Consider the following 115343-nt stretch of genomic DNA (forward strand, 5'->3'; position numbering starts at 1 on the left):
GCCATGCCCGCCCATGGCAGATGCTGTCTGTCGCTGGCGGCCAGCGCCATGACAATGCCTCCGCCCACGCCGGTGCAGGTGCCCAGCCACCATTGGGCGCTGGGCATGCGCTTTTGCACCACAGCCTGCATCAGACCGGCCCAGATGGGGCCGCTGCCTATGGCCAGCGCTGTACCCAGGGCCACGCCGCTGGCCTTGACGCCGGCAAAGAAGCTGAGGTTGTAGATGGCCATGCAGAGGCCGCAGAACACGATACGCGCCCAGCGCATGGGCTGGCGCGCATGGCTTCGGTCCAGCAGCAGCGCCAGCGCGCCAAAGAACAGTGCGGCCATGACCATGCGCAGGCCGCCCACCCAGTAGGGCGAGAGCTGTGCGGGCGCGAAATGCTGTGCCGTGCCCGTGGTACCCCAGAGCATGGCGGCGGCCAGCACCAGGCCGACAGGACCCAAGGCGTTTCGGGATGATGAGTAAGAGATAGCGGAAGTCACAGACATGAGTGAGCCATCATGCGCGGGCCCGGGTCGCCCATCTGTCGAGAAACGCTTGAAGTGCGCCAGCTCAGCGCGGCTCACGCAGTTGACGCGATGTCACGCCGCGCTCGCGCCGCAATGCATAGGCCAGGGCGCTTGCCGAGGCGTAGCCGCAGCGCAAGGCGGTCGCTTCGAGTGCAGCCCCCTGTTTGAGCTGCCGCACGGCAGCATCCAGACGCAGGCCGCGAAGCCAGTCCTGCGGGGTGCGGTCCGTCAGCTCCACAAAACGGGCATGGAACTGGGCCACGCTCAGGTGCATCAAGCCCGCCAGTCTGGCCGTGGGCCAGCTTTCGTGCAAGGCGGCCTGGATCTGCTGCTGCAGCCGCAGCAGATCCAGTCCACGCCGCTGCAGCAAGGTGGGAGCCTGCAGCACCAGCGCCATTTGCGCGGCGGCCGACAGGCTTGACTGAGGAAAGCGCAGCGCCGGTGGCACGGCAAAGCGGCGCAGCTTGTCCAGCCCCTCGGCCATGGGCGCATCGATCACCAGTACCTGGGTTTGCGGCGCGGCCAGATAACCATGGTCGGCCCCTGCGGGGATGACCATGCCGCAGGCGCTGTCTACAAAGCTGGGTCTGCCGGCCACCTCCAGCTCCATGCGGCCCTGCAGCGCAAACAGGATCTGGGCATAGTCGTGGGCATGGGCCTGATGCTCGCCGCTGTAGCTGCGCACCGATGCCTGTGCCTGGTCAAGCACAGGGTGCGGGGATGCGGTGTCACGGCTCATGGGTCAATCCTGCTTACAGAAAGAGACGGCGGTCGGGGCAATGGTAGCGCCCGGCGACTGGCGCGGGCAACCGATAATGCCCTCTGCCTCAGAGAACCAGACCATGACCGAGTCGTCCCAAACAAGCCGCAATCCCTCTTCCGCAGACGTCGCCATCAAGCCCAAGCGCAGCTGGAGCCAGGCCTTCAAGGTCTACGCCCAGCCCACCAGCCTGCGCATGCTGGCCCTGGGCTTTTCGGCCGGCCTGCCCTTGCTGCTTGTGCTCGGTACCCTGAGCTTCTGGCTGCGCGAGGCCGATATTGACCGCACGACGATCGGATTCCTGAGCTGGGTGGGTCTGGCCTATGCCTTCAAATGGGTTTGGTCCCCGCTTGTGGATCGTCTGCCACTGCCGGCGCTGACGCGGATGCTGGGCCGCCGCCGCAGCTGGCTGCTGTTTTCGCAGCTGCTGATCGTGGCCGGCCTGCTCGGCATGTCGTTCATGGACCCCAAGCAATCGCTGCAGCCCCTGGTGTGGTGCGCAGTGCTGGTGGCTTTCGGCTCGGCCACGCAGGATATTGCGCTTGATGCCTATCGCATAGAGTCCGCCAAGCTCGACGACCAGGCGGCCCTGGCGGCCACCTACCAGACCGGTTATCGCCTGGCCATGATCTGGGCCGGAGCCGGCGTTCTGTGGGTGGCGTCACAGGTGCAGGGGGATGTGCAGGGCTATATGGTGCAGGCCTGGCATGTGGCCTATACGGCCATGGCGGCAAGCATGCTGGTGGGCATGATCACGGTGCTGCTCTCGCCCGAGCCTGAAACCCGCCCCATGGCACCGGCACGCAATGCCGCCGAATGGATCAAGGGCGCGCTGATTGCGCCGTTTGCCGACTTCGTCGGCCGCTATCGGTGGCAGGCGCTGCTGCTGCTGGCGCTGATCGGGCTGTATCGCGTCAGCGACGTGGTCATGGGCATCATGGCCAACCCGTTCTATGTGGACATGGGCTACACCAAGGAAGAGGTGGCCGCCGTGACCAAGGTGTTCGGCGTCATCATGACGCTGCTGGGCGGCTTCGTGGGCGGCACCATGGCCGTGCGCTGGGGCGTGATGCGTGTGCTGATGCTGGGGGCCGTGCTGTCGGCCTGCACCAATATGCTGTTTGCCTGGCTGGCCACGCGCGGCCATGACGTCGCGGCGCTGGTCTGGGTGGTCAGTGCCGACAATCTCGCCGGGGGGATCGCCTCGGCAGCCTTTATTGCCTATCTCTCGGGCCTGACCAATGTGCAGTACTCGGCCACGCAATATGCGCTGTTCAGCTCCATGATGCTGCTGGCGCCCAAGTGGCTGGCGGGCTTCTCGGGGGTGTTTGTCGATACTTATGGTTACGAGGCATTCTTCCACACCACGGCGCTGATGGGCTTCCCGGTGCTGCTGCTGATTTTCCTGGCATCAAGAGTGAAAATGGGCTCTGGCACTTGATGGGAAAGCGCTGTTAGCTATTGTTTTTTGGTGCGTGTAGCGTTTACCGAACTTTACGCGCCAGACAAGAGCAGATCATCTGCGTGCTGCAGCATGGTGCCTTGAAGAAATATCGAGGCGCGAGCATGACTACACTGCCCCCTATGAGCACGCACCAACTTCTGATGATTGAGGACGACGTTCGCCTGGCGCAAATGGTGAGCGATTATCTGGGCAATAACGGCCTGGAAGTGACCCATATGGCCGATGGCAAGAGCGGCCTGGAACAGCTGCAGCCCAGCGATGGCGGCTCGGTCGAGCTGCCCGATCTGGTGATCCTGGACCTGATGCTGCCGGATATGGACGGCCTTGAAGTCTGCCGCCGCATACGTTCCATGCCTGGTGCCCCCGCACAGGTCCCGGTGCTGATGCTGACCGCCAAGGGAGATCCCATGGACCGCATCATCGGCCTGGAGCTGGGCGCCGACGACTATCTGCCCAAGCCTTTCGAGCCGCGCGAGCTGCTGGCCCGCATTCGCGCCATCCTGCGCCGCAAAGGTGGCGAGAGCCAGGCGGCGCCCGCGAATGCCGTCATGCGCTTCGGCAGCCTGGAAATCGATCGTGATGCCCGTACCGTGTCGGTGGGCGAGCAGCAGGCCGATCTCACTTCCTACCAGTTCGATCTGCTGGTGGCGCTGGCCGAGCGCGCCGGTCGCGTGCTGACGCGCGACCAGATCATGGAAGCCGTGAGAGGGCGCGAACTGGAGGCCTTCGATCGTTCGATCGACGTGCATATGGGCCGCATCCGCGCCGCGATCGAGGCCGACCCCAAGGCTCCCAAGCGCATTCTCACGGTGCGCGGTGTGGGCTATGTTTTTGCCAAGCAACAAGACTGATGAAGCTGCTGCATGTCTTCTCTCAGCGCCTGTATCTGCGCATCTGGCTGGCCGTGGTGGTCGGTGTGGCCGTGCTCACGCTTTGCGTGGCCTGGGCCTGGAATATTGCCGAGGAACAGCGCGCGCAGAACAGCACCACACCGCCTTCGCGCGAGATGGTGCTCAAAGGCCCCGAGGGCGAGGTGGTGGTGGAGGGGCGTGGCAACCGCGTCTCCGGCTCGCCCGTAGATGGCGTGCGTTTTGAAATTGCCGCCAGGGACGGGCAGGTCTATGAGCTGTGGATGGCGCCGCGCGAGTGGCGTGAGGGTCGCCCTCCACCGCGTGATGGTGCCGTGGCCTTCTGGCTGCGGCCACCGTTCGGCTTTCTGTGGATGCTGGGCCTAGTCGGCGTGGCGGTGGTTGTGGGCGTGTTCCCCATCATTCGCCGCCTGCTCAAGCGTCTGGAAAATCTGCAGCGCGGCGTCAAGCGCTTCGGCGAGGGCGATCTGTCGGTGCGCGTGCCCGAGCACGGCCATGACGAGGTGGCCGATCTGGCACACCAGTTCAACGCCGCTGCCGCGCGCATCGAGACCTTGATGACCTCTCACAAGTCTTTGCTGGCCAATGCCTCGCATGAGCTGCGTTCGCCGCTGACGCGCATCCGCATGGGCCTGGAGTTCATGGGCGACGATCCGGCCAGTGCACGTGCCAAGGCCGAGATCCAGCGCAATATTGGCGAGTTGGACCAACTGGTCGACGAGATCCTGCTGGCCAGCCGGCTGGACTCCAGCGAGGTCGATGTGGGCACGGTGGAGTCGGTCGATCTGATCGGTCTGGCGGCCGAGGAATGCGCGCGCATCGATGCCGATCTGGAGATGCAGACCGATGGTCCGCTGGAGGTGCAAGGTATTGCGAAACTGCTGCGCCGCGCCGTGCGCAATCTGCTGGAGAACGCGCGCCGCTACAGCGAGGGCGAGATCACGCTGTCCCTGTCCAGGCAGGACGATATGGCCGTGATTCGCGTCGAGGACCATGGCCCTGGCGTTCCCCAGGCGCAGCGTGAGCGTATTTTCGAAAAGTTCTATCGCCTGCCTGGCGCCAGCGAGCGCTCCGGCGGTGTGGGTCTGGGTCTGTCGCTGGTGCGGTCGATCGCCGAGCGGCATGGAGGGACTGTGCACTGCGAGGCACGCCAGGATGGCCGTAGCGGTGCGAGCTTTGTGATCTGTCTGCCGCTGGTCTGATCCGGCTCCCCCAGAAAAAAGCCCCGCAGATCTCGTCCTGCGGGGCTTTTTGTTTCAGTACGGTGGCTGGGCGGGTCGGCCTATGGAGACATAGCCCAGGCCATGGCTGGCAGGTAGGGAAGGCTCGTAGAGATTGCGGCCGTCGAAAATCATTCTGTCGCGCAGCGTTGAGGCCAGCAGGTCAAAGTCCGGAGCGCGGAAGATCTGCCATTCAGTCACGATGGCCAGGCAGTCTGCATCCTTTACGGCAGCCAGAGGGCTATCTGCCAACTGCAGGTCGGCACGCTCGCCGTAGATCCGGTGGGCTTCCTTCATGGCCACGGGATCGTAGGCCTTCACCTTGGCGCCGGCAGCCCAGAGCGACTCCAGCAGATTGCGGCTGGGCGCTTCGCGCATATCGTCGGTATTGGGCTTGAAGGCCAGGCCCCAGACGGCGATGGTCTTGCCCTCAAGCTGGCCGTTGTAGAAGGCGCTGATACGCTCGAACAGCACATTGCGCTGGGCATGGTTACGGTCTTCTACGGCGTTGAGCAGCAGAGGCTCGAAATCGACTTCCCTGGCGGTGTGGATCAGCGCCTTCACATCCTTCGGAAAGCAGCTGCCGCCATAGCCCACGCCCGGGTAGATGAAGTGATAGCCAATGCGCGGGTCGCTGCCAATGCCGCGGCGCACGGCCTCCACATTGGCACCCAACTTTTCCGCCAGATTGGCGATTTCGTTCATGAAGCTTATCTTGGTCGCCAGCATGGCATTGGCCGCGTATTTGGTCAGCTCTGCGCTTCGGACATCCATCACCACGATCTTGTCGCGGTTGCGGTTGAAAGGCGCGTACAGCTCGCGCAGCTTGGTTTCGGAAGCCGGGTTGCCGGTGCCGATGATGATGCGGTCCGGGCGCTGGCAATCGCCCACGGCAGCCCCCTCCTTGAGGAACTCGGGGTTGGATACCACGTCGAACGCATGCTGCAGATTGCGTTGTGCAAGGCCTTCGGCGATCACGGCCGAGACCTTGTCCGCCGTGCCCACGGGCACGGTCGATTTGTTGATGACGATGCGCGGACCGTCCATGTGCTGGGCGATGGTGCGGGCCACGGCCAGCACATATTGCAGGTCGGCGCTGCCGTCTTCGTCGGGCGGCGTGCCCACGGCCAGAAAGATCAGCTCGCTGTGCGCCACGCCTTCGGCGGCATTGGTGGTGAACTGCAAACGGCCCAGTTGCTGATTGTTGATGACGAGTGCATCGAGGCCAGGTTCATGGATGGGGATCTGGCCGGCCTTGAGTGCCGCGACCTTCTTCTCATCCACATCCACACAAAGCACCTGGTGGCCTACGTCGGCCAGCACGGCGCCTTGCACAAGACCGACATAGCCGGTACCAAAGACAGTAACTTTCATACGCGATAAAAAGAGCGATACCAATCCACAAAATTCTGCACGCCAGTGGCCACGGGCATGGCTGGCGAGAAGCCGACCCAGGCTTGCAGGGCTCGTGTGTCCGCCGATGTGCTGTGCATGTCTCCGGGCTGTATGGGCAGCATTTGCTTGCGAGCGGTAATTTGCAGGGCGCCCTCCAAGGCGGCGATGTAGTCCATCAGCACGGTGGGTGTGTTGTTGCCGATGTTGAAGATGCGATAGGGCGCAGTGCTGGTGCCAGGGTTGGGGTTCCGGCTGTCGTAGCTGGCGTCGGGTGTGGCGGGCTTGTCCAGCACGCGCATGATGCCTTCGACGATATCGTCGATATAGGTGAAGTCGCGCACCAGCTTGCCTTCGCCATAGACATCGATGCTCTCGCCCGCCAGCATGGCCTTGGTGAACTTGAACAAGGCCATGTCGGGGCGGCCCCAGGGACCATATACCGTGAAGAAGCGCAGACCTGTGGTGGGAATGCCGTACAGGTGCGCATAGCTATGGGCCATCAGCTCATTGGCCTTCTTGGTGGCTGCGTAGTAGCTGATGGGGTGGTCCACCGCATCGCTTTCGGCAAACGGCATCTTGGTGTTGCCACCATAGACGCTGGAGCTGCTGGCATAGACCAGATGCTCGATCTGGTGCTTGCGGCAGCCTTGCAGGACATTGCCAAAGCCCAGCAGATTCGAGTCGGTGTAGTCGTCGGGCTGATCGATGGAGTAGCGCACCCCGGCTTGTGCGGCCAGGTGCAGAACTTTGCCGGGGGCTACCTTGGCAAACAGGTCGGCCATCCCTTGCCGCTCCGCCAGATCGAGTTCCACGAAGCGGAAGTGGGCATGTGGGCGCAACTCGGCGAGGCGGGCATGCTTGAGCGCCACGTCGTAGTAGTTGTTGAGGTTGTCGATACCAACCACGGGCACACCTTGCTCAAGCAGCCGCTTGGCGCAATGCATGCCGATAAAGCCGGCACAGCCGGTGATCAGAACGGGATTCATGGGGCAATCCAGAGATATTGGTATTGCGCAGGTGTTGCGCTGGCAGGCATTTTCTCGAAAGGCATGCTCAGTGTCTGCAGCGCGGTTTTTGCCTGGGTGGTGAAGATGCCGTCCCACCAGCCCGCGACGGGCTTGTCGGCACGTGTGATCAACAGCAGGCCGCCTGCGGTATCGGCGCCGGCCTGAGACAGGCACTGCCTCAGCTGTGCGCCATCGGAGCAGCCCAGGGCGTAGGTTTGCGGGAACTGCGAATGCAGCATGGCCGCCATCATATGGTCCGAGCCGACGATGACGCCCTTGCCGTCATAACCGGCCTTGCGCAGTTCCTGGGCCAGTGTCTTGACCGGATGGTTGAGCTCGTCGGGATCGTTCTTGCGGCCGCCCTGCCAGGGGCGCAGCGTGGCCATGATCAGAAAGATCAGGGCAAAGACGATGACGAAGACGGTGAACATGCGGCCCACGCCCTGTTCCAGCAGTGCAGGGCGCCAGACATACAGGGCCAAGGGTGCAATGGACGTCAGAGGCAGCATCCAGCGCTGCTTGAAGTCCGTGACATCAGCTGCCAGCACCATGCCCAGCAGGCAGACGGCAATGACGAGCAGGTAGTTGCGCAGCAAAGGCCTGGCCCATTCCTGGCCCTGCAAAAACGCGTCGGTGCCTGGCTTCCAGAGTCTGGAGCGATAGCTGAGCACGGCGGCAATCAGCCACAGGCCCAAGGTGGAAAGCAGGGCCTTGAGCAGATTGCCCAGACCTTTCAGGTGCGAAGCCTCGGTGGAGATGGACATCTTCTGTACGGTCTCTGTGGTTGCCATGCCCCAGTGCGAGGCCAGCCAGAAGGCATGGGGCGCAAACACCAGCAAGCCCACCAGCGGAGCCAGCCACCAGCCCCTGGCGAAGATGGCGCGACGTACCTGCGTCACCGACATGGAGGCCACGAACAAGGCGCCAATGAGCATGGCATAGCTGTATTTGGACAGCATGCCCAGACCGCAGAAGAGGCCGATCCATACAAAATTGATGACTTGCGGCTTTTGCACCTGGCGCAGTACCGCCCACCACAAGCCCATGGTCATGGCCGTCACCATCACCGTATGGGTCTGGTCGCGCAGCGAGTCCCAGCCGAAAGGCGGCATCAGCAGCAGACCTGCGGCCACCCACCACGCGCCTTTGCGATCGAGCAACTCCCGGCCCGCCAGCCAGGCCAGGCAGTAGGTCAGGGCGATCAGCAGATGTTTGAGCAGGGCCAGAGCCAGCACCGAGGGGCCGAGAATCTGGCAGACCGCCCATTGCATCCAGGTATACAGAGGCGGCTGCGGGCCATAGCCCAGATGCAATTGCTGGGCCCAGAGAATCTGTTCGGACTCGTCCCATTTCATGCCCGCGGAAATGCTGATGCGGGAAACGATATGGGCACAAACTAAAAGAGCCAGCCATATCCATGGCTTGGTATATAGGGCTTGCTGCCAGTCGGGGCGAATAGAAGTCGAGGAGTTTGATGCCATAGGATTTGGCGAGTGCACATGTTTTGATAGTGCGCACTTACGATTGCGCTTGGCTTTGCAGGCCAAACAATGGGCCTGGCGCAAATGGCACCTAGGGTATTCAGTTAGTATAGGTGACTGTTATCCAAAATCATTGAGCATGACGTCCGTGCACGATTCCAATCCCGAAGTTTCCATCGTTGTTCCTGTTTATAACGAGTTCGATAATCTGCCCGACCTGGTGGCCCGTATTGACGAGGCCATGCGCACCCAGCCGCTGAGCTACGAACTGATTGCGGTGGACGATGGCTCGACGGATGGCAGTGCCAGGCGTCTGCGCGAGCTGGCCGAGCAGCATCCCTGGGTGCGTGCCGTCTGTCTGGTACGCAACTACGGGCAGTCCAGCGCCCTGCAGGCCGGTTTTGACCGCGTGCGCGGCCGTTATGTGGTCACGCTGGATGCCGACCTGCAAAACGAACCCGGCGATATTCCGCTGTTGCTGGAGCGTCTGGAAAACGACCCCGATGTGGACATGATCTCGGGCTGGCGCAAGAACCGCCAGGACAAGGCGCTGTCGCGCCGTCTGCCCTCGGTGCTGGCCAACCGCCTGATTTCCAAATTCACCAATGTGCAGCTGCATGACTACGGCTGCGCATTGAAGGCCTACCGCCGCGAGATCATCGACCGCATTCGCCTTTACGGCGAAATGCACCGCTTCATTCCCTCGCTGGCGCGTGATGCCGGCGCGCGTATCACGGAGATTCCGGTGCGTCACCATGCACGCACGCGCGGTGTCTCCAAGTACGGCATAGATCGCACTTTCCGGGTGATTCTGGATCTGATCTTCATTGTCTTCTTCATGCGCTTTCGCCAGCGCCCGCTGCATGCCTTTGGCGGCATGGGACTGTGGATGGCCACGCCTGGCGTGCTGATTCTGCTGTGGCTGCTGGCGCAGAAGATCATGGGCGAATCGATTGGAGGCCGTCCCCTGTTGATGGCTGGGGTCATGCTGGTGCTGATGGGCATGCAGTTCATCGCGGCGGGTCTGATCGGCGAGCTGCTGACGCGTATCTATTACGAGTCGGGCAGCGGTCTCCAGTACTACGCCAAGGATTACGGCTCCGCCGGGTACAGGGCCGAAGACAAGGCAGCGAAAACCGAGACCACGCTCCTGTGAGCAAGACGCGTAAGGCGTTTGTCCGGGCCCTGATGGGCATCGCTTTGCTGGCCGCCGTTGTCTATTTCGCCAACCCCGTTCAGCTCTGGGGTCGGCTGCAGCAGGCCAACCCCTGGTGGCTGCTGGGAGGCTTCGGGATTTCCATCGCCTCCAATGTCGTCTCGGCATGGCGCTGGCGTGCCATGGCGCGGTGGCTGGGGGCCCAGATGCCGGTGGCTTCGAGCATGCGCTGGTACTTTCAGGCCATCGGCCTGAATGTGTTGCTGCCCGGCGCTGTGGTGGGCGGTGATGTCTATCGCGCTATAGCGCTGCAGAAGACCGGGCAGGCCAAGGCGGCCAGCAATCTCTCGGTGATTCTCGATAGGGTCAGCGGCCTGTGGATGCTGTGCGCGATCGGAGGTCTGGGTGCGGTGGCTTGCGCTTCCACGCTGGCTCCCTGGGTGCGCCTGAATACCGCTCTCTTCATCACGCTGCTGCTTGCCGTCACCGTGATCTGGCTGCTGCTGCCCTGGGCCTTGCTGCAGGGTCTGCGCAGCAACTGGTTCAAGCTGCCTGGCGCTTGGCTGGAGCCTGTGCGCATGGCGGCCGACAGCCCCGACTTTCTGTCCCAGCTTTGGCTGCAAGCCGCATCCTCGGCCCTGGTGCAGTTGCTGTCCGCCGCAGCGCTGGCCTGTGGTGCCATGGCTCTGGGCCTGCATTTGCCGCCGGCTGCCTGGGGCTTCGTCATCGCCCCCATATTCCTGATGGCGGCACTGCCTGTGAGTGTGGGCGGCTGGGGCACCCGTGAAGCCGCAGCCGTTGCAGCGCTGGCTCCGTTCGGCGTGCCTGCGGTTCTGGCCGTCGGGGTCGGCCTCTTGTATGGTGTCTTTGCGCTGGGCCAGGGGGCTCTGGGAGCCCTGGCCCTGGGCTTGCCGGGCAGGGCTCAGGACTGAGCCGATGCGGGAGCCCGGGCTTCCAGTCTGCAGATACCGCCCCAGAGCACGGCCAGGCTGAAGATGTAGAACATGTTGCCGCTGTTGTGCGCAAAGAATACCTGGGTCCAGCCAAAGCCGAAGTAGGCCAGTGGCAGCAGGGTGGCTGCTGCACGCAGAGCCAGCAGCCTGGGGCGATGAGCCGCATCGGCACGTGCCAGACGGCGCGGCGTGGGCCAGAAAATGGCGGCAGGCACGGCATAGAACGCCAGCAGCAGGATCAGACCTGGCAGCCCGCGCTTGACCCACATGTCCAGGATTTCGTTGTGCGCATGCCCATACTCCATGACCGAGGGATGGGCCAGGCCTTGATCGACCATCTGCTTCTTGGCCGCAGGGTAGCCGGCCAGTCCCCAGCCGCTGAAGGGACGCTGCTCGATCAGATGAATCGCAAGGCGCCATTGCTCCAGGCGCTGGCCGACCGAGGTCACCGCATATTTCTGGGGGTCCTGCAGATACTGTGAGACTTCCCGGGCGGCTTCGGTGCTGCGCTGTTCCAGCTTTTGGTAGGCAGGCACTGCCACGATCAGCCCCAGCATGAGCATTGCTGCCGCAGCCAGGCTGGCCAGACGCTTGTAGCCGTTGAGCCAGGCCATCAGCCAGATGGCCGCGATCAGCAGCGGTATCACGACCCAGGAGCCGCGGGAGTCGGAAAGAAAGGACGCAAAGACACCGCATGCACCCAGCAGGCCCAGGGCAGCGGCGCGGGACTTGCTCCAGCGGCCCAGCACGGCCAGCGACAAGGTGGCAAAACCCAGGTACATGGCGATGCCGCCATACTGGATGGCGTTGGTAAAGCCGGTTACACGCGGCATCTTGAGCACGCCGGCCTGGTACACGGCAATGGCCAGGGCGCCTGCGCAGCCCAGAGCCAGGCCCTAGACAATGGCCGGGAGCCGGACACCCGATTTGCTCAGATACCAGAGGCTGAGAGCGGCCAAGGCATATTTCGCGCCGTAGCCCCAGCCTGCCGCCGAGAACCAGCGATCAAAGGACAGGCTCCAGAGCAGTCCCAGCACCAGCATCAGCCCCACCAGCACCAAGGTTTCACGCCGAGCAAGGCCTTTGGGGCGAGCAGCGACGGAACCGGCCAGAGCCAGAAGAGCCAGGGCCGTGGATCCGTAGGAATAGCCCGAAGGCACGCAAAGGCTCAGTGCAAAGAATGCAAAGCAGGCGGCATCCAGGGCATGAGAAAGGGCAGCCGCCCGCTTGCCGGGCTGGCCGGGTTGAGGCGCGACGGATGTAGGCTCATTCATAGTTGTAATCGGGTTCTTCTGCGAGGCAGCGGGCTTCAACCTACACTGCAGGTCTTGTGTTCGGTGCAGAAGTGTATGTCGTCATTACCCATTGTCTTTATCAATTTGTCCAAGGACGCGGAGCGTCGCGAGCGCATGACTGAGCAGTTCGCGCAAATGGGGCTGGCGGCATCGCGCTTGCCTGCCGTGTGGTGGGCGGATCTGTCGCCGGCCGAGCAAAGACATTACTTCTGTGCCCCTCAAAGCCATGGTCGCTACTTCAAACCCCTGAGCAACGGAGAGAAGGGCTGCTACGCCAGCCATCTGCGGTCATGGCAGCAGCTATTGGATGGCGATGCGCCTGCCATGGTGGTCTTCGAGGACGATGTGCGGCTTCTGCCGGATTTGCCCCAGGCGCTGGCGGCGATCGAAGCCCTGCCCGCCGATGGCAGCTGGGACATGATCAAGCTCTATGGGCGCGAGCCGGAAAAGATAGCCAACCAGGGGCCGCTGGTAGAAGGGTCTTTGCAGCTGATCTCCTATCAGCGGGTGCCTAGCTTTGCCGCTGGTTACGTCATCAGCCGCTCCGGTGCCCGCAAGATGCTGGAGGCGCGTGTTCCCTTCGACCGGCCGGTGGATGTGGATATCCGCTTCTGGTTTGAAAACGACCTGCGTGTTTACGGTGTCTATCCCTCGGTCATTGCCCTGGACGACACCAGTGAGGTCAGCAGCATCTGGGCCCAGCAGGCAGCACCGACGAGCCGCCTGCAGAAAATGCGCAAATTCAAGATGAAGCTGGCATTGAACTGGGGCAATCTCCGGGCCGCAAAACCTCAGGTCTCGGCGGTGCTCAAGCCTTGACCGGCAGCAGTCCTTGATATTGGCCCCACATCTGCTCGCGTCCATAGTGGCTGAGTGCATGAGCACGCGCCGCCGAGCCCAGGTGCTGGGCCAGGGCAGGGTCCTGGAGCAGTCTTTGCAGTGCGTCCGCCATGGAGCCGGGGTCTGACTCCTGCACCCGCAGGCCGTTCACCTCGGGGGTGACGACTTCCCGGGCTCCGATGACGTCGGAGACGACGCAGGCACAGCCTGCAGCCATGCCCTCCACCAGCGCCAGAGGCATGCCTTCCCAATGTGTCGCCAGAACAAAGATCTGCGTCCTGGACAGTCGCTGGGGCAGGTCCGAGACATTGCCCAGGAAGCGAACCTGCTGCTCAAGTCCGAGCTCGGCCACCAGCCGCTCGGCTCTGGCCCTGAGCGAACTCTTGCCTGCGCCGGCCAGATAGAGTGTTGGAGTCAGGCCGCGCTGCCTGAGAGCGGCCATGGCCCTGATCAGCGTGTCGTGATCCTTCTGGCGCGCAAAGCGTGAAGCCATGTAAATCGCCGGCTCGCGCTCCTGCCAGTGCTGGGGCATGGCCTCTTGGGCAAAGCGCGTCAGATCGATGCCGTTGCAGATGGCAATGCATTTTTCGGCCGGGAAACCCCGCTCGACCAGGCTGGTCCTGACGCCTTCGGAGACGCCGATATGGGCCTGGGTGAACGGCTCCAGCGCCAGGGCCTGGCGCAGACGACGCGGCGTGTAGCGCTCGCGCGAGTTGTGTTCCACATGAAAGATATGCGCCACGCCTTCGGCCGCGGCCGCGCGACGGCCCCAGATATGGTCGCTGAAACCATGCGCGAACATCGCATCGGGCTTGAACGCGCAAATGATCTTGCGCAGCTCCCAGACGGTGAGCGCATGCAGCCAGTTGGACACCACGACGACCTGAAGGCCTTGCTGGCGCAGGACCTCGATCTTGCGTTCATCCGTGCTGGGCTTGCGGCGCAGCACCAGCAGAACCTCATGGCCGGGCGTGCGCAGCGCGGCCAGGCTCAGGTCCACGGCGACCTGGGTGGCGCCGGAGAAGCCTCCGGTAACAAAGTGAAGAATGCGCATGGCTCGCTATCGTGGCTCGCAAATGAAAAAAGCATCTGGTCGTTCGCTGGAGCGACCAGATGCCTTGGGGCTCGGGGGAATCAATGCCCGCCGGCAAACACCTCGCCGGCCTTGAGGCGGTAGGTCGTGCCGCAATAAGGGCACTTGGCGTCGCCGGTCTTGGCCACATCCAGGTAGACCTTGGGGTGGCTGTTCCACAGCTTCATATCGGCCTTGGGGCTGGGGCAGAACACGCCTCCCTGGGCATTCAGGTCTTTGGCGGCCAGTTCGACGACGGCGTTCGTGGTCATTTCTCGTGTCTTTCGTGTTTTCAACAATGAAGCATGGCCGGCAATGCGGGCGCAACTGAGGTCAGAAGCACCGAGCAGGGGCCATCCCTGAGCGACGATGCGCCTCCCAAGGGGGAAGCGGAAAGCCGCTCAGGGGAATTCACACTCTGGTGAGCCAGTGTGCGTATTTGGGGTTGCGGCCGTTGACGATGTCGAAATAGGCCGTCTGGATTTTCTCGGTAATCGGGCCGCGGCGGCCTTCGCCGATCTGTATGCGGTCCACTTCGCGGATGGGCGTGACTTCCGCGGCGGTGCCGGTGAAGAACAGCTCGTCCGAGATGTACAACTCGTCACGGGTGATGCGCTTTTGCACCACTTCCAGGCCGAGGTCCTTGCAGATGTGCAGCACGGTGTTGCGGGTGATGCCGTTGAGTGCGCCGGCGGACAGGTCGGGGGTGTAGATCACGCCATCCTTGATCACAAAGATGTTTTCGCCCGATCCTTCGGAGACAAAGCCCGATGCGTCCAGCAGGATGGCCTCGTCGTAGCCGTCGTCCAGAGCCTCGGTATTGGCCAGGATGGAGTTGGTGTAGTTGCTCACCGCCTTGGCCTGGCTCATGGTGATGTTCACATGGTGGCGGGTGAAGCTGGAAATCTTGGTGCGGATGCCGCGCTGCATGCCTTCCTCGCCCAGATAGGCGCCCCAGGCCCAGGCCGCCACCATCAGATGGATGGTATTGCCCTTGGGCGAGACACCCAGCTTGCGGTCGCCAATCCAGGTCAGCGGGCGCAGATAGCAGGATTTGAGGCCGTTGGCCCTGACCACCTCGACCTGGGCCTGATTGACCTGCTCCTGGCTGAACGGGATCTGCATGCGCAGGATCTTGGCACTGTTGAACAGGCGCTTGGTGTGCTCTTCAAGGCGGAAGATGGCCGTGCCTTGCTCGGTTTCGTAGGCGCGCACGCCTTCAAAGGCGCCGCAGCCATAGTGCAGCGTGTGGGTCAGCACATGGATCTTGGCATCGCGCCACTCCACCAGCTGGCCATCCATCCAGATCTTTCCGTCGCGGTCGGACATCGAGGGAACAACAGGGCTCATAAAACCATCCTCTATGGGTTGTGTGTTCGGCGGGCGCTGCTGCCGGATAGGCGGCAGCGCTTGTCTCCTGAAGCTGCCATTTTAGGGGGAGGTCGACTCCGATGTCCGGGCTGTTGCTTGCGCAGCAGTCGGGTTCAGTTCTTCCTTGGGCTCGGGACGCTGCAGCTCCCATTTCATGAGACGGCCGGCGACGAACTCGCAGGTCACATGGGACTGCGAGCCATCGGTCCAGCGGTAGATCTCGGGGCTCTGGCCTTCTTCGGACAGGCGCTGGCCCAGGGAGCGGGTCATGGCCACCACATGGACCAGCGGGACCTTGGGCTTGAGCTTGGCATTGAGCATCACGGCGCTGCCCACATAGCCGATAGGCCGGTCCGACGCCTTCTTCATGATGGTCATCAGGCGCGTGAAGTGCAGCAGCCCCCACATGAGGATGCCGCCTGCCACGGCCGCCACGCCAGGCCAGCCCGCAGAGTTGTAGGCCGCGATCATCAGCACGATCAAGCCCAGGGGAACCAAAATATTGCGCAAATTCATGGGCTTATTGTCTTACGAGGGTATGGGTTTGAGGTTGCGGACAGTGCGTATGCCCGCACAGGCCGCTGTGACCAAGGGGTTTTCAAAAACAGTAGCTGCATGCGTATTTCAATCAACGATTTCAGATCATTTATTAGCTGATATCGATGACTGAAAGGCGCAAGCAGCTATCAAAATACATCAGCCAATGCCGCGCACGATGTTGATGGCCTCATCCACGCGCTCCACGGCATGAATGGTCAGGCCGGCGATGGGCTTCTTGGGAGCATTGGCCTTGGGAACCACGGCGATAGTGAATCCCAACTTTGCCGCCTCCTTGAGTCGCTCCTGACCGCGCGGTGCGGGGCGCACCTCGCCGGCCAGACCGACCTCGCCAAACGCGATAAAGCCCTTGGGCAGCGACTTGCCGCGCAGGCTGGAAGTGATTGCCAACATCACCGCCAGGTCGGCTGCCGGCTCGTTGATGCGCACGCCGCCCACGGCGTTGACGAAGACATCCTGGTCGGCGCAGGCCACGCCCGCATGGCGGTTGAGCACGGCCAGCAGCATGGCCAGCCGGTCGCGGTCCAGGCCGACCGAGAGGCGACGCGCAGCCGGACCGCCCTGGTCCACCAGGGCCTGGATCTCCACCAGCATGGGGCGCGTGCCCTCCAGCGTCACCAGCACGCAGCTGCCGGGCACGGGCTCGCTGTGCTGGCTCAGAAAGATGGCGCTGGGGTTGGTCACGCCCTTGAGGCCTTTTTCCGTCATCGCGAAGACACCGATCTCGTTGACGGCACCGAAGCGGTTCTTGATGGCGCGCACCAGGCGGAAGTTGCTGTGCGTGTCGCCTTCGAAATAGAGCACCGTGTCCACCATGTGCTCGAGCACGCGCGGGCCTGCCAGCGCGCCGTCCTTGGTCACATGGCCTACCAGAATGATGGTGATGCCCGTGGTCTTGGCCGCACGCGTGAGATGGGCCGCGCATTCGCGCACCTGGGCCACGGAGCCTGGAGCCGAGGAGAGCTGATCCGAATATACGGTCTGGATCGAGTCGATGACCACCACGGCGGGCTGGGTGGCCTCCACGGTGGCCAGGATTTTCTCGAGCTGGATCTCGGCCAGCACATTGACCTGGCTGTTGTCCAGCCCGAGCCGGCGCGAGCGCAGCGCCACCTGGGCACCGCTTTCCTCGCCCGTCACATAGAGCGTGGGCAGGCCGATACGGTGCAATGCATCCATGGCCTGCAAAAGAAGTGTGGACTTACCTATACCAGGGTCGCCGCCGATCAGCACCACGCCGCCTTCGACCACGCCGCCGCCAAGTACCCGGTCCAGCTCCTCGATGCCGCTGGGCGTGCGTGCCACATCCTGGGCCTCGATGGCCGACAGCGGGGTGACGGGCTGGGCATTGGCCAGACCTGCATAGCCCTGGGGCTGGCTCAGGCGGTTCTTGCCGCCCGAGGCGGAGTCGGCCACGGTCTCGACCAGGCTGTTCCAGGCGCCGCAGCCCGGGCATTTGCCCAGCCAGCGCGGGCTGGTGCCGCCACAGGCGTTGCAGGTGAAAGTGGTTTTCTCTTTGGCCATGGGCGGCAACTATACCGACTGGCCCGGGCCGCAAATGCTGCCGCCCATGCGGAGCGGGCGACAAATTTCAGAGCCAGTAACCATGAAAAGCGCGCGTTTATATAACTGCTCCGCATGACAGGCCGATTTAGGCTACAATTGCGCCATCGACACAGCAGCTGCTGTTGAGAAACAAATTACCGCGCGATGGAGCAGTCTGGTAGCTCGTTGGGCTCATAACCCAAAGGTCGGAGGTTCAAATCCTTCTCGCGCAACCAACAAAAAAGCCTTCTGGAAACAGAAGGCTTTTTTCGTGGTGCTCGCACTCAAACAGGCACATCCCACAAAGAGATGCCGAGCAGGTGCCGCCTCGCGGCCCCGCCGCCCCGGCGAAGGCATCGCCCCCTCCGTTGGCGCGAAGCGTGTGGAGAGAGGGGCGCCCGGCGAGGGGCGCCCGGCCAGGGGCGCCCGGCCAGGGGAGGCGCAAAGCGCCTCAGGGGCTGCTTATGGATACAGGCCGCGTGCTTCGCGGGCGTGGAGAATGCGCTTGCAGGCCACGATGAAGGTGGCGGTGCGCAGCGTCACCTTGTGCTCCTGGGCCACGGCCCAGACGCCGGCAAAGGCTTCCTGCATGATGCGCACGAGGCGGGCGTTGATCTCGTCCTCGGTCCAGAAGAAGCTGGAGAAGTCCTGCACCCACTCGAAATAGCTCACGGTCACGCCGCCGGCGTTGGCAATCACGTCGGGCAGAACCAGCACGCCTTTTTCGTTGAGGATGTCGTCGGCCTCGGGTGTGGTGGGGCCGTTGGCGCCTTCGATCACCAGCTTGGCCTTGATCTGGCCTGCGTTGTCCTTGGTGATCTGGCCTTCCAGCGCCGCGGGGATCAGGATGTCGCAATCCACGCCCCAGAAGTCGGCTGCATCCATGGCCTCGGCGCCGGCAAAGCCGCCCACGCCGCCGGTGTTGCCCACATGCTCCAGCAAGGCCGCCACATCCAGACCGTTGGCGTTGCGGATGGTGCCCGTATGGTCCTGCACGGCCACGACCTTGGCGCCGGCGTCGGCAAACAGCTTGCCTGCCGTGCCGCCCACATTGCCGAAGCCCTGCACGGCCACGCGTGCGCCCTGCACATTGAGGCCAGTCAGCTTGGCCGCTTCCACACCCACGGTGAACACGCCGCGGCCCGTGGCCTCGACGCGACCCAGCGAACCGCCCAGGTCCACGGGCTTGCCCGTGACCACGCCGGTGGCCGTGGCACCCGTATTCATGGAGTAGGTGTCCATCATCCAGGCCATGACCTGGCCGTTGGTGTTCACGTCAGGTGCCGGAATGTCCTTGGTGGGGCCGATCAGCAGACCGATCTCGCTGGTGTAGCGGCGGGTCAGGCGTTCAAGTTCTGCCTTGGACAGCTGGCGCGGATCGACGCGGATGCCGCCCTTGGCGCCGCCGTAGGGCACGTTCACGGCTGCATTCTTGATGCTCATCCAGGCCGACAGGGCCATCACCTCGGACAGCGTCACATCCTGGTGGAAGCGCACACCGCCCTTGCCAGGACCGCGGCTCAGGTTGTGCTGCACGCGGTAGCCCTCGAAGTGAGCGATGCGGCCATCGTCCATCTCGATGGGCACGTCGACGATCAGGATGCGCTTGGGGCGCTTGAGCGTTTCCACCCAGCGGGCCAGCGAGCCCAGATAGGGGGTGACACGGTCGACCTGTTGCAGATAAATGCCCCAGGGACCGAGATGATCGGGGTTGAGGTAGGAAGGCAGAGCATGCGCTGTGGACAGCGCTGAAGAGTCTTTGGCTTGCATGATGAAGGCCTAGTTGACTGAGTGGAGCAAGGTCGTTGTAAGCCCTTGCTGTCCGGGATTCACAGTGTGCGCGCGCCGAATTTTCCTGTCCAAGGCTTCTTGTTTGAGATGCTATGCGTTTTGTGCATAACCATCGGAAAGCCGCTCTGGATGAGCGCCAGGTGCCCGATGAGTGGCGTGGGGACAGGAAATTTGCCATCATTGCCGCCATGTCTGAAAACCAAGATTGCCAAAGCGGCTGGTGCGGCCCTGCACCGTTTGCGAATACCCCGCCCATAGGCCTGGCGCCCGAGCTGCAGACGCAGGACGAGGTGCTGCCCGACTGGAAGACGCTGTGGCCCGGATTGCCCGAAGACAGCTATGCCACGGCCGATGCGCTGTGGTGGTCGCGCAAGCTGGGCGCGGCCCAGGCCCGGGGCGCCGACGTGGCAGCGCTGATGGGCGAGGCCGCCGATGCCCGTGCCGTGCAGAGCGCGCTGGCGCGCAGCTGGAACTGGTGGCCCGCCGATCGCGCGCCGCGCTACTGGAAGTCCGGTGGGCCGGGGCGCAATGCCGCGCTGCTGCATGTGCCGCTGCCCGAGGACGGCATTCGCCAGGGCTTGAATCCGGTGCCTGCACCCGCCACCGTCTTCAATCTGCGCAATGCCGAGGCCGAGATCGCCTTGCGCATAGGCCGGGAGGTCAGCGCAGAGCAGGCCGCAGCCCTCGATTACGACAGCGCGCTGGCGCTGGTGGACGCCGTGTGCGTGGCCGTGGAATGGGTGGATGTGCGCTGGCGCGACGGCACCAAGGCCCCGGCCCTGGCCCTGCTGGCCGACGGCCAGTGCCATGGCGGACTGGCGCTGGGCGAGTGGCAGAGCGCTTCCATCATCGCCGGCCGCGACTGGGCGCGGCAGCTGTGCACGGTGACCGTGAATGGCGGCTCGCCGCAGCGCTTTACCGGAACGCACAGCCTGGGCGATCCGGCCTGGCTGCTGGTGGACTGGCTGCAGCATGTGGTGCGCGAATACGGCAGCGTGCCTGCCGGCACCGTGGTGACGACGGGAACCTGGTGCGGCTGCATGCCGCTACAGGCTGGCGATCGCTTCGAGATGGAGTTCGAAGGCCTGGGCGGACTGGGCTGGCAGTTCTGATCTATTCAGGTGGAATAAAAAGGGAGCTGCTGCCGCTTGTAAATAAATGATTTCAGATGCTTTTCATTCTGAAAATCATTGAGCACATGCGGTAGCAGCTCTTTTTATGAGAGCGAAGCGCTAGCGCCGGTGGCCTATTGCCGATGGCTGCAGGCGCTGTCCGTGTCACCGGACCTGGATGTGATCCAGCCCCGGTGCGCCGGGCGGATATTTCAGTTCCAGATTGCCCAGCACCTCGCGCAGCACCGTGGCCACCATCAGATTGCGGTGGGTCTTGGAGTCGGCGGGGACAATGGTCCAGGGCGCCCATGGCGTGTGCGTGGCAGCCAGCAGCCGGCCATAGGCCTGCTGGTAGTCGTCCCACTGAGCGCGCACCTTGAGGTCGTTCTCGTCGAACTTCCAGTGCTTGCAGGGGTCGTCCAGCCGCTGCTGCAGCCGCTCGCGCTGTTCGTCCTTGCTGATGTGCAGCATGAACTTGACGATCACCGTGCCGGTCTCGCTGAGCATGCGCTCGAAGTCGTTGATCTGTGCATAGCGCTGGGTCTGCTGCTCGGGCGTGAGCCAGCCGTTGACCACGGGCACCAGCACATCCTCGTACTGGCTGCGGTTGAAGAGCACGATCTCGCCCGCCCCCGGCGTCTGCTGGTGGATGCGCCACAGGTAGTCGTGGGACTTCTCGACGTCGGTGGGCGCCTTCCAGCCCACGGAGCGCACGCCCAGCGGCGACATGCGACCGAAGACAGCGCGCAGCGTGCCGTCCTTGCCGGCAGCGTCCATGCCCTGCAGTATGACCAGCAGCTTGAAGCGCCGGTCGGCATAGAACAGGTTCTGCAGCGCGTCCAGCTCCTCGGCCAGGGCTTCGACGCTGGCCTTGTCCTGGGCCTTGCTGCCGCCCGAGAAGGGCTTGGCGCCGGGATCGAACCCGGCCAGCTCGCAGCGTCCGGCCTTAACGGCAGCGGCGCCCGGTTGCAGCGCCTTCCAGCGTTCGCGCAGCGCGGCATCGCTGCTGGTGAAGATCGATTGCGGCATGGGCGGCGTCCTCCCTGGTGTGACGAGGTGCCCAGCCTAGCGCATGGCCGGCGGCAGCTCAAGCGGCGGCCGGCCCGCACGGGCGTGGCGCATTCAGTCCATGTGGATGCCGCGCTCGTTGATCAGTCGTGTCCAGCGCCGGCTTTCGGTCTGCAGGTGACGCGCCGCCTCCTCGGGCGTGGAGCCCACGACCTCGGCGCCTATGGCCTGGAAGCGCTCGATCACGTCGGGCTGCTTCATGGCGGCCACAAAGGTCTGGTTGAGCTTCTTCACGATGGCCGGCGGCGTGCCGGCGGGCATGAAGGCGGCGAACCAGGGCGAGACTTCATAGCCCTTGATGCCGGCTTCCTCCATGGTGGGTACGTCGGGCATGCTGGTCGAGCGCCTGGCCGTGGTCACGGCCAGCGCGCGCAGCTTGCCCGACTGGATGTGGGGACGCGCCGAGGTGATGGAGTCGAACATGTAGTTGACCTGGCCGCCCAGCAGGTCGGAGACGGCGGGGCCCGATCCCTTGTAGGGGATGTGCAGCATGTCCACGCCCGCCAGCGAGGTGAAGACTTCGCCGGCCAGGTGGATGGAGGTGCCGTTGCCGGCCGAGGCATAGGTCAGCTTGCCCGGCGCGGCCTTGGCCGCGGCCACCACGTCGGCCACGCTCTTGATCTGGGGCTGGGTGGCGTTGGTGACCAGGATGTTGGGCACCACGGCCAGCACGCCCACGGGTGCGAAGTCCTTGATCGGGTCATAGCTGAGCTTGCGGTACAGCGGCTTGTTGGTGGCCATGCCGATGGAGGTGATCATCAGCGTGTAGCCGTCGGCCGGGGACTTGGCCACGAAGTCGGCGCCGATGTTGCCGCCCGCGCCGGGGCGGTTCTCGATGACGAAGGGCTGGCCCAGCGTGCGTGCGGCCTTCTCGCCCAGGGTGCGGGCGATGGCATCCATGGCGCCGCCCGGCGGAAAGGGCACGATCCAGCGAATGGGTTTGCTGGGCCAGTTGGCCTCGGGCGTCTGGGCATGGGCGGCGGGTGCCAGGGCGCCCAGGCCGAGGACGGCGGGCAGGGCGGCGAGGGTGCAGAGAAGGCGGCGTTGCATGGTGGATGTCTCCTGAAGATGAATGTTGTAGTTGGTGCGGTGTCAGCGGGCTGGGGGGGCAGGCGCAGACAAGGGGGCGGATGAAGGTGCGGCGGCGAGGTCGATGTGTGTGGGTTGCAGGCCCTGGCGCGCGCGGTCGAAGCGGTCGAGCTGGGCCGGATCCACTTCCACGCCCAGCCCGGGGCCGTCGGGCAACTGCAGGGCGAAGTCGGCAATCGGCATGCGCTCGGCCACGATGTCGTCCACCAGCAGCTGGGGGCCGAACAGTTCGCAGTTGTGGTGGCGCCCGCCCAGCGTGGCGAACACATGGGCCGAGGCGGCCGAGCCTATCGAGGTCTCGAGCATGGTGCCGCCGTACCAGCCGATGTCGGCGGCCTGGGCGATGGCGGCGATCTGGCGCGTACGCAGCAGGCCGCCGTGCTTGGCGACCTTGAGCGAAAACACATGGCAGGCCTGCTCGCGCGCCAGGCGCATGGCGTCGTGCGGCGTGCAAACGCTCTCATCGGCCATGACCAGGGCCGTGGACGGCAGCGTGGCCGTGAGCTCGCGCAGCGCGGGCACATTCCACTGGGCCACGGGCTGCTCGATGAGGCTGACGCCGGCCTCGATCATGGGCGGCAGAAAGCGCCGCGCGGTGGCACCGTCCCAGGCCTGATTCACGTCCACGGTCAGCGTGGCGCGGCCCTGCAGGCCGCGCGCGATCTGGCTCACATGGGCCAGATCAGCCTCGGGCGTTCGGGCACCGATCTTGAGCTTGAAGATGCGGTGGCGGCCCTGGTCCAGACGCAGCTGGGCCTCGGCCAGGTCGCGTTCCACATCGCCGCTGGCCAGCGTCCAGGCCAGGGGCAGGCTGTCGTGCTGCTTGCCGCCCAGCAGTTGCCACACGGGAACCTGCAGGCTGCGCGCCACGGCGTCGAGCAAGGCCATTTCCACGGCGCTCTTGGCAAAGGCATTGCCGCGACAGGCCAGGTCCATGCGAGCCAGACAAGCCTCGATGCGCGCGCCGTCCTGGCCCGCGAGGGCCGGGGCCAGATGGTTGGTGATGGCGTGGTGGATGCTCTCGGGCGACTCCTCGTTCCACGACGGGCCGCCGATGGTGGCTGCCTCGCCGAAGCCCGTGGCGCCGTTGCGCAGCCACAGCTGGACGATGACCGGGCTTTGGCGGTTGATGGCGCCGAACGACAGCTTGTGCGGGCGTATGGTGGGAATGTCCAGGATGCGCGCGGTAATGCGTTCGATGGGGAAGCTGGTGGTCATGGGCAAGAGGCCGCGAGGGCGGAAGGCGTTGGAGCGGGCAGCTGCATGGCTGCGATGGTCGCCAGCGTAAATCCATGAATGCCGTTGATCTACTGAATTATTTTTGAGGTATTGTTCGATGGCATCGATGTATCTACCTGGAAGTCGCCCATGGAACTGCGCCAGCTGCGCTACTTTGTCGACATTGCCAAGACCGAGCACCTGACGACCTCGGCGCGCAACCTGTTCGTGACCCAGTCCACGCTGTCGCACGGCCTGCGCCAGCTGGAGGAGGAGCTGGGCATGGTGCTGTTCGAGCGCATAGGCCGTGGGCTCAAGCTCTCGCAGGCCGGCGTGGTGTTCCGCAACTATGCCGAGCGCGCACTGCACGAGATCGAGGCCGGGCGCATGGCGCTGGCCGATCTCAGCGAGCTGCAGACCGGCGCCCTTACGCTGGGCGTGATCCCCACCTTTCTCAACACCCTGGTCGCACCGGCCGTGGCGGCCTTCACGCGAGCCTATCCCAAGGTCAACGTGGTGGTGCGCGAGCTGCTGGCGCCGCCCGTGGAGGCCGGCCTGCTCGATGGTAGCCTGGACCTGGGCGTGAGCTTTCATCCGCCGCAGCGCACCGAACTCGAGGCCCTGCCGCTGTTCGACGAACGCATGATGCTGCTGGTCAATCCCTCGCATGCGCTGGCCGGGCGGCGCACGCTGGCGGTCAAGTCGCTGGCCGACGTGCCGCTGGCGCTGCTGCCGCGCAGCTTCTACACGCGCGGTCTGATCGACAATGGCCTGCGCGACGCGGGCGTCACGCCCAGCCTGCGTGTGGAAATGGGCTCGGTGGAATCGCTGATCGCGCTGTGCCGCTGGGGCGACATGGCCACCATCGTGCCCGAGCGCGCGGCCCAGCAGGCCAGCGATATGGTGGCGATACACCTGGTGGGCCCGCAACTGGTGCGCACGGCCGGACTGCTGTGGCGTCGCGGCAGCCATTACAGCGCCGCGGCGCGCGAGTTCGCGGCGCTGCTGGCGCCCGCGGCGCGCGCCAGCCTGGGGCGAGAAGCCTAGTGCCGCGCGCCGGGCTCAGCGGCCCGCGGGCTGCCTGGCCATGAGTTCCACAAAGCGCCGCGTGGCCAGGCCCTGGGGGCGCTCCTTGGACCAGACCCAGTCCACAAACAAGGCCGTGCCGTTGCTGAGATTGAGCACGGGAATCTCCATCAGCGCGCCGCTGCCGATATGCGATTCCACCAGGCCCTTGGGCAGCCAGCCCCAGGCCAGGCCCGCAGCGATCAGCGACAGCGCTGCCTGGTGACTGTCCGTGCGCCAGAGCTGGCGCGCAAACACAAAGCGCGGATCGGTCTGCTGCGGGTCGCGGCTGGCCACCAGCACCTGGCGTGTGGCGGCCAGTTGCTCCACCGTGAGCTGCGGCGCTGCGGAGCGGCCCGGACCATGCTCGGCCAGCGCCTGCTGCCAGGGCTCGAACTGCGGCGACATCACGGCCACCAGTGTCTCGCGGCCCATTTCCTGGAAACCCTCGCGCCCGTCCATGGCTGGCCGTTCGAACACCAGGGCCAGATGGGCGCGGCCCGCATGCAAGAGCTCCAGCGCATCGACCTGGGGCGCTGCGAGCACCTCGATGGGCAGGGCCGGAAATTCATGCACCAGCTGGTGCAGCGGCTCGCTCCAGTGCGTGGCCAGCAGCTCGGGGGCGATGGCCAGCGTCAGCCGCTCTTCCAGCCCTGCGTGCAGGCTCTGGGCCTGCCAGTTCAGCAACTGCAGCTGCTCGGCCAGCAGGCGCGCCTGGGGCTCTAGTGCGCGGGCCGCAGCGCTTGGCACGGGCTCGCGCCCGCTGCGGTCGAACAGCTGCAGATCCAGCTCGGCCTCCAGCTGGGCAATGGCCATGCTGACGGCCGAGGGCACACGCCCCAGCTTGCGTGCAGCTGCCGAAAAGGAGCCGGCATCGAGCACGGCAAGAAACAGCGGGACCTGGTCGGCGCTAAAGGGCATGGTGTCGATCTGTCAGAAAAATTGATAGGAACTGACTTTTATCTTCAATTTCCAGAACATACACTGCAGCCCATGTCTCAACAAGCCTCAGCGATGGCATCCGCTTCCTCCTCTGCCGCGTCTCTCAAAAATACCGCCGCCTTTGCGGCCCCCAGCAAAGCCACGGGCCTTCAAGGCCCCAAGCGCCGCATCCTCTACGTGGGCTTGTACGAAACCATTGCCATCATCGTCTCCAGCCTGATCTTCATGGCCATCGGCCAGAAGGCCAGCGATTCCGGCGTCATGGCCGTGGCCGCCTCGGTGATCGCGATCTGCTGGAATCTGAGCTTCAACCACCTGTTCGAGAAATGGGAAGCGCGCCAGAGCGTCAAGGGCCGTTCCCTGATGCGCCGTGTGGTGCATGCCATCGGTTTCGAAGGCGGCATCGCCGCCATGCTGATCCCCTTGATGGCCTGGTGGTTCGCCATCTCGCTGTGGGAAGCCGCTGTCATGGAAGCCGGCCTGCTGGTGTTCTTCATGGTCTACACCTTTGCCTTCAACTGGGCGTTCGACCGCATCTTCGGCCTGCCGGCTTCGGCGCAGGCGGTGGCGGCCTGACCCCGGCCTGACCTGCCTGTGACGCTTGCCCGGCAAGTGTGAGCAGCCATGAAAAAGCGTGTTCCCGCCTGGCAGGAACACGCTTTTTTTTGGGGCTGATGCAGCGATCAGCGAAGAATGCTGAGCATGGCCTGCAGCACAAAGGCGTTGATGATGTCGATGAAGAAGGCGCCGACCAGGGGCACGATCAGAAAGGCCTTGTGCGAAGGGCCGTACTGGTTGGTGATGGCCTGCATATTGGCCACGGCCGTGGGCGTGGCACCCATGCCGAAGCCGCAGTGGCCGGCGGCCAGCACGGCGGCGTCGTAGTTGCGGCCCATGATGCGGAAGGTCACGAAGGCCGCATACAGCGTCATGACGATGGCCTGTGCGGCCAGAATGACCATCAGCGGGCCGGCCAGATCGGTCAGCTCCCACAGCTTGAGCGACAGCAGCGCGATGGCCAGATACATGGACAACGAGGCATTGCCGAAGACGTCGATGGCGCGGTCGAAGACCTTGAAGCCGAACATGTAGTCCAGCACGTTGCGGATGATCACGCCGCCGCCCAGCGCCCAGACAAAGGTAGGCAGCTGGATGACCGTTCCCATGGTCAGGCCGGTCATGAATTCGGCAAAGGCCAGGCAACCCGCGAAGAGGGCCAGCGTCTCCACCGCCGCATCGGCCGTGATCAGGCGCGGAGCCTTGTTGGGCGACTCGAAGTTGGCGACCTCGCTGCCTTCGCTCACGGTGGGCGCATCGGCGCGCAGCTGTTCGGACTCGGTCAGTGGCTGGGCCAGCTGATGGCGCGTGATCAGCCGCTTGGCCAGCGGGCCGCCCACCAGGCCGCCGATGATCAGGCCGAAAGTGGCGCAGGCAATGCCCAGGGTGGTGGCTCCCGTGAGGCCGTATTGGTTTTCGAGCACCGAGCCCCAGGCTCCGGCTGTACCGTGACCGCCCACCAGCGTGATGGAGCCCGCGACCAGGCCGATCAGCGGATCCAGTCCCAGCACGGACGCCAGACTCACGCCCACGATGTTCTGCATGATGATGAAGACGGCAATCACACCCAGGAAGAGGAACAGCGCCGAGCCACCCTCGCGCAGCTTGGCGAAGTTCGCGCTCAGGCCGATGGAGGAGAAGAACACCAGCATGAACGCCGACTGCAGGCTGCCTTCGAAGCTCAGCGCCAGTCCCGTGGTCTGATGCAGCATGAAGATGATGGCCGCCACGACCAGGCCACCGGATACCGGCTCGGGAATATTGAAGTCGCGCAGAAAGCGGATATGTCTTGTCATGAGCTTGCCAAGCATGAGCACAAGCACGGCCATGATGAGGGTGTAGTACGCGCCGAAGGTCACGTTCATGAAGATCTCCTGGGTGTTCCATGCGATGGCCGAACGGCCTGCCCGGTCAGGGCTGGCAATCGGCTGTGCATGGCTGAGCACATGGACCGGACATTTGCTGTCGATGGTGCCAAAGACTCAAAGATAGGGGCTGTAGGTGCTTGTCCACTCATGGCCGGCGGCCCGTCGGTGCGGGCTGGCTGAGAGCAGGAAAGCGATGTGCGCCATTCCTTGCGGATGTGCACCATGCCACGAATATGCTTGAAACGAGATGGCTGCATTCGTTTTTTGCGAAATTACCTTTTGCCGTGCTCCTGTTTTTGGGGTGCGGAAAGTCGAATCTGCTATAGCCATCCGCAAGCAGCGCGCTTCGGCCGCCAATGGGCAAAGTGCCTTGAAGCCCTGATTGCCCGGCCTCGCCGTAGAATGTCGGGCTTCACCCCCGAGGAGCGCTGCAGCCGGTCATCCCAGAGATGTTTGACCCGTCAGGCTCGGGGTGGCAGATCCGGTTGGCGATCTGCCCGTACCCACAACGGCGCTCACCTGTTCTCGATTCTGTTTCTGGTTTTCACACAGGTGAGCTGATGTCCGCTGCTACCCCTTCCACCGCCATTCCTCCCATGCGCCTGTCGGGCCTGGAGCCCGTCTTCATCGGCGATGAGACGCTGTTCGTCAACGTGGGCGAGCGCACCAACGTCACCGGCTCCAAGGCCTTTGCGCGCCTGATCCTGAACGAGCAGTACGAGGAAGCGCTGGCCGTGGCGCGCCAGCAGGTGGAAAATGGCGCCCAGGTGATCGATGTGAACATGGACGAGGCCATGCTGGACAGCAAGGCCGCCATGGTGCGCTTTCTGAACCTGATCGCCTCCGAGCCCGATATCGCCAAGGTGCCGGTGATGGTGGACAGCTCCAAGTGGGACGTGATCGAGGCCGGCCTGCGCTGCCTGCAGGGCAAGGGCATCGTCAACTCGATCTCCATGAAGGAGGGCGTCGAGGAGTTCAAGAAGCACGCCAAGCTGGTCAAGCGCTATGGCGCTGCCGCCGTGGTGATGGCGTTTGACGAAAAAGGCCAGGCCGACACCTTTGCGCGCAAGATCGAGATCTGCGAACGCGCCTACCGCATTCTGGTCGACGAAGTGGGCTTCCCGCCCGAGGACATCATCTTCGACCCCAATATCTTTGCGGTGGCCACCGGCATCGAAGAGCACAACAACTACGGCGTCGATTTCATCGAGGCCGTGCGCTGGATCAAGCAGAACCTGCCCGGTGCCAAGGTCTCGGGCGGCGTCTCCAACGTGAGCTTCTCCTTCCGCGGCAACGACCCCGTGCGCGAGGCCATCCACACCGTGTTCCTCTATCACGCGATCGGGGCTGGCATGGACATGGGCATCGTCAATGCCGGCATGGTCGGTGTGTATGACGACCTGGAGCCGCAGCTGCGCGAACGCGTGGAGGATGTGGTGCTCAACCGCCGCCCCGATGCGGCCGAGCGTCTGCTGGAGATCGCCGACAGCGCCAAGGGCGCGGCCAAGGACGACAGCAAGAAGCTCGAGTGGCGCGGCACGCCCGAGGCACCGAAGACCGTGGGCGAGCGTCTGTCGCATGCCTTGGTGCACGGCATCACCGACTTCATCACCGAAGACACCGAAGAGGCCTACCAGCAGATCGTGGTGCAGGGCGGCGGCCGCCCGCTGCACGTGATCGAAGGCCCGCTCATGGACGGCATGAATATCGTCGGCGACCTGTTCGGTGCCGGCAAGATGTTCCTGCCCCAGGTGGTCAAGTCCGCGCGCGTGATGAAGCAGGCCGTGGCCCACCTGGTGCCTTATATCGAGGAAGAGAAGCGCCAGCAGGAAGCGGCGGGCCTGGACGTGACCAGCAAGGGCAAGATCGTCATCGCCACCGTCAAGGGTGATGTGCACGACATCGGCAAGAACATCGTCACCGTGGTCCTGCAGTGCAATAACTTCGAGGTCATCAACATGGGCGTGATGGTCCCCTGCCACGAGATCCTGGCCAGGGCCAAGGCCGAGGGTGCGGACATCATCGGCCTGTCGGGCCTGATCACTCCCAGTCTCGAGGAGATGCAGTATGTGGCCGGCGAGATGGACAAGGACGACTACTTCCGCATCAAGAAGATTCCGCTGCTGATCGGCGGTGCGACCTGCTCGCGCGTGCATACGGCCGTGAAGATTGCGCCCAAGTACGACGGCCCCGTGGTCTATGTGCCCGACGCCTCGCGTTCGGTCAGCGTGGCGCAGAGCCTGCTGGGCGAAGGCAAGCAGGCCTATCTGGACGAGCTGAGCGCCGACTACGACAGGGTGCGCACCCAGCATGCCAACAAGAAGAAGACGCCGCTGTGGACGCTGGAGCAGGCCCGCGCCAATGCTGCCGTGGTGAACCATGCCCCCGTGGTGCCGCGCACCCTGGGCCGCCGCGTCTTCAAGAACTTCGACCTTGCCGAAATTGCCCAGTACATCGATTGGGGCCCGTTCTTCCAGACCTGGGATCTGGCGGGGCCCTACCCGGCCATCCTCGACGATGAGGTCGTGGGCGTGGAAGCGCGCAAAGTGCTGGCCGATGCCAAGCTCATGCTGCAGAAGATCATCGACGGCCGCTGGCTGCAGGCCAATGGCGTGATGGGCCTGTTCCCGGCCAATCGCGTGGGCGACGACATCGTGTTCTACACCGACGAATCACGCAGCCAGGTGCTGACCACCTGGTACGGCATGCGCCAGCAGACCGAAAAACAGGCCGTGGACGGCCCGGATGGACGGCCCGTGATGCGCCCCAGCCGCTGCCTGGCCGATTTTGTGGCCACCAAGGAGTCGGGCATTGCCGACTATGCCGGCCTGTTTGCCGTGACAGCCGGTATCGGCGCCGAAAAGAAGGACAAGGAATTCGAAGCTGCGCTGGACGACTACAGCGGCATCATGTTCAAGGCCCTGGCCGACCGCCTGGCCGAAGCCTTTGCCGAATGCCTGCACCAGCGCGTGCGCAAGGATCTCTGGGGCTATGCCGAAGACGAGGACCTGAGCAACGAGGAACTCATCAAGGAAGCCTACAAGGGCATTCGCCCCGCGCCCGGCTACCCTGCCTGCCCCGATCACACGGCCAAGATCGACCTGTTCAAGGCGCTGCAGGCCGATGAGATCGGCATGACGCTGACCGAGAGCCTGGCCATGAACCCGGCATCCAGCGTGAGCGGCTATTACATTGGCAACCCCGAAGCGGCCTACTTCAACGTGGGCCAGATCGGCGAAGACCAGCTCGCCGATATGGCCCGGCGACGTGCGATGGATATCGAGGAGCTGCGCCGCTATCTGGCGCCAAACCTGGGCTGAACGCTGGCTGCCCCTGTGCTTGCCATTTGGGGCAAGGCCGCGACTTAAAGCTGCACTGCAAATCTTCCATGTAGAGAAAGGCGTGCATCACCACAGTCGGTAGCAGTCGGTGTCTTGCAGCCGGGTCATTGCAATGACCCGGCTCAAACAATTACTTTCCTGCCGATGTCACGGGCAGTTCGGAAGGAGGCGTGGGCTGGCCTTCCTTTTCGGTCGTGCGATCGAATACCAGGCTTTTGCCGAACACCAGTTGAACCCAGGTCGGGTAGGTGTACGCCGTCCCCTTGTTGTGGTCGATGATGGCACCAATACCGCCGCCAAGAATGATGTTCCCGAACATGCCGCCGTTGGCGCGGGAGATGGCCCTCGCTGTGGCGTCTGGATTGTCCGCTTGCTTGCAGACGATATCGAGATCTTTGCTGGAGCGGCGCACCTGAACAGTATCGCCAGACTTCACCGAGACGGTTCCATAGTCATTGGTGAGCTTGCACTCGGCATTGGTGATCAAAGTATTGTTTTCCCCCTTCGTTTCGACCTTCATCGGATGGGTGCTGTCGTTGACGACAGAAGCGCAGCCGACTACGCCGGTGCAAGCCAGGACAATGGCAATTCTTTGGAACATGGCAATGAGAAAGAAAGTGAATCTACAAGTGTAACAAAATGAACATTTGTGTTTCGCTCGCCTCAGCTCATAGCTGCAGGGGGGCGCGAGTGCCACTCGGCTTATTTGCTGTCCCGCTGTGATTCGCGATCATTTGAGGGGGGGACGCGGTTCAAGGTATAGCGAGCCGTTGCTGGAGGTTTATCGTGCGCACAGGGGCGCAGGAAGAGCCCATGCGACAAGGACACAGGACAAAGTGGCGTATCCGAAGTTCAGTTGAGTCGCTGAACGGATCAGTCCGGCTGAATGCTCAGCCAGCCATGACATTGCCCTGCAAAGCACTGCAAGTTGATTGATGGCAGAGTCGAGCTAGGCTACCTCTTGAGCACAGGTGCGAGCGTGGCACGCAGCCGGTCGCCGGGCTCCTCGGCCTCGGTTGCACGGATTTCCAGCGAGCGCTCCACCATGCCTATATGTTCCAGCAGCAGTGCCTTGGCACCCTCGGTGTCGCCGCGTTCCAGGGCGGCCACGATGCGCTCGTGCTCGGCGCAGGACTGGCTGGCGCTGTGCGTGGACTGATAGAGCGTGGCAGCCAGGGTGGTGCGTGCCGTCAGATCGCGCAGCGTGTCGGCCAGCAGCCGGTGTCCCATCTGTTCGGCCAGGCAGACATGGAAATCCGCAAGCAGGAAGGCGCGTGTGGCGCTGTCCGCCCCGGCGATGGCTTTCTGCTCCTGGGCGATATGGCGGCGCAGTCTGGTGATGACGCGCTGCAGCGGCTTGCCGGCCTCCTGCAATATGCCGGTCTCGATGATCCGCCGGGCTGAGAACGCGTCCATGGCCTCGGCAGCCGAAGGCTGGACCACGTACCAGCCCCTGCGGGCCTGGACCTGGACAAAGCCGCGAGCCTGCAGCTGCATCAGCGCCTCGCGCACCACGGTGCGGCTGACGTCGAAGTTGTTGGCCAGCTCCTGCTCTCCCAGCCGTTCGCCGGGTGCCAGTTTCTGGGCCAGGATGGCTTCGACGACGCGTTCCGCGATGTGCTGTGGAGAGGCAGGAGTCATTGCTTGGTTCAGTGGCTGGAGTGAGGGATGGGGACGATGACAGGCGGCACCATAGCAGATGCAGGCTCTTCGTCCTCGGTTCGTGGCTCAGCTCTGCCGTCAAGTACCGCATGGGCACGTTCGCGGTCGATGTCGCCTTCCCAGGCGGCGATGGCCACGGTGGCCACGCAGTTGCCGATCAGATTGCCCAGAGCGCGTGCAATGCCCATGAACCAGTCCACCGACAGCACCAGCACCAGGCCGATCGCAGGGATGGCGGGGATGGCATGCAGGGTGGCGGCCAGCACCACGATGGCCGAGCCCGGTACGCCGTGCGCGCCCTTGGAGGTCACCAGCGCGATGGCCAGAATGGTCAGCAGGTCGGACATGCTGATGGGGGTGTTGGTGGCCTGGGCGATGAAGACCGCTGCCAGCGTGATGTAGATGGAGAACGCGTCCAGGTTGAACGAGTAGCCGGTGGGAATCACCAGGCCCACGGTGGAGTCGCGCACACCCATGTTGCGCAGCTTGGCCATGATCTGTGGCAGCACGCTGTCGGACGAGGTGGTCGCGAAGACGATGGTCAGTTCCTCGCGCAGATAGCGCAGCAGCTTGATCAGGCTGAAGCCCGACAGGCGCATCACCAGGCCCAGCACCACGAACACGAAGATCAGCACCGAGACGTAGAACAGCGCCACCAGCATGCCCAGCTGCTTGAGCGAGCCTATGCCGTACTGGCCCACGGTAAAGGCGATGGCGCCCAGCACGCCCAGCGGTGCCAGCTTGATGATGATGCCCATGACCTTGAACAGGGCCATGGACAAGGCGTCCACCAGATCGGAGACGGGCTTGCCGCGCTCGCCCAGCATGGTCAGCGCGCAGCCGAACAGCACGGCGAACAGCAGCACCTGCAGCACGTCGCCCTTGGCGAAGGCTTCCACCACGGTGGTGGGAATGAGCTTCATCAGGAAATCCACCGTGCCGCCGCTGGTCAGCTTGTCGGCATTGCTGGCGTAGGCCGCCATGGCCGAGGCGTCGAGCTTGCTGGTGTCCACGTTCATGCCCACGCCGGGCTCGAAGACAAAGGCCAGCACCAGGCCCATGCCCAGGGCGATGGTGGTCAGCACCTCGAAATAGATCAGGGCCTTGACGCCCACGCGACCGACGCGCTTGAGGTCGCCCGCGCCGGCAATGCCGTGCACGACCACGCAGAACACCAGTATGGGAATGATCATCTTGATGAGCTTGATGAAGCCATCGCCCAGGGGTTTGAGTTTCACGGCCCATTCAGGGGCCAGCAGTCCGGCGAGCACACCCAGTATGAGTGCGATCACCACCTGTCCGAACAGTGATCTGACAAAGCGGCGCATAGTCGTCTTTCGCAAGTTGTGGAATCTTGTATGCAAGTTGGAGAAAACTTGCATGCAAGAATGTAGGCAAGCGAAAGGCGTGCCAGCAGAGGGTATTCCTGAAGATTTGTGTCAATTCGGAGAGGATCAGCCCTGACTTTCATGCATGAAATAAAGGGGCGAACCGGCTTGGTGCGAGATTGGCGGGCTGTGTGCACGCGCCTGGTGCGCGGATGCGGCTCATGCCCAAAGCCAGGGCATGAGGCTTACAGCAGCGGGCTCAAGGCGCCCAGCAAGTTGTCCCAGATGCGTTTCCACCAGCGAGTGGCACGCACCTGTTCCAGCGTCACCGCATCGGAATCGCGCAGATAGCTTTGCTGGCGCTGACGGATGGCCTGGGTAGTGGCTTCGTCGTGCAGCAACACATTGTTCTCGAAGTTCAGGTCAAAGCTGCGCAGGTCCAGATTCGTGGAGCCGATCAGGCTGACCGAGCCGTCCAGGCACAGGGTCTTGGCATGCAGCAGGCCGGGGCGGAATTCGTGGATATGGACGCCAGCGCTCAGCAGCCGCCAGTAGTGGCTGCGGCTGACGGCGCCGACGATCCAGGAGTCATTGCGGGCGGGCAGTATCAGGGTGACCTGCACCTGGCGCAGCGCGGCGGCGCACAACGCATCGAGCACCGTGCTGTCGGGTACGAAGTAGGGGGTGGAGATCACGACTTCGCGCTGCGCACAGGCCAGCAGGCAGGCAACCAGCTGGGGGGTCGAGCGTGCTCTTTCCGTCGGCCCTTCGGCAATCGCAACGGCATGGAAGCCGTCGTCAGCGGCAGCGCCGGCCTCGGCCTCGATGGCCGGTGGTGAAAGGCTGGCATCGGACTGCGCCCAGTCGCTGGCAAAAGCCTGTTGCATCTGCGTGACCACGGGGCCCTGCAGGCGCAGCATGATGTCCACCCAGGGGGCATAGCGAGCCTTGATGTGAAAGCCTTCGTCGGCGCAGTTCTGGCTGCCGCAATAGTTGATCCTGCCATCTATGAGCGTGATCTTGCGGTGGTTGCGCAGGTCGATGCGGCTGGTCAGCATGACCTTGAGCAGATTGCTGATGGGCAGGGCAATCGCCAGGTGCACGCCGGCCTGCCGCATCTGCTGCCAAAGTGGCGAGCGCGTCAGTGCGCGCGAGCCCAGTCCGTCGACCATGGCCCGGCAGGTCACGCCGCGCTGCGCGGCACGCATCAGGGCATGGGCCATATCGGTGCCGGTGCCGTCGTCCAGCCAGATGTAGTACAGCACGTTGATCTCGTGGCGTGCGGCATCCATGTCGGCCAGCATCTGCGCCCGGGCATGCGCGCCATCGCGCATCAGCTCGGCCCTGTGGCCGGGCAGCGGCATAAAGCCGTTGATGGACGAGGCATAGCGAAAGGCCGGCAGCCATTGACCGGGAATGGTCGGCAGTGCCTGCGGGCTGCGGTCGGCATCGGTAGCGGCGCTGCTGTGGGACTGGCAGAACTCGCGCACATTGAGTCTTCTGCGGCCTGGTACGCGGCCCAGGGCTACCTCGCCAAAAAGGTAGTACAGCAGGCAGCTCGCATAGGGCAGCAGCACGATGACCATGAGCCAGGCCAGGCGCACGTCGGGCCGCATGTCCCGGCGCAGCAGGATGCGCAGGCCGAAACCGGTGATCAGCAATACATGAAGAGTCAGCAGCAGCCAGGTCATGAATCAGTGCAGCAACGATGGACCTTGTCGAGCATAACGGGCTCAGGCCCAAGCACAAGCTGCAAGCCTTGATTCATATGCAACGAGCTTGAACTCTGTGATGAAAAAGCGCGGACTGCTATCAGTAATGCAGCGACAGAAGACAGACATGGCACTGGCATGGAACCTGCTTCCTTTTCTTGTCAAAGCAAACAAGCAGGGGGGAGTGCATGGAAATGGTGCCATTGACTGCCATCGACAAGGCAGATACCGGTTGGGTCATGGTTGCGTCGGCGCTGGTCTTGCTGATGACCTTGCCGGGCATCGCCCTGTTCTATGCGGGGCTGGTGCGTCGCAAGAATGTGGTCAACACCATGGTGGCCGTGTTCGCGGTGGCCTGTGTGGTGACCCTGACCTGGTTCGGCCTGGGCTACTCGCTGGCGTTTACGGCCGAGTCTCCCTGGCTCGGCAATCTGGGGCGCGCCTGGTTTGCCTCTTTGCACTTTGATGGCCGGCGCAGCGTGATCTCGGTCAGCCATCTGGCGCCGCATCTGCCCGAAGCGGCCTATGCCCTGTTCCAGGCCGCATTCGCCATCATCACCACCTCGCTGATCGTGGGGGCCGTGGTCGAGCGCATGCGCTTTGCGGCCCTGGTGGTGTTTGCCGCGCTGTGGAGCGTGGTGGTCTATGCCCCGGTGGCGCACTGGGTGTGGGAGAGCGGCGGCTGGCTGAACCAGCTGGGCGCACTGGACTTTGCCGGCGGTGCCGTGGTGCATGTGAACGCGGGTGTGGCTGCGCTGGTCTGTGCCTTCATGATGGGGCGCAGGCGTGGCTATGGCACCGAGCCCTTCGAGCCGCACAGCCTGGGCTGGACGGCCATGGGCACGGCGTTGCTGCTGTTCGGCTGGTTCGGCTTCAACGCCGGATCGGCCCTGTCCGCCGACGGGCGTGCAGCGCTGGCCTTTGTGGTCACGCTGGTGGCGGCCTCGGCCGCGGGGCTCGCATGGATGGTGGTGGAGTGGCTGGTGCGCGGCGCTCCGACCTTGCTGGGCCTGCTCTCGGGCATGGTGGGCGGACTGGTGGCCATCACCCCGGCTGCTGGCTTTGTGCAGGTGGGCAGTGCAGTGTGGATAGGCCTGATTGCGGGCGCTGTCTGCTTCTGGGGCGCAACCTGGCTCAAGCGCCGACTGGGGGTTGACGACTCGCTCGATGTCTTCGGCGTGCATGGCGTGGGCGGCATTGCCGGCTCCATCCTCACGGCGGTTTTTGCCGATCCCCTGATCGCGGGCACAGGCGCCACGGTGCTGAATCAGCTGATTGCGGTGGCGGCGGTGGCTGCCTACAGTGCCGCAGCCACGGCCGGGGTGCTGGTGCTGATCCGTCTGCTGATGCCGCTGCGGGTGGATGCCGTGCAGGAAATGGAAGGTCTGGATATCAGCCTGCATCTGGAGCGTCAGCACTAGTGATCCATCAAAGACAGGAGCGGTGTATGGAGGACAGCGAGCGAGTGGCAGTGGCCGCACATCTGCATGTGGTGTTGCGCCGCAAGACGGGCCGGGTGACCGATACCGAATGGATGGCGTGCAACCAGGCCTATGCACAGGCCATGGTGGCTATTGCGCTGGAGCATGCGCGAGAGCAACAGGACGAGGAGCTGGCGCGCCTGGCCCGGCGTCTGCAGGACAGCTGGAGCGGCGACAAGCCCCGGCATGCAGCGCCTGCCGAGACCGGGCAGAGCGATAGCTCGGTCACCACCAAGGCCGCCGAGATACTGCGCACCTCGGCACGCTATATCGGCGGGCTGCGCTGAGGCACAAGCCGGATCCGAGGCCGGGACGTCTTGCTGCCACGGATCATAATCCCTGTGATCCGTGGCAGTCCGCTGCAGCAGGCTGCGGCGGCAACGAGCCAGGCCTATTGCTTTTTCAGCTCGACAATATAGGCATCGCGGGCCTTTACGCCATCGGCCGTGAAGTCGGTGAACACGCCGTCAATGCCCAGACGGTAGTAAGCCAGATATTCCTGCAGCGGGTCGCCCTTGAAGATGCCCGCGAGCCGGCTGGCCTCGCTGCGGAAGGTGAAGCTGTGCACCACCAGGCCGGCCTTGTGCGCATTGGCGATCAGGCCGGTGTCCTTGAGCGTGTTGACGTCCTTGAGGCCTGCGCCGTCCTTGTAGGGAACGACGGAATGGGCCAGCACCTGGGGTTTCCAGGGACCGATGCCGTCGGCATAGGTCTTGATCTCGGCCAGGCCTGCCGGCGTCTGCATGACCGCGAAGGTGCGCGCATCGCCGGCCAGAGTCCAGCTATAGGGGCGGCCGCTGATGAAGGTCCATTCGTCGGCAGTGATATAGCCTACGGAGCCGTCCCTGAAGTTGTAGTCGTTGCCATCGATCAGCTGCACCCCCTTGGCCCGCATGCCTGCCTTGCGCAGATACTTCAGGCTTTCGGGGTCGAAGCTCTGGATATAGATGGGCGCTTCCTTGCGGTTGAGATTGTTCCTGTCGAGCAGCGCCATCACGGCGTCCTCGAAGGGGTGCTCACCCGTTCCGCAGCTGTTGGCAATGGCCTGCTGGTTGTTCCAGAAAGGGTTCTTGGTCTCGGCGTAGACGGCAATCGTGCGGCCTGCCGCCTTGCCCCTGGCGAGTGCGATATCGATCACATCCTGTGCGCTGATCAGTGGCAGCTTGCCGTTCCATTCGCTGGGGCGGTCGGCGCGGTTGTCCAGCGTGGTGCCGCCAAACAGCGTGCGCAGCTCATGCAGGGTGAAGTCCGAGATGGACCAGTCGCCGGTGTGGTCCTCGCCATCGACCACCAGAGCCTGCAGAACCGACTTCTGATTGTTCGGATCGATGCGGTCGCTCAGGTACTGCGCGGGGCCGTTGGCGGCAATGGGCGGGTACTTCACGTTGACCAGCACGCCGGGCGTGTTGCGCTTGCGGCCAGCCACATAGGCATTGATCTTGGCGACCTCGGCGATATTGGTGCTGTCGCTGAGCCAGGCGTTGTGGCGTGCCACCAGCTGGCAGTCGCGGCTCAGGTGCATGTCCAGCTCGATCATGTCGGCACCGGCATCGATGGCTTTCTCATACGCCATCTGTGTCTGCTCGGGGTACAGGCCCGAATAGCCGCGGTGGGCGATGACCTGGGGCTGCTTGCCGTCCAGCGTCAGAAACTGCGGTGCAGGTGCCGGCGTCGGGCCGTCTCCACCGCCACAGGCGCTCAGGGCAAGGGCGGCAAGCAAGGTCAGGGCAAAGACGGGGTGGGTAGGGGACATGGTTTCAGGCATGGATGGAGATCGCCTCATGCTTGCGGTTGTTGATGACGGTTGTGTGACCGTGCCCTCAGAGCATTTCACGCTCCGAAGCACAGGGCTGCGGGAGCAGCCCTGTGCGGGGTGCGGCTGTTACAGCCCCAGCTTCCTGGCGACGTAATCGGCATCCTTGTCGCCGCGTCCCGAGAGATTGACCAGAATATGCTGGTCCTTGCCGAGCCCCGGCGCTTCGCGCATGGCCCAGGCCACGGCGTGCGCACTTTCCAGTGCCGGGATGATGCCCTCCACACGCGACAGCGTCATGAAGGCATTCAGGCATTCCTTGTCGTCCACGGACTGGTAGTCCACGCGCCCTATGTCCTTGAGATAGCTGTGCTGCGGGCCCACGCCGGGGTAGTCCAGGCCCGAGGCGATGCTGTGCACGGCGGCCGGCGTGCCGTCGGCGTTCTCCAGCACATAGCACTTCATGCCGTGAATCTCGCCGGGCTTGCCAACCGACAGCGTGGCAGCATGGCGGCCGGGCTTGTCCACGCCTTCACCGGCAGGCTCCACGCCCACCAGATGCACGGACGCGTCACCCAGGAAGGCCGTGAAGATGCCCATGGCATTGCTGCCCCCGCCTACGCAGGCTGCCACATGGTCGGGCAGCTTGCCGTGCCGGGTCTGGAACTGTTCGCGAGCCTCACGACCCACGATGGACTGGAAGTCCCGCACCATCATGGGAAAGGGGTGTGGGCCGACCACCGAGCCAATCGCGTAAATGGTGTTGACGGGGTCCTGCAGATAGACCTCGAAGGCGCTGTCCACGGCCTCCTTCAGCGTGGCTGCGCCGCGCGTGACGGGCACCAGATTGCAGCCCAGAATGCGCATCTTGGTGACGTTGGGGTGTTCCTTCTCGATATCCACCTGGCCCATGTGAATCTCGCAGGGAATGCCCACCAGCGCACAGGCCGTGGTCAGGGCTACGCCATGCTGGCCGGCGCCGGTCTCGGCAATGACTTTTTTCTTGCCCATGAACTTGGCCAGCAGTGCCTCGCCCAGGCAGTGGTTGATCTTGTGCGCCCCCGTGTGATTCAGATCCTCGCGCTTGAGATGGATCTGCGCACCGCCCAGCTGATCGGACAGGCGTCTGGCGTGAAAGATGGGGCTGGGTCGGCCCACATAGTCGGCAAACAGTGCGGCCAGCTCGTCCTGGAAATCCTGGCGCTTGACGATCTCTTCATAGGCTGCGGCGATCTCGTCCATGCATTGCTTGAGCTCGGGTGGCACGAGCTGGCCGCCATAGGGGCCGAAGAAGCCCTGGGCATCGGGCATGGCTTGGGGGTTCTGGGTCATGGCTTGTCTCCTGGGGGGTGTGCAGCAAAGCTGCATTCATAGCACATGGCGGGCTTGGGGCGCTTGCAGGCAAGTCCCGATGGCAGAGTCGTGAAAAATGCCTGCAGCCCGCACGAAGAATATGCTGACAGCTATTGTTTTGATATTTGCGACGCCCTCTCTTGCTCTGAAACACAATAGCGACATGAAAGCCAGCTCAGCCCGCGATATTGTCTTTGCCCATGCTCTGGAAACCGCCGCTGCGCACGAGGCGCTGCCAACGGCCGAGCGCTGCACTGCCATCACGCAGGAGTGTCTGCACGCCCAGGGCAAGACCAGGGGCGGCGGCCGTGCGGCGTTCGAAAGCTTTCTGCAGGAGCGGGCGCAACGCGTGATTGCTGCGGCGCAGCTGCCTGCCGACATACGCGCGATGGCTCGGCAGCGCGCCGGCATTTCGCGCTGGATGGTGCTGGCCGTAATGGCTGCGGCGTTTGCGCTGGGTTTTGCGGGCCATGCGATCACCGACCCGCATCGGGTGGATCTGCTCTCTGCCTCCCTGATCGGTATCGTGCTGTGGAATCTGCTGGTCTATGCGCTGTTGCTGCTGACCTGGCTGCGCAGTCTGCTGCGGCGCAGGAAGATGGTGATTGCGCCGCTGCAGCCCGAACAGGGTCAGGGCGCTGGGGCAGCGCCCGGTGGCTGGCTGCAGAAGCTGCAGGCAAGGAAGTGGAGTGTTTCGCGCGGCACGGGGCTGCGCAGGATGGCGCTGAACTTCGAGCGCAACTGGTGGCAGGTCAACCAGCGGCCGCGCCATGCGCAATGGCTTGTGTGCCTGCATCTGGGGGCTGCCATGCTGGCGCTGGGCGCGCTGGCATCGCTATGGCTGACCGGCCTGACCAGGGCGTATCAAGTGGGCTGGGAGAGTACTTTTCTCTCGCCTTCCGCCGTGCAGACCTGTCTGAACCTGCTGTTTGCGCCGGTGCAGCATCTGCTGGGTCTGGCGCCGTGGAGTCTGGCCCAGATCCAGGCGCTGCAGGGCTGGTCGGCCGGTGATGCCGCAGATGCGGGGCCGCGCTGGGTGCAGCTCTACAGCTGGCTGCTGGGCTTGATGGTGGTGGCGCCGCGTCTGCTGCTTGCGCTGTGGCAGGGTGTCAGGGGCTGGTGGTTGAGCCAGCATCTGGCCTTGCCGCTGCAGCAGCCTTATTTCCAGAGGCTGCAGCGTGATTGGGCGGGACGCGCCACGGCGCTGCTGGTGCAGCCCTACAGCCTGGACATCACGCCCGAGCGCGAAGCCGCCCTGCGCAACCATGTGGCGCAGAGCTACGGCGCTGGGGCGCAGCTTGCGCTGCTGCCGGTGCTGGCCTATGGATCGCCATTGCCGGATGCTTCGGCCATTGACGCACAGCAGGTGCTGCTGCTCAACCTGGCTGCCACGCCCGAGGCGGAAATCCATGGCGTGCTGCTGGCGCAGGTATTGAACCGCTGGGGCGCGCAGACCGATGTGTGGCTATGGGCGGCGGACTTTCGTGCGCGCAACAGCGGTGCCCCGGCGCGCGTGCAGGAGCGCGAGCAGCTGTGGCGGGAATTTGTGCGCAGCGCGGGATTGAACGCGACCCTGGTGCCCGGCGCAGGAGTGTGATGATGAGCGAGAGCAAGGAACTGGTTCCGATCGACCGCAGCGTTCAGTGGTGTCTGCTGTCGCACACCAATATCGGCAAGACCACGCTGACCCGTACGCTGATGGCCGACGACGTCGGCGAGATTGACGATGCCGCCCATGTGACCACGCAGTCACAGCGCTATCTGCTTCAGAAAACGCAGCAGGGTGATGAGCTGTGGCTTTGGGACACACCGGGTTTCGGCGACTCCGTGCGGCTCTATGAGCGCCTGCGGCAGCAAGGCAATCCGCTGGGCTGGTTTCTCAGCAATGTCTGGGATCGGTGGCGCGACAAGTCTTTTTACCTGAGCCAGCGTGCCCTGCTCGCCGCGCGCGACCATGCGGATGTGATGCTCTACCTTGTCAACGCGGCAGAAGACCCGGCCGATGCCGGCTACTGGAGCGCCGAGATGAACATACTGGCCTGGCTGAACAAGCCGGTCATCGTGCTGCTCAACCAGATCGGCAGCGACACCACGGCCGCTCAGACGCAGCAGGATCTGCGGCGCTGGCAGCAGGCGACGCAGAGCTTTCACAGCGTGGTGCGCGACGTGCTCGTGCTCGACGCCTTCACGCGCAGCTGGTGGCATGAGCGCAGGATGATGCAGAGCATTGCGCCACTGTTGCCTAGCTCCAAACAGCCCGCCTATCAGCGTCTGCTGGAGCAGCGGGCCTGGCAGCAGCAACAGCGCGAGCAGGCGAGCCTGGCGGTCATGGCAGAGCAATTGCTGACGGCTGCGGGGCTGCATGAAAAACTCGATCCCGAGCAAGGCCGGCTGCTGGCGCGTGCCTGGCAAAGCCTGAGCCAGCTCACCGCCAAGCTGGGCAAAGCGGCAGAGGGTGAAGAGCGGCTCGGAGCCCAGGCCAAGGCGGCCGTGCAGCGGCTGCTGCAGACTTTGCGTCAGGCCGATGTGCAGGCCACGCAGCGCTTGCTTGAGATTCATGGACTCGACGGTCAGGCGGCCAGTCAGATTCAGGAGCAACTGCGCAGTCAGCTTCAGATCACCACGCCTGTGGATGCGCAGGCAGCCAGCTTGTGGGGGGCGTTGACTGCCGGTGCAGCCACAGGACTGGGGGCCGATCTGATGGCCGGAGGCTTGACGCTGGGTGCCGGTGCCCTGGTGGGCGCGCTGCTGGGGGCTCTCACCTTTGGCGGGGCTGCCTGGGGAGCGAACAAGATGTTCGACCAGGAGCAGCAGAGCTTTCGACTTTCTGGCGACTATCTGAACGCCAGCGTGAGCCAGGTACTGCTCAAGTACCTGCTGATCTCGCATTTTGGCCGCGGTCGCGGGCGTTACACCAGCCCGGCGGCGCCCAGCCAATGGAGTGAGCTGGCCCAGCTCACGGTGCAGGCACATGCTGCGCAATGGGCGGCACTCTGGGCGCAGTTGCGCGAAGCAAATGCCGCAGGGACGTCCACCGATGCGCAAAGAGTCGCCATCATGGAGCTGCTCTCGCAAAGCCTGCAGCAGATCATGGCCGATCTCTATCCGGGGCTGAACGCGGACTCCGGAGTCAGAGGCGCGGAAAGCGCACCGTAAACAGGGCACCGCCACGCTCGGAGACGCCCGTGCTGACGGTGCCGCCCTGGGAGGTCACCAGAGCCTTGACGATGGACAGGCCCAGGCCCGAGCCTTCCCGGCGACGCTTGCCCGGGGCCTGGACAAAGCGCTGGAAAGGATGGGCCTGGACCTCGGTCGCAAGTCCGGGGCCCGCATCGCCCACTTCCAGGATCACCCATGACTGGTTCTGGTGGTCGGAGCTCGCATGCACCCGGATGCTCAGCCAATGGCCGCTGCTGGCATGGCGCAGCACATTGCTGATCAGGTTGGTGGTGATCTGGCGCAAGCGGTCGGTGTCGGCTTTGATGTCGGTGCTGCCATCGCCGTCCTGCATGGGCAGATCCAGTGACAAGGTCATGTCCAGTTTTTGCAGCTGCGGGTGCAGCTCCTCGACGACATCGCCGACCAGTGTGGCGAGGTCTATGCGTTCCTTGCGCAGGGACAACTGTCCGGCGTCGGCCATGGACAGGGTGTGCAGGTCGCCGACCAGCCGTCCCAGGTGCTCGACCTGGGCCAGCAGCGTCTTCATTTCGGCCTGGCTGGAGTCGATGACGCCGTCGCAGATCGCATGCAGTCTTGCCTGCAGCACCGTCAAAGGGGTGCGCAGCTCATGGGAGATGGAGGCGGCCGTGGCCAGCCGCTCCGCTTCCAGGGTCTCCAGCGAATCGACCATGCCGTTGAAGGCATCGATCATTTCTGCCATCTCTCCATGGGCATTGCCCTTGACGGCTCTGGAGGCCAGGTCGCCGCGCTCCACGCGCGCAGCCACTTCCACCATGGAGGCCAGCGGACTGGTGATGCGGCGGGAGATCCAGAAACCCACGGCCATGCCGAAAGGCAGGCTGACGGCCAGACCGATGACCAGCGACCATTTCTCGCCGAACAGGCGGTCGCCTTCCCAGTACTCGGAGTAGATCTGCAAGGCTCTGGGGCTGTCCTCCAGATCCTGGGACTTCAGCGCTTCCAGCTCGGTCTTGACGGGGCTTGGCAGGTGGCGATAGAACTCGCGGTACTGCAGCTCGGAAAACGCCAGCACGCCAATCGCCAGCGAGGCAATGGCCAGCAGCACGGCCGCCGTGATCCACAGACCAAAGCGGACCCAGATGCGGTTCAGTCCCAGGGCCATAGACGATAGCCAATACCGCGCACGGTCTCGATCAGTCCGTCCTGTCCGGCCAGTTGCAGCTTGCGGCGCAGCTTGGAGAGATGGGAGTCGATCACCCGCTCCAGCGCGTCGCTTTCCGGCAGGCAGTTCTCAATCAGGTAGGCGCGTGAAAAACAGCGGCGCGGCTGGGCCGCCAGACAGGCCAGCAGCCGAAATTCAGTGAGCGTCAGCGCCAGGGGAACGGCCTGGCCCCCATCGTCGTAGACGGCTGCGCTATGGGCTTCCACGTCGATCTCTATCGGTCCGACGCGGATGGGGGCTGCCACCGGAGCAGGCTTGGCCTGGGTGCGGCGCAGCACGGCACGCACCCGTGCCACCACTTCGGGAGGGTTGAAAGGCTTGACCACATAGTCGTCCGCCCCCAGGCGCAGTGCCAGCAGCTTGTCCACATCGTCGGCCAGGGCCGTCACCATGATGACGGGGACATCGCTGTCGTTGCGAATCATGCGCAGCACATCCACGCCATCGACCTTGGGCAGATGGATGTCGAGCAGCACCAGGTCCGGGCGCAGCTGGCGAAAGCTCTGCAGGGCCTCCTCGCCGTCCTGCGCCATGCGAATGCGCAGTCCGTCGCGCTCCAGATAGGCGCTGAGCACGCCGGCAATGGCGGGTTCGTCTTCGACTACAAGCACCAGGGGCGTGGAAGCAGGTTGAGCAAAAGTAGCCATGGTTTTGTGTGCAGCAAAGTCATGCATCTGCGGGACTCCCTGAATCTTGTTGTTTGCACATTATGTGCGTTGCCGCTGCAATCAACGAATGGCGGCGGCTCTCCATAATTCCTACATAAACCCTGCAATCTGGCGAAAGCTTGCTGCCGTCCAATGGCGAGGATGGAAAGCTGTTTCCGCTTTCTGCAGGTTCCCGGGTGACACCTATAGCTTGAGCCAACTGCGCTGTGATATTTCCCTCCCACGTCTCGCGTCTTCGCATGGGCAGCCTGTGTCTGTGTGCCTTGTCGTTGCTGGCAGGCTGTGCTGCGCCCGAGGCAGTCAGGCTGGACCGGACCACGCCACCGCAGTGGCAGCAGCAGGCGTCGGCTCAGAAGTCGGACTCTGCGGAACTGGCACGCTGGTGGCGTGCCTGGAATGACCCCGCGCTGAATGCGCTGGTGGACGAGGCGCTGTCCCAGAACCTTGATGTGGCCCAATCCGTGCTGCGCCTGCGTCAGCAGCGCTTGCTGGCAGGCACGGCCGATGCGGCTTTTCGCCCCACGGTCAATACCGGAGCGCGGACCCTGCAGGATATTGCGGCAGTTGACACCTACTTTCATGCCAGCATCGATGTGAGCTGGGATCTGGGCCTGTTTGGCGACTCCGCCGCAGCACGCCGTGCAGGCGCGGCCGGCGTGCTGGACGCGCAAGCCCAGCTGCATGCGGCGCGGGTGGCCCTGGTGGCCGATGTGGTGCACCGCTATCTCGATATCCGGCTGGCCCAGGTGCAGCGCGGTCTCGCCGAAAAGCAGTTGCAGCAGGCACAGCGACAGCTGCAGCTCCTGCAGGTTCGGCATGCGCAGAGACTGGCGGATGCCCAGTCTCTGGAGCAGCAACAGCTGCAGCTGCGCACCGCAGAGTCCCAGCTGTCCACCCTGAACGAAGCCCAGGTGCGTGCCGCCCATGCGCTGGCAGCCCTGCTGGGGCGCGAGCGCGCCGAGCCGCAATGGCTGCAGCCCAGTGCCGATGCCGGGTTGCCCGCAGTGCAGGCACTTGCCGTGCTGCCGGCAGACCTGCTGCGCAATCGCCCCGATATTCAAAGTGCCGAGGCTGCGGTGGAGCAGGCCGCGGCCGAGGTCGGCGTGTCGCGCGCGGCGCTCTATCCGCGGCTGACCCTGACGGGGTCCTTGCTGTATGCCTACAACCTGACGCGCAATCACCGCACGACTTCGGACTCCATCCCCATGGTCGGTCCGCAGATCGATATTCCGCTCTTTGACTGGGGTCGCCGCCGTGCCGTCGCGGACGGCAAGGAGCTGGCCCTGCAGGCCAGCATCAAGGCCTACCGCCAGGCTGTGCTCAACGGTATTGCCGAGGCGGAATCGGCGCTGGCGGCGGTTGCCGCCCAGCAGCAAAGGCAGCAGCAGCTGCAGTCCGAGAGGCAGATCCATGCCGGGCGCGAGAAGGCCCAGGCAGTGCGTCAGCAACTGGGCCTGTCCAGCGAATTTGCGGGTATCGACAACGCCCGCGCCAGCCTGCTCAACCAGAGCGAGCTGGCAACTGCCAGGGCTGCCGAGGCGCTGGCCTATGTGGCGCTCTACAAGGCCGTGGGTGCTGCGCCCATCGATGCCGCGGTCTCCGAGGTCCAGCCATGATTGCCCTGGCGCGCAAGACGCTGATCTATGAGTGGAGGCGCTTTGTCCCCTCGGTGTTCGCCGTGGGCTTTTCGGGCGTTCTGCTGGCCATGCAGGCCGCCCTGGTGCTGGGCATCTTCGGCTCTGCAGCGATCTACGTGACGGCTTCTTCAGCCGATCTCTGGGTGGGCTATCCGGGTACGCAAAGCGTGAACTTCGGGCGCAATATCGGCAGCGATGTGGAGATGCGCCTGCGCATGGACCCCGATGTCGCGGCCGTTGAGTCCTATGTCTGGGTCGATGGCGACTGGCGTGCGCGCGCCGGCGCCCAGGGCGCGACCGGAGGTGGCGTCTCGGTCTATCTCTCGGGCGTCAGCACTGCGGACAACTCCATGATGTTCACCAAGGTGCTCGCCTCCTGGCAGCGACAGCTGCTGCGCGAGCCCGGGGCCGTGATTGTGGACAGGGCGGACCTGGGGACTCTGGGTGCGCAGGAAGGCAGTACGGCCTGGATCAACAACCATGCGGTCAAGATCGTGGCTGCCGTCGACGGCTTGCGCGGGCTGGGCGGCGTCAACGTGATCGCCTCGCTCAGCACGACCCGCGAAATTGCAGAAACCAGTGCTGAGCATGGCAGCACCTATTTTGTGGCGCGTCTCAAGCAAGAAGCCAAGGCAGGCGAGGCCCAGGCGAGATTGAGCCGCTCCAGCAGCAGCTTCGGCCCGTACGAGGTCTGGACGGCGGATGCCTTTGCGCGCCGCTCCCAGCGTTACTGGATGCTCGATACCGGCGCCGGTGCCGGCGTGCTCTTCATGGCCGTCATCGTCTGCCTGGTGGGCGCCATCGTGACCAGCCAGTCGCTCAAGGCGGTGGTGGCAGGATCCGCCCGCGAGTATGCGGTGCTCAATGCCCTGGGCGTGAGCCGGGCAGCCCTGGGCCGCGTGGTGGTAGAGCAGGCCTGCTGGATTGGCGGTCTGGGCTTCGTGCTGGCGGCATTGGCCAGCGCGGTGCTGCTCAGCATTGCATCCGCCTATCGGGTCCCTGTGGCCCTCAACCTGTCCGCGGTACTCGCCTGCGGCTTTCTGGTGGCCGTGCTGTCGCTGCTGTCGGGTCTGGGCGCCATGCGCAGCCTGCTGCGTGCCGACCCGGCAACCCTGTTGCGTTAAGGCCTGAAACATGCCAGCCGAGACCATGGAACGCGTCAAAACACCTGTAGCCAAGGATGCTGTGCCCAGCCTAGAGGCCGTGCGCCTCGACAAATCCTTTGTGTCGGGCATCGTCCAGGTGCATGTGCTGCAGGGGCTGTCCGTCAGCCTCTATGCGGGCGAGCTGAGCCTGATTTCCGGCCCTTCGGGCTGCGGCAAAAGCACGCTGCTGTCCCTGATGTCGGGACTGCAGAAGCCCGATGCCGGCCATGCGCTGGCACTGGGCGAGGACCTGGCCAAGCTCGGTACGGCGGCATTGGAGAAATTTCGTCTGCGGCATACGGGCTTCGTCTTCCAGGGCTTCAATCTGTTTCCGGCCCTGACGGCACTGGAGCAGGTGCAGCTGCCACTGGGCTATATGGGCCTCAAAAGCGCCGAGACATTGCGCCGAGCCAAGGAGGCGCTCGATGAAGTGGGGCTCTCGCACCGCAGTCATATGCGCCCGGCCCAGCTGTCGGGTGGCGAGAAGCAGCGCGTGGCCATCGCACGTGCCATGGCCAAGCAGCCCCGTCTGCTGTTCGCCGACGAGCCCACCAGTGCGCTGGATGCCGAGAGCGGCCAGCGCGTCATCGACTTGCTGCACCGTGCAGCGCGCACGCACGGCACCACGGTGCTCTGCGTCAGCCATGACCCGCGTCTGGTGCGCCACGCCGATCGTGTGCTGGGCATGGAAGACGGCGCCATTCGCAGCGACTGGCGCCAGAACAGCCCCATCAAGGAATAAACATGAACCCAAGCCCATTTCGTCTCAGCATTGTGTCGGGCGCGCCGCTGCTGGCGGCGGCCGTGCTGATGCTGGGCGGGTGCTCTCCGTCTCAGGACGCGGCCTCCGTGGTCACACCGGCTGCAGCCCAGACCAAGCCTCAAAGCCAGGTGGCGGTTGCGCGCGGCAAGATCGACGTCGAAGGCGGTCTGCTCGATCTTTCGTCGACCGCATCGGGCGTGGTGCAGCAATTGCTGGTCAAGGAAGGTCAGAGCGTGCAGAAAGGCCAGCTGGTGCTGCGTCTCGCAGACGATGCGGCGCGCGCCGATCTGGCGGTGGCGGAGTCCGAGCTGCAACTGGCACAGACCAAGCTCAAGACGCGCCAGGATCGCCTGCCCGCGCTCAAGGCCACGCTGACGCGCTGGCAGGCCGCAGCCAAACAGGGAGCGGCGGATCTGCAGAGCGTGGACGAAGCCGTGCAGGCCCTGCGTGACGCACAGTCCGAAGTGGATATTGCGGCTGCGGAAGTCACGGTCGCCAAGCGCAAGGCCGAGCAGCTGCGGGCTCTGCTGCAGCGCCACGAGCTGCGTGCGCCCGAGGCCGGCGTCGTGGTGCGCCTGCTGGCCCAGGGCGGCAGCATGCTGCAAAGCGGTAGCCCGGTGGCGGTGCTGCTGCCCAAGCGGCCCCTGATCGTGCGGGCCGAAGTCAACGAAAGCTATGTGACGGCGATTCGCGAAGGCATGAAAGCCCAGGTGGTCGTTGACGCAGACGGCAGCGCTGCCCGCCAGGAGTTTCCCGCTGCGACCGTGCTGCGCATCAGTCCCGTCTACGGTACGGCCCGGCTGCAGGACGACGCGCAGCGCGGCCCGGTAAGAGTTGTGGAATGCGTGCTGGCATTTGACCAGCCGCCCGCCAATGTCAAGGTCGGTCAGAACGTGAGGGTCAGTTTCCATGAATAAGCGCATTCAGATTTTCCCGTCGCCTGCAGGTACAGCTTCGACCGGCTGGATGGTGCAAAGCGATTTCGACGGCACCATCAGCCTGCTGGACGTGACCGATACCCTGCTCAACCGCTTTGGCAAGCCAGGCTGGCAGGAGCTGGAAGACGCCTGGGAGCGTGGCGAGATCGGCTCGCGCGAATGCATGAAGGGTCAGGTGGCTTTGCTGGACATGAGCGAGGCAGAGCTGCAGAACCATCTGGACGGTATCGAGATCGACGCGCACTTTGCCGGCTTCGTGGCTGAGGCCAGGTTGCATGGCATCAAGGTGCAGGTCGTCAGCGACGGCATCGACTATGCGATTCGCCATGTGCTCGCACGCCACGGCCTCGGGGATCTGGAAGTCATCGCCAATCATCTGGTGCAGACGGGCGAGCGCAGCTGGCGACTGGATTCGCCCTGGGCCAGCAATCGCTGCACACGGGCCAGCGGCAACTGCAAGTGCGAGCGCCTTGCCGAGCAGCAGGCGGTGCATGGGCGGGTGCTCTACATCGGCGACAGCACGTCGGATTTCTGCGTTTCCGGCAAGGCTGACTTTGTGCTGGCCAAGTACAAGCTCATCGACTATTGCGAGAGCCAGGGGATTGCCCATGCGCGCTTCGAGCATTTTGCGCAGGCCACCCAGCTGCTGGAGCAGGTCCTGCTCGGCATGGAGCAGACTGCATGAATGCCGCCGATGGATTGGGGCTGCTGCAGCAGCCGGATTGGCAGCAGCTGTGTGTGACGCCGCATGAGTTCGTCATGCCCGGCGAAGGCCGCAATGCCCGTACGGGCGTGCTGCTGATTCATGGCCTGACCGGCACGCCTGCCGAGATGCGCCTGCTCGCCAAAGGTCTGAACAAGCAGGGCTTCACGGTCTACGGGGTGCAACTGGCAGGACATTGCGGCAGCATGGAAGACCTGGTGGCCGCGCGCTGGACGGATTGGCTGGCAAGTGTGGAGTCGGGTCTGCAGCGCTTTTCGCTGCATGTGGACCATGTGGTGGTCGGCGGTCTGTCCATGGGGGCGCTGCTGTCGCTGGCCGTGGCAGAGCGCCATCCCGACAAGGTGGCCGGCGTCTGTGCGCTGTCCACCACCTTCCGCTATGACGGCTGGAGCATTCCGGCCTATACCAAGCTGGCGTTCCTGCTGCCGCTGTTCCGCCTGCTGGGCATCGGTCGCAACAGCGTCTTCATGGAGGCGCCGCCCTACGGCATCAAGGACGAGGCCTTGCGCGCGCGCGTGGTCGAGCAGATGAACAGCGGCGACAGCTCTGCTGCGGGTCTGCCCGGCAATCCCTGGTGGAGCGTCATCGAGCTGCGGGCCCTGTCTGCGAATGTGCAGACCCGACTGGCGCAGCTGCGCTCGCCCTGTCTGGTCATTCATGCCCGGGAAGACGATATTTCTTCGGTCAGCAATGCCCACGATATCCAGCGCGGCGCGGTCAACGCCCATGTCGACCTGGTGCTGCTGGACAATTGCTATCACATGATCACCATCGACCGCGAGCGCCGTACCGTGATTGCCAAGCTCAACGAATTCATCGCGCGCATTGCCAGCTCGGCGGCGCCTGCCAGGGGTGCGAATGGGTAGTGATCTCTCGCCCCTGGTGGTGACGTTGTGGATACTCAATGTGCTGGTGGACAGTGGCGGACAGCTGGCTTTCAAGGCCGCGGCCAGTGAGCCCGGGCATCGCAATGGCACGCAGCGTTGGCGCTTCATGCTGGCCAGGCCCTGGCTGTGGGTGGGCATTGCCTGCTATGTCGCGGAGTTTCTGGTCTGGCTGGCGTTTCTGTCGCTGGTGCCGCTGTCGGACGGGGTGCTACTGGGCTCGATCAACATCGTTGCCATCATGATTCTGGGCCGGGTGCTGTTTCGTGAAAAGCTCGCGCCCATGCGCGTGGCCGGCATCGTGCTGGTGTCCATAGGCGTGGCCATCGTTGGATTGCATTAAGGGCCGTCGGCTATGAAGCGTTTTTACATTGTCGGCTTTCTGGTACTCATGGCCTTTGACACGCTGGCGCAGCTCAGCTTCAAGCAGGCTGGTGATTCCGCATTGCCGCTGGAGTTCTCGACCGGCTGGCTGCTGCGCGTGTTCAGCCAGCCCTGGATCTACGGTGCCTTCGTGGGCTACATCGGGGCCTTTTTCACCTGGATGAGCCTGCTCAAGCACGCTCCCATCGGCCCGGCATTCGCCGCCTCGCATCTGGAGATCATCTCGGTGCTGGCGATCTCGTACTGGCTGTTCAACGAGCCCATTGGCTGGCCGCAGATCATTGGCTGCCTGTTCATCGTGGCCGGCATCATGTGCCTGGCCGTGAGCGAGAAGCCAGAGGCCGAGCAGGCCGCCTGAAATGCGTCAGCCCACCGTGCCGCCAACGGCAGGCCTGCCACTGCAGATCGGCGATCTCTGGCCCTCGGGGGCGGGCAGCCTGGCAGCGCAGCTGGCCGCGTGGCTGGGCGTGGAGGAGGTGCAGCTCGAATGCTCGGGCACCTCGGCCCTGATGGTGGCTCTGCGCAGCCTGCAGGCCCTCAGTCCGGGGCGCAGCGAGGTCGTCGCACCGGCCTATACCTGTCCGCTGGTGGCGCTGGCGATTGCGCAGTGCGGGCTGCAGCTGCGCCTTTGCGATCTGCGCGCCGATGCGCTGGACATGGACCCGGTCTGCCTGCGGCAGCTGTGCAGCGACCGCACCCTGGCCGTGCTACCAACCCACCTGTGCGGGCGTGTTGCCGATGTGGACGCCGCCATGCAATGTGCGCGTGCCGTGGGCGCCTATGTGATCGAGGATGCGGCACAGGCGCTTGGAGCGCGCAGCGACGCAGTTTCGGTGGGTCTCAAGGGCGATCTCGGCTTTTTCAGCCTGGCCGTGGGCAAGGGGCTGAGCACTTTTGAAGGCGGCGTGCTGGTGGCGCGCGAGCCCTCCATGCGTGCCGCGCTGCGCGCCGCTGGCACCGCCACGCGCTTCAGCCCCTGGTGGGAGCTGCGCCGCAGCATCGAGCTGCTGGGCTACGCCATGCTCTACCGGCCCGCGGGGCTGCGCATGGCCTATGGCAAGCCGCTGGAGAAATCACTGTCTCGCGGTGACTGGGTGGAGGCCGCAGGGGATGACTTCGACGATCTCATTCCGCAGCACCGTCTGGGGCGCTGGCGCCAGAGTGTGGGTGCCAAGGCATTGCGGCGGCTGGCGGCATTTCAGCAGCAGACCTCCGCGCAGGCCGGCCTGCGCATCGCGCAGCTGCAGGCCTTCGGGCTGGAGGTCGTGCAGGATGCCGTGCCCGGGGCGCAGGGCGTGTGGCCGGTGATCTTGCTGCGCATGCCCAGCCAGAAGGCAAGGGATGCCGTGCTGCGCGCGCACTGGGATGGTGGTTGGGGTCTGTCCCTGCCTTTTGTCCATGTGCTGCCCGACTATGGCCGCTACGACCATGTGCTGGGTGCTGCGCGGGGCGACACCGTCGGCCAGGCACGTGACTGGGCGCAGCGCCTGCTGGCCATCAGCAACAGCCCGTGGCTGGATGAGGCACGGTTTGCCCAACTGGCGGGCCACCTCCGGTCCGTGGTTCAGCGTGCCTGACTCTCATAAAACAATAGCTGCTTACGCTTGATATAAAAAGATTTCAGGCCGTATTGATGCTGAAATCAATGGCAGTCAAGCGGTAGATGCTTTGATTTTTGCGGCGCCCGCCATGGCGGGCGCGGTCAGGCCCAGGGCCGCCTCCCGGCTTTTGAGTGCCCCTTCGCGCTGGTGCACATAGTCGCGCGTCAGCGGCACGGCATCCTGCCTGCGCGCCAGCTGAACCTGGAAGATGGCGATGTCCTGGTAGCGGAACGCGGTTTCCGACATCGACAGATAGAACTCCCACATGCGGCAGAAGCGCTCGTCATACAGCGCTGCGGCTTCGGCGCGGCGGGCCATGAAGCGCTCGCGCCACAGGCGCAGGGTCTGGGCATAGTGCAGGCGCAGCACCTCGATATCGCAGATCACCAGCCCCGCGCGCTCTATGGCCGGCGTGAACTCCGACATCGACGGAATATGGCCGCCAGGAAAGATGTAGCGCTCTATCCAGGGATTGTTGAAGTCGGGTACATCGCTGTTGCCTATGAAGTGCAGCAGCATCACGCCATCCTCGCTGAGCAGCTCATGGCATTTGCGGAAGAAGGCGTCGTGGAATTTCGTGCCCACATGCTCGAACATGCCGACAGAGACGATGCGCTCGAACGGCCCCTGTGTATCGCGGTAGTCTTGCAGCCGGTACTCCAGCCGTTCACCATGGATGGACTGCGAGGCCCTGGACTGCGCGCCGGCCAGTTGCTCCGTGGACAGCGTGATGCCGGTGACATGGTCGGCGCCGGCCACCTCGGCCAGATAGCGCGAGAGACCGCCCCAGCCGCAGCCGATGTCTAGCACGCGCTGGCCCGGCTCGATCAGCAGCTTGGCGGCGATATGGCGCTTCTTGGCCAGCTGTGCCGTTTCCAGGTCTTCATTGCCCTGCTCGAAATAGGCGCAGGAGTATTGGCGCTCGCTGTCGAGAAACAGCTGATAGAGCCGGTCGTCCAGATCGTAGTGATGCGCCACGTTGGCACGCGATTTGCCGCGCAGATTGTTCTGCAGCAAGGGCCGCAGCTTCATGCGCCAGGCATCGAGCATGCGCACCGTGGCGCTGACAGGCACATGCCTGGCGCCGCGCAGCACCAGCTCCAGCACGTCGTAGACCGTGCCTTGCTCGACCAGCAGGCGCTGCTGCATGAACAGCTCGCCAAAGTTGAGGTCGGGGTCGCGCAGCAGCGCAAGGACGGCGCGTCTGTCGGCAAAGCGCAGGCGCGCCTGGGGCTGGCCGCCGTCGCCGAAGATCAGCGCCTTTCCTGAAGGAGTGATGACTTCGAGCCGTCCCGTGGTGACCAGAGGTGCAAATGCCTGTTGCAGCAATTTTTCGGTCAACCGATCCAGCATGTCAGCTCCTTGAAGCGAAGTGTTGAAAAGTGGTCGGTGAAATCGCCCTAACTCGCGCTGCTGAGCGCTATGCGCTGTATCAGCCGCTGGTTCAATGCATGTTGCCCGGCCTGCCAGCCGGCCAGCGTAGCGGCGTCAATCTGTGTGTCCTGGCCGTCGCCCGCGCTCATCAGTCGTTTCCACCAGGTGCCATAGTGCCATGACGACACGTCGCCCGTGATGTCACTGCCCGCGATCTGTCCGCGCAGCGCATCGATCAGCTGCACGGCCTGCTCTTGCAGCATCCGGCCCTGGTCCCAGTTGGTGCGCACGACTTCGGCGGCGAACACATCCTTGTCTATGCTCAGATACGTGTCCTGCGGCCAGTCATGCAGATGGCTGGACAGCGCATGTACCAGCTCGGAGATATCGGCAAAGCTGCGAAACGCCTTGCCCGCGCCCACGCGCCTGGCCCAGCCGGTGTCCACGCCGCAGCTCCAGTAGGTGAGCTTGCCGGCGCGCAGCGGACGCAGATAGTTCTCCCAGGCGTGGGCCGAGCCTATGTCCTGCGAGGTAATGCCTGCCACATGAACCTGCGACACGGCGGGGTGCATGGCCACGCGCCGCACCCAGGAGCCGCAGTGCACACCCCAGGGAAAGCGCATATTGTCGGGGTGGTTGTCCAGCACCACCACGCGCAGCGGATGCTTGGCACTGAAGCCCTTCTGGGCGATGCAGCGCTCGATCAGCGGCCAGCTCAGATGGTGAAAGTCGCCGCTGCCCATGAGCACGGTGCCGTGCTGCGCGGGCAACTGCTCCTGCATGGCCTGGCCGAAGCGCCTGAAGCTGCGCAGTCCGCAGCCAAAGCGCACCAGCTCCTGCCAGTCGGCCAGCGGCAGGCGCTTTTCTTGCGCGAGCGGGCCTACCGATCCATCGACATCCAGCACCACAGGTGTTTGTTGCATCATGGCTTGTCGCCCCACTGGCTATCACTTTCAAACAGGCCGGAGAAACGTCGCCCCAACGCGCGCAGCACGGGGTTGCGGATGAAGACCAGATGCTGCGTCATGGTGAAGCTGGCACCCAGCTGGGCCTTGACTTCCGGATCGGTCCAGCCTGCCACATAGTGGGAAAGACCCCGTTCGAGTGCGTACTCGAGATTGACCATCCAGCTCACGAAATAGAGATTCGCCTCACGCGCTGCCGGGTAGGACAGGCCTATGTATTTGTCGATCAGCCTGCCGTCATGCTCGAAGCACAGGTTCCAGCCCAGCAGAGCATCGCTTTGCCGATCCCGATACTCGAACACCATGCCGCCGTTGTCCGCATCGCGCAGCAAGCCGGCCAGGAAGGCGCGCGAGAGCTTGTCGAAATGGATCTCGCTTTGCGCATACACCGCCTCGAACAAGGCGTAGCAGGCGTCGACCAGGGCATCGTCGGCAAAGGCCGCACCCGTCGGCAGGCGACGAATGTCCAGCCCGGCGCGGCTCTTGAGCTTGCGCCTGAGGCTGCTGCGGCGGTTCTTGGACAGGCCGGCCAGATACTCATCGGTGCTGGCAAAGCCAATAGGTACATAGGCCAGCGCCTGGCCTTCCAGCGCCACAAAGCCCTGCTCCGCCAGCGCCTGCGACAAGGCCCTGGCAAAGTCATTGTCCCAGGCGCTTAGCAGGGGCGATGCCTGCGGCAGATCCTTGACGATGGTGAGCATGGTCCGGCCTGCAACGGCGCGCAGTTGCCGCGCCAGCGTGGCGGCCTCCACGCCCTGGGGCAGGGGCGCATACTCGCTGACCGTGCTGCCGATGAAGTCCGTCTTCAGCCTGAGCCTGGTGCTCAGCCAGCGCCCGCCCGGCCACGACAAAAGACGCGCCTTGAGCGCGTCATCTGCGGTGGTCAGCAAATCGAAGGGGGCGGTGAATGCTGGCACCGGCCATTCCTTCAGCAAGGCAAAGCCTTCTGGAGGATGGTTGGTGAACTGCTGCAGCAAGCCACGGGGTTCGAGCTGGTTGCGGAAATTTTCCGTCGCCATTTCGCCTTTTTGTAGTCGGTTTTGATGGCGCCTGAGTGTGTCTGCAGCGCAGAAAACTGGCACAACCCAAGCAAGAGACAGCGAGGCTGTCGTCCCCCTCCCGAAGAGAGAGGGGGAAGCGGTGGGGCCGTCTAGGCCAAGCCGCTCAGGGGGTTACGCCTTTTTGGCCTTGGTCAGCAACTGATCCAGCAGCACCATGGCTTCGTCGATCTCGCTGCGCGAAATCATCAGCGAAGGAGCGAAGGTGATCACGTTCTTGTAGTAGCCGCCCACGTCCAGCACCAGGCCGCGCTTCTGGCCCTGGTATTCCAGACCGCCTTCGAGGCCGATGTCCACCATCTTGTCCAGCAGCGCCTTGTTGGGCGTGAAGCCGTCTTCGGTGCAGATTTCGGCACGCAGCGCCAGGCCCAGACCGTCCACATCGCCGATTTCCTTGTGGCGCTTCTGCAGCTCCTTGAGGCCTTCGAGGAAGTAGGCACCCGATTCGCGCACCTGACGGCCAAAGTCCATCTCGTGGGTCATCTTCATGACTTCCAGGCCCAGGGCCGTACCCAGCGGGTTGGAGGCAAAGGTGGAATGGGTGGAGCCGGGCGGGAACACCGTGGGGTTGATCAGCTCTTCGCGAGCCCACAGGCCGGACAGCGCATTCAGACCATTGGTCAGGGCCTTGGCAAACACCAGTACATCGGGCTGGATGCCGAAGTTTTCCACCGACCACAGCTTGCCGGTACGCCAGAAGCCCATCTGGATTTCATCGACCACCAGCAGTACCCCGTGGTCGTCCAGCACCTTCTTCAGGCCGGTAAAGAAGTTGGCAGGCGGGATCACGTAACCACCGGTGCCCTGAATGGGCTCGATGTAGAAGGCTGCGTATTCGCACTGGTTGGTCTTGGGGTCCCAGACCGCGTGGTATTCGTTTTCGAACTTGCGACGGAAGTCGGCCACGATGGATTCCGCGTACTCCTCTGCCGTCATGCCCTTGGGGCGGCGGAAGGGGTAGGGGAAGGGGATGAACTGCGCGCGGTCGCTGAAGTGGCCGAAGCGGCGGCGATAGCGGTAGCTGGAGGTGATCGAGGAGGCGCCCAGCGTACGGCCGTGATAGCCGCCTTCGAACGCGAACATCAGGCTCTTGCCGCCGCTGGCGTTGCGCACGACCTTCAGCGAGTCCTCGATGGCTTGCGCGCCGCCCACGTTGAAGTGCACGCGGCCGTCATGGCCCCATTTGCGCTTGGCGTCTTCGGCGATGAACTTGGCCAGTTCGATCTTGGTGGGGTGCAGATACTGGCTGGCCACCTGGGGCAGCTCCTGCAGCTGTTCGATCATCTTGGCTTCAAGACGCTTGTTCTTGTAGCCGAAGTTGACGGCCGAATACCACATCTGCAGATCGAGGTAGGACGTGCCGGCATCGTCGTACATATAGCTGCCTTCGCAGCCCGTGAAGATCTTCGGAGGATTGACGTAGTGGACGGTGTCGCCAAACGAGCAGTATTTGGCTTCGTCAGCCAGCAATTGGGCAGTATTGATCACAGCAGAAAGCGCTCCGCAAAAATGGATTCGGTCAACGGTATGCGGCAGCAGTGTGCGTTTGCAATATTTCCGGGCTGTCGAGCATTTGTGTGGGAATTGTGGAGAGGTTCCTATTGCCGGCTTCCTGCGGCATCAGGGACTTGAAACCGGCATAGCAGCTCTCCCGCTGCGGTTTCTGCAGGCCCAAGACCCCGGGGCCGAGTCGCCACCGGCTGGCCAGGTGGCGCGGAGGCTGCTGTGGCGGGCCGATCAGCCCAGGGCCACCACGCGCAGTACCTCGGCTCCATAGGCATCGAGCTTCTTGGCGCCCATGCCGCTGACGCCCTGCAGCTCCTGCAGGCTCTGGGGATTGAGTTCGGCGATCGATGCCAGCGTGGCGTCGTGGAAGATCACATAGGCCGGCAGATTGTGAGACTTGGCCACTTCGGCGCGCCAGGCCTTGAGGTTGATGAAGCGAACCTGTGCATCGGGGCCCAGATTGACCGCAGCCGCATTGGCGGCGGACTTCTTGCTCTGCTTCTTGCTGCGTGAAGCGGCCACGGCCTCGCGCAGCTGCACCTGTATCTCGCCCTTGAGCACGGCACGCGAGCCTGCGGCCAGACACAAGGTGTCAAACACATGGCCGCTGTTTTCGCTCACTACCTTGTGCAGGCCCAGGGCCCCCGTGGCCAGCAACTGGCGCATCACGGCGCGCAGCTGCGGCTCCGAATAATCCTTGCCGATGCCGAAGGTGGACACCTTGTCGTGCCCGTACTGGGTGACCTTGTCCGTCTCCTTGCCACGCAGCACGTCCATGATGTGGCCCGCGCCATAGGTCAGGCCGCTGGCCTCGTGCACGCGGAAGATGGTGGAAAGCAGCTTGCGCGCCGCATCGGTGCCGTCCCAGAGCGCCGGCGGCTCCAGGCAGTTGTCGCAGTTGCCGCAATGGGTGCGGGCAACGGCCTGCAATGGCTTGCCGTCCAGGCTGGGCTCCTGTCCATACTGCTCGCCAAAATAGGCCAGCAGGCGCACACGGCGGCAGTCCGTGGCCTCGGCCAGACCGAGCAGGGCATCGAGCTTGCCGCGCATCACCTGCTTGAACTGTTCCTCGGCCGGGCTTTCGTCGATCATGCGGCGCTGGTTGACCACGTCGCTGAGGCCGTAGGCCATCCAGGCATCGGCGGGCAGGCCGTCGCGGCCCGCACGGCCGGTTTCCTGGTAGTAGCCCTCGATGTTCTTGGGCATGTCCACATGGGCCACAAAGCGCACATCGGGCTTGTTGATGCCCATGCCGAAGGCAATCGTCGCCACCATGACCACGCCGTCCTCGCGCAGGAAGCGGTCCTGGTGGTTCTGACGCATGTCCTGGGGCAGGCCGGCGTGATAGGGCAGGGCATTGATGCCGTTCTGCACCAGGGTCTGGGCCAGTTCCTCGACACGCTTGCGCGACTGGCAATAGACCACGCCGGCTTCGCCCTCGTGCTCGCGTTCGATAAAGCGCAGCAGCTGGTTGCTGACATCCTTTTTCTCGGCGATCCGGTAGCGGATGTTCGGGCGGTCGAAACTGCTGATGAAATGCTGGGCCGCTTCCAGCTGCAGGCGCTCGATGATGTCGGCGCGCGTCAGCGCATCGGCAGTGGCCGTCAGCGCGATGCGCGGCACATCGGCATAGCGCTGGTGCAGCACGCTCAGCGCGCGGTATTCGGGGCGGAAATCGTGTCCCCACTGGCTCACGCAATGCGCCTCATCGATGGCGAACAGCGACAGCTTGCCCTGGGCGTGAAGGTCGTCGAGCAGACCCAGAAAACGTGGCGTGTTCAGCCGCTCGGGCGCGGCGTAGAGCAGGGTGATGTCGCCGCTTTGCAGGCGCAGCTCCACCTCCTGCGTCTCGTCGTAGCTCAGGGTTGAGTTCAGATAGGCGGCGCTGATGCCAGCCTCATGCAGTGCGCCGACCTGGTCGTGCATGAGCGCGATCAGCGGCGAGACCACGATCGTCACGCCATGGCCGAGCTGCTGGCGCGCAATGGCCGGAACCTGGTAGCACAGCGATTTGCCGCCGCCCGTGGGCATGAGCACCAGCGCATCGCCGCCGTTGATGACATGCGAGACGATGGCCTGCTGGGGGCCACGGAATTGCTCGTAGCCAAAAACGGCTTGCAGAATGGATTGCGCGGAAGACACCGGGTACTCTTGAATCGATAGCTGGTAGCGCTTGCTGTATATGGGTTTGAGGTAGATTTGACCTCAGATGCAAGCATCAGGACTGGCCCTATTGTGCGCCGCGACCCGACGCGCTGCCCGGGCCGGGTTATGCGCAATCAGCCAGCCTGCCCCATGGTGGAGGGTGAAAAATGCGCATCCAGCTCGTAGAGATCGGCGGGATAGGTCAGGCGCACAAAGGTGATGGGCAGCTGCCCGGTCCAGGTGCGGCGGTCGATCACCAGGCAGGGAAAGCCGGGCTTGATCTCCAGCAGGCCGGCGGTTTCCTCGCTGGCTGCCTCGGCGCGTATGCGGTGTTCGGCCGAGCTCCAGGGCACATGGTTGACCATCCAGGAGCTGGGGCTGTGTTCGGTGAACGGCTCGTGCTCGGCATCCGGCACGGATTCAAGATTGATCAGGCGGTCTTCGATGCAGAACGGCCGGGATCCCGCCATGTGCAGGCACAGCACATGGACGATGGAGGCCGGGCGGACCATGCGCATGGCCTCCATGTCCTCGCGCGTGCTGCGCCGCTGCGTGCGGCCGAGCAGCCTGCTCGAATACTCCTGCCCCATGCCCAGCACCACTTGGCGTAGATCTGGAATCTCCAGCACGGCAGAGCTGGTTTGTGGGCGCGTCACAAAGCTTCCGGCCTTGCGCTTGCGCACCAGCAGACCGGCTTCCGCCAGCTTGTTCAGCACCTTGCTCACCGTCATGCGCGAGCATTGGTAATGGACGGTCAGCTCCATCTCCGACGGGATGCGATAGCCGGGCGGCCAGCGGCCACTGAGAATGTTCTGTTCAATCTCGGTGAGAATTTTCCCGTGCAGCGACATGGAAGAGTGTTTGTCCATGGAGTGGATTACACCAGCAAATCCGGCCGGGTGCCGCTGTGCCTTTCTAAGCGTTCAATACGGAGCGCGCGATGATGGTGCGCTGAATCTCGGAAGAGCCTTCGTAGATGCGCAGGATGCGGGCGTCGCGCACATAGCGCTCCAGCGGCATCTCACGGGTATAGCCGTAGCCGCCATGGATCTGCAGCGCCTCGTCGGTCACGAAGCTCACCATCTCCGAGGCGAACAGCTTGGCCATGGCCGACTGCTGGGTGAAGGGCTGCCCCTGCTGGCGCAGTGCCAGGGCCTGCATGGTCAGGCCCCAGGCAGCTTCCAGGCGCAGCTTCATGTCGGCAAGCTTGAACTGTATGCCCTGCTTGCTGGCGATCGGTTCGCCGCCCACCATGCGCTGGTTGGCCCAGCCGGCCGCCGCCTTGAGCGCGGCCTCGGCGATGCCCAGAGAGGTCGCCGCCACGTCCAGGCGGCTGTTGTCCAGCACTTTCATGGCGGTCTTGAAGCCGGTGCCCTCGGCGCCGAGGCGATTGGCCGCCGGGACGCGTACGCCGTCCAGCGAAACTTCAAAAGCATGGCCGCCGCGGATGCCCATGAGCTTTTCGGGCGACGATATCTGTATGCCGGGCAGTTCGCGCGGCACGATGAAGGCACTGACTCCGCGTGCCGCAGCCTCCGCATCGGTCTTGGCAAAGACGACCATGAAGCGGGCCTCCGCCGCATTCGAGATGAAGTGCTTGACGCCCGTGATCAGATAGTCGTCGCCGTCGCGCACGGCCCGGGTGCGCATGTCTGCAGGGTGAGAGCCGCCACGCGGCTCGGTCAGCGCGAAGGCCGCCAGCCATTCCCCGCTGGCGCAGCGCGGCAGCCATTGCTCGCGCTGCGCCTCGTCGCCGCCGATGAGAACGGCGTCCGTTCCCAGGTAGTGAGCACCGATCATGGACGAGGTCGCTGCACAGGCACGCGAGATGGCGACCAGCGACATCAGCATGGCGGTGGGGGTGACGCCCGGCCCGCCGAAGCGCTCCGGCAGATTCATGCCCATAACGCCCAGCGCGGAAAGGCCGGGCACATGGCGCGTGGCGGAAAAGGCTTCCTCGTCCATGGCCTGGGCCAAGGGCGCCAGGGTTTCCTCGGCAAAGCGTGCAACGGCATCGGCAACGGCCTGATCTTCTTCGGTCGCGCCCAGACGGATCAATGACATGGCGGTCTCTCCTTGTTTTCTTGCTATCAAAATCAACCCAGGGCGCCTGCTTCGCGCAAGGCGGCAATGGCGTCCGTGCTGCGGCCCAGCCAGCTTTGCAGCAGCAGCTCCGTGTGCTCGCCCAGGGCCGGTGCGCGTTGCGCACGATTGGGCAGTGCGCCGCTGAAGTGCACGGGCTGTGTCGGCAGCTGCAGGCCCGGAAGGCGTTCGTCCTCGACCTCGCAGAGCAGGCCACGCGAGCGGATCTGCTCGGAATTCAGGGCTTGCTCGATATTCCAGATGGGGGCTGCGGGAACGCCTGCGCTCTCCAGCCGCGCGACCACATCGGCGACATCGTGCTGCGTGCTCCAGCCCTCCAGCGCGGCGCGCAAGGCGGGCTCGTTGGCCGAGCGGGCTTCGTCGCTGGCAAAGCGCGGATCGCCGGCCAGCTCGGGCAGGTCCATGGCGGCTGCGGTGGCGTCAAACAGCTTCTTGTTGAGCACGGCCAGGGCGTAATGGCCGTCACGTGCCCTGTAGACGCCGAACGGCGCCGAGAGCGGATGCCGGTTGCCCACACGCCGCGCAGGCTGGCCGGTGAACAGATAGCGCGACATCGATGTCGCCAGAAAGCTCAGCGTGGTGTCGAACATGGCGACATCGACATGCTGGCCGACTCCGGTTCTCTGCGCCTGCAGCAGGGCTGCCAGTGTCGCCCAGGAGGCAAACAGGCCGGCAACCACATCGCTGACCGCTTCGCCGACCAGGGTGGGCGCGCCTTGAGGCTCGCCGGTGGCCTCCATCAGGCCGCTCATGGCCTGAACAATGATGTCGTAGGCCGGCCGATGGGCCAGCGGGCCGGTCTGGCCGAAGCCCGAGACGCTGACATACACCAGTCTGGGATTGAGGGCGCGCAGCGTTTCGGGGCCGATGCCCAGGCGCTCGGCCACGCCAGGCCTGAAGTTCTCGACCACCACGTCGACCTGCCGGGCCAGCTCATGCACCACGGCGACCGCGTCCGCATGCTTGAGGTCCAGCACCAGGCTTTGCTTGTTGCGATTCATGACCGTGAACAAGGCACTTTGCCCGTTCTTCATGGGACCGATGGCGCGGTAGTCGTCGCCCTGGGGCGGCTCCACCTTCACGACTTCCGCGCCCAGATCGGCCAGCAAGGCCGTGGACATGGGGCCTGCCAGAACCCGGGTGAAGTCCAGGATGCGGATGCCATCCAGTGGACGGGAAGCAGTTTTTTCGGTGGATTCAGGCATGGGATTCCCGCTGTTGATCTGAAGCGATGTCTGCATGCTGCCTAAAACATGAATCAATGGAAAATATTCATTTTCCATTCACTGGATTTAAAAAATTGATTCAGATAAATCTGCGACAGCTCGAGTACTTCGTGGCTGCGGCACGCCACGGCAGCACGGCCAGGGCGGCGCTGGCCATCAATGTTTCACAGCCCTCCATCTCCAAGGCGATTGCCGATCTCGAAGCCCAATGGGGCGAGCAGTTGTTCGTGCGCAAACATGCCGTCGGACTGGACCTGACCGCAGCAGGACAGGCCAGAAGCCGGGAGGCCCTGAGCCTGCTGGAGGCTGCGCAACGGCTTCAGGAGCCACGCAAGCAGGCGGTTTCCGGCACGCTGAGGCTGGGCTTTCTGAGCACGCTGGGCGCGCTGTGGATTCCGCAGTTGCTCACCCAGATGCAAAAGCGCCACCCGTCCATCGACATCGAGCTGATCGAAGGGGACATCGCCTCCCTGACGCGGCAAGTGGAGCGCGGGGAGATCCATGCCGCACTGCAATATGACCTGGGCCTGGCCCGCCCTCTGCTGACCATGCACCCGGTTGCCGCATTGCCGCCCTATGCCTTGTTGCCTGCCAGGCATGCCCTGTCTGCGGCGCCCAGCGTGAGCCTGGCGGAGCTGGCCCAGTCGCCGTTGCTGCTGATCAACCTGCCGCAGAGCCGCGAATACTTTCTCTCGCTGTTTCGGGAAGCGGGCGTGGTCCCCACGGTGAACTATGAACTGGCGTCGATAGAGCTTGTCCGCTCCATGGTCGCCAACGGGCATGGCGTCAGCGTTCTGACCACGCGGCCGGTGTTCGACCGAACCCACGACGGCAAGCGGCTGGTCTGCAAAAGAATCAAGGGCCGCGTCGCCAAGCAGGCCGTGGTGCTGTCGGCGCCCAGGAGCAATGCCTCGGCGCTGATTGCACCATTTCTGACCGTGGCAAAAAGCGTGATTGCACCCGACTAGCGCAACGCGGGTGCTGTTTTGGTGCGCTCCCCAGGAGCCGGCGGAGGCGGTCCGTGGGCGAGCGAGTTGGCACATAGCTTGCTCTTGTGGATTGTTGAATCATGTCTATACAGCTGAGAAATCCGCCATCTATGGCGCTCGGGTAAGCCTGTATATACATGTTTGTTCAGCAGCCGCAAACTTCGCTGCCTGCACTGTGGTGCAACGCTTGAAGTCCGCATCAACAACCGAACTGCTCTGGCATCGACCGAGGAGAGTCTCATGAAATCGACACGTCGCGTTCCAATCTGGCAACTGGCATTAGCCGCAACCGTTCTAGTGTCTGCTGCACAACATGCAGCGGCTCAGGAGACCAAGATCGTCCTGGGCATGTCGGGATGGACAGGCTTCGCGCCGCTGACGCTGGCGGACAAGGCCGGGATCTTCAAGAAGAACGGTCTCAATGTCGAAATCAAGATGATTCCCCAGAAGGACCGGCATCTGGCGCTGGCCTCGGGTGCCGTTCAATGTGCCGCCACCACCGTGGAGACGCATGTCGCCTGGAACACCAATGGCGTGCCCATCGTGCAGATCTTCCAGATGGACAAGTCCTATGGTGCAGATGGCATTGCCGTGCGCAACGACGTCAAGAACTTTGCCGATCTGAAAGGCAAGACCGTCGCCGTCAGCGCGCCGGGCACGGCTCCCTACTTCGGTCTGGCCTGGATGCTGAACAAGAACGGCATGACCATGAAGGACATCAAGACCGTGTCGCTGGAGCCCCAGCCTGCGGCCCAGGCCTTTGTCTCCGGGCAGAACGATGCGGCCATGACCTATGAGCCCTATCTCTCCACGGTGCGCGCCAACCCCAGCGCCGGCAAGATTCTGGCCACCACCATCGACTACCCGATGGTGATGGATACCGTGGGCTGCGACCCCAAGTGGCTCAAGGCCAACACGGCAGCCGCCAAGGCGCTGACCCAGTCCTATTTCGATGCCATCGCCATGATCAACTCCGACAAGGAAAAGAGCTACGAAATCATGGGCGCAGCCGTCAAGCAAAGCGGCGAGCAGTTCGGCAAGTCGGCAGCCTTTCTGAAATGGTCGGACAAGGAGGCCAACCAGAAGTTCTTTGCCAGCGATCTGCTGCCTTTCATGAAGGAGTCTGCCGCCATCCTCAAGGAAGCCGGCGTGATTCGCAGCATTCCTGAGAACTACGGCGTCATGTACGACGCCAGCTTCATCAAGTAAGCGCAAAGAGGTTGCACATGGAAGCGGTATCACCTTCTATCAAGTCTGCATCACCCGCATCGGTTCAGGTGGCATCGCCTTCCGTGAGGCCGGCTCGCCGGCGCTATATGGCCCCTCTGGAGCCTGTCAGCCCCAAGGCCAAATGGCTGCTGGGCACGGGCTTCTTCCTGCTGTTCCTGCTGATCTGGTCGGCCGTCACCTTTGGCGGACTGGTCTCGCCGACCTTTCTCGCCAGCCCGCTGACGATGCTGCGCGAAGGCATTCTGCTGTTCACGGAGTTCGACTTTCACCATGACATCGGCATGACCGTATGGCGCGTCATGGGCGGCTTCATCCTGGCCAGCATCGTGGCCGTGCCGCTGGGCATTGCCATGGGGGCCTGGAAGCCCGTGGAGGCGTTCTTCGAGCCTTTTGTCTCGTTCTGCCGCTACCTGCCCGCCTCGGCCTTTATTCCGCTGCTGATCCTCTGGGCCGGCGTGGGCGAGGCCCAGAAGCTGCTGGTCATCTTCATCGGCTCGGTGTTCCAGATCACCCTCATGGTGGCCGTGACCGTGGGCGGTGCGCGCAAGGATCTGGTGGAGGCCGCCTACACCCTGGGCGCCAGCAATACCGGCATCGTCAAGCGGGTGCTGATTCCCGGTGCTGCTCCAGGCATCGCGGAAACCCTGCGACTGGTTCTGGGCTGGGCCTGGACCTATGTGATCGTTGCCGAGCTGATCGGCTCGTCCTCGGGCATCGGCCACATGATCACCGACAGTCAGGCGCTGCTCAATACCGGACAGATCATCTTCGGCATCATCATCATCGGGCTCATCGGTCTGGTGTCGGATTTCATCTTCAAAACCCTCAACCGTCGCATGTTCGAATGGAGTTCCCTGTGATGAACCAGCTGTCCATTCAAGGCGTTTCGCGCACCTTCACCAGCCACAAAGGCGTCAGCACCCAGGCGCTGCTGCCGGTGGATTTCGAGGTCCGGGAGAACGATTTCGTGACCATTCTCGGGCCCTCCGGCTGCGGCAAATCGACGATGCTGCGCATTGTTGCGGGTCTGGATTTCCCGACGACGGGGCAGGTGCTGCTGGACGGGAAGCTGGTGCAGGAGCCCGGCGCCGACCGCGGCATGGTGTTTCAGAGCTATACCCTGTTCCCCTGGCTGACCGTGGCGCAGAACATTCGCTTCGGGCTGCGCGAGAAAGGCGTGAGCGAAGCCGTCCAGAAAGAGCGCAGCGACTACTTCATTGCCAAGGTGGGCCTGCGCGGGTTCGAGAATCACTATCCCAAGCAGCTGTCGGGCGGCATGCAGCAACGCACGGCGATCGCGCGCGCGCTGGCCAACGACCCCAAGATCCTGCTCATGGACGAGCCCTTCGGTGCGCTGGACAACCAGACACGGGTGCTGATGCAGGAATTGCTGCTGGGCATCTGGGAGGCCGAGCGCAAGACGGTGATGTTCGTGACCCACGATATCGATGAGGCCATCTTCATGGCCAATCGCGTGGCCGTGTTCAGTGCGCGTCCGGGCCGCATCAAGGCAGACATCCCGGTCCATCTGCCGCACCCTCGGCATTACACCGTCAAGACCTCGCCCGAGTTCATGGAGCTCAAGGCCCGGTTGACGGAAGAGATTCGCGCCGAGTCACTGGCTGCGGCTGTTCACTGAGGCCTGCATCATGAATGTCCGAGATCCTGCCCAGCGCAAAACGGCTCCTGCAGCCCAGATGCCGCTCGCGTTGTATCAGCAGGTCAAGGACCATGTGCTGCGCAAGATCGGCGACGGCTCGCTGGCGGCCGGTGCGCGCGTGCCTTCCGAGCAGGAGCTGGTCAACGAGTTCGGCGTGGCGCGCATGACGGTGAACCGCGCCCTGCGCGAGCTGGCCGAGCAGGGCGTGATCGTGCGTGTGGCGGGGGTCGGCTCCTTCGTGGCCGAAGAAAAGCCGCAATCGACCCTGCTGCGCATTGCCAATATCGGTGAAGAGATCACCCAGCGCGGCCACGATCATCGCTTCGAGCTGCTCGATATGCGCCGCGAGTCCGCCTCGCCCGAAGTCGCTGCGGCGCTGGATCTCGCGGTCGGCGCCTCGGTCTTTCACCTGCACGGCGTGCACTTCGAAAACGAGCTGCCGGTCCAGATCGAAGACCGCTATGTGAACCCGCGCCTGGTCCCTGACTTCATGGACCAGGATTTCTCTGCCGTGCAGCCCTCGGTCTATCTGGTGCGCAATGTGCAGTACGACCAGATCGAACATGTGGTCGATGCGATCTTGCCGACGGCCGAACAGGCCCGGCTGCTGCAGATGGCTATCGACCAGCCTTGCCTGATGCTCACGCGCCGTACCTGGCTGCGCGGCGTCCCGATCACCTGGGTGCATTGCGTGCATCCAGGCATGCGCTACCGACTCGGTAGCCGTTTCCGAACCGATTCAGTGCACGGCGGCTGATCCCGGCCAGGCCCTTGAATCCCTCAGTACGTTTTTGTTTCTCTTGACTGTATAGACAGGTATAGCCATGAACACTACCACCACCCAAGAGCTCTCGAACTCCGAACTGGAACTGCATCCCGGCGAGCTCACGCTGGCTCAGCTGCGCCGCATTCAGGACGGCGGCGTGCAGCTCAGCATGGCGCAGGCTGCCTATGGCGCCATGCGCAAGGCCGAGGCACATGTGCAGCACATCGTCGATGAAGACCAGGTGGTCTACGGCATCAACACCGGTTTCGGCAAACTGGCTTCGACCAAGATCGCGCATGAGCGTCTGGCCGAGCTGCAGCGCAATCTGGTGCTTTCGCACAGCGTGGGCACGGGTGACCCGCTGCCGGACCATGTGGTGCGCCTGGTGCTTGCCACCAAGGCCGTGAGTCTGGCCCGCGGGCATTCGGGAGCCCGCACGGCGCTGGTGGACGCGCTGCTGGCTCTGGCCAATGCCGATGTCCTGCCCGTGATTCCCTCCAAGGGTTCGGTGGGCGCTTCGGGCGATCTGGCGCCGCTGTCGCACCTGGCCTGCGTGCTGATCGGCGAGGGGCAGGCCAAGGTGGACGGCAAGATCGTCTGCGGCCGTGAAGCCATGAAACATATCGGCCTGGAGCCCTTTGTGCTGGGCCCCAAGGAAGGGCTGGCATTGCTCAATGGAACCCAGGTCTCCACCTCGCTGGCGCTGGCGGGTCTGTTCCAGGCCGAAAGCGTGCTGGCCGCAGGCCTGGTGGCCGGTTGCCTGACGCTGGAAGCCATACAGGGCTCCATCAAGCCCTTCGATGCGCGCATTCATGAGGCCAGAGGCCAGCAGGGGCAGATTGCCGTGGCCGCCGCCGTGCGTGGCCTGCTGGACGGCAGTGCCATCGACCCCTCGCATCCCAATTGCGGACGCGTGCAGGATCCCTATTCCATCCGCTGCGTGCCGCAGGTCATGGGCGCCTGCCTGGACAACCTCAGCCATGCTGCACGCGTGCTGGTCATAGAGGCCAATGCCGCCTCGGACAATCCGCTGGTGTTCGACAACGGCGACGTGATTTCGGGCGGCAACTTCCATGCCGAACCCGTGGCCTTTGCGGCCGACATCCTGGCGCTGGCGATCGCTGAAATCGGCGCCATCTCCGAACGTCGCATGGCCTTGCTGCTGGACACCGGACTGTCGCGCCTGCCGGCCTTCCTGATCGAGGACAGCGGCGTCAACTCGGGCTTCATGATTGCGCAGGTCACGGCGGCCGCCCTGGCGGCCGAAAACCAGTGCCTGGCGCACCCGAGCAGCGTGACCAGCCTGCCTACGTCGGCCAACCAGGAAGACCATGTCTCCATGGCCACCTATGGTGCGCGTCGCCTGGCCGACATGGCCAGGAACACGGCGGTGATCGTGGGCGTCGAGGCCATGGCCGCAGTCCAGGGCATGGACTTTGACCGCCGACTCAAGAGCTCGCCGCTGATCGAGGAGCAGTACGCGCTGATCCGCAGTCAGGTGCCCTATCTGGACAAGGACCGCTACCTGGCGCCCGATATCGAAATCATGCGACTGTGGGCGCTGGAAACCGCCTGGCCCGAGGTGTTGCAGAACATTCTGCCAAGCACGGAGCGCTAAAACTGCTGCCTACAACCCACATCGCAAAAATCGCCGGTGCCGCAGGCCAGGGGTGCCAAGCAAGAGCCTCAGCCGGCCGCGCCACCTCGCAGCGAGGGCGCCGTCCCCTTGGGGGGAAGCGGCGCAGCCGCTCAGGGGGATCAAAAATTTCCTGCGAACTGGTAGCGCGATGCCGGGTGCCACAAGGCCGAAACCGAGGCCACCTGGCCCTGGGAGCGGGTTCTGCGGCGCAGCACCAGACAGGGTTCGGTGACCTCCATGCGCAAAAGCTCTGCCACCTCTGGCGTGGGCATGCTCGCTTCGATGGAGAAACTCACGCCCTGCAGCGGAGCCACGCGCACCAGATAGGCATTCGGCGTCTGGCTTGCAAAGTCCTGGCTCAGATAGTCGGGAGCCACGGCCGGGTTCACATAGCGGTCTTCGACCTGGATGGGGACATCGTTTTCGAAGTGCACGACCACGGAGTGAAACAGATGGGGGGCGGCGTTCAGCTCGAACTGGCGCAGCAGGGCGGTGTCGACCTTGCAGCGCTCGAGACGCTGCAGCTCGCCCCGATGGCGGTGGCCGCGAGCCGCAATTTCGTCGGCGATATTGCGCAGCTCGACCAGGGTGGCCTGGTACTTCTGCTGGGCCACGAAAGTGCCCGAGCCCTGGACACGCGTCAGTGTCTTTTCGTCGCTGAGCTCGCGCAAGGCACGGTTGACGGTCATGCGCGCCACATTGAACTGTTTGACCAGCGCAGCCTCGCTGGGAATGGCCTGGCCTTCCTGCCATACGCCACTGTGGATCTGCTGCAGCACATGGTCTTTGATGCGCTGGAACGCAGGTACGGCGGCGGTGGTATCGGTTCGCGACATAGGGTTTGTTTGGATTAGAAAAGCTGTCTAGATGATTGACGTTGGCAGGAGTAAATCACAAAATTCGTATAGACAACTTTATGGAAATTACTGAAAGTTGTTCGGACATATAAGAGACATCCAGAGGGATTGACGGAGCAATTTCATGAGTATTGATACAGCAACGCTGGGTTCCTCTGGCGCCATCGAGAGCAGAACCATCGACATGGTTCCGGAGAGCGAGCGCCATGGCACGCCCTCCAGCCAGTTCACCCTCTGGTTCGGTGCCAACATGCAGATCACGGCGGTGGTGGACGGCGCCCTGGCCGTGGTGTTCGGTGCCGAAGCCATGACCGCCATCCTCGGTCTTTTGATCGGCAACATTCTCGGCGGCATCGTCATGGCGCTGCACTCGGCCCAGGGGCCGCGCCTGGGGCTGCCCCAGATGATCTCCAGCCGCGTGCAGTTCGGCGTCAAGGGCGCAGCCCTGCCGCTGGTGCTGGTGATCCTGATGTATGTGGGCTTCGCCGCCACGGGCACCGTGCTCTCGGGTCAGGCCATCAATCTGATGTTCGGCTTCCACAGCCCTGCGGTCGGCATCATCATCTTCGGCGCGCTCACGGCCCTGGTCGCCGTGGTGGGCTACCGGCTCATCCATGTGGTGGGACGCATTTCCACCGTGGTCGGCATTCTGGGCTTTGGCTATCTGGCCTGGCAGCTGTGCCAACAGTTCGATGTGGTCTCGGCGTTCGGCCAGAAGCCTTTCACCTGGGCCAGCTTTCTGACCGCCATGGCACTGTCGGCAGGCTGGCAGATGACGTTTGCCCCCTATGTGGCCGATTATTCGCGCTATCTGCCCACCAGGACCTCGACCGCCGCCACCTTCTGGACCACGTTCAGCGGCAGCGTCATCAGCTCGCAACTGGCCATGACCTTCGGCGTGCTGGTCGCCGCCCTGGGCGCCAACTTCATCAAGAACCAGGTCGGCTTCATGGGCCAGCTGGCTGGCCCGCTGGCGGTGGTGATCTACCTGGTCATCGTCACCGGCAAGCTCACCGTGAACTGCCTCAATGCCTATGGCGGCTTCATGACCGTGCTGACAACGGTCAGCGCCTTCAACCGGAAAACGCAGTTCACCGCGACATCGCGCCTGCTCTACATCCTGGGCTTTGTGCTGGTGACGGTGCTGGTGGCCCTGATGGCCAGCTCCAACTTCCTGGCCACGTTCAAAAATTTCGTGCTGCTGCTGCTCACCGTCTTCGTTCCCTGGAGCGCCGTCAATCTGGTGGACTACTACCTGGTCTCCAAGGAAAAAGTGGACATCCCGGCGCTCTATGACAGCCAGGGCCGCTATGGCGCCTACAACTGGACGGCCCTGTCCTGCTATGTGATGGGCGTTGTGGTGCAGATTCCCTTCATCAACCAGGCCATGTATGTGGGTCCGCTGGCCAAGGCCATGAACGGTGCCGACATCTCCTGGATCGTGAGCCTGATCGTCACCTCGCTCGTCTACTACCCGCTGGCCAGGAGAAGCATGAATGTGCCCGGCCAGATGATTTACCCCAGCCCGGCTCCTGCCGCGACCACAGGCGCAGACAGGAACTTTGCTGGTGCCACTTACGCCGTGCAAGCCGGCTGAATCCTCCCACCCATTCTTGAAGGATACGACCATGAACGCCAACGACGCCATCATCAGCGCGGCCAAGCAAGATCCCCGCTACGACGCCAGCCGAGAAATCCGCGCTCCCCGCGGCAGCGAGCTGCACTGCAAGAACTGGCTCGCCGAAGCGGCCTATCGCATGATCCAGAACAACCTGGACCCGGATGTGGCCGAGAACCCCAAGGCGCTCGTCGTCTACGGCGGCATCGGCCGCGCGGCTCGCAACTGGGAGTGCTATGACGAGATCCTGGCCCAGCTCAAGAAGCTCGAGGCCGACGAATCGCTGCTGATCCAGTCGGGCAAGCCGGTGGGCGTGTTCAAGACCCACCCCGATGCGCCGCGCGTGCTGCTGGCCAACTCCAATCTGGTGCCCAAGTGGGCCAACTGGGAGAAGTTCAACGAGCTCGATCAGAAGGGCCTGTTCATGTACGGCCAGATGACGGCCGGCAGCTGGATCTACATCGGTGCCCAGGGCATCGTGCAGGGCACCTTCGAGACCTTTGTCGAGGCCGGTCGCCAGCACTACAACAACGACCTGACCGGCAAGTGGATCCTCACCGCCGGCCTGGGCGGCATGGGGGGTGCCCAGCCGCTGGCCGGCGTGCTGGCCGGCGCTTGCGTGCTGGCCATCGAATGCAAGCAGTCCAGCATCGACTTCCGCCTGCGCACCCGCTATGTGGACAAGCAGGCCAAGGATATCGACGACGCTCTGGCCCTGATCAAGCATCACACCGAAAAGGGCGAGGCCGTCTCCATCGCGCTGCTGGGCAATGCGGCCGAAGTCCTGCCCGAGCTGGTCAGGCGCGCCAAGGCCGGCGGCATCCGTCCCGACATCGTGACCGACCAGACCTCTGCCCACGACCTGATCAACGGCTATCTGCCCGTGGGCTGGACCGTGGAGCAATGGAACGCCGCTGCGGCCGACCCCGGCCAGCACCCCACGCTCAGGAAGGCCGCCGCCCAGGGTTGCGCCCAGCATGTGCAGGCCATGCTGGACTTCCAGGCCATGGGCATTCCCACGGTGGACTATGGCAACAACATCCGCCAGGTGGCCCTGGACGAAGGCGTGAAGAACGCCTTCGACTTCCCCGGCTTTGTGCCTGCCTACATCCGTCCGCTGTTCTGCGAAGGCAAGGGCCCGTTCCGCTGGGTGGCGCTGTCCGGCGATCCCGAGGACATCTACAAGACCGACGCCAAGATCAAGGAGCTGTTCCCCGAGAACAAGCACACCCACCGCTGGCTGGACATGGCCAAGGAACGCATCGCCTTCCAGGGCCTGCCATCGCGCATCTGCTGGCTGGGTCTGGGCGAGCGCCACAAGGCGGCCCTGGCCTTCAATGAAATGGTCAAGAACGGCGAACTCAAGGCGCCCATCGTGATCGGCCGCGACCACCTGGACTGCGGCTCGGTGGCCAGCCCCAACCGCGAGACCGAAGCCATGAAGGACGGCACCGATGCCGTCTCCGACTGGCCGCTGCTCAACGCCCTGCTCAACACGGCGGGCGGCGCCACCTGGGTCAGCCTGCACCACGGCGGCGGCGTGGGCATGGGTTACTCGCAACATGCCGGCGTTGTGATCGTGGCCGATGGTACGGACGAGGCTGCGGCCCGCCTGAATCGCGTGCTCTGGAACGATCCCGCCACCGGCGTGATGCGCCATGCCGATGCAGGCTACGAGATTGCCGTGCAAGCGTCCAAGCGCCATGGCTTGAATCTGCCGATGGTGAAGTAACTGTCACCCCCTGAGGCGCTTACGCCTAGGCGGCCCCACGCCTTCCCCCTCTCTCGCTGCGCGGGAGGGGGACGACAGCCTCGCTGCGGGGCGGCCCTTCCTCGCTGTCTCTCGTCTGGGCCGTGCCAGTTTTAAGCTGCGTTTTGTGGTAGTTTTTTGTGCTTTTGATCGATGCAACGCTTTGACCTGAACCAGATTGCGCCCAGCCCGTGGAAGAACGGGGGCGGCAGCACGCGCGAGATTGCCTGCTGGCCGCAGGGCGCGGGCATGGACAGCTTTGGCTGGCGCGTGAGCGTGGCCACGATTGCCCAGGCCGGCCCGTTTTCGGCATTCCCGGGCATAGACCGCCAGATCATGCTGCTCGATGGCGACGGGGTGCGGCTGCACAGCGTCCAGGGCCAGGTCGAGCACGCATTGACCGATCGCTGGCAGCCCTTCGCCTTTTCGGGCGATACGGCTCTCGATTGCGATCTGCAGGGCGGGCCGTCCAGCGATTTCAATGTCATGACCCGGCGTGGACAATGGTCGGCACGGCTGGAGCTGCTCGCCGGCCAGGCCGAGGTGGGGCTGAGCGCTGCAGGACTTTGCATGGTGCTGCAGGGCAGCTGGAAAGCTGCCGACGGCCGGGTGCTGGAGACCGGTCAGGGCCTGTGGTGGAGCAGTACCGGGGCCGAGTCGCTGGTGGCGCAAGGCGAGGATGCCAGACTGATCCTGGTCAGCCTGACAGCGCACACCTGAAACAGGAGCAGCTTGCGCCTATGTACCGGACACTTCAATGAAGATTGATCTGAAAAGTTAAAAGGGGCAGGCGCTGGTAGCTATGAAATCAGGAGTTTCATGGCCTGGATTGTCGTCATCGAACACGAGGAGCATCGCCATGGCGCAAGCTAATCCCCATCCCGCAGTCTCCGCCGACGGCTGCTGGCACAACCTGCGTCTGGCGCCGGAGCTGTATGTCTCCGAGGTGGCGGATATTCCCGAAGGCACGCTGGCCTGCATCGTGGTGCAGCAAGGCCGCATGGTCTGGGTGGGACCGCAGCATGCCATGCCTGCCGAATACCAGGCGCTGCCCAGGCACGACGGCGCAGGGCGCCTGGCCACGCCGGGCCTGATCGACTGCCACACCCATCTGGTCTATGGCAGCGAGCGCGCCAACGAGTTCGCGATGCGCCTGGCCGGTGCCAGCTACGAAGAAGTGGCCCGGGCCGGCGGCGGCATCGTCTCTAGCGTCAGGGCCACGCGCGAAGCGTCGGAGGACGAGCTGGTGGCGCTGGCGCTGCCGCGTCTTGAACAGTTGCTGGCCGAGGGCGTGACGGCCATAGAGATCAAGTCGGGCTACGGCCTGGCCCTGGAACACGAGCGCAAGCAGCTGCGTGCCGCACGGCGCCTGGGCGAGCTGTGTGCCGTGACCGTGCGCACCACCTTTTTAGGGGCCCATGCGCTGCCGCCAGAGTATGCTGGCCGCAGCCAGGAATACACGGATCTGGTCTGTCAGGTCATGCTGCCGGCGCTGGCCGCCGAAGGCCTGATCGATGCCGTGGACGTGTTCTGCGAACGCATCGCCTTCTCGCTGGCCGAGACCGAGCAGGTCTTCGAAGCGGCCAAGGCCTTGGGCCTGCCCGTCAAGCTGCATGCCGAGCAGCTGTCGAATATGGAGGGTGCCGCCCTCGCGGCCCGCTATGGCGCCCTGTCATGCGACCATATCGAGCACCTGTCCGAGCACGGCATCACCGAGATGAAGAAGGCCGGTACCGTGGCCGTGCTGCTGCCCGGGGCCTTCTACACGCTGCGCGACACCAAAGTGCCGCCCATTGAAGGTTTAAGAGCTGCCAAGGTCCCGATGGCCGTTTCTACCGATCACAATCCGGGTACCTCCCCGTGCTTGAGCTTGCTGCTCATGGCCAATATGGCTTGCACGCTGTTCCGTCTGACGGTTCCCGAGGCTCTGGCCGGCATCACCCGGCACGCTGCGCATGCTCTGGGCCTGCAGGACGAGCAAGGCCTGATTGCCGTGGGCCGTCCCGCCAATTTCGTGCTCTGGCCCGTGCAGCGGGCTGCAGAGCTGGCCTACTGGTTTGGCAGCAAGCCTGACTGTACGGTGGTGCGCCAGGGCCGGATTGCGCAGCAAGCCAAAGCCTGAAGCGGGGAGCGCGAAAGGTTGCTGATGTCTCACGAACAATTTCTCAATGAACTGATTTCCACCCTGGGCGCCGATGTGGCGCTGCGCGGCAATGACACGCCGGAGCGTAGCCGCACCGACTGGAGCGGCACGCCGCCCCAGCAACCGCTGGCGCTGGTGCGCCCACGCACCACGGAGGAAGTCAGCGCCGTCATGCGTCTGTGCAGCGCCCACAGGATTGCGGTGGTTCCGCAGGGTGGACTGACCGGGCTGGCCGGTGCCGCAGTCCCTACGGAGGGCGCTGTCGCGCTGTCGCTGGATCGCATGAACCGCATCGAGGACATCGATGCCCAGACCGGGTTGATGCAGGTGCAGGCCGGCGTCACCCTGCAAGCCGTGCAGGAGGCGGCCGTGGATGTCGGCATGGTGTTCGGCGTGGATCTCGGCGCTCGCGGCAGCTGCCAGATCGGCGGCAATGTCTCCACCAACGCGGGCGGCAACGGCGTGCTGCAGCACGGCATGATGCGCGAGCAGGTGCTGGGCCTGGAGGTGGTGCTGGCCGACGGCACGGTGCTGCCCATGCTGCGCCCCATGATCAAGAACAACACGGGTTACGACCTCAAGCAGTTCTTCATCGGTGCCGAAGGCACGCTGGGCATCATCACGCGCGTGCTGCTGCGCCTGCGTCCTGCGCCGCAGGCCACGGCCACGACGCTGGTGGCCATGCCCGATTTCGACTCGGCGCTGGCCGTGCTCAAGCGCATGCAATCGCACTTCGGCAACAGCGTCGCGGCCTATGAGCTGATGTGGGACAGCTTTGTGCAGGCCTCCATGGCCTGGCTCAAGCTCGCTGCGCCTTTTGAACAGCGTTACCCCTTGCTGGCCCTGATCAATGTGGACGGCAAGGACGAGGCGCAGTTGCAAGGCGATGTGCAGCAGGTGCTCGAGGAGGCCATGGAGGCCGGCGAGGTGCTCGATGCCATCGTGGCCCAGTCGGTCGCCCAGGTACAGCAGCTGTGGAAGCTGCGCGAGGCACCTGCCGAGCTCAACAGCAATATGCATCCCGCGATCAACTTCGATGTGAGCCTGCCCCAGGCCGACATCGGCCGTTTTGCCGAGGCCTGCATGCAGGCCTTTGCCACTCGCTGGCCCGCTCACCAGGCGCTGTACTTCGGCCATGTGGGCGACGGCAACCTCCATGTCTCGGTGGATGGCAAGACCGTCAACGGCGAATGCGAGCAGGTGGAGGCGCTTCTCTACCGCATCGTGGGCGAGATGCAGGGCAGCGTCTCCGCGGAGCACGGCATCGGCCTGCACAAAAAGCCCTATCTGGGCAACAGCCGCACGCCCGCAGAGCTGGCGGCGATGCGGGCCATCAAGCTGGCCCTCGATCCCATGGGCCTGATGAATCCCGGAAAGGTGTTTGATCTATGACGAATTCCCTGGTGGCCTCGCTGGCCCGCGCCCAGGTGCGCCCGCTGCCCGCGTACAACGCCGGCCTGTCCAATGAAGCGGTGCGGGCGCGCTATGGCGTGACCGATATCGCGCGACTGGCCAGCAATGAAAATCCCTTCGGTGCCAGCGCCTCGGTGCGCCGGGCGATTGCCGAGGTGGCCAACGATGTGGGCAACTATCCGGATGCCAACTGCACGGCCTTGCGCGAAGCCATTGCCGAGCGCACCGGGCTGCCCGCCGGGCGTCTGGTGTTCGGCGACGGCTCGGAAGACCTGATCAAGATTCTCTGCGAGGTCTTTCTCGCCCCCGGCGATCTGGTGGTGACCCAGCGTCCCGTGTTCGGCCTGCACGAAATCTATCCAAAGATGATGGGCGCGGAGGTCGAGCTCCTCGAGCTGAACGAGGAGCTGGGCTTCGATCTGGGCGCCTGGTGCGCTGCCGTGGCCAAGGCCCCCAAGATCGCCTTCCTGCCCAACCCGTCCAACCCCGTGGGCTGCATGATGGATGCGGCGCAGTTTGCAAAGGTGCTGGAGGCCACGCCCGCCAACACCGTGCTGGTGGTGGATGAGGCCTATTACGAATACGCGCTGCATGACGATGACTATCCCGATGTGCTGGCCATGCTGGATGCGCGGGTCGGGCCCTGGATCGTGCTGCGCACCTTCTCCAAGGCCTGGGGCCTGGCCGGTCTGCGCGTGGGCTACGGCATGGCCGACAGCGCCGAGCTGGTGAGCCTGATGGACAAGGTGCGCTCGCCCTTCAACGTGAACATGGCGGCCCAGCGCGCGGCGCTGGCGGCCTGGAACGATCCTGCGCACATGCGCAGCGGCGTGGCGACCACGGTGGCGCTGCGCGAGGATCTGCGCAGACAGCTGCTGGCGCTGGCAGGGCCGGGCCAGCCGCTGCAAGGCCTGCGCATTGCGCCTTCGGTAGCCAACTTCCTGTTTCTCGACCTGGGCCGTCCCAATGCACCGGTGACGGAGGCGCTGCTCAGACAGGGCGTGATCGTCAAGCCCTGGAAGGAGCCCGGTTTCGAGAATTTTCTGCGCGTATCCATAGGTACCGAGAAGGACAACGCGCGTTTTGTTCTGGCTTTGCTCGCTGCGATGGAGCAGACTGAGCGCGTGACTGCATGAGCTGCGCGGTTTGATCTTTTCCGCCTCATAGAGACCATCACCATGACTGCATCCTCATCCATTTCGCGTACCTTGTTTGCCGCAGACGCCTTGCTGCCCACGGGTTGGGCGCGCAATGTCCTGCTGAGCTGGAACGAGAGCGGCCAGCTGACCGAAGTGCTGACCGATGTGGACCCGCAAAGCGGCGAGGCCGGGGAGGCGGAGGACGCCGCCAAGGCGGCCGGCCCGCTGATCCCGGGCATGCCCAATCTGCACTCGCACGCCTTCCAGCGCGCGTTCGGCGGGTTGACCGAATTTCGCGGTCAGGCGCAGGACAGCTTCTGGAGCTGGCGCAAGCTGATGTACGGCTTTGCCAATCGCATGACGCCCGAGGCGCTGGAGGCGATTGCGACCTGGCTGTACCTGGAGATGCTGGAGGCGGGCTATACCTCGGTGTGCGAGTTCCACTATGTGCACCATGATGCCGGTGGCAAGCCCTATGCCAACGATGCCAGCCTGTCGCTGGCGCTGCTGCGCGCGGCGCAGAAGACCGGCATCGGCATGACCTTGCTGCCCGTGCTCTATCAGACCAGCGGCTTCGGGGGCCTGCCGCCTCGCGAGGACCAGGCCCGTTTCATCCGCAGCACGGACAGCATGCTCTGCCTGCTGCAGCAGCTGGAGCCCGTGACCAGGGCGCAGCAGGCAGCTCTGGGCCTGGCTCCGCACTCGCTGCGCGCCGTGCCGCCGGACAGCCTGAAGACCGCGCTCGCAGGCCTGCACGCCCTGCTGCCCAAGGCTCCGGTGCACATCCATATCGCAGAGCAGACCCAGGAGGTGGATGACTGCCTGGCCTGGAGCGGTCAGCGCCCCGTGCAATGGCTGCTCGACCATGCTCCCGTCGATGCGCGCTGGTGCCTGATCCATGCCACGCACATGACGCCCGAGGAATATGCTGGCGCGGCACGCAGCGCGGCCGTTGCCGGCATCTGTCCCACCACCGAAGCCAATCTCGGCGACGGCATCTTCGACATGCCGCTGTGGCTCAGGCATGGCGGCCGCTGGGGCATTGGCTCGGACAGCCATGCTTCGGTGAATGCCGCCGAAGAGCTGCTGATGCTCGAATACAGCCAGCGCCTGAGCTTGCGCCAGCGCAATGTGCTTGGCGGCGGCGCCCAGCCCCAGGTGGCGACCTCCATGACCTTGCAGGCGGTGGCCGGCGGTGCCCAGGCGTCGGGCCGCGCCATTGCCGGTCTGGCCGTGGGCCAGCAGGCCGACTTCGTGGTGCTCGATGCCCGCCATGTGGCCCTCAACGGGCTGCCTGCCGACAGCGGTCATGCGGCCCATGTGTTTGCCAGCCATCGCACTTCGGCCATTGCCGAAGTCTGGGTTCGCGGCCAGCAGCGCGTGCAGGCAGGCCGTCATGCGCTGCACGAAGTCGCTCAGCAAGGCTTTGTGCAGACCCGCAAGGCATTGCTGCAGAACGCCTGAGGGCGGCTGCATTCAGATTTTTGACAGAAGAGAGACGCTCCATGAGCCAAGCCATCGCCCCCTTTGTCTTTCACCAGGGTACGGCACCGCTGCTGATTTCCATGCCGCATACCGGCACCCATGTGCCGGCCGACATTGCGGCCAAGCTCACGCCCGAAGGGCGCGAAGTCCATGACACCGACTGGCACATGCCGCAGCTCTACGACTTCGCCAAGGCACTGGGCGCATCCATTCTGGCTGCCACGCATTCGCGCTATGTCATCGATCTGAACCGTCCGCCCGATGGTGCCAGCCTCTATCCGGGCCAGAGTGTGACCGGGCTGTGCCCGGTTGACGGCTTTGACAGCAAGCCTCTCTATGCCAGCAAGGACCTGGAGCCCGACGAGGCGGAAGTCGCGCGCCGTCGCGAACTCTACTGGCAGCCCTATCATGCGCAGCTGCGCGCCGAGCTCGATCGCATCAAGAGCCAGCATGGCGTGGCCATGCTGTGGGATGCGCACAGCATCCGCTCGGTGCTGCCGCGCTTTTTCGAGGGCAAGCTGCCCGACCTGAACCTGGGCACCGCCGACGGCAAGAGCTGCGCGCCGGCGCTGGCCCAGCAGCTGCTGGACATTGCACGGCAGGCACCGGACCACACCAGCGTGCTCAATGGCCGCTTCAAGGGCGGTTTCATCACGCGCAACTATGGTCAGCCGGAGCAGGGCTTCCACGCCGTGCAGCTGGAGATGACGCAGTCCAGCTATATGCAGGAGCAGATGCCATTCGACTACCTGCCCGAGGTTGCGGCCCGCATCCAGCCCACCATGCAGCGTCTGCTGCAGGCCGTGCTGGCCTTCGCCCAAGCCAGCGGCCGCTGAGCCGAGGCTAGTGGCCCTCGGCCTGCAGCTCGTCGCCTAGCCAGCGGCGCGGCCCCGGGCCGCCACGCTGGCATTGGTCGCCGGGGTTGTACATGCTGCAGACCTTGAGCGACAGACAGCCGCAGCCTATGCACTGGTTGAGGCTGTCGCGCAGGCGCTGCAGCTCGTCGATGCGCTCGTCCAGCCGCTGCTGCCAGATGCGCGACATCTTCTGCCAGTCGCCGCCCGTGGGCACATGCCGCGTCGGCAGCCGCGCCAGCTGCGCGGCGATCTCCTCCAGCGTGAAGCCCACGCGCTGCGCAAACACGATGTAGGCGATGCGCCGCAGGCCCGAACGGTGGTAGCGCCGCCTTCCGCTGCTGCTTCGCACCGATTCGATCAGACCCAGCGACTCGTAGTAGCGCAATGCCGATGCGTTGACGCCGCTGCGCTGGGCGAAGTCGCTGATGCTCATCAGCGGATCATCCTCAATTTTCATGATGTCTTTCTCCGGAGCTTGACTTCAAGTTAACTTGAACTTGAAGAATGCCGCCATTGTGATCGATAGCCGGTGGAGCCGCAATCAACGGCCCATGCGCTGGTCGGAGTTCTTCTGCTATTCATAGCTGCATCCGCTTGATGAAAAATGATTTCAGGTGGTTTTATGCCTGAAGTCGTTTATTAAAAAGCGATAGCAGCTATCTTTATTGAATCTCTTCCAGCCACCTGCCAATGCTTGTCACAAGCATGGCCGCTCCTGCGTCTTATCGGCAGAGGCGGTCGTTCCGTCAGGCCTGCTGCCGCCAGCAGGGCGGGCGCATTCATTCAGGGAGAGTCCATATGTCAGTCCATTCCACGCCGCCGCTGCGGCCCTTGCTGCTGGCCGGCGGCCTCGCGGCGCTGGTCCTGCTTTCAGGCTGCGGCCGTCCCGGCGCGGGCGATGCCCATGCCGGCAACGGCCCGCCGCCCGCGCCCGAGGTGCAGGTGGCCGAGGTCGCCTTGCAGGCCATACGCCCCTGGGACGAGTTCAACGGCCGCATCGAGGCCGTGGAGTCGGTGCAGCTGCGCTCACGCGTGTCGGGCTATGTCGAGCGCATCGCCTTCGCCGAAGGCCAGGAGGTGAAGAAAGGCCAGCTGCTGTTCGTGATCGACCCGCGGCCTTACCGCGCGGCCCTGGCCAGCGCCCAGGCCCAGCTCGAACGCGCGCGTGCCGCTGCCGGGCTGGCGCAGACGCAGGACCAGCGCGCGCGCCAGCTGGTGGCCGAGAATGCGGTCTCGCGCGAGGAGGCCGACACGCGGGCCGCAACGCTGGCCCAGGCCACGGCCCAGGTACGTGCGGCAGAGGCCGAGCTGGCCACCGCACGGCTGCAGCTCGACTTCACCGAGGTGCGTGCGCCCATCACGGGCCGTGCCAGCCGCGCCCTGCTCACCGTGGGCAACATGGCCCAGGCCGACCAGAGCGTGCTGACCACCCTGGTCTCGCAGGACCCGGTGTATGTGTATTTCGATGCCGACGAGCACAGCTTTCTGCGCTACCAGAAAGCCGGCCTGAGCGGCCCTGGCCGCGCGGTGCGTGTCGCCCTGGTCGGCGACAGCGGCTTTGCCCATGCGGGCACGCTGGACTTCAGCGACAACCAGCTCCAGCCGGGCACGGGCACCATGCGTTTGCGCGCGCGCCTGGCCAACCCCGACCGGATGCTGACGCCGGGCCTGTTCGCACGCGTGCAGATGCAAAGCGGCCCGCAGCGGCAGGAGGCCGAGCCCCAGGCGCTGCTGATCGACGACAAGGCCGTGCTCACCGACCAGGACCGCAAGTACGTCTATGTGGTGGGCGAAGGCAATCTTGCCGAGCGCCGCGACCTTACGCTGGGGCGCATGGTCGATGGCCGGCGCCTGGTGGAAAAAGGCCTGGCAGCGGGTGACCGGCTGGTGGTGGGCGGCGTACAGCGCATCTACTACCCCGGCATGCCCGTCAATCCCAGGCCGGTGGCATCGGCGGCCGCGCAGCCCGTGCCCGCCGCTGCGCAGTAAGGGGGAGTGCCATGGACTTCTCCAAATTCTTCATAGACCGGCCCATTTTTGCGGTCGTGCTCTCCATCATCATGTTCGCCGTGGGCTTGGTCGCGATTCCGCAGCTACCCGTGGGCGAGTACCCCGAGGTCGTGCCGCCCAGCGTGGTGGTGCGCGCCACCTATCCAGGGGCCAATCCCAAGGAGGTCGCCGAGTCGGTGGCCGTGCCGCTGGAGGAAGCCATCAACGGGGTCGAAGGCCTGATGTACATGAAGTCGGTCGCGGCTTCGGACGGCAGCCTGCAGGTGGTTGCCACCTTCCGCCCCGAGATCGACCCAGACACCGCTGCCGTGCGCGTGCAGAACCGTGTCAGCCAGGCCCAGAGCCGGCTGCCCGAGGAGGTGCGGCAGTTCGGCGTGACCACGCAGAAGCAGGCGTCCACGCCGCTGATGTACGTGGGTCTGGTGTCTCGGGACGGCGCGCATGATGCGCTGTATCTGCGCAACCATGTCACGCTCAAGATCAAGGATGTGCTGGCGCGCATTCCCGGCGTGGGCGACGTGGGCATCTACGGCGCAGGCGACTATGCGATGCGCGTCTGGCTGGACCCGCACAAGGTGGCGGCACGCCAGCTCACGGCCGGCGAGGTGATCGCCGCCATCCGCGAGCAGAACATCCAGGTCTCGGCCGGCCAGCTGGGCGCCGAGCCCAGTGCGCAGAAGTCCGACAAGCTGCTGTCCATCAATGTGCGCGGGCGGCTGAAGACGGCCGAGGAGTTCGGCGACATCGTGCTCAAGAGCGGCGAAGGCGGTCAGGTCGTGCGTCTGGCCGACGTGGCGCGCATCGAGCTGGGCGCCAGCGACTACACGCTGCGCTCGTGGAGCGACACCAAGAACATGGCTGCCGTGGGCATCTTCCTGTCGCCGGGCGCGAATGCGCTGGGCGTGGCCGAGCAGGTCTACGCGGCCATGGACCGGCTCTCCAAGGACCTGCCCGAAGGCGTGGCCTTCGAATCCGTCTGGGACCCCACGGTCTTTGTGCGCGACTCGATCAAGGCCGTGCAGAGCACACTGATCGAGGCCGTGATCCTGGTGGTGCTGGTGGTCATCGTCTTTCTGCAGACCTGGCGCGCCTCCATCATTCCGCTGCTGGCTGTGCCCGTGTCCATCATCGGCACTTTCGCGGGCCTGTACCTGCTGGGCTATTCCATCAACACGCTGACGCTGTTCGGCCTGGTGCTGGCGATCGGCATCGTGGTGGACGACGCCATCGTCGTGGTCGAGAACGTGGAGCGCTACATCGAGCAGGGCCACAGCCCGCAGGAGGCGGCCCATCTGGCCATGAAGGAGGTCTCCGGGCCCATCATCGCCATCGCCCTGGTGCTGTGCGCGGTCTTCGTTCCCATGGCCTTTCTCAGCGGCGTCACGGGCCAGTTCTACCAGCAGTTCGCGGTGACCATCGCCATCTCCACGGTGATCTCGGCCATCAACTCGCTGACCCTGTCGCCGGCGCTGGCGGCCAGGCTGCTGCAGCCGCACGGCGCACCGCGCGACGCGCTGGCACGCGTCATCGACAAGGGCATGGGCTGGTTCTTCCGGCCCTTCAACCGCTTCTTCGATCGCAGCGCCCAGGGCTACCAGAACTCGGTGGGACGCTCGCTGCGTCGACGTGGCCTGGTGTTCGCGGTCTATGCGGCACTGCTGGCCGGCACCGCCGTGCTGTTCCATGCCGTGCCCGGGGGCTTCATCCCCATGCAGGACAAGCTCTACCTGTTTGCCGGCGCCAAGCTGCCCGAGGGCGCGTCGCTGAACCGTACCGATGCGCTCACGCGCCAGATGGTGGAGACGGCCAAGAGCGTGGATGGCGTGGACATGGTCGCCGCCTTCGCGGGCTTCAATGCGCTGCAGTCCACGACCACGCCCAATCTGAGCAGCTCCTACATCATGCTCAAGCCCTTCGGCGAGCGCACACGAAGCGCCGAGGCCATCAATGCCGAGCTGGGCGCCAAGTTCGCGCAGATCGAGGGCGGTTTCGCCTATGCGCTGATGCCGCCGCCCATCCAGGGCCTTGGCAACGGATCGGGTTATTCGCTGTTCCTGCAGGACCGCGCAGGCCTGGGCTATGCAGCGCTGCAGCAGGCGCTTGAGGCCTTTCAGGCCGAGATTGCCAAGACACCGGGCATGACCTATCCGGTCAGCAGCTACCAGTCCAACATCCCGCAGCTGGAAGTGAAGGTGGACCGCATCAAGGCCAAGGCCCAGGGTGTGGCGCTGACCGACCTGTTCCAGACCCTGCAGGCCTATCTGGGCTCGGTCTACGTCAACGACTTCAACGCCTTCGGCCGCGTCTGGCGCGTGATGCTGCAGGCCGATGCCGACTACCGGCAGGCCGTGGAGGACATCGCCCAGCTGCGCACGCGCAACGCGCGCGGCGAGATGGTGCCCATAGGCTCCATGGTCACCGTGGTGCCCAGCTACGGACCCGATCCGGTGCTGCGCTACAACGGCTTTCCGGCCGCCGACCTGATCGGCGACTCCGATCCGCGCCTGCTGTCCTCGGCCGAGGTGCTGACCAAGCTGCAGGAGATCGCGCAGCGCACGCTGCCGCGCGGCATCGAGCTGGCCTGGACGGATCTGAGCTACCAGCAGGTCGAGCAGAGCCATGCCGCAGCCGTGGTCTTCGTGATCGCCGTGATGCTGGTGTTTCTGGTGCTGGCCGCGCTCTACGAGAGCTGGACCCTGCCGCTGGCCGTGATCCTGATCGTGCCTGTGTGCATCTGCGCGGCGCTGTTCGGCGTATGGCTGGCAGGGGGGGACAACAATGTCTTCGTGCAGGTGGGCCTGGTGGTGCTCATGGGACTGGCCTGCAAGAACGCGATTTTGATCGTCGAGTTCGCACGCGAGCTGGAGATGCGCGGTTCGGCAACAGTCGATGCCGCGCTGCAGGCCTGCCGTTTGCGGCTGCGACCCATCGTCATGACTTCCATCGCCTTCATTGCGGGCGCCGTGCCCTTGCTGATCGGCAGCGGCGCGGGCAGCGAGGTGCGGGCGGCCACGGGCGTGACGGTGTTCTCGGGAATGCTAGGCGTGACCTTGTTCGGCCTCTTCCTCACGCCGGTGTTCTACGTCACGCTGCGCCGTCTGTCGGGCCGTTCGCTGGCGGCTCGCACGACCGCCCAGCCGGCCTCTGCTGTGTCACCCGCATCCCTGGAGGGCAGCCATGTCTGATATCTGCAAACCCTTGCGCCGGCATGCACTGGCATGTGCCGTGGCGGGCCTTTCGGCCTTGCTGGCAGGCTGCGCCGTCGGCCCCGATTTCCGCGCACCCGAGCCGCCCCCAGCCGGCGCGCAGTTCGCGCGGGCCGAGCCGTCTGCAGTCCCGCAGCAGGTATTCCCCGAGACCGGTTCCGATGCGGCGTTCTGGCGCCAGTTCCAGGATGGGCAACTGACGCAGCTGGTCGAGCAGGCCCTGCGGGCCAACCAGGAGCTGCGCGGTGCACTGGCGCGACTCGATGCGGCCCAGGCCCTGCTGGGAGAAAGCCGTCTTGATCAGTTCCCCACGCTCACCTTGTCGGGTCAGGCGCTGCAGCAACGACGCAGCGAAAGCCAGGCACCAAGCGGGACACCAAGCGGGCCGCGCAGCCAGCGCAGCTACAGCGTCGGCATCAACGCGAGTTGGGAGCTGGACCTGTTCGGTCGTGTGCGTCGCAACATCGAGGCCGGCAGCGCCGACCTGCGCGCCAGTGCCGCCGACCTGGCCGCGCTGCAGGTCGCCATTGCGGCCCAGGTCGCGGCCGGCTACGCCGATCTGCGCGGCTGGCAGCAGCGCCTGCATCTGGCCGAGGCCAATGCCGCGAATCAGCAGGACACGCTGCGCCTGGTGCAGCTGCGGCTGGCGCACGGCAGCGGCACCGACTTCGACCTGGCGCGCGCCCAGGCGCAGCTGGAGAGCACGCGCTCGCGCATTCCGGCGCTGCAGGCCCGGATCGCCGTGGCCCAGCACCGGCTGGCCGTGCTCACCGGCCAGGTGCCCGAGGCTCTGATCGCGGCGCTGGACGTGCCGGCGGCATTGCCGCAGTTGCCAGAGAGCATCGCTCCCGGCACGCCCGCCGAGCTGTTGCGCCGTCGCCCCGATGTGGCCGCCGCCGAGGCGCGTCTGCATGCCGCCACGGCGCGGGTGGGCGTGGCCACGGCAGAGCTGTTCCCGCGCCTGTCGCTGGGCGGTCTGCTGGGCAGCTCCGCCCTTGGCGCGGGCGCGCTGTTCGAGGCCGGCAGCGCGAGCCGCAGCGTGTTCCTGGGTGTGGACTGGTCTTTTCTCGACGTGGGCCGCGTGCGCGCGCGCATCGCTGCCAGCGAGGCCGGTGCCCAGATCGCCCTGGCCCAGTACCAGCAAAGCGTGCTGCAGGCACTGGAGGACACCGAGAACGCCCTGGTGGGTCTGGCGCGCACCCGCACCGAGGATGCCCATCTGGCCCAGGCCGCCGAGCAGCGAGCACGGGCCGAGCAGCTCGCGCAGCGCCGCTACCGCCTGGGCAGCGTGGGCCTGTACGAGGTGCTGGACGCGCAGCGCGACCTCTACGCGGCCCAGGACGCTGCGGCCGACAGCCGCGTGCGTGGCCTGCGCGCCGCCGTGGCGCTGTATCAGGCGCTGGCTGGCGGCTGGGAGGGGCAGCCACCGGCCAGGCCTATGATGGCGTTGCAATGACGCTTTCGCTGTTTCCTGACGATCCCCTGCCCGCCGAAATCATTGATGACGGTGCCGTGCTGCTGCGCGGCTTTGCGACAGCCGAGGAGCAGCGCTGGGTGGCCGAGGCGAGGGCCTTGCAGACACGGGCAGCGTTTCGCACCATGCAGGTGCCCGGCGGCAAGTCCATGTCGGTGGCGATCACCAACGCCGGCGGCTGGGGCTGGATTTCGGATCTGCAGGGCTACCGCTACAGCGCTGCCGATCCGCAGACCGGCAAGCCCTGGCCTGCCATCCCCGCTTTTCTGGGCGAGCAGGCCGCCAGGGCTGCGGCGCTGGCCGGCTATCCGGGCTTTGCGCCCGATGCCTGCCTGATCAACTGCTATCAGCCGGGTGCGCGCATGGGCTTGCACCGCGACCAGGACGAGCATGACTTTGCGGCGCCCATCGTCTCGGTCTCGCTGGGTCTGGCTTGCAGCTTTCTCTGGGGCGGGCTGACGCGCCAGAGTCCCACCCGGCGCCTTGCACTCACCCATGGCGATGTGCTGGTCTGGGGCGGGCCTTCGCGCCTGGTGTTTCATGGCGTCGCTCCGCTCAAGCCGGGCCAGCACCCGCTGCTTGGCAATGAGCGCTGGAATCTGACGTTCCGCATGGCCAAGGCTCGCTACCCGGCAGGCCAGCCATCGGAATAGGCGCTGGCGGCGGGGCAATGCCCGGCTGCCCGGCAAAGCCTGCCAGCTTTCCTACAATGGCGGTCTATGAGCCAGTCGCACCCCACCCCCGCCTACACCCGAGCCCAGGAGCTGCCCGCAACGCTTGCCAAGCGCCTCGTCATTCTTGACGGTGCGATGGGCACCATGATTCAGCGTTTCAAGCTGGGCGAGGCGCAGTACCGCGGCGAAGGCTATGCCGGTGCCGACGCTGTGGACGAGCGCTTCAAGGACTTCGCCTATGACGTCAAGGGCAACAACGAGCTGCTGTCGCTGACCCGTCCCGACGTGATTCGCGACATCCATGAGAAATACCTGGCTGCCGGCGCCGATCTGATCGAGACCAATACCTTTGGTGCGACCACGATTGCGCAGGAGGACTATCACATGGCCGATCTGGCCTACGAGATGAACCTCAAGAGCGCGCAGCTGGCGCGGGCGGCCTGCGACAAGTACAGCACGCCCGATCACAAGCGCTATGTGGCCGGCGCCCTGGGCCCCACGCCCAAGACGGCCTCCATCAGCCCCGATGTCAACGACCCGGCTGCGCGCAACATCACCTTCGAGCAGCTGCGCCAGGCCTATCTGGAGCAGACGCTGGCGCTGATTGAAGGCGGTGCCGACGTGATCCTGGTCGAGACCATCTTCGACACCCTCAACGCCAAGGCCGCGCTGTTTGCCGTGGACGAGGCCTTCGAGCAGACCGGCGAGCGCCTGCCCATCATGATCAGCGGCACGGTCACCGATGCCTCGGGCCGGATTCTGAGTGGACAGACCGTGACGGCCTTCTGGCACAGCGTGCGCCATAGCAACCCGCTGTCCGTGGGCCTGAACTGCGCGCTGGGTGCCACGCTGATGCGTCCCTATGTGCAGGAGCTGGCCAAGGCGGCTCCCGACACCTTCATCAGCTGCTACCCCAATGCCGGCCTGCCCAACCCCATGAGCGACACCGGCTTTGACGAAACGCCCGAGATCACCAGTCGTCTGGTGCACGAATTCGCGGCCGAAGGTCTGGTCAATATCGTGGGCGGCTGCTGCGGCACCACACCCGACCATATCGGTGCCATTGCCAGGGCCGTGCAGGCCACGGCCACGCGCAAGCTGTTCTACCCGGCCGAAGCCTGATTCCGCCCAGAATGGTTCGCCCCTGACCCTCGCTTCGGATCGCAGGCGTGAACCATGCGGCCCCGGCAAGATCCGGGCAGCCCTGGTGCTTGAGCCACAAGCACTGGCAGCTCTTTTTCAGATGCTTATTGCAGGGGCGGGCACAATGGCCTGATTCCGGCTTTGATGTCCCGCCACCGACGACCGCATGACTGCACCACTGCAACCCGTTGCCTCCGTACTGCCCGTGTCCGTGCCCACGGGTCAGGCGGCTGCGCAGGCCGGCAATGTGGCTGCAGCCGCTGGCCCGGATCTTCCCGCAGCGCAGCAACTGCCCGCCGCTCAGGCGACGCCCCCGGCGACCAGCATCGTGCAGTGGTCGCCGCAAACCTTGCAGAACCTCAAGCTCCAGGCCTTTGAACATCTGATTGCGCAACTGGCCCTGCAGGTGCAGGCCCAACCTGGTGCGCCTGCGGCGAGCTGGCCCAGTCAGGGCCTGCCAGCGGCCGTGCAGCAGTTTGTGCAAAGCCTGCTCGCGCAGGTTCAGATCAGCCTGCAGGGACAGGCCCGGCCCTTGCAGCTGCTGGCCGGCCAGCAGGGATCGGTTGCGCTGATGCAGGCCTTGGCGCAGGCTGCGGTGTCTGGCGCGCAGCCGCCCAGCTCGGCTTTGCAGACGGCTGCGGCCCTGTCGCCCACGGCGGCCGTGGCGCTGGAGCAAGCACAGCAGGGCATGGCTGCAACCGCTGCCGGCGGCGCTGCCGCACCGCGTCTGCCCCAGCTGCAGAACTGGCTGGTGCAGCAAGGCACGCTGGCCACGCCGCAAGGCGAGCGCAGCTTTTCCCTGACATTGCAGGTGCCCGCCGCCTGGGCGCAGGCTGTGGGTGCGGCAAGCATTCCGGCAGCCCAGGGAACGGGGACGGCCCTGCGCCTGCCCATGGCGGAGCCGGGTGTCTTGAGCAGCGGTCCTCTGGCTCTGGTGGTGCAGCCGCAGTCGTCGGCGGCGACCAGCACGCTTGCCACCAGCGCATTGCTGTGGCTGGAGTTGCAGCCCGTCACGGCGAGCGCTGCTCAGGCGACGCCGGCACAGATGGCCGGTCTGCCACTGGCCATGCCCGCACCGGCGCTGGCGCAGGAGGTGCAGCAGCTGCTGCAGAACAGGTCCGATCCCTGGCTGATGATGGCAGCGGCCCAGGCTGCCAATGCCCTGCCTGTGCCGCGCCGCAATAGCGGGCACCGTTCGCATTTGTGCATGACCGAAGGCTGTCAGTACCAGGGTCTGGCCCCCTGTGCCCAGCCTTTTTGCAGCGAGATGAATCGCATCTGGGCCGCTTCCGGCGTGGCGCGCAGCGGCTGAACCAAGCTGACGACAGACTGGACTCTGCGCAGGCCAGACTTTCATAATGCGTCTCGTTGCCTGCTTTTTGAGCAGGCTTCTCGGGTCGGAATTGGCAGCCCCGCTGCCAGCCATGTTCCGGCTGTCTTCAGTGCATCAGGCAGTGCCTGACTGCCTGTCATCGCCTCATCTCACAGGTCTTCGACCTTCTCTGTCTTCTGCTGTGCCATGGGCTGGCTGCGGGGGCAGTGACTTCACAATTCAAGGAGAACCATCGGCATGCGCTTGCGTACTGGCATTGCTTGTTCCACATGTTTGACTCTTTTGTCTGCCGCTCTGCCTGCGGCAGCCCAGTCTTCCAGCGTCAGCATTGGCGGTCTGATCGACGGTGGCATCTATCGCGGCTTTGATGGCACGGCCCAGGCCGGCACGATCCAGCGCAGCAATCTCGCGATTGCGGGCTGGGAAGATCTGGGCGGCGGTCTCAAGGCCACATTCCGCCTGAGCGCGCGTTTCGATATCGACACCGGGCGCCTGGAGGATCAGGGCAGCAAGCCGTTCTGGCACGACGAGTCCACGGTGGGCCTGCAAGGCGGCTTTGGCCATCTGCGCCTGGGCCGCGCCCTGTCGGCCATGTGGTCGCAGGACTGGAAATTCGACCCCTGGGCCAATTTCAACCGCATTTCCTCGCCGGCCTGGTACCAGTGGCACTACCTCACGCCTACCGACCGCTACAGCAACAACGGCACGGCCGAGTATGGGCGGATGGCCAACGGCGTCTTCTACGACTCGCCCACGGTGGGCGGTTTCACCCTGCATCTGAGCGCCTCGCCGGAGCGAACCGAGGTGCCGCTGACCCTGCGCCGCGAAGGACGCGGCTACTCGGCCTCTCTCAATTACGACTCGGACAGCCTGAGCGGCATGCTGGCCTTCGAGCGCAACGGCAGCGGTGACAAGGACACTTTTGTCGCGGGTAAATACCGCTTTGGCGCGGCCGCCGTGATGGCCGCCTGGGACTATTCGCGCGTGGCCCAGACGGCACTCTCGGCCAAGGCCCTGACGCTGGGTGCCACCTACCAGATGGGGCAGACCACGCTGAAGGCCGGCTATGGCCGCCAGCGCATGCAGGAGCAGACCAACCATTTCTATTCCCTGGGGGCCGACTACGCGCTGTCCAAGCGCACCACGCTCTATGCCAGCCTGGGGCGCAAGAGCTACGAGTACGGTGCGGACTCGGGAACTTCGTTCGGCGTGGGCATGGCTCACGCCTTCTGAACCCTGCCTACCGCCCTCCAGCCGCAGCCTTGCTGCGGCTTTTTTGTGCCCGGTGCGAATGTCCAACAAGAGTTGAGGGAATTAAATCCGCCAGTTTGGGGTGTTTGTCCGCCTTGGCACGGACGGCACAGCACCGTTTCAGGCCCTGATCCAGGCCTTGTCCGGGTAAAAGTCGCCCAAAACCGTGTTTTTTGGCGATATCTACACTCTTCCTCGTTGAAATCCAAAGCGTGAATCCGGTGCATTGCGCTGAATTGAGTGCACAAGGGCGGCAGTTGACGGAAGTTATGGCTGGCTGTTTCGAATGCGCGCTGAAAATCTGTCAAATGCACTGAAAAATCATTCAAAAATAGCGCTTCTTGCGGCAACTCTTTGGTGACCAACTATTTGCATGCGGGCTCTGTGAATCCTTGATTTTTTTGCCCAAAATGCGCGGCATTCCCCCGATTGAGGAGAGACCGCGATGTCCTATTCCATGCCCGAGCAAGACCACCCAGTGCGCATCGCCGACGCACAGCAAGCCGCCGCCGGCGGCAGCCAGACTGTGCACTGGCATGCACCGGCCAAGCCTGCCGCAGCCGCTCAGGCGCAGCGCTGGCCGGTGGAGGCCGTGCAATCCCTGCTGGATATGCCATTCCTGGATTTGCTGCACCGCGCCCAGAGCGTGCATCGCGAGCACTGGCCTGCCGGCGAGATCGAGCTGGCGACCCTGCTGTCCGTCAAGACCGGCGGCTGCCCCGAGAACTGCGGCTACTGCCCGCAGTCGGCCGAGTTCGATACGGGAGTGAAGGCCGAGAAGCTGATGAGCGTGGAGGAGGTCACCCGCGCCGCCAAGGCGGCCCAGGATGCCGGAGCCACCCGCTTTTGCATGGGCGCCGCCTGGCGCGCGCCCAAGGACCGCGACATCGAGAAGATGAACGAGCTGATCGGTGCCGTGAAGGGGCTGGGCATGCAGACCTGCGCCACGCTGGGCATGCTGCAGCCGCACCAGGCGGCATCGCTGCGCGATGCGGGTCTCGACTACTACAACCACAATCTCGATACCGCGCCGGAGTACTACAAGGATGTGGTCAGCACGCGCCAGTACCAGGATAGGCTGGACACGCTGGCGGCCGTGCGCGATGCGGGCATCAGCGTGTGCTGCGGCGGCATCATCGGCATGGGCGAGACCGAGGTCCACCGTGCCGGCCTGATTGCCCAGCTCGCGAATATGCAGCCCTATCCCGAGTCCGTGCCCATCAACAGCCTGGTGCCCGTGCCCGGCACGCCGCTGGCCGACAGCGAGCCGGTGGACCCGCTGGACTTCGTGCGTGTGATCGCCGTAGCGCGCATCACCATGCCCAAGGCGCGTGTGCGCCTGTCGGCTGGCCGCCAGCAACTGGGCGAGGCCGTGCAGACCCTGTGCTTCATGGCGGGAGCCAATTCCATCTTCTACGGCGACAAGCTGCTGGTGACCGGCAATCCCGATGTGGAGGCCGATACAAGCTTGATGCGCAAGCTGGGCCTCAAGGGCCTGGGGACATCGGCCGCAAGCTGATCCCTGAATCTCCCCCGGCCATCGCGCCGGGGTTTTCTCGTTGCAAATTGCATGGCCCTGCCTCCGGTGCAGGCCAGGCCGCGCTGCGCCTGCGTTTTGACAAGGCCGGTGATTCGCCTCAGGAGTTTTTGATGGACCACAGCCTTGCCAGCCGCAGTCTGCGCCATGTCTGGCACCCTTGCACCCAGATGAAGCGGCACGAAGCCGCGCCGCCGATTGCCATTGACCATGCCAGCGGTCCCTGGCTGATAGATACCGAGGGCCGCCGTTATCTGGACGGTATCAGTTCCTGGTGGGTCAATCTGTTCGGTCACTCGCATCCGCATATCCGGGCGGCACTGACCGAGCAGTTGCGCAAGCTCGATCATGTGATGCTGGCGGGTTTCACCCACGCTCCCGTGGTCGAGTTGTCCGAGCGCCTGGCCGGCCTGACTGGCCTTGGTCATGCGTTCTACGGCAGCGACGGCGCTTCGGCCACGGAGATCGCGCTGAAAATGAGTGCGCATTACTGGCGCAACCAGGGGCAGCCAGCCAAGCACCGCTTCGTGGGCCTGGCCGGCGGCTACCACGGCGAGACCGTAGGTGCGCTGTCGGTCACCGATATTGCGCTGTTCCGCGACGCCTACGGCCCTCTGTTGCGTCTGTCGGCCACCGTGCCCAGCCCCGATGCACGCCAGGCCCGGCCCGGCGAATCCGCTGCCGATGTGGCGCGCCGCGCAGCAGAGGGTCTGGAGGCCTGGCTGCAAGCGCATCACCAGGAGACTGCTGCCCTGATTCTGGAGCCGCTGGTGCAGTGCGCCGCCGGCATGGCCATGCATGACGCCGAATACCTGCGTCTGGCCCGGGCGCTGTGCGATCACTATTCAGTGCATCTGGTGGTGGACGAGATCGCCGTGGGCTTTGGCCGTACCGGCAGCCTGTTTGCCCATCAGCAGGCAGGTATCAGGCCGGACTTCATCTGCCTGTCCAAAGGCTTGACGGGCGGCACGCTGCCCTTGTCTGCCGTGCTGACGACCGATGAGGTCTATGCCGCTTTTTATGACGACGATGCCGCGCGCGGCTTTCTGCACTCGCACTCCTATACCGGCAACCCGCTGGCCTGCCGCGCTGCCGTGGCCACGCTGGAGCTGTTCGAGCAGCTGGACCAGCTGGCTGCCAATCGGCAACTGGCTGAAAAGATCAGTGCTGCATTCGCCGGGCTGAATGCTCACCCCTGCGTCAGCAACGCGCGCCGGCAGGGAATGATATGGGCCTGGGACATCGATACCGCCTTGCCGGACTTCGGGCAGCGCTATCACCAGGCGGCGCTGGATCTGGGCCTGCTGCTGCGCCCCATAGGACGCACGCTTTACTGCATGCCGCCCTATGTGCTGGACGATGCCGATATCACCCACCTGGGTCAGGCCGCGCTGGCCGCGCTGAACACCACCTTGCAGCAGGAAGCGGAGCTTGCCGCGAAGAAGGGAAAAGCATGATCGGCTGTTTCGTCACGGGCACCGATACCGGTGTGGGCAAGACCCTGGCCAGCTGCGCACTGCTGCACGCACTGGCAGGACACCATTCGCGCGTGGTGGGCATGAAGGCCGTGGCCGCAGGCGCCGATCCCGACGGGCAGGGCGGCTGGGTCAACGAAGACACGGTGGCCTTGCGCGCTGCCTCCACGCTGGCCGTGCCGGCAGCGCTGGACAACCCCGTGTTGCTGCCAGACCCCATGTCGCCGCATATCGCGGCCCGGCGCGCGGGCGTGGAGGTGACACTGGCGCCGATTCTGGACGCCTACCGGCAATTGGCGGCGCAGGCCGATGCCGTGGTGGTCGAGGGCGCGGGCGGCTGGCGTGTGCCGCTGTCGGACTCTCTTTGCATTGCCGATCTGGCCGTGGCGCTGCAGCTGCCGGTGGTGCTGGTGGTGGGCCTCAAGCTCGGTTGCCTGAACCATGCGGTGCTGACCGTCGAGGCGATTCGCGCCGCCGGCTTGCCGCTGGCGGGCTGGGTGGCCAGCCGTGTGGAGCCACAGATGCTGGTGCCCGAGGAAAACATGGACTGGCTGCGTCATCAGCTGGGGCGGCTGGGCGCGCCGCTGCTGGCCGATATTCCATGGCAGGCCACTCCCGATCCTCGCCTGACCAGTTTCTCTTTGCCCAAGGAATGGCAATGACCACATCTTCCAATTTCTGGCTGCAGGATATTCCACGGCAGCTGGCTGCCCTGGACGCCGCCGCGCTGCGCCGCACCCGCCGTACCGTGGCGCCCTTGCAAGGTGCGCGCATTCAGGTTGACGGGCAGCCCATGCTGCAGTTCTGCAGCAACGACTACCTGGGGCTGGCCCAGCACCCGGCCATGATTGAGGCGGCCTGCGCCGGTGCGCAGGACTTTGGCGTGGGCTCGGGCGGCTCTCCCATGGTCAACGGCCATAGCACGGCCAATGCCGCGCTGGAGGAAGAGCTGGCCCGCTTTGTGCAACTGCCCCGTGCGCTTTACTTCTATGCCGGGTTTGCCACCAATGCCAGCATCATCCCGGCGCTGGTGGGCGCGGACGATGCCATTTTTTCGGACGCTCTTAACCACGCCAGCCTGATCGATGGCTGCCGCCTGTCGCGTGCACAGATCCACCGTTTCGGGCATGGCGACCTGGCCGCATTGGAGCAGTTGCTGGCTGCTTGCCCGGTGCAGCGCAAGCTGGTGGTGAGCGATGCCGTCTTCAGCATGGACGGCAATGTGGCTGATATCGAGGGTCTGCTGGCGCTGTGCGAGCGCTACGACGCCCTGCTGCTGCTGGACGATGCCCACGGCTTCGGCGTGCTCGGCCCGCAAGGCCGCGGCAGCCTGGCGGCCGCAGGGCTGACGGGGGCCAAGGCTTCGCCACGCGTGCTTTACATGGCCACGCTGAGCAAGGCGGCCGGCGTCTCGGGCGCCTTTGTGGCAGGCCATGAACTGCTGATCGAGTGGCTGCTGCAGAAAACGCGCAGCTACACCTTTGCGACGGCTGCACCCGCGATGCTGGCGCGTGCATTGCAAACCAGTCTGCAGCTGATAGAGCAGCAAAGCGCCCTGCGCCTGCAGTTGCAGGCCCGTATCGCCCAGCTGCGCGCGGGTCTGCAGCCCTTGTTGCAGGGCAAGGGCTGGCGGCTTTTGCCATCGGACACCGCCGTGCAGGCGCTGGTGGTGGGCGGCAACGACGCTGCGCTCAGCCTTATGGAAGGGTTGCGTCGTCATGGCCTGTGGGTGCCGGCGATCCGTCCCCCCACCGTGCCTGTGGGGACGGCACGGCTGCGCATCGCCCTGTCGGCGCTGCACACCGAGGCAGACGTGAAGCAGCTGCTGGCGGCGCTGCAGGAGCTGGCAGGCTGACGCTGGCCGGGCGGAGGGATTTGCACTGACAGGCCTGTGTTGCACAAGGCCCTGGCTGCGGCCTTCGCCGATTTGACCGTTATCAAACCGAACTTTCCGGCCCTTGGGCCATTCACGGGCCGGTGGTGCGATTGCGCTTGGGCGCGTGCGGATTCTTGATTCTCAACCTCGCAGTCAGGAGCGATTTTGATAGGTTTTTCTCGAGGTCTGGCCGCGTCGCTGGGCATGTTTGCGCTGGGTGCGGCCTGGGGCCAGTCTTCCCCGGTCCAGATCAGCGGTCTGCTTGATCTGGGCATTTACCGCGACTTCAAGGGCACGGCGCAGCTGGGCACGATTCAACGCAGCCACATCACATTTTCGGGTGTCGAGGATCTGGGGGGGCGGACTCAAGACCACGTTTCGCCTCAGCCATCGACTGGATCTGGACACCGGTCTGAACGAAGGCTTTGGGCAAAAACCCTTCTGGCACGGTGAATCCACTGTCGGCCTGCGCGGCGACTGGGGTCATGTGCGCATGGGGCGGGCTTTGTCGGCACTCTGGGCCCATGACTGGAAGTTCGATCCCTGGGGGCATATCAATCGCGTGGCCTCCTCGGCCTGGTACCAGTGGTTCTATTACGCGCCCACGGATCGTGTCAGCAACAACGGCGCGCCCGAATTCGGCCGTACGCCGAACGGCATTTTCTATGACTCGCCCACGCTTGGCGGCTTCACCCTGCATCTGAGCGGATCGCCCGAGCGTACCCAGGGCGCGGGTGGTGGCAAGCCCTATGCGGCATCGCTGGAATACGCCAGTGGTCCGCTGTCGGGCCTGCTGGCGCTTGACCGCAACGGCAGCGGCGACCGGGCCCTGTTTGGGGCCGTCAAGTACCGGCTGGGCGTCACCACGCTGGGCGAAACGACGCTGGGCGACACTTCGCTGATGGCTTCGGCCGACGACAGCTGCAGGGCCCAGGGCCTGGGGCGCTCGCGCGTGCTCTCGGTCGGTGCCACGCACAAGCTGGCCGCGCAGACCACGCTCAGGGTCGGCGTGGGGCGGCAGAAGCTTGATGGCGATACCCGTCTGTTCTATTCGCTGGGCGCAGACCATGCGCTGTCCAGACGCACCACGCTATACCTCAGCCTGGGGCACCAGCGGCCGGACCACAAAGGCGGCAGCACCTCGCTGGGCGCAGGCATGTCGCACGCCTTCTGAGGTGATAAAAAGCCGCTGTTCTTGCCGCGACTTGTCGATGGGGCGCAGGCCGGTCTACTTGCTCGCACCCTCCACCCGCTTGGGCACGGCACGGCTGCGCACTCTGCTGGCGGGGGGCACACCAGGACTGCTGGTGCTGCACCGGGTACCGGGTGCATGGAGCCGGTCAGGGGCCTAGCGTACGCAGCACGCTCGCCAGCTTTTTGGCAGCGACTTCCAGCTCATGCGGTGTGTGAGCGGCAAATCCCATGAGAAAACCCGCCTGGAGCGGGTTCGATGCATGCAGCTGCGTCAACCCGAGCAGGTCGATGTCCGCTTTGCGGGCGCAATCCACGGCGGCGCGCTCGGAAATGTCGCGAATCAAGCGACACGGCATCTGCATGCCGCCCGCAGGCACCCTCGGCTCCAGAAAATCCCCCAGGTGCTCGCGTACCAGCCGAGCCAGCACGTCACGCCGCTCGGCATAGACGGCGCGCATGGTACGCACATGCGCGCCCAGGTGTCCGCCTTCGATGAACCGCGCCAGTGTCAATTGCGCAATGGGTGCGCTGTGTCCATCGAGCAAGGTCCGCGCCACCGTCATGGGGGCAACCAGCGAAGCTGGCAACACCATATAGGCAATGCGCAGCCCGGGGAACATCGACTTGGTGAAGGTGCCGATATAGATGGTGCGCTCGTGCTGATCGAGCCCCTGCACGCAGGCCTTGGGCTTGCCGGCGTAGTGAAACTCGCTGTCGTAGTCATCTTCGATGATCCACGCCTGCTCCTGCTGCGCCCAGGCAATGGCGGCTAGCCGGCGATCCAGGGCCAGAGTGGTGCCCGTCGGGAACTGGTGGGAGGGCGTCAGGAACACGGCCTTGGCGCAGGGCATGGTCTGCAATAGATCCACCTGCATGCCGTCGGCATCCAGCGGCACGGGCACGCACTCCAGCCCCGCCGCATCGAAGGCTTTGCGTGCGCCGTGATACACCGGGTCTTCGATGAAGATGCGGTCACCTGCATCGAGCAGCACATTGGCACACAGGGTCAGAGCCTGCTGCGAACTGGTCAACACCAGCACGCGTTCGGGCGTGGCGCGCGCGCCGCGCTCCAGGTTGACATAGGCGGCAATGGCCTGGCGCAAAGCCTCGGTGCCCTGTGGCGGACTGTGCAGCAGAGCCTGGGTGCCGTACTCCTTGAAAACCTGCCGCTGCAACCTTTCCCAGGTCTGAAGCGGAAAGTTGCGTGTCTCCGGCACACCGGGCGCAAAAGCGCGTGGGGCCAGGAAATCACGCAGGCCACCGCCCGCGAACATGGCTGCGCCACGCTGGCTCAAGCGCAAGGCGGGAGTGTGCCCTACAGGGCTGTACATCTGGCCACGCCCCGGAAGTCGCTGCACCTGCTCGGACACAAAGCTGCCGCTGCCCGTGCGTCGTTCGATAAAGCCTTCGGCATGCAACTGGGTATAGGCGGTCTCCACCGTATCGCGCGAGACGGCCAGCGATTGGGCCAGGGCGCGCGATGCCGGCAGGCGCCGGCCCACGTCCAGCGCGCCATCGAGGATCAGCTGCCGCAGGGCCCGCTGGATGCGGGCATGCAGCGGCAAGGGGCCATGAGCGGGGTCGCTGATCCAGGCCTTGACGGATTCGAGTTGGGCGTGCTTGAACAATTGGTCTGTATGCCTTCAAAAAAGTGGCGGGGAACATCAGTCCATTTTGATTCTATAAATCGCAGGCCTCCCAAGGCCAATCAATTTTCAAGAGCTCCTGCAAGACCATGTCAACCATCCACTCGCCAGCGCGCCTTCGCTGGAACGATCTCATTCATCCCGTCGTGGCAGGCCTGATCTCGGTCATCGTCAACTACGGCGGCACCTTCATCCTGGTGTTCCAGGCGGCCAAGGCGGCGGGCCTCGACCCGGAGCTGACGGCCTCCTGGGTATGGTCGATTTCGATGGGCGTCGGGGTGACAGGCCTGTTGCTGAGCTGGGTGACGCGCGAGCCCATCATCACGGCCTGGTCCACGCCTGCGGCGGCCTTCCTTGTGACGGCCCTGGCGACCACGCCTTACGCCGAGGCCGTGGGGGCCTATCTGGTCTCGGCGCTGGCTTTCGTGGTGCTGGGACTGTCGGGCTATTTCGAGCGCGTCATCCGGCTGATTCCCGCCGGCGTTGCGGCCGGGCTGCTCGCGGGCATCCTGCTGCAATTCGGCATCAAGGCGTTTGGCGGCATGAGCGTCGATCCCGCGCTGGCTGGCCTGCTGATCGTGGCCTATGTGGTGCTCAAGCGGATTTCGGCACGCTATGCCGTCGTCGGCATTCTGGTGCTGGGGCTGGTCTTTTTGCTGTCCCAGAACCGGGTTGATTTGTCCGGGCTGGAGTTGAAGCTCGCTGCTCCCGTGTTCACCAGGCCGCAGTTCTCGCTCAATGCCCTGCTCAGCGTCGCGCTGCCGCTGTTTCTCATCACGCTGACCGGCCAGTACATGCCCGGCATGCTGGTGCTGCGCAACGATGGCTTCAAGACCAGTGCCAACCCCATCGTCACGATCACGGGCCTGGGATCGCTGCTCATGGCGCCGTTTGGTTCGCACGCATTCAACATCGCCGCGATCACGGCCGCCATCGCCACGGGCCCGCAGGCGCATGAAGATCCGTCCAGGCGCTGGATCGCCGGCGTTGCTGCAGGCCTGTGCTACATCCTGGTCGGCATGTTCGGGGTCACGCTGGCGGCGGTCTTCATGGCTTTTCCTGCCACCTTCATCACCACGCTGGCGGGACTCGCCCTGCTGGGGACCATTGGCACCAGCCTGGCCACGGCCCTGGCGGATGCCAAGGTGCGCGAGGCCGCGCTGATCACCTTCCTGGCTGCCGCCGCCAACATCACGCTGCTGGGTATTGGCGGTGCCTTCTGGGGCCTGATTATCGGACTGCTTTGCTACGCGGTGCTCAACGGGCAGATGCCGTGGAGCGCACGGCCGGGCGCGACAGCCGCCATCGAACAAGCATGAGGGGATGCCCATGACTTCAGAAACCCTGACCCGCCACGATCAACACGGCCTGTACCTGGAGCCGCGCACGGTAGAGGATTTCCGCAGCAACCTCGCCACAGTCCAGGCGCGTATCGCTGCTGCCTGCCAGCGCGTGGGGCGAGATCCAGCCAACGTGCGCTTGCTGCCCGTCAGCAAGACCAAACCGCAAGCCAGTTTGCGTCTGGCCTATGCGGCGGACTGCCGCTGGCTGGGCGAGAACAAGGTGCAGGAGGCTTTTGGCAAATGGGAGTCCCTGCAGGACCTGACCGATCTGCGCTGGTCGGTCATCGGCCATCTGCAGACCAACAAGGCCAGGCTGGTGGCACGCTTTGCCAGCGAGTTCCAGGCCTTGGACAGCCTGCGAGTCGCCGAGACGCTGGACAGGCATTTACAGGCCCAGGGGCGGTCGCTTGATGTGTTTGTGCAGGTCAATACTTCGGGTGAGGCCAGCAAATTTGGACTGAGCCCCGAGGCGGTGCCGGACTTCGTCCGGCAGTTGCCCGTATTTTCCGCATTGCGCGTGCGCGGACTGATGACGCTGGCGCTGTTTTCCGCCGAAGCCGAACGCGTGCGCCGCTGCTTCATTGTGCTGCGTGAGCTGCGCGATCAGCTCCTGCAAAGTGCGCCTGCCGGCATGGAGCTCAATGCGCTGTCGATGGGGATGTCCGGCGATTTCGAGATTGCCATCGAGGAGGGCGCTACCGTGGTGCGCGTGGGGCAGGCCATCTTTGGCGCGCGTGCATTGCCCGACAGCCACTACTGGCCAGTGCGCTCCGATCCGGATACGCCGCACTGAGCCCGCGACCAATTGACACCTATATCGACGCAATCGCAAGCGGCATGTGCCGGTGTGGCGCATGGCGGTCGCTGGACCGGCGCAATGTCTCCGCGCTGGGCGCCTAAGCCTGCCGGCAAGTCCGACAGCTGCTGCGCCATGCCCGGCAGACGCAATGCGTGCAGTTTTTTGCCGCTGACACCGGGCCTCGACCCGCTGCAGCGCTCTCCTGAACCGGCTGATTCACGCCAGCTTTCCTTCACATCCCACCGGAGCATTGCATGTTGCAAACCGACTCTCACCTGATGCGGGCCTACGCCCGCCAGCCCGTTTCTTTTGTGCGCGGACGTGGTGCGCGCCTCTGGGATGAGCAAGGGGTGGAATACCTGGACGCCATCGCCGGAGTGGCCGTCACCAGCCTGGGCCATGCCCATCCGGAGATAGCCGCCGTCATGGCCGATCAAGCCGCGACGCTGCTGCATACTTCCAACGTGTTCCGTGTCGACTGGCAAGAGCAACTGGGCCAGCGCTTGTGCACGCTGGCCGATATGGAGAAAGTGTTCTTCTGCAACTCGGGCGCCGAGGCCAACGAGACGGCTCTCAAGCTCGCCCGGTTGCACGGCCATCGCAAACAGGTGGCCGTGCCGCAAATCCTCGTCATGGAGAACGCTTTCCATGGTCGCACGCTGGCGACGCTCGCTGCCACTGGTAACGCAGCCAAGCAACAGGGCTTCGGGCCGCAGATGCCCGGCTTTGTGCGCGTGCCCTATGACGACATCGATGCGGTGCGCCAAGCGGCCCGGGAGACGCCGGACATCGTTGCCGTGCTGGTTGAGCCCGTACAGGGCGAAGGCGGTATCCGTGTCCCCAGCTCCGGCTACCTGCGTGCGCTGCGAGAGCTTTGCGACGCTCGGGGCTGGCTGTTGATGCTCGACGAGATCCAGACCGGCCTGGGCCGAACGGGGGCCTGGTTCGCACACCAGCACACCGCGATCACGCCCGATGTGATGACCCTGGCCAAGGCACTGGGCAACGGTGTCCCCATCGGCGCCTGCCTGGCGCGCGGCGCCGCCGCCGATCTGTTCTCCCCGGGCCAGCACGGCTCAACCTTCGGTGGTAATCCGCTGGCCTGCCGAGTCGCCTGCACCGTGCTCGACATCATGGCCAGAGACGATTTGGCGCAGCGGGCGGCCCTGCTGGGCGAGCGCATGTTGGCCGGGCTGCGGCGGGCTCTGGGCGAAATCCCTGGAGTACAGGCCATCCGAGGCATGGGTCTGATGGCTGGAATAGAGCTGGACCGCAGCTGTCAGGATCTGGTCGGCCGCGCACTGGCTGAACAGCGATTGTTGATAACCGTGACCCGTGAGCGCACGATTCGTCTGTTGCCGCCGCTGATCTGTGACGAAGCGCAGATTGACGACATCGTGGCTCGAGTTGCCAGTCTGTGCCATGACAGTGGCGCAAGCCACCACGCCCTCTAGCTCGCGCCTGCTGAGTCCGCAAAGAAGCCGCGGCCATGCAGCGGCTTCTTTGCGAGAGGCGGGCAGTCTTATCTGCCGGCACCCTCCACCAGCTTGGGCACGCGGGGAGCCACGGCGCACATCAGCTCATAGCCCAGCGTGCCGGCGGCAGCGGCCACCTCGTCGATGGGCAGCACGGCGCCATTGCTGGCGCGGCCCCAGAGCGTGACCTCGCTGCCCAGTCTGGCCTTGGGCACGGGGCTCAGGTCCACGGCCATCATGTCCATGCTGACGCGGCCCAGCGTGCGGGTGCGCACACCTTCCACCAGCACCGGCGTACCTGTGGGGCAGACGCGCGGATAGCCGTCCGCATAGCCGCAGGCCACCACACCCAGACGCAGCGGAGCGTCGCACTGGAAGCGCGAGCCATAGCCCACGGTATCGCCCGGCTGCAGCTCCTGAATGCCTATGATTTTTGACGACAGCGTCATGGTCGGCTCAAGCCCCCAGTGGGCCGCGTCGTGAGCGGGGAAGTCGGGCGAGCTGCCATAGAGCACGATGCCGGGGCGCACCCAGTCGCAGCGCACATTGCTCTCATCGCCATACAGCAAGGTGGCGGCGCTGTTGCTGATGCTGCGCTCGCCGGGCAGGTCCAGCGTGGTTTCGTGGAAGACCTTGAGCTGATGATCGATGCCATGCTCCACATCGGCATCGCTGAAATGGGTCATGAACGAGATCTCGTCGACCTGGGGCAGGGCGTTCAGCCGCGCATAAGCCGCACGAAAACGCTCGGGTGTAAAGCCCAGCCGGTTCATGCCGCTGTTCATCTTGAGGAAGACACGGTGGCCGACCTGGGTCTTGTGGGCGGCCAGCCAGTCGATCTGTTCGTCGCAGTGCACGGCATGCCAGATACCGAGGCGCGAGCAGATTTCCAGGTCGCGCAGCTCGAACACGCCTTCGAGCAGCAGGATGGGGCCGCGCCAGCCCAGTTGGCGCACGCGCTGTGCTTCATCCAGGTCCAGCATGGCAAAGCCGTCCGTCGCTCGCAGCCCCTCAAACACGTTTTCGATACCGTGGCCATAAGCGTTGGCTTTGATCACGGACCACAATTTGGCATCCGGGACGGCTTGCCGTACCCGCTCCAGATTGTGGCGAACGGCTTCAGGATGGATGGTGACAGTAATGGGACGAGGCATGGTTTTTCTCAATCAGACCAGTGGGATTCTGGCACTGTCAGCCGGAGCCTGCGTGATATAACCGCCAGTCACTTGCCACGGGGTCTCTTATTTCTTGGCATCGGTCCGCCCGGTGCCAGTTACAGCTAATTCATGAAGCGCGGTTTCTACACCATCATGTCAGCGCAGTTTTTCAGCTCGCTGGCAGACAACGCCTTGTTTGTGACCGCTGTAGAGCTGTTGCGTGCCAATGGTGCCCCGGAGTGGCAACGTGCTGCCCTGGTGCCCATGTTCGCACTGTTCTACGTGGTTCTGGCGCCCTTTGTCGGAGCCTTTGCGGATGCCTTGCCCAAGGGGCGGGTCATGTTCATCAGCAACGCCATCAAGGTGGTGGGCTGTCTGATGATGCTTTTCGGCCATCATCCGCTGATCGCCTACGCTGTCATCGGCCTGGGCGCAGCGGCCTATTCGCCGGCCAAGTACGGCATCCTGACCGAGCTGCTGCCGGCCTCCCAGCTGGTCAAGGCCAATGGCTGGATCGAGGGCCTGACCATCACCTCCATCATCTTGGGGGTGCTGGTGGGTGGCCAACTGGTGGGGCCGACCATCTCAGAGCATCTGCTGGGCTTTGACTTCCCGTATTTCAACACCGGCGTGGATAGCCCGGCAGAGGCAGCGATTGCCGTGCTGATCCTGATCTACATCGTGGCGGCCTGGTTCAATCTGCACATCCCGTTGACGGGCGTGGCCATGCGTCCGCTGCGTGAAGACCCGAGCAAGAGCCTGATGGCCAATCTGCTGGGCCTGCTGCCCGATTTCTGGCGCTGCAGCAAACGCCTGTGGGCTGACAAGCTGGGTCAGATCTCGCTGTCCACGACCACGCTGTTCTGGGGCGCATCGGGCAATTTGCGCTATATCGTGCTGGCCTGGGGCGCTGCGGCCCTGGGCTACAGCACCACCCAGGCATCGGCCCTGGTGGGGGTGGTCGCCATAGGCACGGCCGTCGGTGCGGTGCTGGCCTCCATGCGCATGCGCCTGGACAACGCCACGCGGGTGATTCCCATGGGCGTGCTCATGGGTCTGCTCGTGGTCTGCATGATCTTTATCGACAATCTCTGGGTGGCCGTGCCCTTCCTCATTCTGCTTGGCGGTCTGGGCGGTTTTCTGGTCGTGCCCATGAATGCGCTGCTGCAGCACCGCGGCCACAACCTCATGGGTGCGGGTCGCTCGATTGCGGTGCAGAACTTCAACGAGCAGCTGGCCATCCTGGCCATGGGCGGCTTCTACAGCCTGTCCACCAAAATGGGATTGACTGCTTTTGGTGCGATCACGGTATTCGGTCTGCTGGTCGCCGCTACCATGGTGCTGATCGGCCTCTGGCACTGGAATAACTGCAAAAAGCACCCGCAAGAGGTCGAGAAACTGCTGGACATCGCTCGTCGCGACTGCCATTGAAGCCCTGCAGCCGGCGCGCTGCATTCACTACACAATCAATAGCTTCTAGCGCTTGTAGGGTAAGCGTTAGAAGCCTTTTTTATGCATAGTCCACTGCCTGTATTTGCGCTGCTGCTCAATGCCCTGATCTGGGGTCTGTCATGGTGGCCGTTTCGTCTCATGCATGAGGCCGGACTGCATCCGCTTTGGGCCACGGCATTGATGTATGCACTGGTGCTGGCCGGTCTGCTGACACTGCGCCCGGCCAGCATCAGGCAGGCCTGGCAATACCCGGTGCTCCTGCTGCTGGCGGCCAGCTCGGGCCTGAACAACGTGGCCTTCAACTGGGCCGTGACCGTGGGTGACGTGGTGCGCGTCATCCTGCTGTTCTATCTCATGCCGGCCTGGGCGGTGCTGCTGGCCTGGAAGCTGCTGGGCGAAAAGCCCACGCCGATGGCGCTGCTGAGGCTGTTGCTGGCCTTTGGCGGTGTGGTGCTGGTGTTGCTGCCCGCCGATGCCTCGCTCTCCGGGCTGTTTGCCGGACTGACCCTGGCCGATGCGCTGGCCGTGTTTGGCGGCTTCATGTTCGCGCTGACCAATGTGCTGCTGCGCCGCTTTCAAGGCATTCCGGCCCAGGCCCGCATGCTGGCCATGTTTGCCGGCTGCATGAGCATGGGCCTGCTGACAGCCCTGACCGCCAGCAGCCTGGGCGTGGTGCCTGGCTTTCCGGCCTTTGACGGCAGCTGGGCCCTGGTGGCGCTGGGTCTGGCCGTGCTGCTGATGCTGGGCAACTGGGCCCTGCAATTCGGTGCCGCCCATCTGCCTTCGGGCGTGACCTCGGTGGTCATGCTCAGCGAAGTGGTGTTTGCCAGTGTCTCCTCGGTGCTGATCGCCCATGAGGCGCTTTCGGCGCGCACGCTGGCCGGTGGCGCCCTCATCATGGGTGCGGCGTTGCTGGCGACCTTGGGCAGAACCCCGAGAAAGTAGCCCGCCACGACACCAGAGCATCCTGCAGGAGCCGCGCCGCAGCGGAGCGCTGGCTGGGTTACAGGAGCTTGCCGGCCAGGATCAGGTATCCGGGCACCCAGCCCGTGAGCACGCCTTGCGCGATGCACAGCCAGCCCGTGGGGCGCTCAATGCTTTTCCTCAGGGCCAGCAGTGCGAAGAACAAGGCCCAGAGCACGGCCCAGGCGGCCCAATTGACGCCCATCCACCAGTCCAGCCCCGAGCTGGCGCTGGTCAGCGAATCCAGGGCCACGGGCACGGCGGTGATCGCCACGAAAAGGCTGAACCAGCCCAGACCCCGGCCGTCGGCACCGCTGAAGCGATTGAAAGCCACCCAGAGATAGGTGAAGGCAAACAGCAAGGTCAGAGCGCCGCTCTTGACCGATGCCGCATCGGCTGCCGGGCCGAAGATGCTGGCCAGACCGATGCATAGCGACACCACGCCGGTGAAGATGTTGATGACCCAGATTTCCTTGTCGGCAATCTTGCCCAGCATCCACAGGCCGTTGAGAAACAGCACCGCACCCACATAAAACAGCGACAAACCCAACCACATACAAAAGCTCCTTGGCTGCAGGCTGGTGCAGCGCGGCGAGGATTGTGGGGCCGTGCGGGGCGGGGCGTAACCCTGGGTGAACGCAAAAGAGTCTTGCGCCGTGGGTCGGGAATGGGCTCAGAACTCCCCATCCCGACCGCCGCGCAGACGGCGGTACAGCGTGCCGCGGGAGATGCCCAGGGCGCGGGCGGCCTGGGAGACATTGCCGCCATGCTGGTCCAGCGTCTCCCTGATCAGCTGTGCGCTGTGCTCGCGCAGCGTCGCGAGAGGCTGCGCCTCGGGGACATGCGTTGCTTCGGGGGCTAAGGGGCAGGCCTGGTCTTGCTCGCTGCTTGCGTCCAGGTGCGAGCCAAGGCCGTGCGAAGTTTGCAGATGCGCCTGCATCCAGATGCCCAGGCCGCTGGCCAGGCGCAGCGGCGCGGGGCCGGGCTGGCCGCTCAGTTGCAGCAAGCGCGGCAGATCAAGGCCCAGCAGCTCCTGCGCGTTGCACGCTGTATGTCCGGGCTGGCCGATGAGCTGGGCGGCGGTGCCGTTCATCCAGGCGACGTGGCCATCGGCGGCCACGCCCATCAGCGCCTGCAGCGGCGTATGCAGCAGGGCTGGCGTCACCTGAAAGCGCAGCACCAGATGCTCGTGCGACTGCGCCTGCAGCAAGGTGTTTTCGATGGTCGTGGCGTACATGCCGACCACGGGACTGGCGTCGAAGCTGAAATGCTGCTCCTCCACCATCAGATTGAGCACCCCGGCCAGGCGGCCGTGCACGTCGCGTATCGGTGCTGCTGCGCAGCGGAAGGCGTACAGCTCGTCGAAATAGTGCTCGCCGTTGGTGACGGTGCAGGCCTGGCCGGTGGCGGCGACGATGCCCGGTGCGGTCGTGCCCATGGCCTGCTCGGACATGTTCAGGCCGACTCTCTCGTCACGGGGCCGCATGGATGCCGGGGAGACATGGAGCACGATGCCCTTGTCATCCGTCAGCATCACGCGCGTGCCGGTGCCCGCCAGGGCCTGCTCCAGGGTCGGCAGCTCGTGCTGCAGCGCGAGCAGCAGGCCGCGGCAGCGCTCCTGCGTGGCATGCAGCCGGCTGGGGCTGACGGGAGCCAGAGCCAGCCGCCGTCCATTGCAATGCTGGCGCTGGCTGCGCAGCCAGGACTGGATGACCGCCTCGCTGACCAGGCCCGAGGGACGTATGCCGGCCTCGAAGAATTGACGGCGAGCCTGCAGGGCCCGCTCCGCTCCGGTGCTCGAGAAGCACTGCTGTAGCGCGTCCATCGCGCGTGGCTCATCAACGCTCATGTCATGTCCAGGCTGTTCGCAGGAGCGGTCAATGTGTTCCGCAATGGAACAGTTCGAGCCTGGGGAAATCCCGATCTTGAAGAAAAACAGGCGATACACCATGCTTTGCGGCATAGCAATCACAACAGGAGACCTCGATGGAACGGCTGATCGACAACTCTCATGGATGGCCGGGCCGCATGGTCTGGCTGCTGGCCGCCTGCCTGGGCAGCGCAGCGGCTTTTGCGCAAACCGGCCCTGCAGCGCAGGCTGCTGCTGCCGTGCAGCGCGTCGACGGCGATTTCATCCGCGCCAATGCCGCCAGGACGCCTGACTGGCCCACCATCGGCGTGGACTATGCCGAGACCCGCTACAGCCGCCTCGATCAGATCAATGCCGCCAACGTCAAGGACCTGGGCCTGGCATGGTCGTACAACCTCGAGTCCACGCGCGGCGTGGAGGCCACGCCTGTCGTGGTGGACGGCATCATGTATGTCAGCGCCTCATGGAGCGTGGTGCATGCCATCGACACCCGTACCGGCAACAGGATCTGGACCTATGACCCGCAGATCGACCGCAGCACCGGCTTCAAGGGGTGCTGCGACGTCGTCAACCGCGGCGTCGCGCTGTGGAAGGGCAAGGTCTATGTGGGGGCGTGGGATGGCCGCCTGATCGCGCTGGATGCCGCCACCGGCAAGGAGGTCTGGCACCAAAATACCTTCGAGGGGCAGAAGGGGTCGCTCACCATCACCGGCGCCCCGCGCGTGTTCAAGGGCAAGGTCATCATCGGCAACGGCGGCGCCGAATATGGCGTGCGCGGCTATATCACTGCCTATGACGCCGAGACCGGGGAGCGGAAATGGCGCTGGTTCAGCGTACCCGGCGATCCCTCCAAACCCTTCGAGGACGAGTCCATGAAGCGCGCCGCCAGGACCTGGGACCCCAGCGGCAAATGGTGGGAGGCCGGCGGCGGCGGCACCATGTGGGACAGCATGACCTTCGATGCCGAACTCAACACCATGTACGTGGGCACGGGCAATGGATCGCCCTGGTCGCACAAGGTGCGCAGCCCCAAGGGCGGCGACAACCTGTACCTGGCCTCCATCGTGGCCCTGGATCCCGACACCGGCAAATACAAGTGGCACTATCAGGAAACACCGGGCGACAACTGGGACTACACCTCCACCCAGCCCATGATCCTGGCCGACATCAAGATCGCCGGCAAGCCGCGCAAGGTCATACTGCATGCGCCCAAGAACGGCTTCTTCTTCGTGCTCGACCGCACCAATGGAAAGTTCATCTCGGCCAAGAACTTCGTGCCCGTGAACTGGGCCAGCGGCTACGACAAGCACGGCAAGCCCATCGGCATTGCCGCAGCGCGCGACGGCAGCAAGCCCCAGGACGCGGTGCCGGGCCCATATGGCGCGCACAACTGGCACCCCATGTCCTTCAACCCCCAGACGGGCCTGGTGTATCTGCCTGCGCAGAACGTGCCCGTCAACCTGATGGACGACAAGAAATGGGAGTTCAACCAGGCCGGACCGGGCAAGCCCCAGTCGGGCACCGGCTGGAACACGGCCAAGTTCTTCAATGCCGAGCCGCCCAAGAGCAAGCCCTTTGGTCGTCTGCTGGCCTGGGACCCCGTTGCGCAAAAGGCCGCCTGGAGCGTGGAGCATGTCTCGCCCTGGAACGGCGGCACGCTGACCACGGCGGGCAATGTGGTGTTCCAGGGAACGGCTGATGGCCGCCTCGTGGCCTATCACGCGGCCACGGGCGAGAAACTGTGGGAAGCGCCCACGGGCACCGGTGTGGTGGCCGCGCCCAGCACCTATATGGTGGACGGCAGGCAGTATGTCTCTGTGGCCGTGGGCTGGGGCGGTGTCTACGGTCTGGCTGCGCGCGCCACCGAGCGCCAGGGCCCGGGCACGGTCTATACCTTCGTCGTGGGCGGCAAGGCCAGGATGCCGGAGTTCGTGGCCCAGCGCACCGGCCAGTTGCTGCAGGGCGTGAAATACGACCCCGCCAAGGTCGAGGCCGGCACCATGCTGTATGTGGCCAACTGCGTTTTCTGTCACGGCGTGCCTGGCGTGGACCGTGGCGGAAACATTCCCAATCTGGGTTACATGGACGCGAGCTATATCGAGAACCTGCCAAACTTTGTCTTCAAGGGCCCGGCCATGGTGCGCGGCATGCCGGACTTCACGGGCAAGTTGTCGGGCGATGACGTGGAGTCCCTCAAGGCCTTCATCCAGGGCACGGCGGACGCCATCCGGCCCAAGCCCTGAAGCCAGCACTCCACCACGCCGGTGCGCCGGTGCGCCGGGCCGCCGGGCCGCCGGACCACCGGTGCGCCCGAGCCACGCACCGGCGGCCCCAGATCGCAAACCTCTTCTTTTGACTCGACACCAAGGAAATAGCCTTATGCAAGACCATCTGCAGTTCTACATCGACGGCCAATGGGTGAATCCGGTCAGCCCGCGCAGCCTGGAGGTCATCAATCCCTCCAACGAGCAGGCCATCGCCCGCATCAGCATGGGCTCGGCCGCCGACGTGGACAAGGCCGTGGCCGCCGCGCGCCGCGCCTTCGAGAGCTACTCGCGCACCAGCCGCGAAGAGCGCCTGGCCCTGCTGGCCAAGGTGCTGGAGGTCTACCAGCGTCGCTACGGCGACTTTGTGCAGACCATCTCGCAGGAGATGGGGGCGCCGCTGTGGCTGTCCAAGGCGGCACAGGCCGCCATGGGCGTGGCCCATCTGGGCTCCACCATCGAGGTCCTCAAGAACTTCGCCTTCGAACAGGTGCAGGGCAGCACGGCCGTCGTGCACGAGCCCGTGGGTGTGGTCGGCATGATCACGCCCTGGAACTGGCCCATCAACCAGATCATGTGCAAGGTCGCTCCGGCCCTGGCTGCCGGCTGCACCATGGTGCTCAAGCCCTCGGAGGTTGCGCCGCTCAATGCCCTGCTCGTGGCCGAGGTGCTGCACGAGGCGGGCGTGCCGGCCGGCGTCTTCAACCTCGTCAACGGCGACGGCCCCGGTGTGGGGGAAGCCATGTCCTCCCACCCCGACATAGACATGATGACCTTCACCGGCTCCACGCGCGCAGGCATTGCCGTGGCCAAGGCTGCGGCCGACAGCGTCAAGCGCGTGGCCCAGGAACTGGGCGGCAAGTCCGCCAACATCGTGCTGGATGACGCCAATCTGCAAAAGGCCGTGACCCAGGGCGTGCAGGCGGTGCTGATGAACTCGGGCCAGAGCTGCAATGCTCCCACGCGCATGTTCGTGCCGCGCGCCTTGCATGGGCAGGCCGTGGAGATTGCCCGTAGCGTCGCCGCCGCAGCGACCGTAGCCGATGCGCTGGCCGAGGGCATGCACATGGGCCCCGTGGTCAGCGAGGCGCAATGGGGCAAGATCCAGGCCCTGATCCGCAAGGGCATTGAAGAGGGCGCGACCCTGGTGGCAGGCGGTACAGGCCGCCCCGAGGGGCTGGCCCGGGGCTACTTTGTCAAACCCACGGTGTTTGCCGACGTGAGCAACGACATGACCATCGCGCGCGAGGAAATCTTCGGTCCCGTGCTGGTGATGATTCCCTTCGATGACGAGGAAGACGCCATCCGCATGGCCAACGACACGGTGTACGGCCTCTCGGGCTATGTGCAGTCGGGCAGCCTGGAGCGTGCGCGCCGCGTGGCCGCACGACTGCGCACAGGCATGGTCCACCTCAACGGTGCGGGGCCTGACTTCAATGCGCCGTTCGGCGGCTACAAGCAGTCAGGCAATGGCCGTGAATGGGGCGAGCATGGTTTCCGCGATTTCCTGGAAACCAAGGCCGTCATGGGCTACGGCGCGGCCTGACCTATTCAAAATCAATAGCTGCTGGCGCCTATCTGATGGGCGTCAGCAGCTTTTTTTATTGAATATTCTGCTGACGGCGACGCGCGCGTTCCAGCTGCTGGGCGACCTGGCGCGGGTTCATGCCGTACATCTCGGCGAACTCCTGCTCCGAAGTCTGGCCGCTGAGCTCGAAGGAGCGCAGCAGCGCCTCGTCCTTGGCGGCACGGGCGTCGGCCTCGGCCAGCGCATCGGCCACCAGGGCATTGGTCTTTTCGTCACGGCCCTGGACGCGCTCGGCGTATTCCTCGCGCGTGAGACCGGAGGCTTCGTAGGCGACGACGATACGGTTGCGCAGCTTGGGCGTCAGGTCTTCCTGCGTGCGCTGCTGGCGGCGGCGGAAGACTTCGATCAGCGCGTGGTGCACATGCTCGGGCAGCGTGGCTTCCACGGGCTGACCGCTCAGGTCATGGCGCTGCTGACCGCTGGCCATGGCCGCCAGATAGCGACCGGAGCGGGTGTGCTGCTGCAGCGCGCTCTTGAGTGCGTCCTTGTCCAGCTCCGGGTGGGCGGCCAGCAGGTCTTCAAAAATGCCGCGCTTGAAGGGCAGCAACTGCTCGCCGAACAGGGCTGGGTGCCACTGCGCCAGCTGCTCCAGCAAGGGGTGTTGCGGGCGTGCGGCCTGCGGGGTGGCTTTGGCGGCAGGAGCCGGGTTCTGGCGGCCACGGCCGCCTCGGCGCGAGCGTGAGCCGGGCTGCGAGTCCTGCACGCTGTGCTGCGATGCCGCTTGCGTGGCTTTCTGCTCTTGTGATTCAGACACGATTTCAGTCATGGCAAAGCCCGTGGGCCTGGGAAAACAAAACCCCCAATCATGCCAGCATTGCAAACTGCAGTGGCATGCGGGGGTGTCAGCCGGTGGCCAGCGCCTGATCCAGCAGCTCCACCCAGTGCATGACCGGGACCTCGGTGCCGTTTTGCAGATGGACGATACAGCCCATATTGGCCGAGAGAATCGCCGCCGGCTTTTCGGGCGCGAACGGCTCGTCCAGTGCTGCGATCTTGCGGTCTCGCAACTGGTGCGAGATGTCGGGCTGCAGCACCGAGTAGGTGCCGGCAGAGCCGCAGCACAGATGGGATTCGGTGCGCGCCACGCGCAGATCGAAGCCCAGCTCGCGCAGGCCCGCCTCCACGCCGCCACGCAGTTTCTGCCCATGCTGCAGCGTGCAGGGCGGGTGGTAGGCCACGGGGGCCCGGGGCGCGGTGATGCGGTCCTTGAGCTTGTCCACCAGCTCGGGCAGCATGTCGGGCAGCAATTCGCTGAGGTCGCGGGTCAAGGCGCTGATGCGCGCGGCCTTGTCGGCGTATTGCGGCTCCAGCCGCAGCAGATGGGCGTACTCCTTGACGGTGACACCACAGCCCGAGGCGTTCATCACGATCGCCTCGACTTCGCCGCGTTCCACCAGCGGCCACCAGGCGTCGATATTGGCGCGCATCTGGGCTTTGCCGCCGTCCTGGTCGTTGAGGTGGAATTTCACCGCGCCGCAGCAACCGGCCTTGTCGGCAATCACGGTCTGCACGCCCACGGCGTCCAGCACGCGGGCCGTTGCGTAGTTGATGCGCGGCATCATGGCAGGCTGCACGCAGCCTGCCAGCAGCAGCACCTTGCGCGCATGCTCGCGCACGGGCCAGGCCCCGGCATCCTGGGCGGCTGGTATCTTCTCGCCCAGGGACTCGGGCAGCAGGCCTTTCACGGCGCGGCCCAGCTTCAACGCGGGGGCGAACAGCGGGGAATTCATGCCCTCCTTGAGCAGCCAGCGCTGCAGCTTCTCGCCCGTGGGGCGCTCGACCTGTTCATCGACGATCTTGCGGCCGATGTCGACCAGATGGCCGTACTGCACGCCGCTGGGGCAGGTGGATTCGCAGTTTCGGCAGGTCAGGCAGCGGTCCAGGTGCAGTTGCGTGGACCGCGTGGGCGTCTGGCCTTCGAGCACTTGCTTGATCAGATAGATGCGGCCGCGCGGGCCGTCCAGCTCATCGCCCAGGGTCTGGTAGGTGGGGCAGGTGGCGGTGCAGAAGCCGCAATGCACGCATTTGCGCAAAATGGCTTCGGCTTCCTGGCCTTCTGGCGTGGCACGGTATTCGGGCGCGAGATTGGTTTGCATGGGGTGCTGTCCTTGTTCTTACCAATGCGCCGAGAGACGGTTCACATTGAGAATGCCGGCGGGGTCGAAGGCCTGCTTGAGGCGGGCATGCAGCTGTGCCGATGTGCGGCCTGCCGGGCTGGCCTGTGCATGCGTGTCGAGATCG

The 115343-nt window shown here is 64.6% G+C and carries 98 protein-coding genes, 1 tRNA gene, 1 pseudogene and 1 riboswitch (2 of these 101 only partly in view); of the genes and pseudogenes, 57 read left to right on the forward strand and 43 right to left on the reverse strand.

Going from position 1 to position 115343, the window contains the following annotated elements; translation table 11 throughout:
* Together O987_RS00475 and O987_RS00480 are read right to left on the reverse strand one after the other, a co-directional pair.
* Window positions 1–449: the 5' portion of a DMT family transporter gene (locus O987_RS00475; RefSeq protein ID WP_043370427.1), read on the reverse strand. Its footprint begins 424 nt before the window's first position; 449 of the gene's 873 nt are visible here — the first part of the coding sequence; it begins with the start codon at window positions 447–449; its stop codon lies off the left edge, out of view.
* A gap of 109 nt (window positions 450–558) precedes the next feature.
* Window positions 559–1254: a helix-turn-helix domain-containing protein gene (locus O987_RS00480; protein WP_043370428.1), complete on the reverse strand. Its 696-nt coding sequence runs from the start codon at window positions 1252–1254 to the stop codon at window positions 559–561.
* A 103-nt stretch (window positions 1255–1357) separates the two neighbouring features.
* On the opposite strand from O987_RS00480, the gene O987_RS00485 reads away from it, so the two are divergent.
* The 3 genes from O987_RS00485 (at window position 1358) to O987_RS00495 (ending at window position 4811) form a co-directional block, all read left to right on the forward strand.
* Entirely contained in the window at window positions 1358–2716 is a 1359-nt protein-coding gene (locus O987_RS00485; RefSeq protein ID WP_182312189.1) for an AmpG family muropeptide MFS transporter, read from the forward strand.
* A 125-nt stretch (window positions 2717–2841) separates the two neighbouring features.
* Window positions 2842–3591, forward strand: coding sequence for a response regulator (locus tag O987_RS00490; RefSeq protein ID WP_003059830.1), 750 nt, complete (start codon window positions 2842–2844; stop codon window positions 3589–3591).
* Window positions 3591–4811 carry a HAMP domain-containing sensor histidine kinase gene (locus tag O987_RS00495; RefSeq protein WP_003059827.1) on the forward strand — a complete coding sequence of 407 codons (1221 nt, stop codon included), beginning with the start codon at window positions 3591–3593 and terminating at the stop codon, window positions 4809–4811. Before O987_RS00490 ends, O987_RS00495 begins: the two co-directional genes overlap by 1 nt.
* A 54-nt stretch (window positions 4812–4865) precedes the next feature.
* Here O987_RS00495 and O987_RS00500 read toward each other — a convergent pair whose 3' ends face one another.
* Genes O987_RS00500 through O987_RS00510 form a run of 3 tightly spaced genes read right to left on the reverse strand, consistent with a single transcriptional unit; the run spans window position 4866 to window position 8586 of the window.
* On the reverse strand, window positions 4866–6203 hold the full coding sequence (locus O987_RS00500) for a UDP-glucose dehydrogenase family protein (RefSeq protein ID WP_043370431.1): 1338 nt from the start codon (window positions 6201–6203) through the stop codon (window positions 4866–4868).
* Window positions 6200–7210 (reverse strand): NAD-dependent epimerase, encoded by a 1011-nt coding sequence (locus O987_RS00505; RefSeq protein WP_003059821.1) that lies wholly within the window; start codon window positions 7208–7210, stop codon window positions 6200–6202. The genes O987_RS00500 and O987_RS00505 overlap by 4 nt, the downstream gene beginning before the upstream one ends.
* Window positions 7207–8586, reverse strand: a complete 1380-nt coding sequence (locus O987_RS00510; protein WP_051962099.1) for an ArnT family glycosyltransferase — start codon at window positions 8584–8586, stop codon at window positions 7207–7209. Before O987_RS00510 ends, O987_RS00505 begins: the two co-directional genes overlap by 4 nt.
* A 265-nt stretch (window positions 8587–8851) precedes the next feature.
* On the opposite strand from O987_RS00510, the gene O987_RS00515 reads away from it, so the two are divergent.
* Together O987_RS00515 and O987_RS00520 are read left to right on the forward strand one after the other, a co-directional pair.
* Window positions 8852–9868 carry a glycosyltransferase family 2 protein gene (locus O987_RS00515; protein WP_043370435.1) on the forward strand — a complete coding sequence of 339 codons (1017 nt, stop codon included), beginning with the start codon at window positions 8852–8854 and terminating at the stop codon, window positions 9866–9868.
* 32 nt (window positions 9869–9900) lie between these two features.
* Window positions 9901–10800, forward strand: a complete 900-nt coding sequence (locus tag O987_RS00520; protein WP_200879607.1) for a lysylphosphatidylglycerol synthase transmembrane domain-containing protein — start codon at window positions 9901–9903, stop codon at window positions 10798–10800.
* Here the strand turns inward: O987_RS00520 and O987_RS00525 are convergent.
* Together O987_RS00525 and O987_RS29325 are read right to left on the reverse strand one after the other, a co-directional pair.
* Window positions 10791–11654 (reverse strand): O-antigen ligase family protein, encoded by an 864-nt coding sequence (locus O987_RS00525; RefSeq protein WP_235214231.1) that lies wholly within the window; start codon window positions 11652–11654, stop codon window positions 10791–10793. The two genes, O987_RS00520 and O987_RS00525, sit on opposite strands and share 10 nt — an antisense overlap.
* Window positions 11655–11717: 63 nt before the next feature.
* A complete protein-coding gene (locus O987_RS29325; protein ID WP_235214232.1) occupies window positions 11718–12095 on the reverse strand; it encodes a hypothetical protein in 378 nt (125 codons plus the stop codon).
* Between the two features lie 75 nt (window positions 12096–12170).
* Here O987_RS29325 and O987_RS00530 point away from each other — a divergent pair, with 75 nt between their 5' ends.
* Window positions 12171–12935 carry a glycosyltransferase family 25 protein gene (locus O987_RS00530; protein WP_043370438.1) on the forward strand — a complete coding sequence of 255 codons (765 nt, stop codon included), beginning with the start codon at window positions 12171–12173 and terminating at the stop codon, window positions 12933–12935.
* On the opposite strand, the gene O987_RS00535 is transcribed toward O987_RS00530, so the two are convergent.
* The 5 genes from O987_RS00535 to radA form a co-directional block, all read right to left on the reverse strand.
* Window positions 12925–14010 (reverse strand): glycosyltransferase, encoded by a 1086-nt coding sequence (locus O987_RS00535; RefSeq protein ID WP_043370439.1) that lies wholly within the window; start codon window positions 14008–14010, stop codon window positions 12925–12927. The two genes, O987_RS00530 and O987_RS00535, sit on opposite strands and share 11 nt — an antisense overlap.
* A gap of 80 nt (window positions 14011–14090) precedes the next feature.
* On the reverse strand, window positions 14091–14300 hold the full coding sequence (locus O987_RS00540) for a zinc-finger domain-containing protein (protein WP_003059801.1): 210 nt from the start codon (window positions 14298–14300) through the stop codon (window positions 14091–14093).
* A 139-nt stretch (window positions 14301–14439) separates the two neighbouring features.
* Window positions 14440–15378 carry a branched-chain amino acid transaminase gene (locus O987_RS00545; protein WP_003059799.1) on the reverse strand — a complete coding sequence of 313 codons (939 nt, stop codon included), beginning with the start codon at window positions 15376–15378 and terminating at the stop codon, window positions 14440–14442.
* A gap of 81 nt (window positions 15379–15459) precedes the next feature.
* Window positions 15460–15915, reverse strand: coding sequence for a hypothetical protein (locus O987_RS00550; protein WP_003059795.1), 456 nt, complete (start codon window positions 15913–15915; stop codon window positions 15460–15462).
* 180 nt (window positions 15916–16095) lie between these two features.
* Window positions 16096–17481, reverse strand: a complete 1386-nt coding sequence (gene radA / locus O987_RS00555; RefSeq protein WP_003059793.1) for a DNA repair protein RadA — start codon at window positions 17479–17481, stop codon at window positions 16096–16098.
* A gap of 180 nt (window positions 17482–17661) precedes the next feature.
* Here radA and O987_RS00560 point away from each other — a divergent pair.
* Window positions 17662–17738, forward strand: a tRNA-Met gene (locus O987_RS00560).
* A gap of 226 nt (window positions 17739–17964) precedes the next feature.
* Here the strand turns inward: O987_RS00560 and O987_RS00565 are convergent.
* Window positions 17965–19272: a Glu/Leu/Phe/Val family dehydrogenase gene (locus tag O987_RS00565; RefSeq protein ID WP_003059791.1), complete on the reverse strand. Its 1308-nt coding sequence runs from the start codon at window positions 19270–19272 to the stop codon at window positions 17965–17967.
* A gap of 209 nt (window positions 19273–19481) precedes the next feature.
* Here O987_RS00565 and O987_RS00570 point away from each other — a divergent pair, with 209 nt between their 5' ends.
* Window positions 19482–20405, forward strand: coding sequence for a fumarylacetoacetate hydrolase family protein (locus O987_RS00570; protein WP_029158564.1), 924 nt, complete (start codon window positions 19482–19484; stop codon window positions 20403–20405).
* 165 nt (window positions 20406–20570) lie between these two features.
* On the opposite strand, the gene O987_RS00575 is transcribed toward O987_RS00570, so the two are convergent.
* From O987_RS00575 to O987_RS00585, 3 genes are all read right to left on the reverse strand, one after another.
* Window positions 20571–21434 carry a PPK2 family polyphosphate kinase gene (locus O987_RS00575; RefSeq protein ID WP_003059787.1) on the reverse strand — a complete coding sequence of 288 codons (864 nt, stop codon included), beginning with the start codon at window positions 21432–21434 and terminating at the stop codon, window positions 20571–20573.
* Between the two features lie 93 nt (window positions 21435–21527).
* On the reverse strand, window positions 21528–22523 hold the full coding sequence (locus O987_RS00580; protein WP_043370443.1) for a tripartite tricarboxylate transporter substrate binding protein: 996 nt from the start codon (window positions 22521–22523) through the stop codon (window positions 21528–21530).
* Window positions 22524–22565: 42 nt separating this feature from the next.
* The gene (locus tag O987_RS00585; RefSeq protein WP_043370444.1) at window positions 22566–23780 is read right to left on the reverse strand and encodes a muconate cycloisomerase family protein; all 1215 of its coding nucleotides are present in this window, start codon (window positions 23778–23780) and stop codon (window positions 22566–22568) included.
* A gap of 150 nt (window positions 23781–23930) precedes the next feature.
* Here O987_RS00585 and cynR point away from each other — a divergent pair, with 150 nt between their 5' ends.
* Window positions 23931–24827 (forward strand): transcriptional regulator CynR, encoded by an 897-nt coding sequence (gene cynR / locus O987_RS00590; protein ID WP_003059779.1) that lies wholly within the window; start codon window positions 23931–23933, stop codon window positions 24825–24827.
* Between the two features lie 15 nt (window positions 24828–24842).
* Here the strand turns inward: cynR and O987_RS00595 are convergent, their stop codons facing one another.
* Entirely contained in the window at window positions 24843–25766 is a 924-nt protein-coding gene (locus tag O987_RS00595) for a LysR family transcriptional regulator (protein WP_003059776.1), read from the reverse strand.
* A gap of 93 nt (window positions 25767–25859) precedes the next feature.
* Between O987_RS00595 and O987_RS00600 the strand changes: the two genes are divergently transcribed.
* A complete protein-coding gene (locus O987_RS00600) occupies window positions 25860–26363 on the forward strand; it encodes a PACE efflux transporter (protein ID WP_043370445.1) in 504 nt (167 codons plus the stop codon).
* 107 nt (window positions 26364–26470) lie between these two features.
* Here the strand turns inward: O987_RS00600 and gltS are convergent, their stop codons facing one another.
* A complete protein-coding gene (gene gltS, locus O987_RS00605; RefSeq protein WP_003059770.1) occupies window positions 26471–27709 on the reverse strand; it encodes a sodium/glutamate symporter in 1239 nt (412 codons plus the stop codon).
* A 417-nt stretch (window positions 27710–28126) separates the two neighbouring features.
* A riboswitch (S-adenosyl-L-homocysteine riboswitch) is annotated at window positions 28127–28236 on the forward strand.
* Between the two features lie 36 nt (window positions 28237–28272).
* On the opposite strand from gltS, the gene metH reads away from it, so the two are divergent.
* Window positions 28273–31032, forward strand: a complete 2760-nt coding sequence (gene metH, locus O987_RS00610) for a methionine synthase (protein ID WP_003059767.1) — start codon at window positions 28273–28275, stop codon at window positions 31030–31032.
* Window positions 31033–31183: 151 nt separating this feature from the next.
* Here the strand turns inward: metH and O987_RS00615 are convergent, their stop codons facing one another.
* The 4 genes from O987_RS00615 to cls form a co-directional block, all read right to left on the reverse strand.
* Complete coding sequence (locus tag O987_RS00615; protein ID WP_043370447.1) at window positions 31184–31654, reverse strand: hypothetical protein; 471 nt, start codon at window positions 31652–31654, stop codon at window positions 31184–31186.
* A 353-nt stretch (window positions 31655–32007) separates the two neighbouring features.
* Window positions 32008–32694 (reverse strand): GntR family transcriptional regulator, encoded by a 687-nt coding sequence (locus O987_RS00620; protein ID WP_043370449.1) that lies wholly within the window; start codon window positions 32692–32694, stop codon window positions 32008–32010.
* A gap of 8 nt (window positions 32695–32702) precedes the next feature.
* A complete protein-coding gene (locus O987_RS00625) occupies window positions 32703–34043 on the reverse strand; it encodes a C4-dicarboxylate transporter DctA (protein WP_003059761.1) in 1341 nt (446 codons plus the stop codon).
* 245 nt (window positions 34044–34288) lie between these two features.
* Window positions 34289–35734, reverse strand: a complete 1446-nt coding sequence (gene cls, locus O987_RS00630; RefSeq protein WP_043370450.1) for a cardiolipin synthase — start codon at window positions 35732–35734, stop codon at window positions 34289–34291.
* Between the two features lie 209 nt (window positions 35735–35943).
* On the opposite strand from cls, the gene O987_RS00635 reads away from it, so the two are divergent.
* Window positions 35944–37176 (forward strand): ammonium transporter, encoded by a 1233-nt coding sequence (locus O987_RS00635; RefSeq protein WP_043370451.1) that lies wholly within the window; start codon window positions 35944–35946, stop codon window positions 37174–37176.
* 26 nt (window positions 37177–37202) lie between these two features.
* Window positions 37203–37523, forward strand: coding sequence for a hypothetical protein (locus tag O987_RS00640; protein WP_043370452.1), 321 nt, complete (start codon window positions 37203–37205; stop codon window positions 37521–37523).
* A 104-nt stretch (window positions 37524–37627) separates the two neighbouring features.
* Here O987_RS00640 and O987_RS00645 read toward each other — a convergent pair whose 3' ends face one another.
* Window positions 37628–39001 (reverse strand): glycerophosphodiester phosphodiesterase family protein, encoded by a 1374-nt coding sequence (locus O987_RS00645; protein WP_080731418.1) that lies wholly within the window; start codon window positions 38999–39001, stop codon window positions 37628–37630.
* 117 nt (window positions 39002–39118) lie between these two features.
* Window positions 39119–40321, reverse strand: a complete 1203-nt coding sequence (gene trpB, locus O987_RS00650) for a tryptophan synthase subunit beta (RefSeq protein WP_043370453.1) — start codon at window positions 40319–40321, stop codon at window positions 39119–39121.
* 184 nt (window positions 40322–40505) lie between these two features.
* On the opposite strand from trpB, the gene O987_RS00655 reads away from it, so the two are divergent.
* The gene (locus O987_RS00655; RefSeq protein ID WP_043370454.1) at window positions 40506–41939 is read left to right on the forward strand and encodes a DUF2868 domain-containing protein; all 1434 of its coding nucleotides are present in this window, start codon (window positions 40506–40508) and stop codon (window positions 41937–41939) included.
* Complete coding sequence (locus tag O987_RS00660; protein WP_200879584.1) at window positions 41939–43498, forward strand: DUF3482 domain-containing protein; 1560 nt, start codon at window positions 41939–41941, stop codon at window positions 43496–43498. The genes O987_RS00655 and O987_RS00660 overlap by 1 nt, the downstream gene beginning before the upstream one ends.
* Here the strand turns inward: O987_RS00660 and O987_RS00665 are convergent.
* Both O987_RS00665 and O987_RS00670 read right to left on the reverse strand, forming a co-directional pair.
* Complete coding sequence (locus O987_RS00665; protein ID WP_019043079.1) at window positions 43473–44645, reverse strand: sensor histidine kinase; 1173 nt, start codon at window positions 44643–44645, stop codon at window positions 43473–43475. The two genes, O987_RS00660 and O987_RS00665, sit on opposite strands and share 26 nt — an antisense overlap.
* A complete protein-coding gene (locus tag O987_RS00670) occupies window positions 44630–45379 on the reverse strand; it encodes a response regulator (RefSeq protein WP_419177850.1) in 750 nt (249 codons plus the stop codon). The genes O987_RS00665 and O987_RS00670 overlap by 16 nt, the downstream gene beginning before the upstream one ends.
* A 233-nt stretch (window positions 45380–45612) precedes the next feature.
* On the opposite strand from O987_RS00670, the gene O987_RS00675 reads away from it, so the two are divergent.
* From O987_RS00675 to O987_RS00715, 9 genes are read left to right on the forward strand one after another with little or no spacing between them, the layout of a single operon-like run.
* Complete coding sequence (locus O987_RS00675; protein ID WP_043370456.1) at window positions 45613–46989, forward strand: efflux transporter outer membrane subunit; 1377 nt, start codon at window positions 45613–45615, stop codon at window positions 46987–46989.
* Window positions 46986–48134: an FtsX-like permease family protein gene (locus O987_RS00680; protein ID WP_043370457.1), complete on the forward strand. Its 1149-nt coding sequence runs from the start codon at window positions 46986–46988 to the stop codon at window positions 48132–48134. Before O987_RS00675 ends, O987_RS00680 begins: the two co-directional genes overlap by 4 nt.
* 10 nt (window positions 48135–48144) lie before the next feature.
* The gene (locus O987_RS00685) at window positions 48145–48897 is read left to right on the forward strand and encodes an ABC transporter ATP-binding protein (RefSeq protein WP_051962100.1); all 753 of its coding nucleotides are present in this window, start codon (window positions 48145–48147) and stop codon (window positions 48895–48897) included.
* Window positions 48898–48899: 2 nt separating this feature from the next.
* Window positions 48900–49835, forward strand: coding sequence for an HlyD family secretion protein (locus tag O987_RS00690; RefSeq protein WP_043370459.1), 936 nt, complete (start codon window positions 48900–48902; stop codon window positions 49833–49835).
* A complete protein-coding gene (locus tag O987_RS00695; protein ID WP_043370460.1) occupies window positions 49828–50541 on the forward strand; it encodes an MtnX-like HAD-IB family phosphatase in 714 nt (237 codons plus the stop codon). The genes O987_RS00690 and O987_RS00695 overlap by 8 nt, the downstream gene beginning before the upstream one ends.
* On the forward strand, window positions 50538–51446 hold the full coding sequence (locus tag O987_RS00700; RefSeq protein WP_043370461.1) for an alpha/beta hydrolase: 909 nt from the start codon (window positions 50538–50540) through the stop codon (window positions 51444–51446). The genes O987_RS00695 and O987_RS00700 overlap by 4 nt, the downstream gene beginning before the upstream one ends.
* Entirely contained in the window at window positions 51439–51807 is a 369-nt protein-coding gene (locus tag O987_RS00705) for an EamA family transporter (RefSeq protein ID WP_043002901.1), read from the forward strand. Before O987_RS00700 ends, O987_RS00705 begins: the two co-directional genes overlap by 8 nt.
* A gap of 12 nt (window positions 51808–51819) precedes the next feature.
* Window positions 51820–52206, forward strand: coding sequence for a DMT family transporter (locus tag O987_RS00710; protein WP_003069549.1), 387 nt, complete (start codon window positions 51820–51822; stop codon window positions 52204–52206).
* 1 nt (window position 52207) lies between these two features.
* Window positions 52208–53425: a DegT/DnrJ/EryC1/StrS family aminotransferase gene (locus O987_RS00715; RefSeq protein WP_043370465.1), complete on the forward strand. Its 1218-nt coding sequence runs from the start codon at window positions 52208–52210 to the stop codon at window positions 53423–53425.
* 75 nt (window positions 53426–53500) lie between these two features.
* Here the strand turns inward: O987_RS00715 and O987_RS00720 are convergent, their stop codons facing one another.
* The 8 genes from O987_RS00720 to O987_RS00755 all read right to left on the reverse strand — a co-directional run bounded on the left by O987_RS00720 (window position 53501) and on the right by O987_RS00755 (window position 63883).
* Window positions 53501–54802, reverse strand: a complete 1302-nt coding sequence (locus O987_RS00720; protein ID WP_043370467.1) for an SAM-dependent methyltransferase — start codon at window positions 54800–54802, stop codon at window positions 53501–53503.
* A 47-nt stretch (window positions 54803–54849) separates the two neighbouring features.
* A complete protein-coding gene (locus O987_RS00725) occupies window positions 54850–55749 on the reverse strand; it encodes a hypothetical protein (protein ID WP_080731419.1) in 900 nt (299 codons plus the stop codon).
* Window positions 55746–56807, reverse strand: a complete 1062-nt coding sequence (locus O987_RS00730) for a peptidogalycan biosysnthesis protein (protein ID WP_043370469.1) — start codon at window positions 56805–56807, stop codon at window positions 55746–55748. The genes O987_RS00725 and O987_RS00730 overlap by 4 nt, the downstream gene beginning before the upstream one ends.
* A 153-nt stretch (window positions 56808–56960) precedes the next feature.
* Entirely contained in the window at window positions 56961–58334 is a 1374-nt protein-coding gene (locus O987_RS00735; RefSeq protein WP_003059716.1) for an aspartate aminotransferase family protein, read from the reverse strand.
* A gap of 249 nt (window positions 58335–58583) precedes the next feature.
* Window positions 58584–60494, reverse strand: a complete 1911-nt coding sequence (gene recQ / locus O987_RS00740) for a DNA helicase RecQ (RefSeq protein WP_003059714.1) — start codon at window positions 60492–60494, stop codon at window positions 58584–58586.
* A gap of 137 nt (window positions 60495–60631) precedes the next feature.
* Window positions 60632–61366 carry a histidine utilization repressor gene (gene hutC / locus O987_RS00745; RefSeq protein ID WP_003059711.1) on the reverse strand — a complete coding sequence of 245 codons (735 nt, stop codon included), beginning with the start codon at window positions 61364–61366 and terminating at the stop codon, window positions 60632–60634.
* Window positions 61367–61412: 46 nt separating this feature from the next.
* Window positions 61413–62561, reverse strand: coding sequence for an acyl-CoA dehydrogenase family protein (locus O987_RS00750; RefSeq protein WP_043370471.1), 1149 nt, complete (start codon window positions 62559–62561; stop codon window positions 61413–61415).
* Between the two features lie 32 nt (window positions 62562–62593).
* Window positions 62594–63883, reverse strand: a complete 1290-nt coding sequence (locus O987_RS00755; RefSeq protein ID WP_200879585.1) for a CaiB/BaiF CoA transferase family protein — start codon at window positions 63881–63883, stop codon at window positions 62594–62596.
* Here O987_RS00755 and O987_RS00760 point away from each other — a divergent pair.
* The 6 genes from O987_RS00760 to hutH all read left to right on the forward strand — a co-directional run bounded on the left by O987_RS00760 (window position 63862) and on the right by hutH (window position 70089).
* Window positions 63862–64794 carry a LysR substrate-binding domain-containing protein gene (locus tag O987_RS00760; protein WP_080731421.1) on the forward strand — a complete coding sequence of 311 codons (933 nt, stop codon included), beginning with the start codon at window positions 63862–63864 and terminating at the stop codon, window positions 64792–64794. The two genes, O987_RS00755 and O987_RS00760, sit on opposite strands and share 22 nt — an antisense overlap.
* Before the next feature lie 261 nt (window positions 64795–65055).
* Window positions 65056–66024 carry an ABC transporter substrate-binding protein gene (locus O987_RS00765; RefSeq protein ID WP_034363122.1) on the forward strand — a complete coding sequence of 323 codons (969 nt, stop codon included), beginning with the start codon at window positions 65056–65058 and terminating at the stop codon, window positions 66022–66024.
* 17 nt (window positions 66025–66041) lie between these two features.
* Window positions 66042–66905 (forward strand): ABC transporter permease, encoded by an 864-nt coding sequence (locus tag O987_RS00770; protein ID WP_043370475.1) that lies wholly within the window; start codon window positions 66042–66044, stop codon window positions 66903–66905.
* Complete coding sequence (locus O987_RS00775; RefSeq protein ID WP_003059701.1) at window positions 66905–67684, forward strand: ABC transporter ATP-binding protein; 780 nt, start codon at window positions 66905–66907, stop codon at window positions 67682–67684. The genes O987_RS00770 and O987_RS00775 overlap by 1 nt, the downstream gene beginning before the upstream one ends.
* Window positions 67685–67694: 10 nt before the next feature.
* A complete protein-coding gene (gene hutC, locus O987_RS00780) occupies window positions 67695–68462 on the forward strand; it encodes a histidine utilization repressor (protein ID WP_003059699.1) in 768 nt (255 codons plus the stop codon).
* A gap of 67 nt (window positions 68463–68529) precedes the next feature.
* Complete coding sequence (gene hutH, locus O987_RS00785) at window positions 68530–70089, forward strand: histidine ammonia-lyase (RefSeq protein ID WP_043370477.1); 1560 nt, start codon at window positions 68530–68532, stop codon at window positions 70087–70089.
* Window positions 70090–70229: 140 nt separating this feature from the next.
* Here the strand turns inward: hutH and hutC (O987_RS00790) are convergent, their stop codons facing one another.
* Complete coding sequence (gene hutC, locus O987_RS00790) at window positions 70230–70946, reverse strand: histidine utilization repressor (protein ID WP_003059695.1); 717 nt, start codon at window positions 70944–70946, stop codon at window positions 70230–70232.
* 145 nt (window positions 70947–71091) lie between these two features.
* Between hutC (O987_RS00790) and O987_RS00795 the strand changes: the two genes are divergently transcribed.
* The 8 genes from O987_RS00795 to hutG all read left to right on the forward strand — a co-directional run bounded on the left by O987_RS00795 (window position 71092) and on the right by hutG (window position 81351).
* Complete coding sequence (locus tag O987_RS00795) at window positions 71092–72564, forward strand: purine-cytosine permease family protein (RefSeq protein ID WP_043370479.1); 1473 nt, start codon at window positions 71092–71094, stop codon at window positions 72562–72564.
* Window positions 72565–72595: 31 nt separating this feature from the next.
* Window positions 72596–74317: a urocanate hydratase gene (hutU, locus tag O987_RS00800; protein WP_003059691.1), complete on the forward strand. Its 1722-nt coding sequence runs from the start codon at window positions 72596–72598 to the stop codon at window positions 74315–74317.
* Window positions 74318–74488: 171 nt separating this feature from the next.
* Complete coding sequence (locus tag O987_RS00805) at window positions 74489–75055, forward strand: HutD family protein (RefSeq protein ID WP_003059689.1); 567 nt, start codon at window positions 74489–74491, stop codon at window positions 75053–75055.
* Between the two features lie 139 nt (window positions 75056–75194).
* The gene (gene hutI / locus O987_RS00810; RefSeq protein WP_043370481.1) at window positions 75195–76457 is read left to right on the forward strand and encodes an imidazolonepropionase; all 1263 of its coding nucleotides are present in this window, start codon (window positions 75195–75197) and stop codon (window positions 76455–76457) included.
* Window positions 76458–76481: 24 nt separating this feature from the next.
* Window positions 76482–77870 (forward strand): FAD-binding oxidoreductase, encoded by a 1389-nt coding sequence (locus O987_RS00815; protein ID WP_043370483.1) that lies wholly within the window; start codon window positions 76482–76484, stop codon window positions 77868–77870.
* Window positions 77867–79027, forward strand: coding sequence for a histidinol-phosphate transaminase (locus O987_RS00820; RefSeq protein WP_043370485.1), 1161 nt, complete (start codon window positions 77867–77869; stop codon window positions 79025–79027). Before O987_RS00815 ends, O987_RS00820 begins: the two co-directional genes overlap by 4 nt.
* A gap of 42 nt (window positions 79028–79069) precedes the next feature.
* Window positions 79070–80494, forward strand: coding sequence for a formimidoylglutamate deiminase (locus O987_RS00825; RefSeq protein ID WP_043370486.1), 1425 nt, complete (start codon window positions 79070–79072; stop codon window positions 80492–80494).
* 41 nt (window positions 80495–80535) lie between these two features.
* Window positions 80536–81351, forward strand: a complete 816-nt coding sequence (gene hutG, locus O987_RS00830; RefSeq protein ID WP_043370488.1) for an N-formylglutamate deformylase — start codon at window positions 80536–80538, stop codon at window positions 81349–81351.
* Window positions 81352–81358: 7 nt separating this feature from the next.
* Here hutG and soxR read toward each other — a convergent pair whose 3' ends face one another.
* Window positions 81359–81829, reverse strand: a complete 471-nt coding sequence (gene soxR, locus O987_RS00835) for a redox-sensitive transcriptional activator SoxR (RefSeq protein ID WP_043002921.1) — start codon at window positions 81827–81829, stop codon at window positions 81359–81361.
* A 341-nt stretch (window positions 81830–82170) separates the two neighbouring features.
* Between soxR and O987_RS00840 the strand changes: the two genes are divergently transcribed.
* The 12 genes and pseudogenes from O987_RS00840 to O987_RS00895 all read left to right on the forward strand — a co-directional run bounded on the left by O987_RS00840 (window position 82171) and on the right by O987_RS00895 (window position 98525).
* A complete protein-coding gene (locus tag O987_RS00840; RefSeq protein ID WP_043370490.1) occupies window positions 82171–83361 on the forward strand; it encodes an efflux RND transporter periplasmic adaptor subunit in 1191 nt (396 codons plus the stop codon).
* 11 nt (window positions 83362–83372) lie between these two features.
* Window positions 83373–86567 (forward strand): efflux RND transporter permease subunit, encoded by a 3195-nt coding sequence (locus O987_RS00845; protein ID WP_003059675.1) that lies wholly within the window; start codon window positions 83373–83375, stop codon window positions 86565–86567.
* Complete coding sequence (locus O987_RS00850; protein ID WP_043370491.1) at window positions 86560–88044, forward strand: efflux transporter outer membrane subunit; 1485 nt, start codon at window positions 86560–86562, stop codon at window positions 88042–88044. Before O987_RS00845 ends, O987_RS00850 begins: the two co-directional genes overlap by 8 nt.
* Entirely contained in the window at window positions 88041–88715 is a 675-nt protein-coding gene (gene alkB, locus O987_RS00855; protein ID WP_003059672.1) for a DNA oxidative demethylase AlkB, read from the forward strand. The genes O987_RS00850 and alkB overlap by 4 nt, the downstream gene beginning before the upstream one ends.
* A gap of 66 nt (window positions 88716–88781) precedes the next feature.
* Window positions 88782–89858, forward strand: a complete 1077-nt coding sequence (locus O987_RS00860; protein WP_043370492.1) for a homocysteine S-methyltransferase family protein — start codon at window positions 88782–88784, stop codon at window positions 89856–89858.
* Between the two features lie 187 nt (window positions 89859–90045).
* On the forward strand, window positions 90046–91191 hold the full coding sequence (locus tag O987_RS00865) for a hypothetical protein (protein WP_043370494.1): 1146 nt from the start codon (window positions 90046–90048) through the stop codon (window positions 91189–91191).
* A gap of 258 nt (window positions 91192–91449) precedes the next feature.
* Window positions 91450–92445, forward strand: a complete 996-nt coding sequence (locus O987_RS00870) for a porin (RefSeq protein ID WP_003059669.1) — start codon at window positions 91450–91452, stop codon at window positions 92443–92445.
* Window positions 92446–92920: 475 nt separating this feature from the next.
* A complete protein-coding gene (bioB, locus tag O987_RS00875) occupies window positions 92921–93982 on the forward strand; it encodes a biotin synthase BioB (protein WP_034399978.1) in 1062 nt (353 codons plus the stop codon).
* Window positions 93983–94113: 131 nt separating this feature from the next.
* Entirely contained in the window at window positions 94114–95457 is a 1344-nt protein-coding gene (gene bioA / locus O987_RS00880; RefSeq protein WP_043375986.1) for an adenosylmethionine--8-amino-7-oxononanoate transaminase, read from the forward strand.
* Window positions 95454–96137 carry a dethiobiotin synthase gene (gene bioD, locus O987_RS00885; RefSeq protein WP_043370496.1) on the forward strand — a complete coding sequence of 228 codons (684 nt, stop codon included), beginning with the start codon at window positions 95454–95456 and terminating at the stop codon, window positions 96135–96137. Before bioA ends, bioD begins: the two co-directional genes overlap by 4 nt.
* Entirely contained in the window at window positions 96134–97330 is a 1197-nt protein-coding gene (gene bioF / locus O987_RS00890; protein WP_043370497.1) for an 8-amino-7-oxononanoate synthase, read from the forward strand. Before bioD ends, bioF begins: the two co-directional genes overlap by 4 nt.
* 225 nt (window positions 97331–97555) lie before the next feature.
* Window positions 97556–98525 (forward strand): annotated as a pseudogene (locus tag O987_RS00895) (porin).
* A gap of 166 nt (window positions 98526–98691) precedes the next feature.
* On the opposite strand, the gene O987_RS00900 reads toward O987_RS00895, so the two are convergent.
* Complete coding sequence (locus O987_RS00900; RefSeq protein ID WP_043370498.1) at window positions 98692–100173, reverse strand: PLP-dependent aminotransferase family protein; 1482 nt, start codon at window positions 100171–100173, stop codon at window positions 98692–98694.
* 107 nt (window positions 100174–100280) lie between these two features.
* Here O987_RS00900 and O987_RS00905 point away from each other — a divergent pair, with 107 nt between their 5' ends.
* The 3 genes from O987_RS00905 (at window position 100281) to O987_RS00915 (ending at window position 103787) form a co-directional block, all read left to right on the forward strand.
* The gene (locus O987_RS00905) at window positions 100281–101510 is read left to right on the forward strand and encodes a benzoate/H(+) symporter BenE family transporter (protein WP_043370500.1); all 1230 of its coding nucleotides are present in this window, start codon (window positions 100281–100283) and stop codon (window positions 101508–101510) included.
* A 4-nt stretch (window positions 101511–101514) separates the two neighbouring features.
* Window positions 101515–102327: a YggS family pyridoxal phosphate-dependent enzyme gene (locus O987_RS00910; protein ID WP_043370503.1), complete on the forward strand. Its 813-nt coding sequence runs from the start codon at window positions 101515–101517 to the stop codon at window positions 102325–102327.
* Between the two features lie 260 nt (window positions 102328–102587).
* Window positions 102588–103787, forward strand: a complete 1200-nt coding sequence (locus O987_RS00915; RefSeq protein WP_043370504.1) for an aspartate aminotransferase family protein — start codon at window positions 102588–102590, stop codon at window positions 103785–103787.
* 68 nt (window positions 103788–103855) lie between these two features.
* Here the strand turns inward: O987_RS00915 and alr are convergent, their stop codons facing one another.
* The gene (gene alr / locus O987_RS00920; protein ID WP_043370505.1) at window positions 103856–104962 is read right to left on the reverse strand and encodes an alanine racemase; all 1107 of its coding nucleotides are present in this window, start codon (window positions 104960–104962) and stop codon (window positions 103856–103858) included.
* A gap of 132 nt (window positions 104963–105094) precedes the next feature.
* On the opposite strand from alr, the gene lplT reads away from it, so the two are divergent.
* Window positions 105095–106396, forward strand: coding sequence for a lysophospholipid transporter LplT (gene lplT, locus O987_RS00925; RefSeq protein ID WP_043370506.1), 1302 nt, complete (start codon window positions 105095–105097; stop codon window positions 106394–106396).
* A gap of 81 nt (window positions 106397–106477) precedes the next feature.
* Complete coding sequence (locus O987_RS00930; RefSeq protein ID WP_003059657.1) at window positions 106478–107362, forward strand: DMT family transporter; 885 nt, start codon at window positions 106478–106480, stop codon at window positions 107360–107362.
* A gap of 58 nt (window positions 107363–107420) precedes the next feature.
* On the opposite strand, the gene O987_RS00935 is transcribed toward O987_RS00930, so the two are convergent.
* Together O987_RS00935 and O987_RS00940 are read right to left on the reverse strand one after the other, a co-directional pair.
* Complete coding sequence (locus O987_RS00935; RefSeq protein WP_043370508.1) at window positions 107421–107936, reverse strand: AmiS/UreI family transporter; 516 nt, start codon at window positions 107934–107936, stop codon at window positions 107421–107423.
* A gap of 117 nt (window positions 107937–108053) precedes the next feature.
* Window positions 108054–109205, reverse strand: a complete 1152-nt coding sequence (locus O987_RS00940; protein WP_043375988.1) for a helix-turn-helix domain-containing protein — start codon at window positions 109203–109205, stop codon at window positions 108054–108056.
* A 161-nt stretch (window positions 109206–109366) separates the two neighbouring features.
* Here O987_RS00940 and O987_RS00945 point away from each other — a divergent pair, with 161 nt between their 5' ends.
* Both O987_RS00945 and O987_RS00950 read left to right on the forward strand, forming a co-directional pair.
* Window positions 109367–111493, forward strand: a complete 2127-nt coding sequence (locus tag O987_RS00945) for a PQQ-dependent dehydrogenase, methanol/ethanol family (protein ID WP_043370509.1) — start codon at window positions 109367–109369, stop codon at window positions 111491–111493.
* A gap of 136 nt (window positions 111494–111629) precedes the next feature.
* Complete coding sequence (locus tag O987_RS00950) at window positions 111630–113060, forward strand: aldehyde dehydrogenase family protein (RefSeq protein ID WP_003059653.1); 1431 nt, start codon at window positions 111630–111632, stop codon at window positions 113058–113060.
* Between the two features lie 55 nt (window positions 113061–113115).
* Here O987_RS00950 and O987_RS00955 read toward each other — a convergent pair whose 3' ends face one another.
* The 3 genes from O987_RS00955 to glcE all read right to left on the reverse strand — a co-directional run.
* Entirely contained in the window at window positions 113116–113868 is a 753-nt protein-coding gene (locus O987_RS00955) for a ProQ/FinO family protein (protein ID WP_051962101.1), read from the reverse strand.
* 76 nt (window positions 113869–113944) lie between these two features.
* Entirely contained in the window at window positions 113945–115198 is a 1254-nt protein-coding gene (glcF, locus tag O987_RS00960; protein ID WP_043370513.1) for a glycolate oxidase subunit GlcF, read from the reverse strand.
* Between the two features lie 18 nt (window positions 115199–115216).
* On the reverse strand, window positions 115217–115343 hold the 3' end of the coding sequence (gene glcE, locus O987_RS00965) for a glycolate oxidase subunit GlcE (protein ID WP_003059650.1). It continues 1022 nt past the right edge of the window; 127 of the gene's 1149 nt are visible here — the last part of the coding sequence; its start codon lies off the right edge, out of view — the gene reads right to left on this strand; it ends in the stop codon at window positions 115217–115219.

Source organism: Comamonas testosteroni TK102 (genome assembly GCF_000739375.1).
Taxonomy (GTDB): domain Bacteria; phylum Pseudomonadota; class Gammaproteobacteria; order Burkholderiales; family Burkholderiaceae_C; genus Comamonas; species Comamonas brasiliensis.

Coding starts and splice junctions, on each gene's coding strand:
- O987_RS00480 (WP_043370428.1), bottom strand. CDS start 1,254: ATGAGCCGTGACACCGCATCCCCGCACCCTGTGCTTGACCAGGCACAG.
- O987_RS00485 (WP_182312189.1), top strand. CDS start 1,358: ATGACCGAGTCGTCCCAAACAAGCCGCAATCCCTCTTCCGCAGACGTC.
- O987_RS00490 (WP_003059830.1), top strand. CDS start 2,842: ATGACTACACTGCCCCCTATGAGCACGCACCAACTTCTGATGATTGAG.
- O987_RS00495 (WP_003059827.1), top strand. CDS start 3,591: ATGAAGCTGCTGCATGTCTTCTCTCAGCGCCTGTATCTGCGCATCTGG.
- O987_RS00500 (WP_043370431.1), bottom strand. CDS start 6,203: ATGAAAGTTACTGTCTTTGGTACCGGCTATGTCGGTCTTGTGCAAGGC.
- O987_RS00505 (WP_003059821.1), bottom strand. CDS start 7,210: ATGAATCCCGTTCTGATCACCGGCTGTGCCGGCTTTATCGGCATGCAT.
- O987_RS00510 (WP_051962099.1), bottom strand. CDS start 8,586: ATGAAATGGGACGAGTCCGAACAGATTCTCTGGGCCCAGCAATTGCAT.
- O987_RS00515 (WP_043370435.1), top strand. CDS start 8,852: ATGACGTCCGTGCACGATTCCAATCCCGAAGTTTCCATCGTTGTTCCT.
- O987_RS00520 (WP_200879607.1), top strand. CDS start 9,901: ATGGGCATCGCTTTGCTGGCCGCCGTTGTCTATTTCGCCAACCCCGTT.
- O987_RS00525 (WP_235214231.1), bottom strand. CDS start 11,654: ATGCCGCGTGTAACCGGCTTTACCAACGCCATCCAGTATGGCGGCATC.
- O987_RS29325 (WP_235214232.1), bottom strand. CDS start 12,095: ATGAATGAGCCTACATCCGTCGCGCCTCAACCCGGCCAGCCCGGCAAG.
- O987_RS00530 (WP_043370438.1), top strand. CDS start 12,171: ATGTCGTCATTACCCATTGTCTTTATCAATTTGTCCAAGGACGCGGAG.
- O987_RS00535 (WP_043370439.1), bottom strand. CDS start 14,010: ATGCGCATTCTTCACTTTGTTACCGGAGGCTTCTCCGGCGCCACCCAG.
- O987_RS00540 (WP_003059801.1), bottom strand. CDS start 14,300: ATGACCACGAACGCCGTCGTCGAACTGGCCGCCAAAGACCTGAATGCC.
- O987_RS00545 (WP_003059799.1), bottom strand. CDS start 15,378: ATGAGCCCTGTTGTTCCCTCGATGTCCGACCGCGACGGAAAGATCTGG.
- O987_RS00550 (WP_003059795.1), bottom strand. CDS start 15,915: ATGAATTTGCGCAATATTTTGGTTCCCCTGGGCTTGATCGTGCTGATG.
- radA (WP_003059793.1), bottom strand. CDS start 17,481: ATGGCCAAAGAGAAAACCACTTTCACCTGCAACGCCTGTGGCGGCACC.
- O987_RS00565 (WP_003059791.1), bottom strand. CDS start 19,272: ATGCAAGCCAAAGACTCTTCAGCGCTGTCCACAGCGCATGCTCTGCCT.
- O987_RS00570 (WP_029158564.1), top strand. CDS start 19,482: ATGTCTGAAAACCAAGATTGCCAAAGCGGCTGGTGCGGCCCTGCACCG.
- O987_RS00575 (WP_003059787.1), bottom strand. CDS start 21,434: ATGCCGCAATCGATCTTCACCAGCAGCGATGCCGCGCTGCGCGAACGC.
- O987_RS00580 (WP_043370443.1), bottom strand. CDS start 22,523: ATGCAACGCCGCCTTCTCTGCACCCTCGCCGCCCTGCCCGCCGTCCTC.
- O987_RS00585 (WP_043370444.1), bottom strand. CDS start 23,780: ATGACCACCAGCTTCCCCATCGAACGCATTACCGCGCGCATCCTGGAC.
- cynR (WP_003059779.1), top strand. CDS start 23,931: ATGGAACTGCGCCAGCTGCGCTACTTTGTCGACATTGCCAAGACCGAG.
- O987_RS00595 (WP_003059776.1), bottom strand. CDS start 25,766: ATGCCCTTTAGCGCCGACCAGGTCCCGCTGTTTCTTGCCGTGCTCGAT.
- O987_RS00600 (WP_043370445.1), top strand. CDS start 25,860: ATGGCATCCGCTTCCTCCTCTGCCGCGTCTCTCAAAAATACCGCCGCC.
- gltS (WP_003059770.1), bottom strand. CDS start 27,709: ATGAACGTGACCTTCGGCGCGTACTACACCCTCATCATGGCCGTGCTT.
- metH (WP_003059767.1), top strand. CDS start 28,273: ATGTCCGCTGCTACCCCTTCCACCGCCATTCCTCCCATGCGCCTGTCG.
- O987_RS00615 (WP_043370447.1), bottom strand. CDS start 31,654: ATGTTCCAAAGAATTGCCATTGTCCTGGCTTGCACCGGCGTAGTCGGC.
- O987_RS00620 (WP_043370449.1), bottom strand. CDS start 32,694: ATGACTCCTGCCTCTCCACAGCACATCGCGGAACGCGTCGTCGAAGCC.
- O987_RS00625 (WP_003059761.1), bottom strand. CDS start 34,043: ATGCGCCGCTTTGTCAGATCACTGTTCGGACAGGTGGTGATCGCACTC.
- cls (WP_043370450.1), bottom strand. CDS start 35,734: ATGACCTGGCTGCTGCTGACTCTTCATGTATTGCTGATCACCGGTTTC.
- O987_RS00635 (WP_043370451.1), top strand. CDS start 35,944: ATGGAAATGGTGCCATTGACTGCCATCGACAAGGCAGATACCGGTTGG.
- O987_RS00640 (WP_043370452.1), top strand. CDS start 37,203: ATGGAGGACAGCGAGCGAGTGGCAGTGGCCGCACATCTGCATGTGGTG.
- O987_RS00645 (WP_080731418.1), bottom strand. CDS start 39,001: ATGCCTGAAACCATGTCCCCTACCCACCCCGTCTTTGCCCTGACCTTG.
- trpB (WP_043370453.1), bottom strand. CDS start 40,321: ATGACCCAGAACCCCCAAGCCATGCCCGATGCCCAGGGCTTCTTCGGC.
- O987_RS00655 (WP_043370454.1), top strand. CDS start 40,506: ATGAAAGCCAGCTCAGCCCGCGATATTGTCTTTGCCCATGCTCTGGAA.
- O987_RS00660 (WP_200879584.1), top strand. CDS start 41,939: ATGATGAGCGAGAGCAAGGAACTGGTTCCGATCGACCGCAGCGTTCAG.
- O987_RS00665 (WP_019043079.1), bottom strand. CDS start 44,645: ATGGCCCTGGGACTGAACCGCATCTGGGTCCGCTTTGGTCTGTGGATC.
- O987_RS00670 (WP_419177850.1), bottom strand. CDS start 45,379: ATGCATGACTTTGCTGCACACAAAACCATGGCTACTTTTGCTCAACCT.
- O987_RS00675 (WP_043370456.1), top strand. CDS start 45,613: ATGGGCAGCCTGTGTCTGTGTGCCTTGTCGTTGCTGGCAGGCTGTGCT.
- O987_RS00680 (WP_043370457.1), top strand. CDS start 46,986: ATGATTGCCCTGGCGCGCAAGACGCTGATCTATGAGTGGAGGCGCTTT.
- O987_RS00685 (WP_051962100.1), top strand. CDS start 48,145: ATGCCAGCCGAGACCATGGAACGCGTCAAAACACCTGTAGCCAAGGAT.
- O987_RS00690 (WP_043370459.1), top strand. CDS start 48,900: ATGAACCCAAGCCCATTTCGTCTCAGCATTGTGTCGGGCGCGCCGCTG.
- O987_RS00695 (WP_043370460.1), top strand. CDS start 49,828: ATGAATAAGCGCATTCAGATTTTCCCGTCGCCTGCAGGTACAGCTTCG.
- O987_RS00700 (WP_043370461.1), top strand. CDS start 50,538: ATGAATGCCGCCGATGGATTGGGGCTGCTGCAGCAGCCGGATTGGCAG.
- O987_RS00705 (WP_043002901.1), top strand. CDS start 51,439: ATGGGTAGTGATCTCTCGCCCCTGGTGGTGACGTTGTGGATACTCAAT.
- O987_RS00710 (WP_003069549.1), top strand. CDS start 51,820: ATGAAGCGTTTTTACATTGTCGGCTTTCTGGTACTCATGGCCTTTGAC.
- O987_RS00715 (WP_043370465.1), top strand. CDS start 52,208: ATGCGTCAGCCCACCGTGCCGCCAACGGCAGGCCTGCCACTGCAGATC.
- O987_RS00720 (WP_043370467.1), bottom strand. CDS start 54,802: ATGCTGGATCGGTTGACCGAAAAATTGCTGCAACAGGCATTTGCACCT.
- O987_RS00725 (WP_080731419.1), bottom strand. CDS start 55,749: ATGATGCAACAAACACCTGTGGTGCTGGATGTCGATGGATCGGTAGGC.
- O987_RS00730 (WP_043370469.1), bottom strand. CDS start 56,807: ATGGCGACGGAAAATTTCCGCAACCAGCTCGAACCCCGTGGCTTGCTG.
- hutC (WP_003059711.1), bottom strand. CDS start 61,366: ATGGACAAACACTCTTCCATGTCGCTGCACGGGAAAATTCTCACCGAG.
- O987_RS00750 (WP_043370471.1), bottom strand. CDS start 62,561: ATGTCATTGATCCGTCTGGGCGCGACCGAAGAAGATCAGGCCGTTGCC.
- O987_RS00760 (WP_080731421.1), top strand. CDS start 63,862: ATGGAAAATATTCATTTTCCATTCACTGGATTTAAAAAATTGATTCAG.
- O987_RS00755 (WP_200879585.1), bottom strand. CDS start 63,883: ATGGAAAATGAATATTTTCCATTGATTCATGTTTTAGGCAGCATGCAG.
- O987_RS00765 (WP_034363122.1), top strand. CDS start 65,056: ATGAAATCGACACGTCGCGTTCCAATCTGGCAACTGGCATTAGCCGCA.
- O987_RS00770 (WP_043370475.1), top strand. CDS start 66,042: ATGGAAGCGGTATCACCTTCTATCAAGTCTGCATCACCCGCATCGGTT.
- O987_RS00775 (WP_003059701.1), top strand. CDS start 66,905: ATGAACCAGCTGTCCATTCAAGGCGTTTCGCGCACCTTCACCAGCCAC.
- hutC (WP_003059699.1), top strand. CDS start 67,695: ATGAATGTCCGAGATCCTGCCCAGCGCAAAACGGCTCCTGCAGCCCAG.
- hutH (WP_043370477.1), top strand. CDS start 68,530: ATGAACACTACCACCACCCAAGAGCTCTCGAACTCCGAACTGGAACTG.
- hutC (WP_003059695.1), bottom strand. CDS start 70,946: ATGTCGCGAACCGATACCACCGCCGCCGTACCTGCGTTCCAGCGCATC.
- O987_RS00795 (WP_043370479.1), top strand. CDS start 71,092: ATGAGTATTGATACAGCAACGCTGGGTTCCTCTGGCGCCATCGAGAGC.
- hutU (WP_003059691.1), top strand. CDS start 72,596: ATGAACGCCAACGACGCCATCATCAGCGCGGCCAAGCAAGATCCCCGC.
- O987_RS00805 (WP_003059689.1), top strand. CDS start 74,489: ATGCAACGCTTTGACCTGAACCAGATTGCGCCCAGCCCGTGGAAGAAC.
- hutI (WP_043370481.1), top strand. CDS start 75,195: ATGGCGCAAGCTAATCCCCATCCCGCAGTCTCCGCCGACGGCTGCTGG.
- O987_RS00815 (WP_043370483.1), top strand. CDS start 76,482: ATGTCTCACGAACAATTTCTCAATGAACTGATTTCCACCCTGGGCGCC.
- O987_RS00820 (WP_043370485.1), top strand. CDS start 77,867: ATGACGAATTCCCTGGTGGCCTCGCTGGCCCGCGCCCAGGTGCGCCCG.
- O987_RS00825 (WP_043370486.1), top strand. CDS start 79,070: ATGACTGCATCCTCATCCATTTCGCGTACCTTGTTTGCCGCAGACGCC.
- hutG (WP_043370488.1), top strand. CDS start 80,536: ATGAGCCAAGCCATCGCCCCCTTTGTCTTTCACCAGGGTACGGCACCG.
- soxR (WP_043002921.1), bottom strand. CDS start 81,829: ATGAAAATTGAGGATGATCCGCTGATGAGCATCAGCGACTTCGCCCAG.
- O987_RS00840 (WP_043370490.1), top strand. CDS start 82,171: ATGTCAGTCCATTCCACGCCGCCGCTGCGGCCCTTGCTGCTGGCCGGC.
- O987_RS00845 (WP_003059675.1), top strand. CDS start 83,373: ATGGACTTCTCCAAATTCTTCATAGACCGGCCCATTTTTGCGGTCGTG.
- O987_RS00850 (WP_043370491.1), top strand. CDS start 86,560: ATGTCTGATATCTGCAAACCCTTGCGCCGGCATGCACTGGCATGTGCC.
- alkB (WP_003059672.1), top strand. CDS start 88,041: ATGACGCTTTCGCTGTTTCCTGACGATCCCCTGCCCGCCGAAATCATT.
- O987_RS00860 (WP_043370492.1), top strand. CDS start 88,782: ATGAGCCAGTCGCACCCCACCCCCGCCTACACCCGAGCCCAGGAGCTG.
- O987_RS00865 (WP_043370494.1), top strand. CDS start 90,046: ATGACTGCACCACTGCAACCCGTTGCCTCCGTACTGCCCGTGTCCGTG.
- O987_RS00870 (WP_003059669.1), top strand. CDS start 91,450: ATGCGCTTGCGTACTGGCATTGCTTGTTCCACATGTTTGACTCTTTTG.
- bioB (WP_034399978.1), top strand. CDS start 92,921: ATGCCCGAGCAAGACCACCCAGTGCGCATCGCCGACGCACAGCAAGCC.
- bioA (WP_043375986.1), top strand. CDS start 94,114: ATGGACCACAGCCTTGCCAGCCGCAGTCTGCGCCATGTCTGGCACCCT.
- bioD (WP_043370496.1), top strand. CDS start 95,454: ATGATCGGCTGTTTCGTCACGGGCACCGATACCGGTGTGGGCAAGACC.
- bioF (WP_043370497.1), top strand. CDS start 96,134: ATGACCACATCTTCCAATTTCTGGCTGCAGGATATTCCACGGCAGCTG.
- O987_RS00905 (WP_043370500.1), top strand. CDS start 100,281: ATGTCAACCATCCACTCGCCAGCGCGCCTTCGCTGGAACGATCTCATT.
- O987_RS00910 (WP_043370503.1), top strand. CDS start 101,515: ATGCCCATGACTTCAGAAACCCTGACCCGCCACGATCAACACGGCCTG.
- O987_RS00915 (WP_043370504.1), top strand. CDS start 102,588: ATGTTGCAAACCGACTCTCACCTGATGCGGGCCTACGCCCGCCAGCCC.
- alr (WP_043370505.1), bottom strand. CDS start 104,962: ATGCCTCGTCCCATTACTGTCACCATCCATCCTGAAGCCGTTCGCCAC.
- lplT (WP_043370506.1), top strand. CDS start 105,095: ATGAAGCGCGGTTTCTACACCATCATGTCAGCGCAGTTTTTCAGCTCG.
- O987_RS00930 (WP_003059657.1), top strand. CDS start 106,478: ATGCATAGTCCACTGCCTGTATTTGCGCTGCTGCTCAATGCCCTGATC.
- O987_RS00935 (WP_043370508.1), bottom strand. CDS start 107,936: ATGTGGTTGGGTTTGTCGCTGTTTTATGTGGGTGCGGTGCTGTTTCTC.
- O987_RS00940 (WP_043375988.1), bottom strand. CDS start 109,205: ATGGACGCGCTACAGCAGTGCTTCTCGAGCACCGGAGCGGAGCGGGCC.
- O987_RS00945 (WP_043370509.1), top strand. CDS start 109,367: ATGGAACGGCTGATCGACAACTCTCATGGATGGCCGGGCCGCATGGTC.
- O987_RS00950 (WP_003059653.1), top strand. CDS start 111,630: ATGCAAGACCATCTGCAGTTCTACATCGACGGCCAATGGGTGAATCCG.
- O987_RS00955 (WP_051962101.1), bottom strand. CDS start 113,868: ATGACTGAAATCGTGTCTGAATCACAAGAGCAGAAAGCCACGCAAGCG.
- glcF (WP_043370513.1), bottom strand. CDS start 115,198: ATGCAAACCAATCTCGCGCCCGAATACCGTGCCACGCCAGAAGGCCAG.